Below are 115,343 nucleotides of genomic sequence, written 5' to 3' on the forward strand. Positions count from 1 at the left end.
AGTCAAGCTAAAAACGATTAAAGTTGTATAAAAAACCCTTTAATAGCAAAGCTTATAGAGGTTGTATATTCAACTTTAAGTTATCCTCATGTATCAATAATCTTTTAAAATAAGCTCTTCAAGATAGCTAGAAAAGCAATAAAAAAAGTTGTCCACTTTTTTCAAAATAAAAATAATTTTTCATTTTTAATGAATTTTTACCCTCTTCTGATTATTGATGCTTTTAATCTTTTGTCGACTATAATGCGTACATGAATACATAACTTTTACGTAAGGAACTTGGCTATGAGTCAGTCAACTCAAAAAGCTACGCTTTACAGAATGTCAACGCCTGATCACCAGTGCCCTTTTGGGCTAAAAACCAGGCACTTACTTAAAGCCAACGGTTACGATGTGGACGACAACCTGTTGGAAAGCCGAGAAGAAACCGACAAATTCAAGAAAAAGCACGACGTCGATACCACTCCACAAGTGTTTATTGGTGATAAACGTATCGGTGGGTACGAGGAGGTTCGAGCCTTTCTTGGAAAGCCTCTTCCTGACCCTGACGCAACCAGTTACCGACCCGTTATTGCATTATTTACTATGACGGCACTCCTCTCTGTAGCCACGTCGTGGTTGTCTTTTGGTCGCGTATTTACCGTACAAACCATCGAGTGGTTCATCAGTTTCTCTATGGTGGTTCTGGCCTTGCTCAAACTCCAGGACGTAGAGAAGTTCTCTACCATGTTTCTCAATTACGATCTTCTCGCCAAAAAATGGGTGCCTTATGGCCGTATTTATCCCTATGCCGAAGGCTTGGCGGGTCTGTTAATGGCAGCCGAATTCGCCCATGTCATATCCATACCCGTCGCATTATTCATCGGCATCGTAGGCTCTATATCGGTGTTTAAAGCCGTTTATGTCGACAAACGCGAGCTAAAATGTGCCTGTGTCGGTGGCTCCAGTAATGTGCCGTTAGGCTTCATTTCGCTCACTGAAAACCTCATGATGGTCGCTATGGCTGTCTGGATGTTTTTTACAATGAACTAGAAAAAGAGCGCTATGCGCTCTTTTTCTTAACGCTTTTTACGTAAAAACAAAATCTCACCAGCGGCAATCAATGCCATACCGATAAGAGACGCCCAAATCACCAGCGGATCGCTCGTCCATTTCACCCATATAAAAGCGACTAAAACGATGACGTCTAGCGTGATTGCGCTGACAAGTATGTAAATATTGGCATTCACCTTTTGCCTTAGATGCCGTAATACGCCCCAGTGGATCGCAATGTCCATCACGATATAAAAAATAGCGCCCAGTGACGCAATTCGACTCAAATCGAAGAATGCCGCTAAGATCATAGCCATAACAATGGTGTAAACCAGCGTATGCTTCTGAATGGAACCTGGCATGCCAAAATGACTGTGTGGAACAAGCTTCATATTGGTCAACATGGCTAACATTCTTGAAACGGCAAACGCGCTGGCAATCACTCCTGATACCGTTGCTACAATTGCAAAAGCGACCGTCACCCATAGTCCGGTCTCGCCATAGACGGGTCTGGCTGCTTCAGAAAGCGCGTAGTCTTTCGCTTTCACAATCTCATCTATGGACAGGCTCGAGCCAACCGCCAGAGTGACCAGAACGTATATTAACGCGCAGATAATCAGCGAAATAATAATGGCACGCCCGACATTTCTCTTAGGCTCAACAATTTCACCGCCACTATTGGTTATTGTTGTAAACCCTTTGTACGCAAGTATGCTTAAAGCAATACCCGCTAAAATACCGCCACCCGTAGCTTCTTCTGGAATAGCCGATATCGATTCAAACTGAATGCCTGAGGCCCACAAACCACCAGCCGCTAAAATGACCAACCCTAAAGTCTTAACAAAGGCCATAAAAAACGAGAACGTTTGAATAAACTGATTACTCAAAATATTGATAAAAAACGCAAAGACCAGCAAACCCACCGCCAACAAAGGGATAAGCCACTGCGCTTCAAAAGAAATTAACTGGCTGGTATAAGACGCAAATGTCCGAGCGACTAAACTTTCATTAATCACCATAGAAAAGTACATCAAGAGTGCGAATATCGCCGTCACACTTCCTTTTCCATAAGCTTTACTGAGGAACATCGCAATACCGCCCGCTGACGGATAGGCTTTCGCCAACTTAACGTAAGAGTAAGCGCTAAAGCCGGCAATGATACCGCCGCACACAAACGCCAGGACAAACCACTCTCTTGCCAGCTGAGCAACTTGTCCGGTCAGTGCAAAAATACCAGCGCCAATCATCACACCAGTCCCCAGCGACACCGCCCCCCAAAGACTCAGGCTGCTTTTCTGATAATCCTGATGTCCGTGTTCATGATTGTGTTCTGCCATAATCAGCTCCTGTGATTGAACTCAGTTGGACCAATGGATCCGGATAATTTTCCAGCCAGACTCAGTCGTATTTGATACGGTTACGGTTTCATTCATCGTTAAATCAACCTCACGCCCGTTATACTCCCCGGAAACGCTATACCGAGAAGTGATCACAGCAAGGCCATCGGCTTCTTGTACTGTCCTTTCAAGCAACTGTGAAGGAACCGCCTGGCTAAACTTAATATCTGACTTAAGGTGATGAGCACTGTACTCGGCCAAGGATCGTTCAACACCACCACCTTCAAAGATAAACACATCATTGGAAAGCACATCTCTAACGACTTCCGTGTCACCTTCAGTTAAAGCAGTTCGAAATGCATCAAGCACAGCGGTCGGCTCAGATAGTTTTTCGGCGCTACTGGGCGCTGAAATAAACATTACCGAAACCATAAAAACACTCACAAGTAATTTCATTCTTCTTATTCCTTACATTAACCGGGGGAAAACGCGCTGCTTAGCGCAGAGGCCAGGATAAAAATAGTGACAGCCAATACCATTTCCGCCGTTATGGAGTTTTTGAGTCGCTTGGCGGCCGCGTTATCATTTAATTGCGGTACGAACTTTAATTTATGCAATGCGGCAACAAGGAGAATCAGCGCCACAAACACAAGTTTCGCTAGTAGTACCGTGTCATACGACGTAAGCGGCAGCTCTGGCATCCATCGCCCTGTTGCACTACGATACATAACCAAGCCCGCAATAAGGAGTATTGGAACCGCTGCAGACATATGCACACCAAAACGCTCCATAATGGCTTTCGCTTTAGCAAGCGGTACCGACGTTGCCAGCTTTCGCAATGAGTTAAGACTGCCGAACCAAACCCAAGCGACTAACAAGTGTGTTAAAAGCGCTAGCTTTCCCCACCAGACGGCGTCACTGCCGTGACCAATACTTAAAAAGCTCCATCCCATGAGTCCAATGGCGACAACATATAGCACCCACTTTATACGTTTTAGCTTAACAACAGAGTAAACAATCCAAGCAATAGCAACCGCTATCTGAAGTTGGATGAACAACCCAACAGGGCCGGTCCATATAAACTGCATGTAGGTCGTGTCAATCATGCCGGCAAAGCCTTCAGCAGCAAAACTACCGACTTTCAGAAAAAAATACAGAAGGCTTGCCAGTAATAGAAGCAACGCAACAAGCCTATTCTTTCGTTCAGACTGCTTTTTTAAACCGGACAAATAAACGATATAAGGCGAGGCGGTCATCACCGCGTTAAGCCAGAATATAAAGGCCAACGTTAAAACGCTGGCCACACTCCAAAGGGTCATCATTTCACCTCAAAGCTAAAATCACCCGATATTTTATGACTGTCCCCACCCATTGCCGTCCAATAAACCGTGTAACCACCTGACGCCAAATTGTTTTTAACAGCAATTTCGTACGCTGCTTTGGGAGTCATGCTCATCGAAAAGTCCAGCGGATGCATTTTACCGTCATCTGAGTGCAGCATAATTTTAGCCAGACGAACATCACCGGAAAAATTCATCGTAATTTCCGTTGGTGACTCGGACAAAGTCGCACCGTCCTCCGGGCTACTGGATGTTAGGCCGACGTGAGCGCTAGCCCATGCACTAAAAAATAACGTGGTACCGAAGGCTAACTTAAGTATGTTTTTCATGTTGTTTCCTCTTTGTTTATTATCAATTAAAACCAAACTCTGGCCCCAAGGACCACGCCTGTTTCTGTGGTGTCCTTACCCATTCGTTTCATTTCATCTGCCGTGTTGCCTAACGCGCCGTTCCAATAAACACCAATGTAGGGTGCAAACTCACGACTGATTTCGTGACGATAACGCAACCCCACACGCAAGTTGCTCAAGCCACTTTGCCGTTCATATTTGTCTGAATCTGTCAGGTTGGCTGTTAACTCAATGCGAGGTTGTAAGTACGAGGTTTGTGTTAACTGCCACTCGTACTCAGTTTCGCTAACAAATTGGACGTCGCCTTCTTCATTCACCATCAGCGAGTTATCCATTTCGAACCAATAGGGCGCCAACCCCATAAAACTCACGACAGCATAATTTTCCATAGACGCGTCCGACGATAAGGTACCTCGCGTACCAATACCGGCCTGAAACGACCAAAACGGAGACACCAAGTATCCATACAGCAGTTCGGCTCTTTCTAAGTCAGTGGGCTCACCGTCGTCTTGAACATTCTCCCCTTCACTCTTGAAAACAGCTCGGTGATAGTCACCGCCATACCAAGCAATCATGTCCCAGACGGCTAGGTTCTCTTCCTCGTTGGTTCGCGTTAACTCCAACCGATCGAACAGTACTTGCCCGGTGTTATATTCTTTGACGGGTTCAGGCCAGTCCTCTTTCGCATGTCCGGCGACTGCTAAACCTGGCAACAACGCCGCACCCACTAATAATGATTTACCGTACATAATTGTCCTCCTTATGCGACATTGACCACACGGAACATACCCGCTTTCATGTGATACAACAGGTGACAGTGGAACGCCCAACTACCCGGCGCGTCTGCCGTTATCAATAACGACACTTTTTCGCTCGGCTTCAGGCTAATCGTATGTTTGCGTGGGCGTGGATACTGTCCGTTTTCAAGTTCCATCCACATACCGTGTAGGTGTATGGGGTGGTCCATCATCGTATCGTTTACCATCACCAACCTCAGTCGTTCTCCATGATGAAACTGAACCGGGCCATCCACTTCGGTAAACTTCTTCCCGTCGAAAGACCACATGTAACGCTCCATATGACCCGTTAAGTGCAGCTCTATCTGTCGTTCGGGCTCCCGCGTATCCGGCCATTCATGCGCGCCGACCAAGTCGGTATACACTAAGACTTTATGATCAACGTCTTCCAATCCAATCCCGGGTTCATGCAAACGGCTTACCGGGTTTGTAGCAATCATAGCCGCCCCGGCGCCATGTCCGGACTCACGGTGTTTGATTTTAATGTTTTCGACCGGGAGCTCTTTTTTGTGTGTCATTTTATGCGTCATATGGCTGTTATTGCCGCCCATATGCTTCATATTCATGCTATTGCCTTTCATATCACCGGACATCGCCATCGCTCCCATGCCCATAGCGGCCATGCCTCGCTCCACGGCAGGTCGCAGCTCAGGAACCTCTGCCTCTAAACCCATCTCCGGTGTTAAGGTGCCTCTGACATAACCACTTCGATCAAAGCTTTCCGCAAAAATAGTGTAGGCTTGATTTTTTCTGGGTTGTACGATGACGTCATACACTTCAGCAACGCCAATCCGAAACTCATCAATTGAGACCGGTTTAATAGGCTGTCCGTCAGCGGCCACTACCGTCATCTCCAACCCAGGGATCCTCACATCGAAATAACTCATTGCTGAACCGTTAATGATACGAAGGCGTACTTTTTCACCAGGCTTAAACAATGCTGACCAGTTCATCTGTGAATCGCGGCCATTCATCAGGTAGGTATAAGTACTGCCCGTCACATCCGCAATATCACGGGGGCTCATTCGCATTTGCCCCCACATTTCTCGTTGCTTCCAGGTTTTCTCTAACCCTTGCTGTCGCACGTCCTCGAAGGTCTCAAATATCGTACGTTTTTGATAGTTATAGTACCCCTCCGCAACTTTCAAGTTACGAAACACGGTATCCGGATCTTCGAATGTCCAGTCGCTGAGAATAATGGTATGTTCTCGATCAGCACCAATGTCTCCGTCTTTCGGTTCAATCACTAACGGCCCCAGGTGTCCCAATTGCTCCTGCAAACCGGAATGGCTGTGATACCAATAAGTTCCGTTTTGCTCGACATCGTAGCGGTATTTGAACGTTCGTCCTGGCTTTATCCCTTCGAAAGATACGCCAGGCACGCCATCCATATTCTCCGGCAATATAATTCCGTGCCAGTGAATTGACGTGTCTTCCGACAACCGGTTAGTCACATTTAGCTTTGCTCGCTGCCCTTCTTTTAAACGAATCAAAGGGCCCGGCATTTGGCCATTGATGGTTATTGGTGCTCCTACTTTATTTCCCACGAGCAGTGGGGACTTTGCAATGGTCAGATCAATCTCATCGTTTGTCAGGATCTGATCTTTAAAACTGCGTCCCTGAGGAGCAGCCCAAGTTGGTGCTACTTTGGCGATTGCTAAAGCAGACGCCGCAGTAAATGCAGATTTAATGAATTTTCGACGCCCTTTATTAAACTCATTGTTCATGATGACGCTCCTCTTCTGAGGTTAAATTTTGATGACGTTGAATGTCCTTTTCCCTATCAGACGGTTCATCAGTAATCGATGATTTAAACCCTTTTATCGCACTACCAAGATCGGATCCCAGGGTTCGTAGCTTTTTGCTACCAAAAAGAAGAATGACAATAACCAGTAAAACTCCTAACTGAACCATACTCATGCCGCCAAATCCCATAGCTAAAGCCCTTCATTTGAGAGTGCTTGCTGCTGCTCTAAACTTGCTATCTGCTGATAAGGTGTAATTGAACCGTCCTTTTTGATTTCATAGACCGTATACGGTTGAAACCGAGTACCCATTTCCATACCAACAGACCCTACCGGCATGCCAGGAACAGTTAATCCAATGCCATTTTCTGACTTTTTCCCAGCTAAATAATGAGAAACCAATGTAGGAGGAACGTGCCCCTCAAAGACATAGCCATTACTAGAAATAGCGGTATGACAGGATTGGACCTCGGCACTAATACCGGAGTCACGTTTTCGTTGGGTCAGGTTGTTCGGATGTTGTACGGACACACTAAAGCTATCCGGTAAAGCTTGTAACCACTTTTCACAGCAACCGCAGTTGGGATCTTTTAGAACGGTTAGTTGCTGCTCTTCTACATCGGTTGCAGATACAGACACGGAAAACAGCATCGCCAAAACAGCGATATTGCGTTTGATAGACATAATTATTCACCGATTAATAAGTTTTAAGGGAGCACGCCGAGCGTGTGTTAAATTTCAATTACCGCTAGTAACTTATTAAGCGGTAATTATTGGGGGACGGAATAAATTAGACGCGTGTTTAGCACGAATGGAGGTGTCAACGGGCGCATCGACTTTGGCAGAGAGGTTAACTGCAGCGGCATTAACCGAAGAAGACTGTCCGACAAATAAAACCGAGCCGCCGGAGCAATGCCGAATGGTCATGTCAGCACAGCACGAGTTGTGCTTTTGCGTCTCATGCTCGCAATCGTTTGTGTCGGCTTCGTACATCATGCTGTGCTGCATTTGGCTGTTATCATGACATGCGTGAGCTTCTGCCGTTTGCGAAAACGACATCGACACCAATAGCACTGTCATTAATAACAGAATTCGAATTAGCACGAGCACCCTGCTTTTTGCAATTTAATAAACTACAGTCTAACGTCATTTTAACGCATGTCAAATAAGGAGCAGATAATGATGAATCACGAAATGTTCGCAGGTATGGGCTTTCTATGGATGCTGATTGTGGGAGCTATTTTTATTGTTCCCGCATGGCGTATCTGCCAACGAGTTGGCTACCCTGGTCCATTGGGTCTTCTGATTGTTATCCCTATCGCAAATATCATTCTTCTTTACTTTATAGCGTTCGGCCCATGGAAAAATGTTGATAAATAGCTAATTCACTTTAACCAAAGCAACAAGTATAGCTTTTCATCTCTGATCAGAAGCACGAATTTATGGGTATACGGATTTAATGGTTGATGGGGCACCTTCACCCCATCAATCTGATACCACCCTCAGATGGTTGATAGATCGACTCCGTAGTTGAGTTCCTCTGCGAAGTCCGGCAGTCCGTAACCGATGGTTTTCTTGTAGAAAGGAGAGACCTTCGCAGTCGGTGCCTTCTTCTTGTGCTTCGTGGTGTAGAGCATTCGTGCCCGCATCACCTCGAAGGAGTAACCGCGCCCTTCACGGTTCTTGTCCTTGGCCAGTCGGTTGATGGACTCCGTGTAAGCGTTGGTGACGGGCATGTCCGTCTCGAAGTAGGTCATGGTCTCTTCGCGCCAGTTTCCCACTGCCCTGACCAGATCGCTCCAGACTTCCTTTTGGCCCTTCGGGATGGTGGCTATCCACTCGTCCAGGGCGGCTTCTGCCTGGAGCCGTGTGGTGGCGTCCCAGATGCCGTAGAAGCGCTCCTTGTGCTCGTAGGCGGCCAGCAGTTGCGGGAACGCGCCTGTCCAGGTCTCCATGATGAGGCGCTCCCGGTCTGAGACTTCGTGAGCGCGTTTCAGCAGGATTTTCCGGTCTCCCTTGAGAGTCCGGCTCTGGGACGGTTTCAGCTCCTTTCTGAGGCCCTTGCGCACTCTCTCTAGGGCATCGTTGGCCATGCGCACCACATGGAACTTATCGACCACGATACGGGCCTGGGGCAGCACAGCCTTGACCGCTGCCCGGTAGGGGTTCCACATGTCCATGCTGACGATCTCGACCTTCTGCCGGTCTTTCAGCTTCATCAGGTAGTTGGTCACCACGTCCTGGCGGCGGGTGGCCAGCAGGTCGAGCAGGGTTCGCTCCTCAATGTTGGTCAGAATGCAGCGGTAGCGCTTGTTCAGGTATAGCTCGTCAATGCCCAGGATGCGGGGCGTCTCGAAGCGGTGCCAGCGCCCCAGGAACTCGGCGCGGGCGTTGAAGATGTCGCGCACCGTCTTCTCGTCCAGGCCGGTCTGTGCCGCCACAAAGGTGTAGGGGTGGTTGAAGGATTCCTTGTCCACGTACTCATGCAGCCGCAGTGTCATACGGAATCCGTCCACCATCTCCGGTAGCTGGGGCCTGAATGTTGTCTTGCAGGCCCGGCAGGTGTATCGGCGGCGGACCACCCAGAGAGTGACCCGCTTGCCGTGGATGGGCAGATCACGATAGGGAACATCACGCTTGCCGAACCGCACGAACTCACCCTGCACGCCGCATTCCTCGCAAGCGACGGGATCGGGCGCGTCCACCTGGAAGTGCATTTCGTCGTCGGTTGATTTGCAGCCCAGTACTTGGTATTGCGGCATGTGAAGAATGTTGTCGGGAAGTTCGGTCATGGTGTTGTATAGGCGAAGGTGTCAGTCAGATCCATCCGACTCGGCATTGGTGTTTGTTTTTTTACCCAAAAAGCTGCCGGAAACGAAAAGTAAGGCACCGAGGACAATTGCAATATCAGCCAGGTTGAAGGCCGGCCAATGCCAGTCTCGCCAATAGAAATCAAAGGAATCCACAACATAGCCACGAAAGACCCGGTCAATCAGGTTGCCCATGGCGCCACCGAGGATAAGACTGTAAGCGATGGCTTCTCCTTTATGACGATTTTCAAGGATCAGCTTGATCAGAAAAATCGAGACCGCCACCGCGATCCCGATAAAAAAGTAGCGCTGCCAGCCTCCACCATTCGCAAAAAGACTGAATGCGGCACCGGTGTTCCATAGGTGCACCCAGTTAAAGAACGGGGTCACCGAAACATACTCGCCATAGGCCATTGATTGCTGCACCAGCCACTTTACAGCCTGATCAGACGCTGCCAGCAGGCCCGATATGGACAATAGGGCATACGGCGAGAGCTTTTTGCCAATAATGAGCATTATTTAACCCTTCAACGCCAAAATGCGTCTGGCACCGTTAAGTACAATGCCCCCCGCGATGGTGCCGATAATCAGATCCGGATAATTGGAACCGGTCCACGCGACCAGGGCGCCGGCGGTGATGACCCCCAGGTTGATCACCACGTCGTTGGCCGAGAATATCCAGCTTGCCTTCATGTGCGCCCCGCCTTCCCGATGTTTGGATATGAGCAGCAGACAACTGGTATTGGCAATCAATGCGACGAATGCGATAGCCATCATCACCAGCGATTCAGGCTCACTACCGAATACAAAGCGTCTCACCACCTCTACGAGCACGCCCACAGCCAAGATCAGTTGCAGTACACCAGCAAGATGCGCGGCACGTACCTGCATTTTCACGCTATGTCCAACCGCATAAAGGGCAAGCCCGTACACCGCCGCATCGGCAAAATTGTCCAGGGATTCTCCAATCAGGCCGGTGGACTGGGCGATCAGACCGGCAGTCATTTCCACCACGAACAGAAGTGCATTGATGCCGAGCAACCAGCGCAGGGTCCCGGATTCTTGCTTAGCAGAAGCTGCCGAAAACTCGGCGGCCTTGGTGGTCTCCGGATTTGCAGCGACGGTTTCCTGAAGCGAGGCGCCTAGCCCCAAGGTCTTCAGTTTCGAGGTGACGGGCTCGACCTCGCCGTCATGCACGACCTTCAGCCGGCGGTTCGACAAGTCGAAGGACAGCGCCCGAATCTCCTCAAAGCCGTTCAGGGCTAGGCGAATCATTCGTTCTTCTGATGGACAGTCCATCTTCGGCACGGCATAAACACTGACCCATCTCCCTGGCGCCTCGGAGGAGGCCTGTATATCGGTATCCGCTGCGGACGTTGCATCACCGCCACAGGCGCCACCACAGGATTTGCTCATGATACGACTCCACTTGAACAATGTTGTGGTACCATTTTAAACTATAAAGCTACTATAAGGTCAATAGAGTAAAGAATCCGTTGGGGAGGAGGCTGATGCGCATTGGTCAGTTGGCGCAGTTGGTAGGGGTCGAAACACAGACGATCCGCTTCTATGAACAGCAGGGCTTGTTGCCGCCGCCTGATCGGCAGGACAACGGTTACCGTGTCTATACCGAGAAGCATGGTGAGGGGCTGGCCTTCATCCGTCGCTGCAGAATCCTGGGCCTGTCACTGGCTGAGATTCACGAACTACAGAGCTATCAGGACGACCCTCATCAGCCTTGTACCGCCGTCAACGCCTTGCTCGATGATCACATCTCTCATGTGCGGTCGCAGATAACCGCTCTGCAAGCGCTTGAGAAACAACTCGTTTCACTGAGAGCGAGTTGCAACGATGACCGGGAAGTTGAGGCGTGTGGGGTTCTTGCTGGAATTAGCGAAGGAAACATGCACCAGCAGTAGGTGAAGCATCAACCAGATAATCCGATGAGATGCCGGTCTGTCTCACTCTCATGCAAAGGTAAGATCAACCATTTAATCCGCTTACCCCTAAAAGTTAGTTCTGAGATTCATAAAGCAGGTTAAGCAAATCGTAGGTGTTTTCGGAAATGAATCCAAAAGAGAGTAACGCTTCTCTAATCTGCATGGGGTGGATTGAGAGACTCGACAGAGGAATAAATTCCTGGGTATTATAATCTTTCGTTAGTAACTTTAACGCTGCATATTTTATTGTGTCATCGAAGTTATAACCCATGTCCTCCAGCGGTTTTACCAAGTATGTATTAACTACCTCTTTTTGTTCCGTTATAAAAATCGCATCTTCAAGCTGAGCACGAGAAAAACTTGATGACTTGTTTTGGCTAATTTGAAGATAATCCAGAATAACGTCTTGGTTTATAGGCATAGGGCTGCCTGAACCAGATTCTAGAAACTTGGTAGCTTGTTGAACTGCTGGGCTCTGACTGATTGATTCTGCCAGTTGTTGTTCTTGTTCACTCCGTATTTCTTTTTCTTGCTGAGTCTCTTTAACCGTCTTTTCTGATTCTTCCTCTTCTAAAGCCGCTGAACGCTCCTTAAATGCGCTAAGCAATTTACTGTAGGACTCTTGGATATCGTCATGACACTTTTTCTGATGCTGATCAAGTTGCTCATATTCACTGCTGTCTAAATTAGGCCGATAGCGATCGAGCTGCATGAACGCATCCAATAACTCTCCGGAGGACGAGGCGTTGTCGAAGTCGGCTTTTGCTTTATGGAAATGAGAAACATTGTCACAAGTGATTTGAGCAACGGCTGATGTTGAAAACGCAAAAGAAAAAGGTGCCAAAGCCAAAAACACTAAGGAGGTTTTCATTAATTAGTTCCTTCTAAAAGATATGACTGAAAATAGCTTCTTGCTCATGCACCGCAATCCTTTGCAGAAGCCAGTTAAGGCTTCTGCTTCCATTCTCCGTCAATTTTTACATAGTGACCTGACTTGGTGCGTTCAATGGCGCGTTTGCCGGCTAACAGCTCGACATCGGCAACAGCAATGTCATTGTTGTTGGCTATGCGCGTGTATTCCTGACGGCGAGCTTCGTTAATGTGTTTAACGATTTGTTCGGCTGTTTCGGTGGACTTTACGACTCCCAGGTAACCGTCGGGTTTTTCACCCACCAGACCCTGCTCTTTGGCGTCACTTAACTGTGCCATTGACTGCTCTAAGTTTAGCTGCTGAGCTTGTGCCAGCGGGCTTGATAAGCCAATAAAAGCAATTAAAACTGCGGTTAGTAAATATTTCATCATTGCATTCCTTTGTCGTTAAAATAAGCCACTGGATTCAGAAATTACGTCGTCGAGCGCTTTATCAACTTTAACGTAAATTTCATGCTTTATTTTAACGTTCAAGTTAATAGTAATAGGCTCTTTAGGTGCTGCGACCTGTACCGTTGGGGTACACCCCAGAACGAATAAAGGCACGCTTATTAGTAGCAATAATCGTTTCATACCATCCCCTGATTAATTGATTTTTTGCTGTACTCGTTTACGGATAACATCGTTCAGACTGTTGCTTATTTGCAGTCCTTTTATCAATGCGGGTAAGTCTTCTTCTAAGCTTACGTTAAGCTCAACCGGACGTCCATTTTCAAGCTCAGGGTTCGAGCCTTTTAGTTGTACTGCTAAGGTCAATTTACCATTGTCATTATAATCAACGGTCGTAGACAGTTGATTATAATAGAAGTTACCCAATACGCCTGCCAAAGTTTGTAAGCTGGGGTTACTGCCGGCAAGTTGAACCAGGGCGGACGAATCTACCTGCAGGTGACCACCGGGCGCCAGCGCATCCAGATAACCTCTTTCTACGGTTAAATCGTTAGAGTCCCAGTAAACAGGGATGGTTCCTGAAACCTCACCATCTATGGAAATTTTGTTGCTTGGATATTGACGCATGAGTTCACCCAGCGAAATTTTTTCGAACACAATGGGCAGTGCAAAGCTGTCGGTTAAAGAGTAACGCTGGTTGGGAATGCTTATGCTGCCACCAAGAGCTTTAATGGTGTGACTGGTTAAGTCGAGAGTGGATTGCATAGGTTGTTGAAAGGGCAGTTGGGCTCTAAATTCAGCGGTGATTGGCCCCAGCGCAAAGCCTTGTTGCACGCTGCCAATGTGGAGCTTTGCATTATTCATATTAAGTTGTTCGTTATTAGCACTGAAACCAAAATCAATATTGCTATTAACCACGGATAAGGTATCAAAAACCCAATCGCTTTGTTGAATCTCTAATTGACCGTTGTCGAGGCGCCAGCGGTTATTATTTATGGAGTAAGTTACATCTGTCTGGCCGCTAATAGCGGCTTTACTCACCACAAATTGAGGCATCATAGTTGCTAGCAGGGCATCCAGTTGCGGAATTTGCTGCCAGTTAAAATCGGCAACTTCAATTTTGCTTTTTAACTGATCAGAAGTAACCTGGCTATGGTGTGCCACTTTTATATGATCACCGAGTACGAGCTCTCCGTCACCGGTCAGTTGCTGCTGTTGATATTGAAACTTACTGTCAAAAACGGCTTTGAGGTTCCGTATGGGGTCGAAATTAACTGCGTTGCTGTGAATGTTAAGGTCAAACTCTGCAAGCGCATTATGAGGTTCGGAGTACGGATAATAAATTTGATTGAAGTTGAGTACGGCTAAGGCGTCGTTGTCTAAAGCTTTAAGCTCAATGCGGGTTGGCTCAGTACTATGGAGTTCGGCAACTGTGGTCGAGACTGTTCCGGAAAACTTCGATATGAGTTTGCTTATCGTCATTGATTGCCCGGCAACAGGAAGCTTAATGCTGTCCGCATTCAGCTGCACATAATCGAGTTCAAGCGAGTTAAATTGCCATTGTTTTTGTTGTATCGATAACTCAGACGCGAGGCGAATCGTCTCGTTTTTTTCACCTTTAGCTACAGCATTTAGCTTTAGAGGCCAACGGGCTTTATTAACAGCCTGTTGAGCACTGAGCAATGAAACACCCAAACTGTCGCGGCTGTTCAGCTCCCAGGACAACGACGACAATTGTAGTGGTAGATCGGACTCGATTAATGACGCTAAGTTTTCAGTATCACCTTTCAGCTCGAGCTGATAAGAGTCCATAATACCCTTATTCAAATTTAGCTGAAGCTCACCTGTTGCTGTTGTGGTACTGCTGGTAATTTCGATTAAAGTGGGTTGCGTAATTGACACAACAAGCTCGCCGGACAATTCAGCTATAAGACTCTCCACTGTCGCTGACTCAATATAAGGTGAAAGATTACCGTTCCACTTTGCATCAACCGACACTGGCTCGGTCGTTACCTTGTCTGCAAATTGCTGTGCCGCTAAAAGATAACTACCACCGGCTATAAGCTTCCCTGAGTTATAGTCATAATTAGCTTGTAACAGGGCGTTGTCGTAGCGAGCTTTTAGTTTTACCTGGTTATCGTGTCGAATAACTCTCACATCGGCGACAAGTGGCTCCTGGCTATTGAGCTCTAACCGCAATTGCTGCTTGTTTATCAGTGAAAGACTTGCAGAGACGCTTTCAGGCAGTAACTTGCCTTTCAGTTGTAGCGACTTAATATCGATACGTTCTGGTAATAAAGCCGGCATTTCCATGGAGAATATCTGCGTGAGGTTTACCGCTGCGGTGGAACTTGCTCCTGACGATTCGGGTAAGGAATCAATTGTTATTTCCAGCTGCTTAATAACAATGTGGCTGGTAGTCAGTTTCTCAAATTCCACTTCCCAGTCAGTAACACCAGCCAATTTCAGTTGCTGGTTTAAATAGAAGTAGCCGAACAATGCTATAGCAAATGCAATGAGCAGAAGTGTGAGAAGCATGGAGCTGCCGAGTGATATTAACCGCCATAGCTTCATTTAGATATTAGTCCTTTTAATAAACGATGCTCTTTAACTTGCTGTTTTATAACTATAGTTAGCACGGATGAACCCTTCAAGGCAAAACCAACTTCGCGGCCTCTCTTTAAAAGCTTTTCACTTGATCTGGTTAAAAAACAAACAAAAGCTTTACCTTCATTTAATTTCGATTATGATAACTATCATAATTATAAAAAGCGCTGACTGCAGGCATTTCGTCATTATTGGTTCTAGCTTCTAGTCAGAAATTGCACTTTGAAAGTTAAAGTTCTGTAAAGCCTCTTTTATACGCTGAGTTACGCAGATAGTCTAAACGCTGTCTATTAATTCACCATTAATGGCTTTTGAATAACTTGCGACAGGAGCTATCCGTGAGCACTATAACCAATACAGCAGTCAATGTGACGCCGGATACCCCGGTGTTTATGGGGTGCAGTAAACCTCTGGAAAGTGATGTTCAGTTTAGCTATTTTTTTAATGGTTGTTTTATCTATTCGTATAATCATACAACTGGGCATTGCACTTGTTTTACAGAGCTCGATGTCGCAACCGCTACGGTGAAGCCTTTTGGTTTAGTTGACAAACATTATGTCGTTATTGGCGATAAGCTTTTTCGCTCACCAGCACAAGCTAAGAAAGCCCACAGTGTATTACCCAATGTGAATGCCGCAAATGACAATAAAGTTGATGAACGTGTACCGCTTCCGAAAGCCGAAAATTTATCACCTATAAAGTCGTTAGCTTTAATTGAGCGTTGGTTTAATGAAGACTTCGATGTGAAGTGGGAAACCTATCAGGAAAGCCCTGAGTTCTATAATCTTATTCAATACTATCTGGCTCTTTGCTGTGATGCATACAAAGAAAAGCCCGATCAGGCATTTCTGGATGCAGGAGTTCAGGTTTACTTAAGCATGGCGCAATTCAGTTGGTTAAACCCGTCTATTTTGCACAACGCCGCGTGTGTGTACTGGTTAGCCGGAGAGCAGGACAGTGCCCTTGACTGTATTGAGCTTGCTTTAGATTTTCGTTACACCGGCATGGAAAGCCTGTTAAATGACGAAGACCTTGACGGTCTTAGAGAGCACCCACGGTTTCGTTGTCTGTCGAATAAGTACCAGACATTAAAGCCGAAATTTAACTATGTTACGCCGGAGCTTTTCGAAGCCTTTGAGAATTTCGCGGTGCAGCAGTCTGACTCATTCGTGCGGTTTATGCGTGGCCATTTATTAAAAAACTTTAGGTTCTATGATATCTCTGAACTGAGTGCTCGAATTGATAGTTGCGAAAACGATGATGAGCGTGAATACTGGCAACGTCTGGCATCATTCAATAATAACTATTTATACAATTATATGCTGATGGACGAGCCTATGGATCTGTTAACAGAGCAGGGTAAAGCCAATTATCAGTTGTTTCAGCAATACCGCCATTACCGGGTACTTAATCCTTTAGTTTTTGCCAAGGTAGCAGAGCAGTTGTTTCATCATGCTCATTATTGGGGCAGTCAACATCACGGCTTTTTTAACCAGCGCGATAGCGCTTTGCTGCAACAAAGCTTTCAGCTATTTCAGGAGTTTCACGTTGCGACAGAGAGCCTCTGTAGTGAAAAGCGCAATGAACTTATGGCAAAAGCAAAAGAGTACGATATTTTCAATTACATGGAAAAGTTGGGGAGCTGCTGATTGAGTTAACCAGCCTGACGTATAGTCAAATTTACTCTACAGCGTCCGGTTAACGGGTGCATAGCCTCCTTAAGCTGTTGAACTCCGTGATATCTCAAGCGATCTTTTCCTCCCCAGACAAGCGCATCGGCATGCTGAAGACTGAACTTCTGATACTTATCAGAACGCTTAAAACCGCCCCACATAAAGGTTATAGGTAACCCGAAAGAAAATGAGACGATGGGCTTTGAGAAATCGGCTTCGTTTTTATCCTGATGGAGCCCCATTTTTGCGCCTGGCGTGTAAACGTTGATGAGACAAGAGTCTGGCTGAAAATTCTGAAAACCGGCTAAGCGTGAGACCTGCGTTGCTTTTACTAAAATACTCTGGGGAATGTCGGGCCATGGCTGACCTGTTACAGGGTCGATATTCTGATAGCGATAACCGTGTTTATCGCTGAGCCACCCGTAACTTCCGCAACTGCTACTTTTTACCGACATTTTATGGCCTGCAGGGGTTGCTAAGTGACGCAGCGGTGATTGCTTTAAAACGCCACGGATATCATTGAGCAAAGCTTCATCATCCGCCAGCAAAAACTGGTGAAAAAGGGTAGCTTGCTCACTTATTTCGGTGCTTAATGGTTCAGAACCATCGTTGGCAAAGAGGTCAAGAGACGACATCAGTTTTCCCAGAGTGAAAGCGTCATTAGCAAGCGGTCCTGGCCTGGCCCTAAATAGTCACGCACCGTTTTGGTGGTGTTAAAACCAAAGCTCCGGTAAAGCGAAACTGCTGAGGCGTTGTCTGGCGCGACACTAAGCTCCATTTGTTTATAACCAAGGCTGCGCGCAAGTGCTATGGAATCGCTTAATAGCAACTTGCCCAGTCCCTTGCCCTGGAACATTTTCCCTACCAATAACGACATAAGAGATACATCAGAGTCTGAAACCGGAACCATTAAACTATAACCTGCCGTTTTTTCTCCCGCCTTTAGAGTTAAAAAAGTGTGTGGCCATTGTCTTAATGCCTGATAGAAAAAGGCCGCAGAATAAGCGTCATTTGAATAAAGCTGTTTTTCTAAAAATGCAATTTTGGAAATGTCGTTATAGCTGGTATTGGCTACTGTAAAATCGCAAGGCTGCGCATCTGTCGTTGCAAGGGAACCTACGCATAAACGGCAGTCATCTTCATGAGGCGCAGATGCCTCAACGTAACGCAGCTTATGAGAGGACTTCTCCCTGTTACTGGAGACCTGATAAACACGTTCTCGCTTTTTATTTTGCTCGGTCATGGTGTTTGGTTCGGCGTTTGCCGCTGATCATAGGACGAATAAGCTCTATTTTACCAATATATGCGGTAACAACTACCGCTATGATATGAATAATAACCAGAGCAAAAATGATGTTGGCAGAAACAAAATGAACGGAGGTTAGAAAACTGTCTCCATAGAGTGCATTGATTTCTTCGCGGAGGAAGCCAGTAATAGCTTGCAGTAAGAATAAAGCCAACAAAAAAAACACCATAAGCCCACCGAGTGGGTTATGACCCTGACCCTGATTTACTTTTCTGTGGCGAAGTTCTGCGACGTGTTCTTTAATTCCGACAACAGAAGGGAGGAAATTATGGAAGCGTGCATTTGGCGGCCCCGTAAAACCCCAGATGATCCTTATAATAACTAAGGTTGCGGCAGTATAACCCACGGCCTGATGAAAACTGCCTCCGGGTTCAAGCCAAAAGTAATTGAGACAAAAACACAGCACCAACAACCAATGAAAAGTTCTGATAAATCTATCCCAAATGATCATTGGTACTGCCTTCCTTACTGAGTTACTCGGTTTCTTGCTTGACGATACTGCCATCTACAGGATTAAAGTAAATTTCCACTTTCTGTTTACTTTTATCCTGACCGTAGATTTCGTAGCAATTTCCGTCAGTTACCTTAAACTCATTAATCTCGTAACCTTGTTCTTTCAACGACTGTTGGAACTGCTCTTGATCCAGCCAGTTTTCCTTCGGTTCCATAGTGCACTGTGTGGTGCCTGATTCAGGGCCTCCGCAAGCGGTGACAAATAAAGCACTGGCTGCAATTGTAGATAATTTAATAAGTTGGCTTTTCATAAGACCTCCATTTTAACTAAAACTTAGAATCAAATGTAGCAACTCCAACTGAATAACGCTAACGCTCATCAAATATTAAAATGGCAAAACCCAGCTCATCCATAAAAAGTCCAGCCCGTCATTTGGACGTTTAATATCAGCATTCGAATAGTGGGTATAGCCTAACGCAACGCGGGCCTCTGAGCTTGGACTGTACTGCCACGAAAGTGATACTCGGTCTTCGAACTGAAACTGGGTGGATAAGTGTCGGTCAGCTATCCGTGTTTTATCGAAATAGCTGCCGCCAATGCCGGCTTCAATATAAAGCGGGCGTTCAGCTCCTGCTACATGCCAGGAAAGAATCGGGCTAATTGTGAACGCAGTAATATTGTCCGCTGTATTATTTGAGTCTTGCCAGTGGTTTAAGGCCGCTTCCAGATGAACGTCAGGTGAACCTATCCAACTTGGCAACTCAATGGGTAAGTCGGTTACCCGGTAACCAGCCCTTACGCCTCGTAGCTGATCTGTAGAATAGGCGCCGGCAACATGAATCTCGTCAGCGAAAGATGAAAAACTCGATATTATTAGTACAACCAGTGATGCTCTTAACCACATATCACTCTCCAATAACCAAAAAGGGGTGATATTTTACATACAAACATGAATGTATGTAAATTGGAAAATGAACTTTGGCTAACTGACTGCGCGTTTTTTAGTCTTTATTCAAGAAATAATCATTTGCAGCCATTTTATGAACGCTACCAGGGCTACTGGCTGCCTCTGTCGTTTTCGATAATAGATGCTTAGCGGATACTGACAGGGCTGTGCGGAGTCGTTATAGACTTTTAAATTAGACAGTCCGGGCGTAATAAGACTACTGTCAATTAATGCTACGGCTTGTTCAGCGGATGATAAGTCCAGTGACATTTGCACATCATTGCAGTGAATAATGCGTGTGGATTTCAATTGTTGACTGTAGGTCTTTAACATTGCCTGATGATCGGGATTCTCAGGGTTTATTAACCAGGGCAACTGGAAAGGTGAGTTATTGGTCTTAATGGCAGAAACCGGGAGCATCTGATTTTTCTGTAACACAATGGACTGAATGTGCTTATCCGTGACTTTTCCATAACCAATGGCAAGATCCCAGCTTTGGTGTTGTATTGCTGACGCCATTTCTGCGGCGCTTTCATTAATAAAGTACTCATTGCAACGGCTGAAGCTAAGTTGAATGTGCGGGTACAGAGAATGAAAATCGGCAAGCTTTGCTGCTAACCAAAAGCGCAGTCGCTCAGAACTGATTGCGACGGTCAACTGGGTTGTTGTATTGTCACTCAGGTTTCGGGTGCGCTCAATGGTACGCTCCAGTTGTTCAAATATTTGCTCAATTTGAGGGGCTAATTCCAGACCGACAGGAGTGAGCGAATGAACCCGGTTGTCTCGCTGGAACAAACGAACTTCGAGCTGTTCTTCCAGAGTTTGTATTTGTCGGGTGACGGCAGACTGAGTTACCCCAAGCTCTTGCGAGGCTTGTTTAAAAGAGCCACTTCGGGCGGCGACATCAAACACTCTCAATGCATTTAGTGAGGGGAGTTTAGTGTTTTTCATGTTGATTAATAGTAATCTGTAATTAATAAAAAGTAACTTTGATTCTGGCATCTAAAGTTGAATTGCGCAATAAGGAGTTTGTGTTGTCTTACTGGAGTGAATTTTTAACTATCGCTTTTATCCACCTGTTTGCGGTCGCGAGCCCGGGGCCTGATTTTGCAGTGGTTTCACGTTATAGCCTGAGTTTTGGTCGTAAGGCAGGTTATTGGGTGAGTTTAGGTGTGGCATCAGGAATCATTATTCATGTTACCTATTCACTTATTGGTGTGGCGCTGATTATTCACCAGACCGACTGGCTCTATCAGACTTTACTTTGTGCGGGTGCACTTTATTTAGGCTTCATTGGAACTCAGGCCATTAAAGCTAAACCCAGAAAGGATATGTCCGATAGTGAATTGGTTGCTACCCAGCCGCGTAAACGGAAAGCGTTTATTGTCGGTTTTATTACTAATGGCTTAAATGTAAAAGCGACTATTTTCTTTTTAACTTTATTTACTACTATTATTGCCCCGGAAACGCCTTTTGCTATCCAGTTTGGTTATGGTATTTACCTAATTGTTGCGACCGGTCTGTGGTTTTTATTCCTCACCTGGTTGCTAACTCAACCGCGCATTTTTAAAACACTCTGGCATTACAGCCATTGGGTGGACCGTACCATGGGAGCTGCTCTTATTCTATTGTCGTTAAAATTATTGTGGGAATGGGCAAACCTGATAGAGCTTATCTGATAAAGCGTTTCAGGTTATACTAGTTACAGTTACCGAAGAAGAGATGAGAACAGCTCGCTATGCAGTTATTTGTGAATGATTTGACCGTTATTGATTGCTCTTACTTATGCCCGGAAAGGGGGATAGTTGGTGAGAGTTGGATTGTTGATATCGTGCTGGATGGCGCGTTAAATGAGCAATCTATGGTGCTCGACTTTGGTCGGGTTAAAAAGCAGGTTAAAGCCATTATCGATAACTCGGTTGATCATAAACTGGTTGTACCGGCAGAGCATTCGTATACAAAAGTTACGCACAACTCTGATGACAGCGCTAACTGGGTCGATTTTCTGCGCCCGGAACAAGGTTCTATTCATTTGTTTTGCCCGGCCGATGCCTTTGCCTTTATCGATGCAGATGTCGTTTCCATGGAGACAGTAACGGACTACCTGAAAGCCGTTATAAAGCGCGAGTTACCGGTTAATGTCGAAGGTCTGCAGTTGTTTTTGAGACCTGAAAATATCGATGGTTTTTATTATCACTACACACATGGTTTGAAAAAGCACGACGGTAATTGCCAACGTATTGCTCATGGTCATCGTTCAAAAATTCAAATTCGACTGGATAACATTCGCCAACCGGTGTTGGAAAAAGAATGGTCAGATAAGTGGGAAGACATCTATCTAGGCACTACCGAAGATGTTCGTTCGAAAAAGGAACTGACACTGTCCGAGGCTGCAACGTCGGCAACCAGCGACTCGACTCATACCTATTACAGCTACGTTGCTGACCAGGGGCTGTTTGAGCTTATTGTTCCGAATGCAGAGAACTTTGTTATAGAGACAGACTCAACAGTTGAGTGTATTGCCGATTTTCTCGCAGCAGAAATTAAATCTAAGCATGCGGGTCAGGCTGTAGAAGTTCGCGCCTTCGAAGGGGTAGGAAAAGGAGCAATTGCCTATGCGTAAAATGATTGTTGCCGCTGCTTTAGCGCTGTGTTCGGCGAATGTGGCCTCAGCCGATGAGTCTTTGCCGCTGGAAATAAAAGGTTCTTTGACTCAGGGGGCTTTAATTCTGGCTAAATCTGAGCCCGGTGTTACTGCAACATTGAACGGCGAAGCTCTGCAGGTAACCGAGCAGGGGTATATTGTTTTTGGTTTTCCGCGTAAGGCTGAGTTAGAAAATACCTTAGTTGTCAGTAAAGGCGATGAAACTATCACTAAGAAACTCAAACTGGCGCCTCGTGAATACAAGATTGATCGTGTCGATGGTGTACCGCAAAAGACCGTGACACCAGACCCTGAACAAGTAAAACGAGCCAGAAAAGAAGCGGAAAAAGTTTGGCTGGCCAGACAAAAAGAAACCACACGAACGGATTTTTTGACTGCAATTACTAAACCCGCCGAAGGCCGCATTAGTGGTGTTTACGGCAGTCAGCGAATTTTTAACGGCGAGCCCCGAAACCCGCACTATGGGCAAGATATCGCCGGGCCAACAGGAACTCAGGTTAAAGCGCCGTGGCCGGGCGAAGTCGTTCTGGCTGAACCTGATTTATTTTACTCAGGCGGTACCATCATTATTGAACATGGCTATAAAGTGAACACAACATATTTGCACCTGAGTGAACTGCATGTTGAGGTTGGTGACAAAGTAGAGCAGGGCGATTCAATTGGTGCTATAGGTGCCACAGGCCGTGCTACGGGGCCTCACCTAGACTGGCGGGTTAACTGGGGAAATGAGCGGTTAGACCCTGCGTTACTTCCCCAGCTTTATCAGGATTAACCGGAAGGGGTTAACCAGCCTTTCAGCTTATCTGGTTGTTCTACGCTTAAAACATAGCTGCTTTTAGCGGGTTCCTGCCAGGTAAGCTCCAGTGTCATTAACTCGTCGCGGCGAAACGCATGAATTGTCACCGTGTCTCCGGGAATATACCGCTCCAGAATTCGTTTAACCGACTGCTCAGTGGCCTGCAAATGATCAATTGCGATGATTTTGTCGCCTGCAGAAAGACCTGCGTGATAAGCGCTTTCATCATGATACACATTAAGAACGTCCAAACCCTGCGGTGATGCTTTGTACTTAGCCCCAAAGTTGACACGCGCAGGCTGTTCTGACGCTTTTCCACCGACGCTGTTATCATCAACGGGCACCTGTTTTTGAACCATAACGCCAAAGTTTTGCAGTAACTCCACAAGCGACAGCGATTCTTTGTTGTATAAAGCGTCTTTTAGGAAGTCCGAAATATCAATGCCCGGATACTGGTTTAGCCAATTAATGACTGTGTCGTCGGCTGTACCAATAGATGTTTTACCAAACTCATGCCAAAGCTCTTTCATGACTCTTGCAAGCGTCAGTTTATGGTCGGATTGCAGACGCAACATGAGATCGAGGCTAAGTGCTATTAATGCACCTTTCGCGTAATAGCTGACAATACTGTTCGGCGCATTCTCGTTCTGCTGATAAAACTTAGTCCAGGCCAGAAAGCTCGACTCTGTCACGCTTTGTTGGTATTGCCCGGCACCACGCTCAACCCGCGATAGAGTGTCACCCAAAAGCTTTAAATAACGCTTTTCGTCAATAATGCCGCTGGTGTGCAAAAGGTAATCGTCAAAGTAGGATGTCATACCTTCGTAGAACCAGAGTTGCTCAGTGTACGACTCTTTCTCCAACTGATAAGGAAGAAAAGCCTTTGGTTTCAGAGTTTTAATATTCCAGCTGTGGAAGTATTCGTGGCAACACAAGCTCAAAAAGGTTTGATAGTTGTCATTCATTTCGTATTGATGAGCACTGATTAAATCTTTACGGCTGCAAAGTAGTGCGGTTGAATTTCTGTGTTCGAGTCCGCCGAAACCATTTCCTACCACCATGGTCAGGAAGGTATAAGACTGAAAAGGTGCTTCTTCAAACAGGCTAATCTGAGTTTCGCAAATTTTGGCTAAATCTGCCGTTATGCGCGAGGTATCAGCATAATGGCGGCCGCTTAAGACCAGAGAGTGCTTAATGCCGTGAGCAATAAACTCCTCAATGGTTAAGTCTCCAATTAAAAAAGGATAGTCAATTAGCGCATCATAATTATCGGCTCGGAAGCATCCCCAGGAATGTGGTTGCCCACTTTTTCGGGGCATCCCGGTCGCGACCTTCCACAGAGGGGCTTCTGGCGGCGCATGCAAGTGCAGTTCACAGGGAAGGTCGGTTTGTCCCTCAACTGCAAGACACAGGCTGGTATTATTAAAGAAACCCTGAAACTGGTCCAGATAAGCCGAACGAACCGATAGGTCCCAGGCGTATACCTGATAGTGCACAGTAACAGGATGCTTCGAACGAGCCAGTTGCCAGCGGTTCTTACTTATTTGCTTAACCGGCAGGGAAAGGCCGTTACTCTCGGCGTGTAAACCAATAATGTGCTTACTAAAATCCCGTATTAAATAACTGCCCGGAATCCAGTTAGGTAACCAGAGTTCCTGCTCATCGTTCGTTTGTTCAATAGTGAGAGAGACATTAAATAAATGCCCATGTAAATCGATGGGTGTTATATCGTAAGCGATCAAGATACTCTCCTTTGCTTGACACAGCCTGACAACTAGCGATCATAGTAACATATTGATTCATCGCAAAGAGACCCCTATGCCAAGCAAAATTTCGCAGCTCGTTACAGGTCAGAAAATAGAAGTTCAACTGTCCAGTTCGAACGTTCCGGCTCGGTTTTATTCGGAGTTTATTGGTGCGGTTAACGAGCGCTGGGTTATCGTTAATATGCCCGACGCGCGTAAATACAATGACATGCGTGATCTTTTGCAGGAGAAAACACCGGTTATTGTCCGCTTTGTTCTGGAAAACGAAAGTGGTGAAATTTGTGCGTTTCGCAGTGAAATAAGCTATGTCATCTCACACCCGACGAAAATGCTTTTTATTATGTGGCCAAATCAGATTGAGCATCGGATTATTAGAAAAGGGCGTCGATTTGACGCCTTTTTACCTGCTTCAGTCTCAGGGCAGTCGGTAAAAGGCGAGGAGAATACTTTCAGAGGACACGTGCTGGATGTATCTGAAAGTGGGTGTCGCCTAAAGCATGAAAAGCCTGAAGGTAAAATAGACGAGCTTTGGGAGAATGGCAGCAAAATTGTTCTTAAAATAGAACAGAAAAATAACGGCGACTTAACCCTTAAAGCTATAGTCCGGCAGGTAAAGCAAGTGGATGACCAGCTTGAGTTAGGTGTGCAGTTTATGGGGAACCAGAAAGATGAGGTTAACTCTCTTTTCTCCGGAAGCCTTGTGGATATTGACGAGTTGTCGCGTTTAGAGTCCTCAACATAATGGAGAAACCGATAAAAACGCAGTGGCAACTATTGATGGATAACCGTAACAGGTTCTTTTGGTTGCTGCAGGCGGGAGGCTGGATAGGTTATGCGTTAGTGAACTACATAGGGTCACTAATGCATGAAATGCGGGATATCTACACCCTCATTATTATTTTGGGGGCGTATGCCGGCTTTTTGAGTACGATTCCGCTTCGCTATTTGTACCGGCGTATATGGGAGTTCCCCCCGGCACTTATGGTTTTAATTGCCATTGTGGTGTCTTATGTTACCGCTGTAGCCTGGGCCATTGTTGATAACGCAACTTACTGGGAAATTTATAAATTCGGTTTTCGTCCGGACAGTCCCTTTTTCTATTTGAAAAACAGTTTGGCCAAGTTTTATATCATTCTTAGCTGGAGCGGACTTTATTTTGGTATTAAGTATTATCAGATGCTGCAGGAAGAGAAGCAAAAAGCGTTACTGGCTTCATCTATGGCGCATCAGGCGCAGTTGAAAATGCTACGATACCAGCTCAATCCGCATTTTTTGTTTAATACCTTAAACGCAATTTCTACGCTTATTTTGCTCAAAGAGAATGAAAAAGCCAATTTGATGGTGAATAAGCTAAGCCACTTCCTGCGTTTTTCTTTAGATAATGAACCGATTAAAAAAGTGACTCTGGAAAAAGAAGTGGATGCCTTGCTTTTGTATCTGGATATTGAAAAAGTACGTTTTGACGAGCAGCTTGAAATTGATATTCATTTGTCAGATGAAACCAAGAATGCTCTGGTTCCTAGTTTAATTTGTCAGCCTTTAATCGAGAACTCAATTAAGTACGCCATTTCAAATGTAGAAGGGGTGGGGAAAATCAGAGTTCGTTCCTGGTCAGAAAAAGAGAACCTGATTTTGGAGGTGTGTGATAATGGGCCGAAAATTGAAACGGATCCGGAAAAGCTATTCCGCAAAGACGGTGTCGGGCTTAATAACACTCGTCAAAGGCTTAAATCCTTATATGGTAAGCAGTATAGGTTTGAAATGCTAAAAGGTGCTGAGAGCGGTCTTTGTGTTCGTATTACCATTCCGATGGAAATGTTGGAGAGTCAAAGATGAATCGATTGAAAACCCTGGTTATTGACGATGAGCCCCTCGCCAGAAAGGGGTTGGCTATTCGTTTACAGGCGTTTGAGCAACTGCAGTTAATGCCCGAGTGCAAAAGCAGCAGGGAAGCCGTCGATATCATTATCGAAAATAAACCTGATCTGATTTTTCTCGATATACAAATGCCCGGGCTTAATGGCTTTGAAGTATTAAAAGCTGTGCAGGAGAAGGGACATGAGTTGCCAGTCGTTGTTTTTGTAACAGCTTATGACACCTACGCTATCAAAGCCTTTGAAGTCAGGGCGTTAGATTATTTGTTGAAGCCCGTTGATGACGACCGCTTGGCTGAATGCGTTAACCGCGTTATAAGCGAGCATCAGACGGTTAACGACGAGCACCAGGAAAAACTGATCAGTTTAGTTGCGGAGGTAACCGGGCAAGATACGCATACTCTATTACAGAAGCTGGCTTCAGGCGAAAGTATTACCGCAGACCAATATCCGGAATATATCGCTATAAAGGACAGCGGTGAGATAACCCGGGTTGCCGTCAAAGACATTAAGTGGATTGATGCCGCTGGAGATTACATGTGTATACATGCCGGTGACGATACCCACATTCTGCGACGCACAATGAAAGAACTGGAGCAGGACTTAAACCCTAAGCTGTTTCAGCGGGTTCATCGTTCCGCCATTGTTAACATTAAACAGGTTGAAAAGCTCTGTAACCAACAAAATGGCGAATATCATTTACAATTAAAAAATGGTCAAAAACTGAAAGTAAGTCGTAGTTATAAAGACCGTATTAAACAACTTATTCTGAGCTAATCATGTATCGACTGCTGGCAGTAATAACCTTTTTAATCCTGATAGCAGGGTGTACGGCGAACCTTGGCTACAAGTTTGCTGACACTCTGGTTGAGTGGAAAGTAAAGGATTACGTTGACTTAACCGGTGAGCAGGAAGAGCTGCTAGCAGAGAAAGTTGATGAAATGCATCTTTGGCATGCACAAACTCAGCTCCCGTTGTACAGAGATGAACTGAAAAACCTGAGAGATAAGGTCGATAAGCAGACGCTGAGCAAAAACGATATCAGCAAATTTGAAGATAAGCTCTGGACGTTCTGGGATAATGTTTTAGTACGAACAGAAGCCGAAGCGGGCTTATTAGCGACTCTTTCACTCAAACAACGGCAACAACTTATCCGTCGATTAGAAGAAGCGCAGGAAGAGCGTTATCAGCGCTTTCAGGACGACCAGGAAGAGAACCCGATACTAAGAAGGCTGGACCGCATTTCGGAAGTGGAAGAGGACTTAGAAGATATTATCGGTTCTCTGACTAAAGAGCAGGATAAGTTATTACGCAGCTGGGTGGCTGATTCTCCTGAATTACGTGAGCAATGGTTAAGCTATCGCTCAAATTGGTTAGGTGAATTTGAGAAAGCGTTGCTGAAGCAACCTGTAGATGAAAATCAATTATCAGCATTGATTCTTGACCCACAACAATTAAGAAGCGAAGAGCTTCAGCAAAAAGCGGATAAAAATAGCCAGCTTCGTAAAGAGTTCTTGTGGGATATATATCAGAGCCTGACTGGGGAACAACGTAAAAAAGTGATAGAAAAGGCCGATGAATACATCGACCTTCTTGATTCTTTAATTAATGATTTTAACGATTAACGAACTTCTATCATCTTACAGGTATTACTTGAGCCCACGGTTTCCATTACATCGCCGTGGGTTAGTATGATTAAATCACCGGCTTTTATGTGTCCACTTTTTTTCACTACCTCAATAGCTTCAGTTATCGGATTACTGACACTAGTAGAATCGAAATCTATAGGGTAAACACCACGGTATAAAGCTGATTTGTCGCGACTTTGCGGATGGCGGGATAATGCAAATATCGGTAAATGGGAAGTAATTCTCGACATAAGCTTGGCAGTAAAACCGGATTCAGTTAACGCTATAATGGCCTTGACCCCATTCAAGTGGGTGGCTGCGTACATGGCAGACATGGCTGTCGCCTCGGTAATGCTGGAAAACATTTCTTCCAGATCCTGGTGGCGTAACTGAGCGGTTGGATGTGTTTCTGCACCCAGGCAAATTTCAGCCATGGCTTTTACGGTTGCTACTGGATGTTTACCGGCAGCCGTCTCAGCCGACAGCATTACGGCATCTGTACCATCCAATACGGCGTTGGCAACATCCATCACTTCGGCGCGGGTTGGCATTGGGTTTTCAATCATCGACTCCATCATTTGAGTCGCGGTAATAACCACACGGTTTAGTTGGCGTGCACGCGAAATAATTTGTTTTTGCTTACCCACCAATTGCGCATCACCAATTTCAACGCCTAAATCGCCACGGGCAACCATAACGGCATCGGATGCTCTGATAATGTCATCTAATGCATGTTCGCTGGCAACGGCTTCTGCGCGTTCAATTTTAGCGCATAATACGCCTTGTCCACCAGCTTCGCGGAGCAAGTGCCGAGCCTGGTTAATATCATCGCCAGAGCGAGGGAATGAAACCGCAAGGTAATCTACATTGATTTCTGCTGCGAGCTTAATATCGGCTAAATCTTTTTCCGTTAATGCGGCAGCTGACAAACCACCACCCTGACGGTTAATACCTTTATTATTAGAAAGCACGCCGCCAACGGTGACTTCTGTTTTAACCTGGCTACCATCAATTTCTTCAACTTTTAACTGGATACGACCATCATCCAGTAAGAGAAGATCGCCGGGACTGACATCTGTTGGCAGGTCTTTATAGTCGAGGCCAACACGTTCCTGATTGCCGCTGTCTTTTCCAAGCGCAGCGTCTAAAATGAACTTATCACCGACAGCCAACGTAATTTGTTTTTGTTGAAAGCGCGCAACTCGAATTTTTGGTCCCTGCAAGTCGCCTAAAATGGCAATATGGGCGTTTAATTCCCGGGCAATTTTTCTGACCATGGAAGCGCGCTGCTTGTGATCGTCACCATTGCCGTGAGAAAAGTTTAAACGAACAACATTGGCACCCGCTTTTATTAACTCTCTGAGTGTTTCCTCAGAGTCAGTGGCAGGCCCGAGAGTAGTTACAATTTTGGTACGACGAAGCATGCAAAACCTCAGCAAATTTACCCATGAATTTAAGCTTAAGTTTAGCACATGGACTGTTACAGTAGTACGAAATTTAATTGAAAGATAAAGGAGTTAAGCAAATATGAGTGAACACGACTGGAGTAACAGAAATGAACAGGAGTGGCGCGAAATATTAGGCGATGAAGCTTATTATGTACTGAGAGAAAAGGGCACTGAACGGCCGTTTTCCGGAAAGTATTTAAGCTGTGATAAAGACGGCGTTTACCATTGTGCCGGTTGCGGTCAGAAACTTTTTGAAGCAGGACATCAATTTGATGCACATTGCGGCTGGCCAAGTTTTGATGAAGCCATAAAAGGCTCAATTGACTATGTAAAAGATTCAAGCCATGGCATGACTCGTACTGAAATACTCTGCAGTCAATGTGGTGGGCATTTGGGCCACGTATTTGACGATGGCCCAACAGAAACTGGACAACGCTATTGCGTTAACTCACTAGCGATGCGTCACGAAGACGATGAGTAGTAACCGCGGAATTTACCCTCTTCAATTTTATCGACAATCGCTTCAGCGCGATCATCCCAGTCGTCGTATTGGTCTTCGCTGGCATTAACAATTGATTTCATACTGTTTTTATCCAGGTTTTTCTGGCCGAACTGCCAGGCAACCTGGGACCAGACATAAGCTTCAGGGCCATTGCCTTCTTTTAAATACATAGAAACTAGAGTTGAAGGTATTTCAGGATTTACTTTGTCATCGGGACGATACAGCCGGAGCGCGCTGTAAAGAAGCTCAAAGGTTTTTTCCGAGTCTTTCTTGGTATAATAGGTGGCTAACGCTAGTTTAAGTTCAGGCGTTTCCATTTGTTTGCTGCCCTCTAGTGCGAGAAGCTTATCCAGTGCTTCATGGTCGCTTCGGTTGGCCCAATGCCAGTATAGCCATAGAGGGTGTTCGGAATCGGCGGTCTCGTCAGCCAGCTTCTCTATATTTTTTCGTGAGTTAATAAAGGCCTCTAAACGATCCGACTGCTTCTGTTTTGATTTTGTCATTTCAAGTGTTGCAGCCAGCTCGATACATTTTGAGTACTTTTCCAGATCCCGCATGACGAAATACTGGTTTTCGCTCGTATCGTTTAGACTACGTTCATAACGACTGTAAATAAATTCGCTACGTTCTACGTTGCACCAGTTATCGGTATTTAAATCGCTACAAATACCAGGAGTAGACTCGCAGATTTTACTGACTGACGGCTTTCCTTCCATACATCCGGTTAAAGCGAGAGCAGCACTTGTAATAACAATTTTTTTTAGCATAGATATCAACATTTTTTTTGTGAAACACAATTGTTCCGTAAAATTGGCTTCATGCCAAGCTTTTCAGTACAATATCGCGGTTTTTAAGCGTAGCACTTTATAAGCTCACAGACATTACCATAGAGGACAGGGCTCACTATGAACTCTAACCAGCAAGATCCAACCTTATCAAGTTGGCAGGAACGTCAGGAATTCGCCGAGCAAATGCAACCTTTGCTTGGGAAGTTGTACCGGAACTTCGGTGTTGAAATTTTGGTTTATGGCCGTTCATTACTGAACGTATCGACCATTAATATTATTAAGGCACACCGTCTTATTCTTCGCCACGAAGGGCAGAAAGTTCGTTTACGCGAAAGCTTTCCGTTCTTGCAGGCTATGGCAGAGCTGAAACTGTCCCCGGCACGCGTTGATTTGGGCAAACTGGCCTATGGCTACTTGTTTGGAGATAAAGCTGATGGTTTGTCGGTTACAGATTACGTCAAACGTGAGTTAGCGGACATCATTGATTCAGAAGATAATATCGAACCTCGCGACGTGGTTTTATATGGTTTTGGACGGATAGGGCGCTTATTGGCTCGTCAGTTAATTGAACGTAATGGTGGCAACAATAAAATGCGCTTACGTGCCATTGTTGTTCGTGGCGGTCGCGATGGTGATTTAGAAAAGCGGGCAAGTTTACTGCGTCGTGACTCAATCCATGGTTTATTCAATGGTTCAATAACCGTTGATCACGATAGCCAGAGCATAAAAGCTAACGGTACCAGTATTAAAGTGATTTACTCTAATGGACCGGACCAAGTGGATTATACCCAGTACGGTATTAATAACGCGATTGTTATCGATAATACCGGTATCTGGAAAGATGAAGATGGCCTGGGTCTGCACCTGAAATCAAAAGGTGTTGATAAAGTGCTTCTGACGGCCCCGTCAAAAGGTGATATCAAGAATATCGTGTTTGGCGTGAACGATAAAATGATCGAAGACAGTGATAAAATTGTTTCTGCAGCAAGCTGCACAACCAATGCAATTACTCCTGTGCTCAAAGCAATAAATGACGAGTTTGGTATTCGTAATGGTCACGTAGAAACGGTTCACTCGTACACTAACGATCAGAACCTGATTGATAACTATCATACTGCAGAACGTCGCGGTCGCTCAGCGCCTCTGAACATGGTTATTACCTCTACCGGAGCGGCTAAAGCCGTTGCTAAAGCGCTTCCTGAAATGGCGGGTAAACTGACAGGTAATGCCATTCGCGTACCGACCCCGAATGTGTCAATGGCAATAATGAATCTGAACTTTGAAAAGTCGACAAGTCGCGATGAATTAAACGATTATCTGCGTCAGGTTTCTTTGCATTCAGAATTGGCTAACCAAATTGATTACACTGCTTCGACTGAAATCGTTTCTTCAGACTTAGTGGGTTCACGTCATGCTGGTGTAGTTGACTCTCAGGCAACAATAGTTGAAGACGACAGAGCCGTGCTGTACGTTTGGTATGATAACGAATTTGGTTATAGTTGCCAGGTTATTCGTGTGGCTGAAGCTATGGCCGGACTTAAGGTTCCTAATTTACCAAAATAATTGAAAAGCGCCTGCGGGCGCTTTTTTTCTACTCACTTTCTCAGAAACAACACATAAAGGTGAAGTATGCATATCACTGCAAACTTTGACAGTGGCAATATTCAAGTTATCAGCTCAGACAATGCCGATAACATTCGTTTAGCTATCAAAAAAGATCATCAATCTGATTTTTACCAATGGTTCCATTTTAAGCTGTTTGCTGAAGCCGGCGAAGAGCACGTGATGACCATTGAAAACGCTTCTGACTCTGCGTATCCGGATGGTTGGAAAGAATACCAGGCACTCGCCTCATATGATCGTGAAACCTGGTTCCGGGTTCCGACCGAGTACAATGGCAAAGAGCTGACTATTCGTCATACACCAGAGCAAGAAAGCGTCTATTATGCGTATTTCATTCCTTATTCTTACGAGCGTCATCAAGACCTGATTCAATCAGCTCAACAGTCAATTGATTGTTATCACGAGCTATTAGGAGAAACGATAGACGGCCGCGAATTAAACTTATTGGTTATAGGTGAACCCGCTGAGCACAAAAATACCATTTGGGTAACTGCACGCCAGCATCCTGGTGAGTCAATGGCTGAGTGGTTTATGGAAGGCTTAATTACACGTTTACTAGACGACGAAGATGGCGTGGCCCGTAAGTTGTTAGACGAGAACGTTTTCTACGTCGTACCAAACATGAACCCAGATGGTAGCGTTCGTGGGCATCTTAGGACTAACGCTGTTGGTACTAACCTGAACCGCGAATGGGCGGAGCCAAGCCTGGAAAAAAGCCCGGAAGTTTTTTATGTGCTAAAACGCATGCAGGAAACCGGTGTTGACATGTTTCTTGATGTGCACGGTGATGAAGCTTTGCCTTATAACTTTGTCGCAGGCTGTGAAGGTATTCCTTCATATGACGAGCGCCATAAAGACTTAGAAGACACTTTCAAGTCAGCCTTTTTAGCCGCAACTCCAGAGTTCCAGACGAAGTATGGTTATGAGCTGGATGAGCCGGGTAAAGCGAATATGACAGTCGCAAACTCTGCGGTGGGTGAGCGCTTCAAGTGTTTATCTTATACCTTGGAAATGCCGTTTAAAGACAATGCAGACTTACCTGACGAAGATTTCGGCTGGTCAGTAGCCCGTTGTCAGCGTTTAGGAGAAGATGTTTTAACCGCAATATTGGCAGTCTCACCAAAATTGCGTTAAAACTAGAGTTGGATCACAAAATAATAACAACAAAAGGGGGTCTTCCTTGGAAGCGCTCAACAATTTTTTGCTTTGGATTGACGGGTTTTTAGGCTCTGCAGCCTATTTCCCGTTTCTTTTGCTCGGTGTGGGATTATTTTTCTCACTGTATCTTGGTTTTCCTCAGGTACGCTATTTCAGACATGCCTGGAGAGTACTGGCCGGCAAATTCGATAAAAAAGACTCACAAGGTGATACCAGTCACTTCCAGGCCTTATCGACCGCGTTATCAGGTACTGTAGGTACCGGTAATATTGGTGGTGTTGCACTTGCGATATTCCTGGGTGGCCCGGCGGCTATTTTCTGGATGTGGATGACGGCATTCCTTGGTATGACCACGAAGTTTGTCGAAGTGACCTTGTCACATAAATACCGTGTAAAAACCGAAGATGGCACTATGGCTGGCGGACCAATGTACTACATGGATCGCCGCCTTAATATGAAATGGTTAGCGGTTATCTTTGCCATTGCGACTATTGTTAGTTCCTTTGGCACCGGAAATATGCCGCAAATTAATAACATTGCGCAGTCAATGGAACAGACTTTCTCAATTGATCCGGTCTGGACAGGGGCTATCCTCTCTATTTTACTGGCAATGGTCATTATTGGTGGCATCAAGCGAATAGCAGCGGTTACCTCGAAAATTGTTCCTATTATGGGAATTGTTTATGTCATTGGTTCTTTGAGCGTTATTTTCTTCAATATCGATAATATAGGCTCATCTTTCGTTTCTATTTTCACTGACGCTTTCACCGGTTCAGCGGCGGCAGGCGGCTTCCTTGGCGCCAGCTTCGCCTATGCGTTTAACCGTGGTGTAAACCGTGGCTTATTCTCGAACGAAGCGGGCCAGGGTTCTGCTCCAATTGCACACGCATCAGCTAAAGCCAAAGATCCTGTTGCTGAAGGTTTGGTTTCAATTCTTGAGCCTTTCCTGGATACCATCCTAATCTGTACCTTAACCGGTCTGGTTATTCTGTCTTCCGGAGTTTGGACTGAGAAGTTTGAAAATAACTTTGCCAGAAGCGATCTGGACTTCGTTGTTGGTGAGTACAATGACGTTGACAAAGAAGATCGCCAGGAGCTTTACAGATACCTGAACGACTACGACGACACTGAAATCAAACGCTATTCGGGTACGCTGAATGTTGTTGATGGTAAGGCGCAGACTGATGGTGAAATCACTATTTTGCATGCGCGCTCGGTTGCTGAAGACGTGCGTTTCATTATTGCCGGAGAAGATGCTTACAATGGTCAGGTGAAAATTGAAAATGGCAACTTGATTAAAGAAGACATCGAAGTTGTCGGAAAATCACTAGTGCATTCCGCAGCTCTAACCTCACTGGCTTTTGCTAATGGGTATTTCGGAGACTATGGGCAGTACATTATTCCTATTACCTTATTGATGTTTGCCTTTTCAACGGCTATTGCCTGGTCTTATTACGGTGACAGGGCGGTTGTTTATCTGGTCGGCCAAAAGGGTGTTATGCCTTACCGTATACTTTATGTCGCAGGCTTTTTCTGGGCGTCATTTGCAGATACCACCTTAGTTTGGACAGCTTCTGCTGTCGCTATTGTCTTAATGACATTACCTAACTTACTAGGTATGATTTTGCTGCACCGGGAAATGAAATCAACGGTTAAGTCTTATTGGAAAGACTTTGGTGATGCCGACAAGAAAAAGTAATAGAATAAGCATCAATTAAAGCAAAACGGTCAACTTAAAGTTGGCCGTTTTATTTTTTATTCCCTCGCAATGCTTGAAATTGAGAGCAAAAGCCTTATATTGCAAGGACTACATAAGAGATAGGTAGTTTATGGCGTTAACACAATGTCCTTCGTGTAATAAGCGAATTTCAAGCAAAGTAAAAGAGTGCCCGCATTGCCAGTTTGTTCTGGCTGGTCAGTCTAAAGATGATATAGAGCGTGAAGCCATACGGATAAAGCAGGAAAAATCCGATAAGCTGGTTTCCCGTTCAATGCTCGCCTTACTGATATCGATAGCCGCTTTTACTTATTTATTCCTTCAGCAACCCATGCCAAAAACTTGGCAATACAGCGTTGCCGTTGGCTTAATGGTCGGGGGATTAGTTTGGTTTATAATCAACCGCGTGCAGCTTGTCTTTTTAAAAAAGAAAAAGCGGTAAACTATGCAATTCGACGATTTAATTAAAAGTATGAATCAGGACATTTACGAGCGTCTGGTTCAGGCGGTTGAAACCGGTAAATGGCCAGATGGTAATCGTTTAACTGATGAGCAACGTGAAAACTCCATTCAATTGGTTATGGCTTATCAGGCTAGATATGCCAGCACAGAGGAAGCTTTTACTATTGGTGCTAACGGCGAAATAATTACGAAAACCAAACGGCAATTAAAAGAGGAGTTCAAAACTGACTCTGGCGAACAAATTGCTCGTTTCAAACTCGACCAACAAGAAGGCGAATTATGAGCTCTCAGCTGTATTCTGACTTATTAGCCCAAAGCCGGGCCTTAACAGAAGGTGAGCCCGATTTAATTGCAAATCTTGCGAATATCTCTGCGCTACTCTATGAGCACATTGAAGACATTAACTGGCTAGGTTTCTACCTTACCCGTTCCGATAACGAGTTGGTGTTAGGTCCTTTTCAGGGCCGCGTCGCTTGTGTTCGTATTCCTTTTGGCAAGGGCGTTTGCGGCGTTGCTGCAGAAACCCAAACCTGCCAGAGAGTTGAAGATGTTCACCAATTTGCCGGGCATATAGCTTGTGACTCAGCATCAAACAGTGAAGTTGTTGCACCTATAGTCGTTAATGGTAAAACCGTTGCGGTACTGGATGTCGATAGCCCGTCGGTGGGGCGCTTTAGTGAAGAAGACGCAAAAGCCATTCAGGCTATTGCTGACTACTGCCAAACTCTGAATTGGCAAGGGTTGCAGTCATAATATGTTTGTTGAATTCGATATTCACAGTTATTTAGTAACCAAACAAGATGTTATTTTCTTTGAAGAGCATGAAGAAGAAGCCGCTGATAAAATAAATGAAATGCTGCATCTTATTAATGCATTACGAGAGGATGACGATACAACAGAGCAGCTTGAAGAAATGGTTCGCCGTACTTTGTACGACTGGATTGAAGAGCCTGCATTGCTAGATTTGTCATTTGATGAAATGGACGACTATGTTCGAAACTTAATGAAAGTTGTCCGCGAACAGGAAGAAGAATGGAATGAGTGAACCTGAAAAGCTGACGAAAAGTAAAGATGTCATTGCCTATTTAGCCGAACAGTTTCCAGACTGTTTTACTATTAAAGGCGATGCCAAACCTTTAAAAATTGGTATTTTTGAGGATTTGGCGAAACGCCTTGAGGACGATGACAAAGTAAGTAAAACACGTTTAAGAACGGCTCTGCGCCATTACACCAATAGCTGGCGGTATCTATACAGCGTTAAAACGGGTGCTCAGCGAGTGAATTTAGACGGCGAGCAGGTAGAAGCTGTTACAGAAGAACATCAGCAGCATGCACAAGAGACTTTAAAAGAATCTAAAGCTAAAGTTGCAGAGAAAAACAAAGCAACCAACAAGGCTGCCGCTAAAAAAGCTCCGGCTAAAGATAAACCTGAAAATACAGCAAAAGCTAAACCGAAAACCGCAAAAAAACCGGCCAAACCAAAAGTTAAATTGGCTGATGTGGAACTCAACAAGCTTTCTGTTGGTCAACAGGTTCAGGTAAAAGCGGGGAACACCCCCATGTCAGCAACAGTTTTAGAGCTGGACAAGGACGACGTTCAAGTTCAGTTGCAAAACGGTTTAATTATGAAAGTAAAAGCAGATAAGATTTTTCTGCGCGCTTAGGAGTAGTCAATGAAACACTGGGCTGTAAAGAAATGTGCATTGGCACTGATGTGTGTTGTTCCTGTTGCGGTTGCCATACCGCCAGAGCACAAGATCAGTGAATTACCAGAGTTAGAGCAGGAAGCTCAGCATGATACAGCCAGTGAGCGTATTGCGTCCTATTTTACCCGTTATCATTTCAGTAGTTTGACGCTGGATAACGAGTTATCTGAGCAAATTCATGAGCGCTACTTTGACTTGCTGGATTACAGCAAAATGTTTCTTCTGAAAGAGGATATAGAAGCCGCCCAGGAGTATCGTCATTTGTTTGATGACATGCTGAAACGGGGGGAGCTTGATGTTGCTTACGACATTTATCAGAAAAGTCTTGAGCGACGTTTTCAGCGTTACGAGTATGCGCTTTCTATATTGGATGAAGACAAGCCCATGGATTTTTCGGTTGAGGGTGACAAGTACTACTACGATCGTGAAGATGCTGATTGGGCGGAGTCCAAAGAAGAGTTGGACGAGCTTTGGCAAAACCGTGTTAAATACGATGCGCTTAATTTGAAACTGGCCGGTAAAGAGTGGCCAGAGATAGTTGAGACACTCGGCAAGCGTTATAACAGTGCATTAAATCGACTGACAAAATCGAAAAGCGAAGATGTTTTTCAAACCGTTATGAACGCGTTTGCCCGTTCAGTTGAGCCGCATACAAGTTACCTATCGCCTTCCAACTCAGAGCGATTTCAGCAAAATATGAATCTCGAACTGGAAGGAATTGGCGCAGTACTTCAGTCAGAATACGATTACACAATAATTCGCAGTTTAGTCCCAGGCGGTCCTGCGGATAAAACCGATGAGCTTTCTCCAGAAGATAAGATCATAGCTGTAGGCCAAGGCTCCGGCGAGGATGAAGAGGAGTTTGTTGACATCATTGGCATGCGTCTGGACGATGTCGTTGAGTTAATTAAAGGACCCAAAGGAACAACCGTCCGTTTGCAGGTTTTAAAAGCCAGCCAAGGTGCCGGCGGCACTCCAAGTGAAGTTGAAATTGTCCGCGACAAGGTCAAACTGGAGGATCGTGCAGCAAAAGCCGAAGTCAAAGAGTTCGAAGAGGGGCCTTATAAAGGGCGTCGTCTTGGTGTTATCGAAATTCCTGGGTTCTACAATAACCTAACAGCTGATGTCAAAAAGCTGATTGAGGATTTAGAAAGCCAGAAAGTAGAAGGCTTAGTGATTGATTTGCGCGGTAATGGTGGCGGTGCTTTAACCGAAGCTATTGGTTTGAGCGGACTATTTATTGATAAAGGCCCAGTAGTTCAGGTGAGTGACGGGCGCGGGCGTGTCGATGTCAGTGAAGACAAAGACGGTAAAACCTACTATGACGGGCCATTGTTCGTTATGGTTGACCGTTACAGTGCTTCAGCGTCTGAAATTTTTGCCGCGGCCATGCAGGATTATGAACGTGCCTTAATAATAGGTGAAAATACCTTTGGGAAAGGTACTGTGCAACAACATCGAGGACTTGCCCGGCGCTTCGATTTCTACGATAAGCCACTAGGCAGCGTTCAATATACCATTGCGAAATTCTACCGCATAGATGGTGGCAGTACACAGTTAAGAGGTGTTCAGCCAGACGTTGTTTTCCCTTCGTTTGTTGAAGCTTCAGACTGGGGTGAAAGCAAAGAAGACAACGCGTTACCCTGGGATAAAATAGATAAGGCGAGTTATAGTCCCGTTGGTGAAATTAACAGTGCTGAAGTAAAAGATTTGCAACAGCAGTTAAATCAGAGAATTGAAGATGACCCAGAATTTTCTTACATATTTGAAGAAATAGAACGTTATAGAGAAGAGAAAGATAAAACATGGGTCAGCTTGGTGTTAACTGAGCGTGAAAAGAAACAAGAGCAGCAAAAAGCTAAGCAACTTGAGCGAGTTAACGAACGCCTGAAACGTGCGGGAAAAGAGCCAATCGAGAACGTTGAAGACGCTCCCGATGAATTTACCGAGGTAGATCCCTTCCTCGATCAAGCCGCTTTGGTTGCATTTGATTTCATTGATAAAAATCAACTTGCCTCGAATTAAATTGACCTTTTAAAAATACCGCCTTTACGGCGGTATTTTTTTGTGCGCTTGTCATAGACCCCAGTTTTGTGGTCATATAGCGCGTTACTGAACACAAACGATTAATAATAATGACAACAAATAATCAGGCGATATCAAGCCGATGGTCAAGTCGGTTAAGTTTTATACTGGCCTCTTCAGCAGCAGCTGTTGGTTTAGGCAATATTTGGAAGTTTCCCTACGTGATGGGCGAGAACGGAGGCGGTGCCTTTGTTCTGGTGTACCTGCTTTGTATTTTAGCCATTGGCATTCCAATTATGATGGCCGAGGTGATTATTGGTCGCCGTGGCCGACACTCACCAGGCTATGCAGCCAAATCGGTCGCATTAGAGTCGGGTAAGCATCCCGCATGGCAAGTTGCAGGTTGGCTGGGAATGTTGACCGGTTATCTGGTGTTAAGTTTCTATGCGGTTATAGCCGGCTGGGCGCTGGCTTATGTCTTTAAAGCCGCGCAAGGAGTGTTTACCAAAGCTTCTGCCGAGGACATAGGTAAAACTTTTGACGCACTGCAGGCGTCGCCCGGAGAATTGATGATCTGGCACAGCTTGGTTGTTATCGCTACCATTCTAGTGGTTGGCAACGGGGTTAAAAATGGTCTGGAAAGGTCAGTACGCTTCTTACTTCCCTGCATGATTGTGTTGCTGGTTTGCATTGCTGTTTATTCTGGCAGCATCGGTGATTTTTCCTCGGCTGTTAGCTTTATGTTTGAACCTGATTTCAGCAAGTTGACAGTTAACGGCGTAATGGTCGCGCTAGGCCACTCTTTTTTCACTTTGGGGCTAGCTTCTGGCGTTGTGATTATGTACGGCGCTTACTTACCGCGAGAAACCTCTATAGTACAAACCAGTGTATGGATTGCTGTTATTGATACCTTTGTCGCGCTGTTAGCGGGGCTGGCAATATTTCCTCTGGTGTTCGGTTATGGTTTAACGCCAAGTGAAGGCCCGGGTCTTATCTTTACTACCTTGCCTTTAGCTTTCAGTGAAATGCCTGCCGGAGGCTTTGTTGGAACCGTATTCTTCATTATGCTGGTTATTGCGGCGTTTACTTCCGCTATCGCCATGATTGAATCATCGGTTGCCTTTGTTTCAGAAAAATTTTCCTTAAGCCGTTGGCCGGCAACCTTAGTTTCTGGCGGAGTGCTATGGCTTCTGGGACAGTTGACTATCCATTCGTTTGCCGGCTCCGGCTGGGCTCAGTTAGACTCCGAGTGGTTAGGTAAGCCAATTGAATCACTCTTTGATATTATTGACGTTTTAACGTCGAGCTTACTGCTCCCGCTAGGCGGCCTTCTGCTCGCGCTATTAGCGGGCTGGGTAATGCGTTCGGAGTTCACGAAAGACGAACTGGATACAAAAAAGGGCATTTTCGATGTCTGGCTACTGTGCGTTAAATATATTTCTCCAGTCGCTATCATTATTATTTTTTTACAGCTGATCGGCTTTATAAAACTTTAGGTTGAATAATTAATGAGTCATAAAACAAAAGCACCCAGTTTATTACAGGCGCTGATTCCTTTACTTGCGCTAATCGGAATGTTGTCCTCGTCGGTTTATTTATTTGGCGAAGACTCTTCTTATGGACCCAATCAGATAGCCTTGTTAGTGGCGGCCGGTATTGCTGTCATCATAGGTTTTAAAAACGGCTTTAGCTGGCAACAAATAGAAGAGGGCATAACCGAGGGGATTTCTGTAGCCCTGGGCGCAATGTTAATCATTCTTGCTGTCGGTTCGTTAATTGGTACCTGGTTGTTGTCAGGTACCGTTCCAACATTAATTTACTTTGGTCTGGAACTGCTAAACCCAAGCTTATTCTATGCGGCAAGTTGTATTATTTGTGGTGTAGTAGCGCTATCTATCGGAAGTTCCTGGACAACCGCAGCGACCATTGGTGTAGCATTAATGGGAGTAGCTTCCGGTATGGGCTTAGAGCCAGGTATCGCTGCTGGTGCAATAGTTTCGGGAGCGTACTTTGGTGATAAAATGTCACCTTTGTCTGATACCACCAACTTGGCACCAGCCGTCGCAGGAACAGAACTGTTCGCTCACATCCGTTATATGGGGTATACCGCAGGACCTGCTTTTGCTATCTCGATAGCCTTGTTCTTAATTCTTGGTCTTAACACCGATACCAACGTTAGTTTACAGCGTCTGGAACTGATGCAGGAGCAATTAAGCGCAACCTTTAACGTTGGCTGGGAAATGCTGGTTCCTCTGGCGGTGTTGCTATACTTGGCAGCAACCCGCAAACCAGCGCTACCCACGGTATTTTTCGGAGCTTTGCTCGGTGGTGTGTGGGCGCTAATTTTCCAACCTGAAATGGTTAGTCAAATAGCCGGAGAACAGGGCTGGGTTGCGGCCTTAAAAGTCGTTTGGTTAGCCTTATCAGATGGCGTATCGGTGAGTACAGGCAGTGCCAATCTTGATTCATTGTTAAGCGGCGGTGGCATGTCGTCAATGTTAAATACCGTATGGCTCATTTTAAGTGCCATGACCTTTGGCGCCATTATGGAAAAAGTTGGCCTGCTGGAACGCTTTATCCGCGGCATGCTGAAGTCAGCTAAGAGTGTCGGTTCGCTGGTTACCGGGACCATTTTTACCTGTTTTGGTGCGAACGTACTAACCGCAGACCAATATATGGCAATTGTATTGCCAGGGCGCATGTTCAAAGAAGAATATGAGCGTCGCAATCTGGATCCCAGAGTGCTTTCCCGTACTCTGGAAGATAGTGGTACCATCACATCGGCTCTTATTCCCTGGAATACATGCGGAGCTTATATGTTTTCAGTACTTGCCGTAAGTCCGTTCGAATATGGTATTTATGCGTTCTTTAATTACCTGACACCGCTAATTGCCATAATTCTCGCTTATACCGGCTGGACTATCTTGTATTTGAACCCAAAAGACAAAACGGCTGAAGCCTAATTAGAGCGAATAGCCGTACGCAAGAGAGCGACTTAAGAGAACTAAATACAGAAGGAAGCTATGACACAATTACCAAAGGCTAAATATCGTAAAGATTATCAGGAACCTGAATTCACAATAACGGATGTCGATTTAACTTTTAATCTTCATCCAACAGAAACTCGGGTAACGAGCGTCTTAAAAGTTGTACGGCAAGGCGATCATACAAAGCCTTTGGTACTCGACGGGGAACAACTCACCTTACTGAGCTTAAAAGTCGATGGTGAAGACGTTGCTGAGGATTCATATGAATGCAATGAGCACAGCCTTTCACTTAATACTTCGCTCAAGGCGTTTACCCTTGAAATTGAAAATAGCGTTAACCCGACGGCTAATGAGGCGCTTGAAGGCCTGTACCTGGCTGAAAACACCTTCTGTACGCAGTGCGAAGCAGAAGGCTTCCGACGCATCACTTATTACCCCGATCGGCCTGATGTTCTGGCAAAATTTACAACCACAATTATTGCCGATAAAGCAGAGTTTCCATACTTATTATCAAATGGTAACCGCATAAAGCAGCTGGATCTTGATAACGGAAAGCATATGGCAACCTGGCAGGACCCGTTTCCTAAGCCTTGCTATCTGTTTGCTCTTGTCGCGGGTAATTTCGATGTATTACGTGACGAATTTACTACCCGGGAAGGGCGTACCGTTGATTTAGAGCTTTTTGTCGATAAAGGCAACCTGGACAGAGCTGATCATGCCATGTTATCGCTTAAGAATGCGATGAAGTGGGACGAGGAGCGTTTCGACCTGGTCTACGATCTGGATATTTATATGATTGTAGCCGTCGACTTCTTCAATATGGGCGCCATGGAAAACAAAGGCCTGAACGTTTTCAATGCGAAGTACGTTTTGGCTAATCCCGCGACGGCAACCGATCAGGACTTTCTTAACGTTGAATCCGTTATTGGTCACGAATATTTCCACAACTGGACTGGCAACCGCGTGACGTGCCGCGACTGGTTTCAACTGAGCTTAAAGGAAGGGCTGACTGTTTTCCGCGATCAGGAGTTCAGTTCAGATCTCGGCTCCAGAGCCGTCAACCGCATTCAGGACGTCCGCGTTATTCGCAGCCACCAGTTCGCTGAAGATGCCGGACCCATGGCGCATCCGATTCGACCGGATAAAGTTGTTCAAATGAATAACTTTTATACGGTTACGGTCTATAACAAAGGCGCCGAAGTTATTCGGATGATCCACACCTTATTGGGAGAATCCGGTTTTCAGAAAGGTATGAAGCTTTATTTTGAGCGTCACGATGGTAAGGCTGTAACCTGTGAAGATTTCGTTCAGGCTATGGAAGATGCAAACGGCGAAGACTTCAGTCGATTCCGTCATTGGTACTCGCAGGCAGGAACGCCGGTTGTTACAGCGGAGCAGTCTTACGATAAAGACGCGAAACAACTGACCTTGGTGCTCAAACAGGAAACAGCGTCTACTCCCGGACAAGAGCAAAAGGCACCTTTCCATATTCCGGTTAAATGGTCAGCCTATAGCGAGCAGGGCGCAGAACTGTCATTAAGTGATAATAATTTATTGCACTTAAAAGAGAATGAATCGACTTTTACCTTTGATAATGTTGTGGAGAAACCCATTTTATCTTTATTCGATAATTTCTCTGCGCCAGTTAAAGTAAAACGCACCATAAGCGATGACGAATTGCGGGTACTGCTGGCTCATAGCAAAGATGACTTTAGTCGTTGGGATGCGGCACAGTCGTTGTTTACCCGAATGATAGAAAAGGGAATTAATGATGATTCCGCTATCGAATTATCAGCACAAACGATTGATGCATGCAGGAACTTGCTTCAGGCCAATACAGATCCGGCACTAAAAGCTCTGGCCTTAACACTGCCTTCAGCCTCAACGATTGCTGATAATTATGAAACCATTCCGGTAGAAGCAATTAATACCCAGTTGAAGTCACTAAAAACACAACTGGCAGTTGCGCTCGAGAATGATTTCAGCCAGCTTCTGAGTGCCTGTAAGTCAGAAAAAGCCTACCAGTTAGTGGGTGATGAAATAGCCAAACGGCAACTGAAACAGGTTTGTTTAAGCTACTTAGCCGAATTAGGCGACGCAGCGACCGATAAGTTGACAGAACAGTTTGACCAGGCCGATAACCTGACTGATCAACTGGGTGCAATGCAGGCCGGAGTGTGGGCTAATCATTCTGCAGCCGAGTCTTTACTTAATAAGTTTGAGCAGCAATGGCGTGGCGAAAAACTGGTAATGGACAAGTGGTTCAGCACTCAGGCTCTTGCTAATAACGAAGCTACGGTGGAGCGCGTTAAAGATTTAATGACGCACCCCGATTTCTCGTTAAAAAATCCAAACCGGGTGTATTCACTGCTTGCCGCGTTCACTCAGAATCAAGCTCAGTTTCATAAAGCTGACGGGGCAGGGTATGAACTGATAGGCTCAGTCATTCAACAACTGAATACCAGCAACCCTCAGGTTGCCTCAAGACTGCTCTCTGCTTTTGTCAGTTGGCGCCGGTATGATGAGAATCGCCAGAAATTAATGCGGAATCAGCTTGAGTCTTTACGTCAATTGCCAAACCTGGCCAGTGACTTATTTGAAAAAATAGAAAGTTGTCTAACTGAATAATTATTTAAAGGTATTAACCAACGGTGATCATTGAGTATGTTTTTAACCTGAGTATGAGCTATCAGGAGTTTTGCGATGTTTATTACAGCAAGGGTTATCAACAAATTGTAGTAACGACCGTTAACGGCACGCGGGTAGCACTACCCGCGGGGCGTTTAATTCCTTTTATCGATAACCAGGGCGTGCGTGGACGCTTCCTTTTACAAGTTGATGAGCAGCAAAAGTTCGTGGGATTAAAACGGCTGACTTAGAGTCCATTCATTTAAACTAAATAGTTATATTATTTTACTTGCCATATCTGGTCTAAACACCTGTTTTTAGCGCGAATAAGCGTTGAAACGCCAGCGTAAATGTTCGACAATAACATCAATCATATATTCTCTGGCCGTGGGCCGCATTTGGGCTTGCCTACGACGTTTCACCAACAACCTCAAGGACTCTGCAATTATGTCGTTGGTCGATAGTCAATCTCCGGTTTTACTGGAAAAAGTCGTTGAATTGATAAAAAAGAAAGTTCCCGCCTCTCAAGCGCACTTAGTAGCAGATTTTGCCAAGCGCTTATATCGCAATATTGCCAGTGATGATTTAACGAACCGCCACGATAGTGATATGTATGGTGCGGTTTTGGGTTTATGGCACAGCTTTAATGAGTATAAACCCGGTGATAAAGCACTGATAAAAGTATATAACCCTGAAGTCCCGACGGACGGCTGGGAGTCTCCTCATACCATTATTGAAATTATTCAAAATGATATGCCATTTATGGTCGACTCAGTGCGCATGGCGCTGGCTCGTCTGGGCATTACATCGCATTTATTACTGCATATGCCGTTGAGCCATAAACGGGACAAAAATAGCCAGGTTACTGAATTACAGAAACCGGGTACCCGTAGCGATGATAACTATGTCGACACGGTTTTTCTTATTGAAATAGACCGCCAAACCAGCAAGGAAGAGATAAAAACGTTAAAAAGTGAGCTGGTGTCGGTAATGGAAGAAATCAGTCTTGCTGTTGAAGACTGGCAGGCTATGCGTAAGCGTCTACAGACGGTTTCGGAGCAACTGGATCATGAATACTATCCGGGCTCAAAAAAAGAAAAGAAAGAAATTAAAGAGTTCTTACAATGGCTGGCCAATGATAACTTCACGTTAACCGGTTACCGTTCCTATGAGCTAACTCCGGTGAAAGGCGACTACGAACTCAAACAGGTTAAAGACTCCAGTCTGGGGTTAATGAAAAACTCCGTTAGTGAAAAAGGACGTTTGGTTTCCAGCTTACCGGAAGATGCGCGCGAAATAACGCACAACGAACGCCTGTTACTGTTGACCAAAACCAACTCGAAATCACGGGTTCATCGTCCAGCATACTCAGACTACATTGGTGTTAAACGCTTTAATGAAGACGGCGAAGTCATAGGTGAAGACCGCTTTATTGGTTTGTATTCGGCCAACTTCTATAACAACAGTGCACGTGATATCCCGTTGGTGAGTGAGAAAATATCCCGCGTATTAGACATGTCAGGCTTTGCTCCGCAGTCTCACGCGGCTAAAGCACTGTTGAATATTTTAGAGACTTATCCTCGTGACGAAATTGTGCAGGCAGAAGAAGATGACTTACTAACTGTCGGTCTGGGCGTGTTGCAAATGCAGGAGCGCGACATGACCCGCGCTTTTCTGCGCCGCGATATTTTCGGCCGCTTTATGTCGTGCATGGTTTATGTGCCAAAAGAGCGCTATAACACCTTGTTACGTCAACGAACTCAAAGTGTGTTGGCGCGTACATTGAAAACCGAATACGACGTCGACTTTACCACTTATTTTTCAGAGTCTTCGTTAGCAAGAACACATTATACCGTGCGTTTGAGCGAAGACCATCAGGATGTGAACGTGAAAGAATTAGAACAGAACTTAATTGAAGCGGCCCGCACGTGGGAAGACAACTTCGAACGTATTTTGCAGTCCACTTTCGGGGAAGCAAATGCTACCCGTTTAAACAAACGATACGCTACGGCATTTCCCCGTGCGTATAAAGAAGACGTTTTACCGTCGGTAGCAATTTCAGACATAAAACAACTGGAATCGTTAAATGACGAACATAAACTGGGTATGGTGTTATACCGTGCTCAGGAAGAAAAAGACGACAGTAAACATCTGCACTTGAAGCTGTTCCATAAAGACGAACCGATTCATCTGTCGGACGTACTGCCGATGCTCGAGAACTTCGGGTTACGGGTTATTGGCGAAAGCCCTTACCAGATTAAAACGGGCGACGGTGATGTGTACTGGGTTCTTGATTTCCACATGCTTCACACTGCAGGCTCGTTGAATCTGGAAGAGAGTCGTGAAACCTTCCAGGAAGCCTTTGCGTTAGTCTGGAACGGTAAATTAGAAGACGACGGCTTTAACCGCTTGGTACTAGGTGCCGGCATGAATGGCCGTCAGGCCACTATTTTGCGTATGTTTGCGAAATACATGCGTCAAATTGGCACCACATTCAGCCAAAGCTACATAGAGAGTACGTTCAGTAAGTATCCTCTGCTGGCCAAGCTGGTTGTGAAGATGTTTTACAGCAAGTTTGAACCGGGTACAAAAGGTGTTGAGAAAAAGCTTGAAGCACTTCATACCCGTATTAATACCGAGTTGGACAACGTTGCCAACCTTGACGATGACCGTATTATTCGTCGCTATGTCGAACTGATTGATGCAGCTTTGCGTACCAACTTCTTCCAGAAAGACGAGCAGGGCAACGACAAACCTTATATTTCAGTTAAGTTCTTGCCTGAGCTGGTACCGGAAATGCCGTTACCGTTACCTAAGTTTGAAATTTTTGTTTACTCGCCGAAAGTCGAAGGTGTGCATCTTCGTGGCGGTAAAGTAGCTCGTGGTGGCTTGCGCTGGTCAGACCGTCGTGAAGACTTCCGCACCGAAGTACTTGGTCTGGTAAAAGCTCAGCAAGTGAAGAACACCGTTATTGTACCTGTGGGTGCAAAAGGCGGCTTTATTTGTAAAGCTTTACCGGAAGACAGAGAAGGCATGATGGCCGAGGGTAAAGAGTGCTATAAAACCTTTATCCGTGCGTTACTGGACATTACCGATAACATCGTTGAAGGAGAAATTGTTCCTCCGAAAAGTGTTGTTCGCCGTGACGAAGACGACCCATACCTGGTTGTTGCCGCAGATAAAGGTACTGCAACTTTCTCTGATATCGCTAACGGTATTTCAGCTGAATATAACTTCTGGTTGGGTGATGCCTTTGCATCAGGCGGCTCAGTTGGCTATGACCACAAGAAAATGGGTATTACCGCTCGTGGTGCCTGGGAATCAGTTAAACGCCATTTCCGCGAAATGGGTATCGATTGCCAAACCACAGACTTTACCTGTGTTGCCATTGGTGACATGGGTGGCGATGTATTTGGTAACGGCATGTTGCTGTCCAAGCATACGCGCTTACAAGCGGCATTTAACCACTTGCACATCTTTATTGATCCGGAGCCAGACGCTGCGAAATCCTGGGAAGAGCGTGACCGTTTATTCAAAATGCCGCGTTCAAGCTGGGATGATTACAACCGCGAATTGATTTCAAAAGGTGGTGGCATCTTCAACAGAAGTGCTAAAGCGATTGAGCTAACGCCTGAAATTAAGAAAATGCTGGGTACCCAGAAAAAATCAATGACACCGAATGATTTGATCAAAGCCTGCTTAACGATGGAAGTTGATCTTATCTGGAATGGTGGTATCGGTACTTACGTTAAAGGCAAAGCCGAAACCGACAGCGATGTTGGTGACCGCGCTAACGATGCGTTGCGCGTTAACGGTCGCGAGCTGAACGCGAAAATTATCGGTGAGGGCGGCAACTTAGGCTTTACCCAGTTAGGCCGTATTGAATTTGCACAAAACGGTGGACGAGTTAATACCGACTTTGTCGATAACGTGGGTGGCGTGGACTGCTCAGATAACGAAGTTAATATTAAAATCTTACTTAACGGTTTAGTTAACAGTGGCGATCTGACGAAGAAGCAACGCGATAAACTGCTTTACGATATGACCGACGATGTCGCGAAAATTGTTCTTGATGACTGTAACAGACAAACACAGTCAATTTCGGTAACAGCATTGCGTGGCACCGATCAAGTTAAAGAATACACGCGGTTTATTCATCACCTTGAGCGCGAGCATTCGTTGAATCGTCAGCTTGAGTTTTTACCTGATGATGATGAGTTAGTTGAGCGTCAAGCAACGAACCAGGGCTTAACACGTCCGGAGCTGTCTATTATTACGGCTTACGGAAAAATGGTTCTTAAAGAGCAGTTGATAACGGATGAAATCACAGAAGATCCGTACCACATGCGTGAACTTTTTGACTCCTTCCCGGAGGCTTTACGTGAGCGTTTTGCTGACAGCATGGTATCTCATCCGCTGAAAGGTCAGATTATTGCCACTAAGCTCGCCAATAATATCGTTAACGATATGGGACCAAACTTTGTTTTCCGCAAGCAGGAGGCAACCGGCTCGACAGTTGCTGAAATAGCTTCTGCTTATGTCGTTGCCCGCGAGTGTTTTAAAGTTGAAGAGCTGTGGGAACAAATTGAGGCACTGAATAATAAAGTGCCTGCCGAAGTTCAGAATGAAGTTTTATTCCAGCTTCGTCGTATGGTTCGCCGCGCAACTCGTTGGTTCTTGCGTCATCGTAATCCAGCTCTGAGTGGCATTCAGGAGCACTTAGATTTCTACATGGGTGCATTTGACGACTTACGCGAGAACAGCCTCAAGTATATGGTTGAAGACGAAGCTAAACTCATTCAAGAAACGATTGAGAAGTATAAAGAGCATGGCTTCCCTGCCAAGTTGGCAAAACAAATTGCGAGCCTGAGCACAGTATTTTCTGCCATGGATCTTGCTGAAGTTGCCAATGAAACAGGACAGTCGTTCAAGACGGTTGGTACGCTTTACTTCCGCCTGGGTGCGGAAATAAACTTACATTGGTTCTTAATACAAATTAATAACCAACCTGTGGCGAACCACTGGCAAGCCCTGGCAAGAGCGGCATTCCGTGAAGAGCTCGATTGGCAGCAACGTTCGTTAACTCAAGTTGTACTACGTTCAACACCAGACGTAAGCGACCCGGAAAAGATGATCAGCGAGTGGATAGAGCAAAACGAAGTGTTGTTATCTCGTTGGCAGCAAATGCTGTCAGACTTCCGTACAACGAAGAGCCACGAGTTTGCTAAATTCTCGGTCGCTTTGCGCGAGCTTATGCTGTTGAGCCACAACTGTGCACCTAAAGTGATCAGTTAATGTACAACCTTATAAAGCCATTGTTGTTCCGCCAGGATCCCGAGAAAACGCACGAGTTAATGCTCGGGATCCTGAGTAAATGGCATCGCACACCGTTGTCGCTGTTCTGGAAGCAAAACGTAGCCAGCAAACCGGTTCGGGTTATGGGAATTGATTTCCCTAACCCAGTCGGTCTAGCGGCTGGTCTTGATAAAAACGCCGAGTGTATAGACGCATTTTCTCAAATGGGTTTTGGTTTTATCGAAGTTGGTACAGTGACACCTGTAGCTCAGCCGGGTAATGATAAACCTCGTTTATTCCGCTTGACCGAAGACGAAGCAATTATTAACCGCATGGGTTTCAACAACGATGGGGTTGATGAGCTTGTTAAGAATGTCAAAGCGTCTTCTTATAAAGGCGTGTTAGGCATTAATATCGGTAAAAACAAAAACACGCCGGAAGAGCAGGCCATTGATGACTACCTTGCGTGTCTGAATAAGGTTTATCCTTACGCAGACTATGTCACGATTAACATTTCATCTCCTAATACTCCGGGTTTAAGAAACCTTCAGCACGGCTCCAGTCTTGATGGCTTATTGTCCAGCCTTAAAACGGCTCAGCTGACTTTGGCAAAAGAGTATGAGCGCTACGTGCCGCTGGTGGTTAAAATAGCTCCGGATCTTGAAGATCATGAAGTGGAAGTTATGGCGCAGTCACTATTAAAGAATGAAATGGATGGCGTAATAGCAACCAACACAACTTTGTCGCGTGACGGACTGCAAAGCAGTCAGGCCGGCGAAGCAGGGGGCTTAAGCGGTAAACCACTTCAGGATAAAAGTACTCGAGTGATAGAGCTGTTATGTAAAACTTTGCAAAGAAAAATACCGGTTATAGGCGTTGGTGGCATTGATTCAGTTGAGTCAGCAGAGGCCAAACTCAAGGCTGGAGCGAGCCTGGTGCAAGTTTACACAGGGTTTATCTATCAAGGGCCTGGGCTAATTCGCTCAATTGTTAGTCACTTGTAATGGTTAAGTGACTTTAGTATCTTATCGCAAAGCTTAAATTCTTCTAATAATAAAGGCTAACATCGTGGAATCGGAATCCCATTGGTTATGGTTATTCAATACAGAAAGCGGCAAGCTTAGCGTTAAGCTAAGTGATACCGACGTATTTGATACGCCTTACAAACCGAGTCAGCTAGTCAATATTCACTTTAATGAACAAATGATGGATATTGAAGACGCGACAACTTTCCAAATCGTTAGTGAAACATTAGAGGCTTACCCTGCAGATAAAATGCCTTGTGCACCGCAAAACGCAGCTCTTAATGCAACTGCCTGGTGTCGCTTTGGTCGTCCTCAAATGCCACAGAGTTGGCATTTTCAAAAATCTGATATTAGCGAATGGCCGTTAGAGCGGCGTTTATGCGAATTGAACTCAGGTTTTGATCAGGGGCTGTTCTTAATTCTTGATACCGATGATGAATTTGCGACTTGCTTACTATTAAGTGAGGGCATGCAGCTTTCTGCGATTAAATCGCTGCGTCAGTACCATGTCATTAAAGTCACCTTAAACCGCTTGTTACCGGCAACCGTCGATTTAGCTTTGTCAGCTCAGTCTAACTGGGGACAACAGTTGGCGTAGTGGCTTTAAATATAAAGCTTGCGTCTTAAGTCTATTTTCAGGCTTACTTGGGAATTTATTCAAAGAAAGAGTATTTAGCAGGAAGGCATTACTGAATTCTAATTCCGGACGTTGGTTGCGGGGGCAGGATTTGAACCTACGACCTTCGGGTTATGAGCCCGACGAGCTACCAGACTGCTCCACCCCGCGTCCGATTGAGAGCGCATAGTATAGTCATAATTCGTGCCGCGCAAGCTTTATTTAAACCAACTGCATAGTATTTATACAAATACGGTTTAACTGCTGTTTTATTAGTCATTCTCTATGTAATTCCCTTATTTCAGCTGGAATTACAGACAGCCACTGAGCTCTCCGTTATAATTGTCCCCTTAATTTTTTAGGCGAAGTTTCTATGTATCGTTTTTTTATTGCGTGCTCCAAAGGCCTTGAAGGGCTTTTGTTTGATGAGTTGCAAGAGTTCAATTTAAGTCACGTTAAGCAAACCCTTGCGGGCTGCTATATCGAGGCTGATTTGCAGCAAGCGTATACCGTGGCTATGTGGTCCAGGTTAGCAAGCCGTATGCTATTACAACTGGGTGAAAAGGAAGTTTCCAGCCTGGATGAGATTAAACTGGCATTGACTCAATTCTCGTGGAGCAAGGTTTTCGATGCGAACAGAACCTTTGTAGTTGATTTCTCTGGCGGTAACGACGACATTCGCCACACTCAGTTTGGCGCACAGTTAGTAAAAGACTGTATTGTCGATAACTTTCGTAATAGCGGATTTGAACGCCCCAGTATCGATAAGCAGGACCCGGACATTCGTATTGCCGTGCGAGTACATAAAGACAAGCTCACCTGGTCTTTAGACTTTACCGGTGACGGCATGCACAAAAGGGGATATCGCCTGCAGCAGGGTGAAGCACCGCTGCGGGAAACCTTAGCTGCCGCTATATTAGTCCGCGCCGGCATCAAAAACGAATTGGAAAAAGACGAGCCCGTTATTTTTGACCCCTTTTGTGGCTCGGGTACCTTAGTCATTGAAGCCGCCATGATGGCAATGGACCACGCACCAGGTTTGAGCCGCGCGCATTGGGGCTTCTTGTTTTGGCATGAACATTCGCCGCAACTGTGGCACGACGTGCTAGAGCAGGCTGAGCAGCGCTTTAAAGAAGGTAAGAAGAACTTTAAAGGCCATTTAAAAGGCTCTGACAACAACCCTCATTTGGTCGCTAAAGCTAAAGATAACGCCAAGCGTGTGCTATTGCATGAAGTGATAGAGTTTGAAGTTGCGGATGCAACAAACTGTGAAGCACCGGCAGAAAGTGGCCTGTTAGTCTGTAATCCTCCCTACGGTGAACGTCTGGGTGAGGCCGTTGAAACCTTACTGTTGTACCGCCGTTTTGGCCGTCAACTAAAAGACACTTTCCAGAATTGGCATATAGCGGTACTGGCAGGAGACGAACAGTTACTTAAACGTCTGAAACTGCGCAGCCATAAGAAATACCCGCTATTAAACGGTGCAATTCCGGTTAATTTGGCTCTTTACGACTTAACTAAAGAGCAACCTGACTTCGCAGAGAGTCAAGCTGACGACCTGGTTAATCGGGTTAAGAAGAACCATGCAAAATTAAGCAAGTGGGCTAACAAGGAAGGACTGGATTGCTGGCGTGTTTATGATGCCGACATTCCTGAGTACAACGCCGCTATCGATATTTATCAGGATTACGTGGTTGTACAGGAATACGCAGCTCCAAAAGACATTCCGGAAGGCGTTGCCAATGACCGTTTGTGGTTCATGCTCGAGTCTTTGAGTTCAGCCTTGCCGGTGTCAGAAGATAAAATCATTTTGAAACGCCGCCAACGGCAAAGCGGTAAGCAGCAGTACGAAAGACAATCGCAGGACAGCACGGTGTTAACGGTTAATGAATACGGCGCCAAGTTTGAGGTGAATTTAACTGATTACCTTGATACCGGCTTATTTATGGACCACAGACTGGTGCGTAAAGAGCTACTGGATAAATGCGAAGAATTGGATGTGCTGAATTTATTTGCCTATACCTGCACAGCCTCTGTTCAGGCTGCCAGAGCCGGAGCCGCACGAGTTGTTTCTGTTGATATGTCGAAAACTTACCTGAAGTGGGGCGAGCGTAACTTTGCCTTAAACCGCTTACGAGGCGACTACCAGTTTATTCAGGCTGACTGCTTTATCTGGATGCGGGAACAACGTGGCAAGCAACTGTTTGACGTTATTTTCCTTGATCCGCCCACCTTTAGTAACTCAAAACGGATGAGCGGAACCTTAGACATACAGCGTGACCACGTTGGTTTGATAAAAACCGCCACGGGAATGTTGAAAGAGGATGGCGTGATTCTATTCTCTAACAATAGAAAGAAATTCCGCATCGACACCGAAGGCCTGGATAAAGCCGGTCTTGAGGTAAATGATCAGACCCAGGCCTCAATACCCGAGGACTTCAAACGCCATAAAGGTATTCATCATTATTATATTATTTCACGGGCTTAATTAATGTCTGCGTTTTATTTGCTTACGAAACCAAACTGTCCGCTTTGTACTCAGGCTATTCAGTTACTGCATTCGCTCGACCTGGAAGAGCCGGTTGAACTTGGAGTAGTCGACATTGCCGAACAGCAGGAGCTGCAAGAAGAGTATGGCTGGTTAGTACCAGTATTTATTCGGGGAAAAGACGACGCAGAGTTGCGTTGGCCTTTCGATGCTAATCAATTGCTGGAGTTTGTAGAGCAATGAGTTTATTACGTGTACAGGATGCACACCTGGCCTTTGGCGCTGATGCCATTTTAGACGGTGTTGATTTTACCATTGAAGCCGGTGAACGAGTTTGTTTGGTTGGCCGTAACGGCGCCGGTAAATCCACTTTCTTAAAAGCGATAGATAACGAAGTGGTCTTAGATTCAGGCCAAATACAGTGGGTGGGCGATACCAAAGTGACCCGTTTGCCGCAGGATCCGCCTAAACAGTCGGAACAGCGAGTGTTTGACTACGTAGCTGAAGCGCTGGCTGAATCGGGCAAAGCACTGGCTCGTTACCATGAATTGTCTGCCAGTCTTACTGACTCCCCCAGCAGCGCAACGCTTGACGAAATGGACAAACTGCAGAATCAACTGGATGCTATTAACGGCTGGCAAGTCAATACACGCATTGAACAGGTTTTGACTCAGCTGCAATTACCCGCAGATGAAACCATGGCCGCACTTTCCGGCGGTTGGTTGCGTCGCGTGGCGCTAGCTCGGGCGTTGGTTGTTGATCCGGACATCTTACTGCTGGATGAGCCGACCAACCACTTGGATATTGAAATGGTGCGTTGGCTGGAAGAGCAAATCGTTAACTTCTCCGGGGCTGTGTTATTTATCAGTCACGACCGGGCGTTTATCCGCCGTTTGGCTACACGAATTATCGATTTAGACCGCGGACATTTAACCAGTTACCCGGGCAGCTACGATACCTACCTGCAGAAAAAACAGGAAGCACTGGAAGTTGAAGCAAACCACAACGCTGAGTTTGATAAAAAGCTGGCAGCTGAAGAGACCTGGATACGCCAGGGCGTTAAGGCTCGCCGTACTCGTAACGAAGGGCGGGTACGTGCACTTCAGGATCTGCGGAAGCAACGTCAGCAAAGACGCGAACTTCAGGGTAAGGCAAATCTGGCAGTGAACGAATCCTCACGTTCCGGTAAAAAGGTCTTTGAAGGCGAAAATATGGCTTTGCGTTTTGGCGACAAGCCTATTATTAATGACCTGGATCTTTTGTTGATGCGCGGCGACAAAGTGGCGTTTGTCGGGCCTAATGGTTGTGGTAAAAGTACGCTGATTAAAGTTATTTTAGGCATGCAGGAAGTGGACAGCGGTAAAGTTCAGCTAGGCACTAATCTGGAAGTCGCTTACTTTGATCAACACCGGGCGCAGCTTGACCCTGAACAAACCGTTATGGACAACGTTGGTGACGGCAAGCAGGACATAGAGTTTCAGGGCCGCAGCCGACATATTTTAAGTTACCTGCAGGATTTTCTCTTTTCACCGAAACAGTCACGAACCCCTGTTCGGGCGCTTTCCGGTGGAGAAAGGAACCGGGCGTTGTTAGCGAAAATACTGCTGAAACCCAGTAATATTCTAGTACTCGATGAGCCGACTAACGACCTGGATATTGAAACCTTAGAACTGCTCGAGCAAATTGTTGCGAATTATCAGGGTACGGTTCTGCTGGTCAGTCACGACAGGGAATTTGTAGACAACACAGCAACCAGCGTGCTGTATTTTGAAGGTGAGGGCGTTATTACTGAAATTATTGGTGGTTTTACCGAACTAAACCACTATTTAGCGGCAAAAGCTGAAAATTCATTTCATAGCAACGGAACCAAAGCGGCAGCTAAAGAGTCTGACAGCAACAAAAGTTCGCAAAGTAAGGGAAAAACCGCAGACAAAGGTTCAGACAAGCCGCGGAAGAAGTTATCCTATAAATTGCAACGCGAATTAGAGCAGTTACCCAAAGTTATTGCAGAAAAAGAAGCAAAACTTGAAGAATTACAACAGTTAATGAATGAACCGGGGTTCTTCGAACAGCCATTAGAAAAAACCGAACCAGTCATGACTCAAATTGCCGAAATTGAAGGGCAGTTGATGCAGGATCTGGAGCGCTGGGAAGAACTGGAAAACTTATCAGAACAGAGTAGTTAGTTAATGAAATCATTTACGTTGAAGTCACTTACCGTAGCAATTGTTTCAACAGTCTCTTTTGCATCTGCAGCAGACACTTATAATATTGAAACAATTGAAACTTTGAATAATTATCGAAGCAGTATCCCGCAAAGTATTAACGCAAGTGGGCAAATTGTTGGTGTTGCACGTTTTCCCGAAAATGTCGAAATTGATTTTTCTAAAGTTCCTTCGCGACTACTCGCGCAGATAGGTTTTGATCCCGAAGAAGATGAAGAACTGACTATTGCTCAGTATCAGGCAATTGTAGAAAACCTGGGAAACTATGCAAATAGCAGCCTTCAGACTCAGCGTATTGGATTGAACCAGGCTTTTATTTATAACGGGACTAGCAGTGAAGTTAACGCGGTATCAGCAACTGCGGATCAACTCGCTAATAGCGTCGACAGCTTCTTATACTCTATCAATAATGCCAATACAGCGGTTGGTGTTACTAGTGCACCGTTTGAGCTTATTGAACATCAATATACCAATGCCGACGACGAAACTGAGACTGCAGAGTACTTCGTATCAGACTTTCTAAGTCGCGGAATGTGGTACAACAACGGCGAATCCAGTGTCGTTGAACCTCAAGCTCAGGATTACCTGGGGGGCGAAAGTGCCATTTTTGATATCAACGATAGTGGACTTGCTGCCGGTTATGAAAGCATTGGTTTAAGTCCTGCTGCGACGACTCGAATTGAAGAGAGCTGCGAAGACCCTGAAGTTGCCAGTGCATCACAGCCCCTGGAGGTTTGTGTATGGGGCATTTGGAGGGGCTTGCAAAATGCCGATGCGTCGAATATCGCGGCCTTTAATAATAGCCGTTATCGCTATAGTCGTCCGCGTTCAGGTTATAATGCGGGTCGTTCTATCTATGACATTCGCGGAAAGTTATGGCAGTTTGACGCCAGTGGTGAAGTCATTAGCCAAGTTGAATTACCAACTTTGGTAGAAAGAAGAAGTGACGATGAAAATGACTTTTCAAGCTACGCTTACGCCGTTAATAATAATGACATAGCGGTAGGGCAAAGCTGGACTTATCATCCTGATCGCGGTGCTATTCGCATGCCGGCAATTTTCCAGAATCAAGAGGCGCTGCCTGTAACTGAAGACCCGGTTTATTTGTGGGGCTCAGCAACAGACATCAACGACTCGAATATTGCTGTCGGACATTTAACCAAACGTCCCGCAGGAACGTTGCGAAGCTACGGCTTCTATTACGATGTTGATGCGAGTGAATTGACGATTCTTGACAGTTTCTTTAATGGCGCATCGACTGTCATCCGCAGTATCAATGATAACGGCGAAATGGTCGGTACAGCAGAGGTTGACCCTACATTGTCTCAGGTTCGTGCTCGTGCTGGTTTCTACTATGATATGAGTGCAGAAGCCCCACAAATTATCAACCTGAACAATACCATTAGCTGTGACAGTGAATACAATATTGTTGATGCCAATGATATTACCGAAAACGGTGAGATTATTGCTACAGCGCTCAAAACTGAAGAGTATACAGACGAAGAAGGGGAAACCCGGACCCGTGAAATTCTTGTCAATATAAAGCTCGATCCTATTGAAGGCGAACTTAATAACTGTACTGACAATGAAGAACCTGTAGAGCGTCAGGGCGCAGCTGTCGGGCTTGGCTCGCTACTTGGATTTGGCGCCTTAGGTTTGCTTATTACCGGAATAAGAAGAAGAACCTTCCTTAAGACCAAAAAATCATAATAGGTCTTAAAATAAAAAGTAGCACAGTTTCAATCCGTTAAAAAAAATCAATGGATACTGTGCTGCTTTTACAATTGAACTCTCACCAAATAAGTCTATCAATAGTAATGAGGCAGCAAAAATGTCTCAACTCTCTAAATAATAATCTGTGAATAACAGGCGAGGGATAGATTTATGAAAAGACAAAAGCGCGATCGCTTTGAAAGAGCACATACTCAAGGCTTTAAAGCTGGTTTGCATGGTCGCTCAAAAGACAACTGTCCTTATCAAACCCAGGATGATTTTCGTTCCCACTGGCTGGGAGGTTGGCGAGATGCAATGGAAGCCCGAAATACCGGCCTATTCCGCTGATTGTCAGAGACATTAAAGGTTAGACGAAACGCCGATAGCGAAAGCATCGGCGTTTTTTTAATTCAAAGAGGGGCTAAAAAGTAGAGGTGTCGGTAAACAAGCCAACTTTTAAGTCTTTGGCTGTGTAAATTTCGCGACCATCAACTTCGACACGACCATTTCCTACGCCCATAAATAATTTGCGCTTAATAACTCGTGTCATATCAATAAAGTAACTGACTTTTTTGTGTTCCGGCAGAATTTGCCCGGTGAATTTAACTTCACCAACACCTAGTGCACGCCCGCGCCCCGGGCCACCAGACCACGCCAGGTGAAAACCAAGCAACTGCCACATAGCATCAAGACCCAAACAGCCAGGCATTACCGGGTCACCTTTAAAGTGACAGTCAAAGAACCAAAGGTCAGGGTTAATATCGAGCTCGGCATGGATAAAACCTTTTCCGGCCGATCCACCGTCTTCGTTAATTTCAATGATGCGATCCATCATTAACATATTAGGTGCGGGCAACTTACTGTTACCAGGACCAAACATTTCCCCGCGACTGCAGGCAAGAAGTTCTTCACGAGTAAAGCTCGATTGATTCATAAATACCCTAATTAATTGTATAAAAAACTAAGCCGCAGTTTAGCGTACAACTGTACGCCAGACAAATCCGACAAGTGCTCTATTAACCAAAAAGGCGCTGCCAAAAACCACGTGGTTGATCATTATCAGAACTATCAAGCGTTCGCTCCCGAACCTTTTCGAAAAGCGTTTTAACTGACGTTTCTGTTAATAGCTCCAAAGCTTCTTCAACGTGCTCAACCGTATAAACGTGAAATTGTCCATTTTTAACGGCTTCTACAATCTCATCATTCAGATTTAATTGATGCTTATTTGACTGTGGAATGATCACGCCTTGCTCGCCATTAAGGCCCCGATGAGCACAAAGGGCGTAATAGCCTTCAATTTTTTCATTCACCGCACCAATTGACTGAACGTTACCAAATTGGTCAACGGCTCCGGTTATTGCAAGCGATTGTTTGACGGGCTGCTCCGCTAACGCCGAAATGAGGCAGCAAAGTTCGCCTAAAGAGGCGCTGTCACCATCTACCTCATAATACGATTGTTCAAATACCACTGTAGCTGATACCGATAGCGGCTCATGGCGGGCAAATTGATTCGCCAGATAAGCACTTAAAATCATAACTCCTTTGGTGTGAATATTGCCCGAAAGATCAGACTTACGTTCAATATCAATAATGTCGCCGTCACCATAGTGGATAGTTGCCGTAATACGGGAAGGCTCACCGAACTCACTGCCGCCCATAGTCACTACCGTCAGGCCATTTAGCTGGCCAACTGCAGAACCATGAGTGTCAATTCGAACCTGCTGCTCGAGTATGCTGCGGCGGCTCAGTTCAGCAAGATTACCTTCACGATCCCGTTGTTGCTGCAGCGCTAAATCGATTGCGGCCTTGTCTATCTTTGCGTGCTGATTCTGCAGCGCACAGTCGTTGGCTTCGCGAAGCAGCTGCAGTAATTGTATTGTGTTTAACGTGAGCTCTTGCTGATAATCCGTGTATCGGGCACAAACTCGTAGTAAGGCTGAGTAACCATCTGTACTTAACGGCAGCACATCGGCGAGTTGCCACACATACTGCAAGTAATTGAAGTAGGGCGCTACCGGCTCATTTTGAGTTGCATAATGGCCGTGAAAATCAGCCAAAAACGGGAAGAAGTTATCAAAGTCTTCGTCATACTCGCGCAGCTGTGCGTATTCGTTACGTGAACCCAATAAAATAATCTTAATATTAATGGGCACAGACTCGGGTCGATAAAAGAATGCCGCGCCGGAAGTCGGTGACTGACGCGGCCACTCAAATTCTCCACCTTCGATAACATCTTTCAGGCGTTTCCAGAGCGTGATGTTTTCAAGCAACTGAGCAACTTCAATAGCCAAAACGCCACCGTTCGCTTTATGCAAAAGGCCGGCCTCAATCAAATGCAGCTCTGAACTTACCGTTCCTTCAACCGATTGCACACCAATGTGACCAAAGAGCCGTTCCTCAGTAACACGGTCGCAATAGTAGTAAGGGGCAGGGTGCTGATGTCCCACTAAAACAGAGGCCAGGCTCTCGCCCTGAATGTCCTCGGCCTTTTTATCCCGTATTTGTTGCATGTAGTCACGCAGCTTGTGGGTATCAAACTGTTCAATAATGGTGTTGTAAGCTTCTTCGCGCTGATCTAGCGGACGCTGCAGAAAACCCCATATCGCTTTAATTGCAGCGTCGGCGGTTCCTGAAGGCAAGTTAACGCATAGAGGACGCAGAGGATCGGACGGATTCGCCAGATACAGCCAGTCATACCAATTAGTGAACTCCCAACGACTATCTGTAAAGTAGGCATCCAGGATGTCCCGTTTTAAAAGGCCACCAGGAAATAAAGCATAAATATTAGAGTATGTACCATGCTGACGTAACGCGTTTTTTAAGGCTGTAACAGCACGTTTTTGCCCAACTAAGGCATCTTCTTTAAGTTCCGCAGGCAGCTCTTTGAGCCACTCGCCGGTTTGTGGCTGTAGCGCCAGACAGTCTAATTTCATTAAATTGTTCTTCTCTTAACTAGCAATAACGACATGATAACAGAAATGCTGAATTGAGAGAGTTTTGCTGTGGGAAATAACGACGGCCTGAGGTAGCTTTGCCATTTTGTCACTGGAGAGAAATTTCCGTTTTGCTTCAGTTTCGGTATTTAGTTTCCATCGTTTGAAGCTGAATCTCGGTAATCAGAGGCCTAAAGGGGATGCTGGTGGTAAGGATTTAAATTTAAGCCTGTTTTGAGGGAATGCCGAAATACCGTTCTTTTTCTAACTAAATCAACTGGTAAGTTCAACTAGACTGCACACATTAATCGTTTTGATGATTACATACTGGATATGAACCGGCAAGCTCTGCGCCCGGATTATCGTATTGAGGTACTGAGTAAGCCAAACGATCACGAATAGCCAACTTCCTTTTGGTGTCGCACCGCAAGGATGATCGTTTCAAAGCCATCGTAACGGTAGAGAGCAACATAACCGCTCTGGCCAAAATCAATGAGCCACTCTCTAAATTCAATGGGCATATCATCCAGCGGGCGGCCAATCTCGGGTTGGCCAGCCAAAATAAGGACGTTTTGGCGAATGCTTTTGACGGCCTTACGGGCCACTATCGGGTCTTTATCTCGTAAAAAATCATGCAGACGTTTCACGTCCGCTAAAGCGGCCGGGGACCAAATTACTTGTGACACGTCGGCAGCTCAGCATCGTCACCCGATTCAAGTTTGGCTAACCATTCATCAGCTTCCTCTGCCGTCAAATGCAAACCATTATGCTGATAATCCTCCCAGGCGCGAAGTGCGTCCTGTTTAAACGCTTCCCGTTTTTCTTCACGTTCAACATAATCCTGGATCGCCTGACGCATGATCCAGTGTGAGGAACGGTGCCGGACGTTCGCCAGATTTTGCACGCGTTTTTTCATGTCGTCATTCAGTTTTACGGATGTTGCCATTTCTGACCTCCCGAAGTAATAAGGGGTAATACCTTTTAATACTATATTAAAAATATCGGACTAGCCAGTGATTTTGAGCAGTAACAAATCCATTTGCTTGTGTCACTAAAGTACCGTAGAAATAATGTCAGGAGAATAAAGCGGGCCAGTATCTGGGGCTTTTAAGTTTTTCCGAGAAAGGACGCATCTTGAGCCGTTTTTAGATGGTTGTTTGTATTGTAATACGCCGGAGTATTACCGAAGAACGGCTGAAAGAAGCCCATAAACCAACTGAAGATGAGTTTTGCTCGTCTTCGGGTTTTACGCCTAAATCCTTTGTTTAAAGTCGGAATGTGGCGACCAAGCCCTGAGAATTTGCCAGAATTTTCGGGGCTTTTTTTATGGTCATTTCACAGGTCTGAAAAGCACCTGAAATTCGATACTACTTGATTGCGTATAATGTATATTATGTTAAATCATAACTATATCAGTATAACGCTAGTACGAAGCACTTACTTTTTAAAACTGCTGCTGTGCAAGATGCGGAAGCTTTTCAGCGAGGAAATCGATAAGGACACGCACTGCCGGCAATATTCCGCGTCGGTGCGAGTACGTTATATGCATAATTCCGATGGGTAGATGCCAGTCGGTTAAAACGGGGACGAGTTCCCCGCTATTCACTGCATCGTTACAGAGGTAATTTGGCAAAGCGACAATACCAAGTTTTTTTATTGCAGCTTCTCGTAAGACAATCATGTCGTCGGTGATAAGCCGGGGTTTTATTCTGATGTTTTTTTGCAGCCCTGAACTATGGATCAATTCATAACCATATCGTCCGTTGGTGTAATGCATACTCAAATGTTCGAACGTTAATAAGTCCTCAGGCTCAGTTATTGAGTTCTGATTTATTAAATCGGGAGCGATATAAAGGGTTTGAGGAGCCTGACTTATGGGTCTGGCTATTAAACTTGAGTCTTCTATATTTTTTCGTACGCGCAAAGCAATGTCGATGCCCTCTTCTATTAAGTTAACTGGCCGGTTTGTCACAACAAGCTGAATTTCAACTTCCGGATACAAGCTCATAAATTCAGGTAACACCTGGACTAACAAGCTTTGACTTAAAGCATAGGGCGCGCTTATTTCAACTTTCCCCCGGGGTTTATCCAGTAAACGTTGTGTCACTTGCTGAGCCGATTCAGCCGCGCTGACAAGTCGCTCGCAGTGCACCAGAAACTCACGTCCAACGTCGGTTAGTTTAAGTCCTGATCGGCTTCTGTGAAACAGCCGGGTGCCCTGCTCTTGTTCAAGTAAAGCCATTTTTCGGCTTATGGTGGATTTGGGCAAACCGAGCTCCCGTGAGGCTGCGCTGATACTGCCGCAGGCCATAACCTGAGCGAATAGGTAGTAGTTTGTGACATCAGGAAAGGACATTGAGAAAACCTCTTTGGTTCCGAATTTGGAACGATAGTTTCCATTTTAACCACTTATTAGATTAATTGGAACGAATTATACTCCTTGCATCAATTAAAAAACCAAGAGGTTTCTATGAAAGTTTTACATTTGGATTCAGGTATCTTTTTAGAACAATCTGTTAGCCGTCAGGTTAGTCAGAACATTGTTAATAAACTTAAAGAAAAACAAGACATTACCCTTTTTCACCGAGACTTGGTTGCAAACCCTGTTCCTCACCTGGCAGCTGATGAGTTATTAGCTGAAGAGAAGCCTTTGATTGATGAGCTGGTTCAAGAACTGCTCGATGCAGATACGCTTGTCATTGGTGCACCAATGTATAACTTCACTATTCCGACTCAGCTAAAAGCTTGGTTTGACCGTGTATTGCAAGCTGGTGTCACTTTTAAATATACAGAACAAGGCCCTCAAGGCTTGGTAAATGGCAAAAAAGTTTATATCGCGTCTGGTCGGGGTGGCATCTATTCTCAAGGTGAAGCCCAGGCTATGGATCATCAGGAAAGCTACTTAAAACAGGTACTTGCTTTTATCGGTATTACCGACGTGACCATCATCCGCGCCGAGGGCATGAACATGGGTGATGAACCACGCCAACAAGGCTTCAAAGAAGCTGAACAGGAAATTGAAACAATATAACTTTTTAAAAGCGCACCTTATTCATCATCACGGTGCGCTTTAATTTGCACATCATCCCCTAGTTGCAGAATTTCGATCTCTATTGGCTGACAACAGATCTGACAATCGACAATCTGATGTTGGCCAATATCATTTATCCAATCAATTTCAATGTCATTTATTGCCATACAATAAGGACATTCGAATGTTTTCGGATCCGTTAAGCTCATACAAGCCCCTTAATTGTCTCTGTAATCTACAATAGTAATCGAATCTGACGAAGTTTGCGTAACATTCAGACAACTTCCTTTTAACAAAATAGCTGAGTACGAATGATGGCATCATGGTTCAGGCAGTCTGTTTTCTTAATTCCGTTAGTCTTTATCTCTGCAGTAATTAGCGATCAAGCCCGTGCTCAGACGCCGGTCGAGTACGTTGAAGCTAAAAAGCAGCCGATAATTAATAGCGTTGACTTACCGACCACCCTATCCGCTTTGAATAACTCTCAACTCAGTTTTGCTGTCGAAGGAAAGTTATTGAGCCTGAACAAGGATATAGGTGACAGAGTGAGCAAAGGAGATTTGCTTGCACGGTTAGACGCGCGTCAAATTAATTCGACTATAGAATCTTTACAGGCTCAGGTCGACAGCGCTAAAGCCAGTCTTGCCGACGAAAAACAGCAGCTAAGTGAACTGGAAGAGTTAGCTGAAACCGATTTTGTTCCCACTAGCGATTTAAGGCGCTCACGTACCCGGGTTCAGGTTGCACAGGCACAGCTTGCAGAAACAAAAGCATTGCTAAACGAAACCGAAGTTAATCAAAATTATCATCAACTTACAGCACCTTTCGACGGCGTTATTGCTAGTCGCACTGCGGATTTAGGCGAATGGCTAAGTGCCGATCAGATCGTTTTTCAGTTGGTCGGCAGTGACAATCAGCATGCTGATGTGTTTCTTTCGCAGTCTTACTATTCCTCTATAAACTCTGATACTCAAGCATCGCTTAGCTACAAAGATACAACTATTGATGCTCGTTTAAGTCGCATAGTGCCTTTTGTGGATGGAAATGATCGTTCTTTTCAGGTTCGCCTGACTGGGGATTACCCTGATAACTGGATTGTTGGCATTCCATTAGAAGCCTCATTTGAGATAGACACCGGACGGGTTCAGGCCTCTGTGCCTCAGGATGCGGTTGTTCGTTACAGTGATGGCAGAACCTCTGTCTGGATAGCGGTGAACGAAAATGGTGAATGGCAAGCTAAGGAACTGTCAGTTGAGCTCGGCTTACGCTTTAATGGCTATGTCGAGGTGGAAAGCGGTGTAAGTGAAGGCGAGAGAGTCATAGTACGCGGTAATGAAGCTCTAACTGATGGTCAGGCGCTAAAGCTTACGGAGTCTGCTGACTATGATTGAAGCCGTAATAAAGCATAAACATGTCACCATCGTCGCCATTTTAATACTTTGTTTATTGGGAATAACGGCAGCATTGCGTATTCCGGTACAAATGATCCCTGACTTAGAAGTCAGAACGATTTCTGTACAGACTCAATGGCCGGGTGCCACACCGCAGGATATCGAAAAAGAGATACTAATTGAACAGGAAGAGTTTCTTCGCACTGTTCCCAACTTGCAACGTATGGAAAGCAGTGCCAGTAATGGCGAAGCAAGCATAGAACTGGACTTTCCTTTCGGGGTTGATGTTACCGAAACATTAATTCTGGTTAACAATGCGTTAAGTCAGGTTCCGGATTACCCCGAGAACGTCGATGAGCCTCGTATTTTCTCGGCTTCCTTCTCAAGTAATGCGTTTATGTACTTTCGGGTAGCTCCAATTGAGGATAATCCTAAAAACATCAACATGATCATGATGCGCGATTACATAGAAGACAACGTTCGTCCAAGAATGTCTTCGGTCGCGGGCGTATCACAAGTGAATGTCAGTGGCGGTGCTCAAAGACAAGTTCGTATTCTGATGGATAAAGATGCACTGATTCAGTACAACGTATCGGTTGCTGACGTAAGAACATCAATAAGCGGCCGTAACAGAGATACCTCAGCCGGAGAGCTTGAACAAGGAAAACGCCGTTTCCTGCTGCGCACGGTGGGTCGTTTTGATTCGCTTGAAGAAATAGAAAACACCATTATCCGCAGAACCGGTGACAGTCTGGTTAGATTAAAAGATGTTGCTGATATCGACTTTAATCACTTTGAGCTGAACAGTGAGTCCTGGTTTAAAGGCCAGCAGGTACTGAGCCTTCAGGTTCAGCGTGAGCTGGGCTCTAATGTCATTGATATAAAATACGCGATGCTGGACGAAGTTGAGCGCATTAACGAAGAATTGCTGCGCCCGGCCGGTATGGAAATTACGCTAAATTCCGATGATGTTCGCTATGTCGAAAGTTCAGTTCAGAATGTACTGGTGAACTTACTGTTAGGCGCCCTGTTCGCAACTCTGGTTATGTATGGTTTGATGCGTTCAGGCCGCGCGACGTTAATTGCGGTTATCGGTATTCCAATTTGTACTCTGGCTGGTTTTCTGGGGCTGTTGCTACTGGACAGAACCATCAACGTCATTTCATTAGCTGGCATAGCATTTGCCATTGGTATGACTTTGGACAACACCATTGTGGTGTTAGAAAGTATTGAGCTTGAACGACGTAAAGGACTGAACCCTAAAGATGCGGCAATTGAAGGTGTGAAACGAGTCTGGACCGCGGTGCTCACCTCTACCCTGACCACCGTCATGGTCTTCCTGCCAATTCTCTTTATTGTTCAGGAAGCCGGACAATTGTACTCCGATATTGCGATTGCCATTTCGGCGTCCATTATTGCTTCGATGTTTGTTTCTGTGACCTTAGTGCCTTTACTTGCAGCTTATATTCCTGCGCAGGCAAAAACCAAAGTAACAGACAAACTGACCAACCGAATTGAAGTAATCAGTAGTCGGCTTTTACGTTCCAAAAAGTCAAAACTCAGTACTGTAGGAGTGACTTTTGTTGCTGTGGTGGCAATTTGGTGGCTTTTGATGCCCCCCGCGGAATATTTGCCTGAAGGGGAAGAAGCTAAAACTTTTGCCACTATGAGCGCCCCACCCGGCTATAGCTTGCAAACCATGTCTTCTATTGGGGATGAAATACGTGATATTTTCGATCCGGCATTAACCACGGAAAATACTGAGGTTACCCGTGCAGGGGTCACTATTCCCGCACTTAAAACGATGAGTTTGAGTGTTGCCCCTTCGAATATCCGCATTATTGCTGAAACCCGCGATACAAGCCGGATTGATGAGCTAATGGAAGTTATTACTCAAGTTTACGAGCGCTACCCCGGCATGCGGGCCTTTGCAGCTAAAGGCTCTATTATAAGCAGTAACGATGGTGGTACCCGCAGTATCAATGTCGATGTTGGTGGACAAGAGCTCAACGAAGTTTATGCGGCCGCACGAGCCATTTATGATCGCTCGCAAGAGGTTTTCGATGACCCCAGAATTCAATCTACACCGAACTCTCTTACTCTGGCCCAGCCTTTATTAGAGGTGCGTCCTGACTGGGAACGGATGAGTGAATTAGGTCTGGATGCGGACAGTTTTGGTTATGCTGTTTCTGCATTAACTGACGGCGCCTTTGTCGGTGAGTATTTTCAGGGTGACGATAAAATTGATATGTACCTGTATAGCAATAAAGGCACAGAAGTGACACCGGAGATGCTGGATGACTTGCCACTACTTAATGTCAACGGTCGGCCTGTGGTACTGAATGCTATAAGCGATGTACGCGAGATTGTTGATACCAGTACCGTGCGCCGGGTCGATAGTCGCCGTACAGTAACCTTAAACATTATACCTCCGGAGTCAGTTGCACTTGAATCTGGAGTTGAAATAGTTCGTTCAGACGTCTTGCAGCACTTACGGAAGCAAGGTGTCATAGCTGCCGATATTTCAACCCAGTTATCTGGGGCCGCTGACCAGCTTGCAGAAACCCAGGCGGCCTTAAGTGAAAACTATGTTATTTCCATAGCCATTATTTACCTACTGATGGTCGCCATTTTTGCGCACTGGGGGTATCCGCTACTGATAATGGCAACCATACCCATGGGGATAAGTGCCGGGATAGCCGGGCTGGCTCTTATGAATGGTGTTGGCCAGCTTTTACCCGTTGTTGGGTTACAGCCACTGAGTCAGCCTTTTGACATGATTACCATGCTCGGCTTTCTCATTCTTATGGGAACCGTCATTAACAACCCTATTCTGGTCATTGAGCGGGCAATTTATCTTCGCGATAAAGAGAACTACTCACTTAAAGAGGCGGTTCAGGAAGGTTTGCTGTCGCGCGTCCGCCCGATAACCATTACCACCTTAACCACGCTATGCGGTATTGCGCCTCTGGTTTTTATACCCGGAGCCGGCACGGAATTGTACCGGGGCGTTGGTGCTATTGTGATGTTTGGTTTAATCGGCGCAGCATTAGTTACTGTGTTTACCTTGCCAGCTTTATCGGCGTTGGTACTTAAAGGGAGAAAGATCAATTCCTAGAAAAATAAACATTATTAAGCTACTTTTCTGCTGTAAAGATTTTGTAAACTGCCGATAGCCTATTACGAAAGCTTTCCGACGATTGAGTAAGGAATATTAATGAAAATCGTACAGCAGTTAAGTATCACACAGAGACTTATATCATTATTGGGTATCGCCGCTCTGGGGACTGCCCTGATGGTAGCCTTTATGATGTTCTTACTGAATAACCTGTTGGTCAAGGAAGAGAAACGTAAGCTCGATTCCGTTCTTGATACTGCTCACAGTGTGGTCAGTCATTACCACCAGCAATACCTAAACGGTAATTTGACTGAGGAAGAAGCAAAAACTAAAGCTTATACCAGTCTCGACGAGATTAGATACGAAGGCAGCGAATACATTTTCACACTGAATCGTGATGGAATTCTGGTTCAGCATCCTTTTACTAAACAATTAGTTGGTAAGGATGTAATGAGCTATGAGGATCCTGAAGGAACACGTCTTTTCCAGGAAATGGTTCGCAAAGCACGTTCGGCCAACGAAGCTACAGTAGAATACGTTTGGCAAAAAGGCAGTGATGCCAATAACCTCGTCGCGAAAGTCAGCCGGATACGAGTTTTTGAACCATGGAATATTATCCTTGGTACAGGACAGTACAGCGACAACATTACCGCTATTCTATGGCAGGAGTTTTTTAAATTAGCTGGTTTAGCCGTTGTTTTATCCGTGCCCCTGCTTTTGTTATTTGTTGTCATCATACGCAGTATCACCAGCCCTTTAAAAACCATTAATAGTGCTATGTTCGACATCGCCGAAGGCGAAGGCGATTTGACTAGACGACTGAATGAATCGGGTTCTGATGAGCTTGCCCGACTAGCAAAATCATTCAACACCTTTGTTCATAAAATTCAGCAACTTGTTCAAAGTGTGCAGGAAAGTGCCAAAAATGAGAGCGAAGCTGCAAGTCAACTGACTGAGTTATCGGGTACCAGCAGCCGTCAAAGTGATGAACTTAGCTCGCAAACAAGTTCTGTTGCGACAGCCATCACCGAACTGTCGTCCTCCGCTGCAGAAGTTGCTGATCACGCTCGTCAGGCTGCCGACTCGGCTAATACGGCAGACGAAGAAGCTGGGCGCTCAGCTATTATCGTACGAGAATCCGTTAATAATATTGAAGCACTAACCTCTGAGCTGGGTAAAGCAGGCGAAAAAGCCCGCTTACTGCAAGACGGCTCTGACAAAATAGGAAACATACTCGGCGTCATTGTTGCTATAGCAGAACAAACCAACTTACTGGCGTTAAATGCGGCTATTGAGGCTGCTCGCGCTGGCGATGCCGGACGAGGGTTTGCGGTCGTTGCCGATGAAGTTCGAACGCTGGCAACCAAAACTCAACATTCAACGGATGAAATTTCTTCAATTGTGGAAAGTATCCAGGGTGCGATTAAAGATGTGAGCCAGATCATCAGCGATGTTGAACGTCGCTCGTCCTCTACAAACGAGGAGGCTCTGAAAGCCGAGCAAGCGATAAGTCAGATTCAGGAAGCCGTTGCGAATATATCGAGCATGAATATACAAATTGCTTCTGCGACCGACGAGCAGAGTCGGGTAACTAAAGATCTGAACGAGAATATCACTGGCATTTCCGACCTTTCTCAAGCCAATCAGGACGCTAATACACGCGTTGCTGAAGTCAGTCGGGATTTGAGTAAAAACAGTATTGATTTGAGTCAACTTGTCAGTCGGTTTAAGACAAAATAACCTTAAAAATACAGGGGATACTGGTAATCTCCCCTGTACCTTTCAACTCACAAGACGTAAAATAAATGCACTTTTACATGGATTGTGTCTGTCTGGTAAAAGTCACCTTTTTCCTGATCTTACATCACTGCGGATTTAAAAGATGAGTCAAACAATTCCACAACAACCGATCGAATATAATATGAAAGTCGTCCGGCAGTTTACTGTCATGACGATTATTTGGGGTATCGTCGGTATGTCTGTAGGCGTATTGATAGCTGCCCAGCTTGTCTGGCCAGAGCTTAACTTCAATACTCCCTGGCTAACCTACTCCCGTCTTCGCCCGCTACATACAAACGCTGTTATTTTCGCGTTTGGTACCAGCGCTCTTTTTGCCACTTCTTACTATGTTGTTCAGAAAACGTGTAGAGTGAGCTTGTTCTCAGACAAGTTGGCAGCTTTCACTTTCTGGGGGTGGCAGGCCGTTATAGTGGCAGCAGTTATTACTCTGCCTATGGGTCTTACCAGCACGAAAGAATACGCTGAGCTTGAGTGGCCTATCGACATTTTAATTACTGTCGTCTGGGTGGCTTACTTAATCGTCTTCTTCGGCACACTGGCTATTCGTAAAACATCGCACATTTATGTTGCTAATTGGTTCTACGGTGGTTTCATTATCGTTATCGCCATGCTGCATATTGTGAATAGCTTCGCTTTACCAGTGTCGTTTATGAAGTCTTATTCAATCTATTCAGGTGCTGTCGATGCCATGGTTCAATGGTGGTACGGGCATAACGCGGTAGGTTTCCTGCTGACCGCTGGCTTCCTGGGTATGATGTATTACTTTGTACCGAAGCAAGCTGAGCGCCCTGTTTACTCTTACCGCTTGTCGGTTGTTCACTTCTGGGCACTTATTTCCTTATACATCTGGGCCGGACCTCACCATTTACACTATACCGCGTTACCAGACTGGACTCAGTCGGTCGGTATGGTCATGTCTGTTATCCTGTTCGTGCCTTCATGGGGCGGCATGATTAACGGTATCATGACATTATCTGGTGCATGGCATAAGCTACGAACCGACCCTATTTTGCGTTTCTTAATTGTTTCTCTGTCATTCTACGGCATGTCGACTTTCGAAGGCCCGATGATGGCAATCAAATCAGTGAACGCACTTTCTCACTATACTGACTGGACTGTGGGTCACGTACACTCAGGTGCTTTAGGCTGGGTTGCTATGATCACTATCGGTTCCATGTACTACCTGGTACCTCGCCTGTTTAACCAGAAAGAAATTCACAGCATTAAGCTGGTGAACGTTCATTTCTGGCTGCACACTATTGGCGTTGTTTTCTACATCGTCTCAATGTGGATTTCAGGTGTGATGCAAGGTCTTATGTGGCGTGCGACAAACTCTGACGGAACCTTAACTTACAGTTTCGTAGAGAGTGTTCAGGCATCATACCCATTCTGGACAGGCCGTTTTATCGGTGGTGTTTTCATTGTAATTGGTATGTTGCTGATGGCTTATAACTGTTATCAGACAATTCGTGCCGGCCGTCGTGAGACAGCTGCAGGCAACGTCGTACAAACTGCCTGAGGGAGAGAATAATGAGTCGTTTTAAACACGAATTTGTTGAAAAGAACTTAGGTTGGTTGTCAATTTTAATGATCATTGCGGTTTCAATCGGTGGGTTAGTAGAAATTACTCCCCTACTGTTTCAAAACCAGACCAATGAACCCATAAAAGGTTTGCAGCCATACACCGCGTTAGAGCTTGAAGGTCGCGATATTTATATGCGCGAAGGTTGTAACAACTGCCACAGCCAGATGATTCGTCCTTTCCGTGCAGAAACGGAGCGTTACGGACACTATTCATTAGCTGGTGAGCACGTTTGGGAATTCCCTCACCTTTGGGGTTCTAAACGTACAGGTCCTGATCTGGCTCGTGTGGGTGACCGTTACAGCGATGAATGGCATCACGTTCATTTAATGAACCCTCGTAATGTGGTTCCTGAATCTAATATGCCAGCGTTCCCTTGGCTTGCAGAAAACAAGCTAACGGGTGAATACACAGCTAAGAAGATGGAAGTTATGCGGACATTGGGCGTTCCTTACGAAGACAAGGACATCGCCGGTGCAAAAGAAGCCGTTCAGGGTAAGACTGAAATGGAGGCGCTTATCGCTTACTTACAATCTCTTGGCACAACGCTACAGCAGGCTGATAAGTAATGGATTACGGAACTTGGCGCGGCGTGTTCAGCCTGATCATACTGGCAATTTTCATTGCCATCGTGGCCTGGGCGTTCAGTCGCCGTACAAAAAAACAATTTGATGATGCGGCTAATTCTATATTTGAGGACGAATCATCAATAGATAACAGCGACAAACCGGAGTCGAAGAAAGATGAGTAGCTTCTGGAGTGCATGGATAATTGTTTTAACGCTGGCCACCTTAGTGGTATTAATTTGGCTACTGCGCTGGAACATGAAAAATTACACTCACATCGAAGAAGGTCAGGAAATGGACCACGAATTCGATGGGATTGTAGAGTTAAACAACCCTCTTCCTAAATGGTGGACCTATTTGTTCTGGGCCTGCTTTGTATGGGGCTTTATATATCTGGCTCTATACCCCGGGCTTGGGAACTTCAACGGCTTGCTAGACTGGAAAAGCTCAAACCAGGATGTTCAATCCTTAGAAGAGTCTCGCCAGGCAATGGAAGAAGCCCATGAAAAAGGGATGATTGTTGAGTATGACCGTGCCGTTCGTGCGGCGGAAGAAAAGTATGGCCCTATTTTTGCGGCATTTGCAGAGCAGCCAATTGAAGAGCTGGCTAAAAATGAAGATGCGCTAGATGTTGGTCAACGTTTGTTCCTGCAAAACTGTGCGCAGTGTCATGGCTCGAACGCGATGGGTGGTCAAGGTTTCCCTAACCTGACTGACGACGACTGGCTATATGGTGGTGAACCAAGCAATATAAAAACCACCTTGCGTGAAGGACGCCAGGGCAATATGCCGGCATTTGGTGAGCAGTTCAGCGATAAAGAAATTAATGAACTAGCAAACTATGTCGCCAGCTTAAGTGGTCGTGAACGTGATGCCGATTTAGTCGAAGCCGGCAAAGCAAACTTCGCAGTTTGTAGTGCGTGTCACGGAGCGGATGGTAAAGGTAACCAGCAGCTTGGCGCGCCAAACTTAACTGACGATGTCTGGCTTTACGGTGGTTCAATTAATAAAATTGAAGAAACTCTGAAGCATGGTCGTAACGGTGTTATGCCCAAGTGGAAAAACATTCTGGGTGAAGATAAAATTCACGTTATTTCAGCTTATGTCTACAGCTTATCTAACGACGAATAAAACCTAGTAAACACAGCCCCGCTACGGCGGGGCTTTTTGTATGAGGTCTCATTATGATTCAACCCTGGTATAAGCAGTTCTGGCCATGGTTTCTTATTTCCCTCCCCGTTACTGTCATGATCGTCTGTGGCGTTATTATTTATCTGTCCGTATCTCAGGGCGGCGTTTCCATGGTGGTTGATGACTACTACAAACGCGGCAAAACCATCAACGCAATTATCGAGCATGTTGAAGAAGCACAACGCCGTAATATCTCTTTTGAGTTTACTGCTGATAAAGGCCTGTTTACTCTTAAATATGCTTCTGGCCAGCCGGAAGAACTGTCTGCTCTACGAGTGTTTTTTATTCACGCTACACAAGATGAAAAAGACTTTACCCGCATGTTGACGGTTGCTTCAGATGGTACCTATCGAGCAGATATTCCTGAAGAGATAGAGGGCAAGTGGACCATAACCGTTGAGCCTTTTAATGAAGTCTGGAAAGTAAGCGAAAAATATCAACTACCAAAATCCGAGTTGACTAAACTTCGTCCGTTATTATACGGAGTTTGATTGAATGGAATGTTTTCACTGCCTGCAGCCGGTTCCCAAAGGGGTTAATCTTGCTGTTGAGTACAAAGGTTCTGAGAAACCGGTCTGTTGTGCTGGATGTCAAGCTGTGGCACAAACCATCATTCAGCACAACCTGCACGCTTATTACGAACACAGAGACACATCTCAATTACAGGACTCTCCCGTTCTTCCTGAAGAATTAAATGATTTAGATCTCTACGACAACCCTGACTTACAAAAAGAGTTTGTAAGGCATGAGGGAGCCGACACCGAGCTGGCAACTCTCACCGTAGAGAACATTACCTGTGGCGCCTGTGGCTGGCTAATTGAACGTGAGCTATTGCGCCTTAAAGGTATACAAAAAGCGGTGGTTAATGTTACCAGCCGCCGGGTTCAGGTTAGCTGGTCTCCTGCTCAATTAAAACTAAGCGATATTTTAAGAGTTTTAGCCAATATTGGATACAAGGCTCTGCCATTCCAGCCCAATGAAGCCGAGCAACAATATGCAAGGCAGCGAAAGAGTTATATCCGTCGATTAGGCGTAGCGGGCATTGCTACTATGCAGGTTATGATGATTGCCTTTGGCCTGTATTTCGGCGTTGTCAGCGACTTATCACCTGACTTACAACGCTTTCTCTGGAGCGTCAGTCTGGTTTTCGCGACCCCTGTTATTCTTTATAGCGCACAACCTTTTTATGCAGGTGCCCTAAGAGCTTTACAGGCATCGCGTTTGAACATGGACATTCCCGTCAGTATCGCCTTATTAGGCGCCTACAGTGCCAGTGTGTACGCGACAATAACCAATACGGGTGAGGTTTATTTCGAATCTATATCCATGTTTACTTTCTTCTTGTTGACGGGCCGTTTTTTGGAGTTACTGGCAAAAGAACGAGCATTGAAATTTGCCACTAACCGTCTGACCTTACTGCCTAAGCTGGCTAACCGTGAAACTCCCGAGGGCTATGAATCCGTTGCTATTAAATTGCTGGAAACCGGTGACATTATTCGTGTGAAAGCTGGTGAGACTATTCCTGCAGACGGTGAATTACTGAATAAACAAGCTCAGGTTGATGAAAGCTTGTTGACCGGAGAAAGCCTGCCCAGATCAAAAAAACTTGGAGACGCGGTTATTGCCGGCAGTATTAATCAACACTCTCCAATACGGATAAAAGTAACAGCAACTGCTCAGCAAACAGTTTTGGCCGGCATTATTGCAATGCAGGATTCTGCTTTAGCGGTTAAACCCAAGGCACAGCAAGTTATCGATAAACTGGCGGGTTATTTCATTGCTGCAATTTTAACCGTTGCAGTTATTACCTATTTCAGCTGGTGGTGGATACAGCCAGATCACGCCCTGTGGGTTACTTTGGCTGTTTTAGTTGCCACCTGCCCTTGCGCTTTGTCTCTTGCGGCACCGACAGCATTAACTGGCATCATTCATCGACTAAACAGAGATGGTATTTTATTAAAAGGCTCGGATGTCCTTGAGTCCGTTAAACAACTGAATAAAGTGTGTCTGGATAAAACCGGTACCCTAACGGAAGGAAAGTTTCGGCTGGTTGAGCGAAATGACTACATAGACTCTAACACCGTTGATGAACTGATTAGCGGACTGGAGCTTTTTTCCGAACACCCTCTTTCGGTTCCTTTAAGCCAGCTGTCGGACACCCCGGCGTCATTTCAGGATGTCACTAACGAGATGGGTTTTGGCCTGCAAGGAGAATTCAACCGTCAGTCATATCGCGCAGGTAGTGAAATTTACATTCAGCAGTGGCATCCGGAGTTTAAAGCGACTAACAAGCACCAGGTCGTCATTGCCAGTAAAGAACGCATCCTGGCCGAGTTCAGAGTGGAAGATCAAATAAGAGAAGATGCCGCTGAAACCATTAATTGGTTAAAAAGTAACGGTTATCAACCCATTATTCTAAGCGGAGATAGTGAATCAAGAGTTCAGTCTCTGGCTCATGAACTGGGTATACCTGAATATCACAGTGCCTTGAAACCAGCAGAAAAGCTTGCTTTTGTCACAGCTCAACAAGAAGCCGGGCATACGGTCTGGATGGTTGGCGATGGCATTAATGACAGCCCGGTTCTGGCAAAAGCCGACCTTTCAATGACGTTTTCTCAAGCATCTGATTTAGCGCAAACGGCAGCCGATGTTGTGTTGATGTCTGAATCCCTGAATCAAATTAAAGTGGTAATAGAAAGCGCTCTCAAAACACGCCAGATTATGAAACAGAATTTCATTTGGGCATTGGTGTATAATGTTTCTGTATTACCTGTAGCTGCTATCGGTATGATTGCTCCCTGGGCAGCAGCACTTGGTATGTCGCTTAGTTCTCTTCTGGTAATAGGAAACTCTCTAAGGTTGTATCGAAAATGAGTGTAATTTACGCATTAATTCCCATCGCTATAATTTTCGTTATTATCGCTGTTGCGGTCTTTTTCTGGGCGGTACGTTCCGACCAGTTTGAGGACATTGAACGTCAGGGACTCAATATTCTGATGGACGACGAAGATAACACCAATAACGCTGATGATGAATCCGATAAATCCAAGCGCTGATTTAGTTACAGCCTTGCTGATGGGGCTGGCCGGTGCCGGGCATTGCTTAATGATGTGCGGGGGCATTGCCAGTGCCATGGGCATTAATACCCGCCCCTACCATGTCTGGCTGTATAACTTAGGCCGGGTTTGTTCTTACATGCTTATTGGAGCTTTGGTCGGGGGAGCTATTGGCTTGTTTGCTCCGGAAGGTGGTTATACAACAATCATTCTTCGCTGGTTAGCTGTTGCTTTTCTCCTCTTGCTCGGACTGTATTTTACCGGATGGTTTTCAGGATTGGTGTATCTGGAAAAGTCAGCACGTCCAATTTGGCAGAAAATACAGCCTCTGGCCGCAAAACTCAGAAACAAGCCTGGTATTTTTGCCACCTTCTTTGCCGGGGCTTTATGGGGCTGGTTACCCTGCGGCATGGTCTATAGTGCCCTCAGCTGGGCAGCTTTAAGTGGCTCAGCTAGCGGTGGAGCGCTAACCATGGCTGCTTTTGGTCTGGGAACCTTGCCAGCAATGATAGCCGCCGGACATTTCAGTCAATTTTTGCACCGCTTTTTACGCGCCCAGGGCGTGCGTACAGCTATGGGTGTTTTGCTCATAATCTATGCTTTATGGAGCATGTTGACCTTAATCAAACCTTTTTTCTAATAAAGCCTGCAAAGCGTTCTGCTTTCGTCTAATCTTAATAATGAACATAGATTAACTACGAGGTCAGTATGGACGCATTCCGTCATATTTTAGTTGTTATAGACGCTGCAGATGAGCAGCACAAAGCATTAAAACGCGCTTTACATATGGCTAGATTGAGCGATGCCAGATTAACGCTGTTTTTGTCTATTTATGACTTTTCTTACGAAATGACAACCATGCTATCCAGTGAGGAACGCGACGTTATGCGTTCAAATCTTATAGCGGACAGAAGAGCCTGGTTAACCGACGTATTGAGCGAATTTGATACCGATTCGGTTCGCATTGATATTGATGTGGTCTGGCATAACCGACCTTTTGAAGCCATTATTAAAGAAGCGATAAAACACAAGCACGACCTTATAATAAAAGGTACTCAGGTCAGTGCCAGCTTCCAGAATTTAATTTTCACACCAACTGACTGGCACTTGTTACGAAAAGCTCCCTGCCCGGTTTTGCTGGTTAAAGAACATGAGTGGCCAAGCCACGGGCAGATCATTGCTGCCGTTCATACCGGTTCTGAAGAAGAACATCACCAACAGTTAAATAAACGTATTATTGAACACGCGCAGTCCATGAGCAAAGTACTGAATGCAAGTGTGCACCTGGTCAATGCTTACCCCAGCGCTCCGGTTAACGTAGCGGTGGAGATTCCTGAATTTGATGTCAGCGAATACAGCGATGCACTCGAGCAGCACCACGTGAACCGTATGGCCGCGCTGGGACGTGATTACGGCATTTCCAGCCACTACCAGCATTTGTCGCAAGGTTTGCCGGAACAGGTTATTCCCGAAGCAGCAAAACAACTCGATGCGGAATTGGTGGTATTAGGCACCATTGGCCGCACGGGGTTAAGCGCCGCCTTATTAGGTAACACAGCTGAACACGTACTGGACCAGTTAAATTGTGACGTGCTGGCAATTAAACCAGAAGACTTTGTCAGTCCCCTCGCTTGAGTTTAATGCCTCAGGTATAATCCGGCTCCTCAGAACTTCCAGATGACACAGGTTGCAGGAGCCACTATGGCCAGTGAAAATAAATACAGTTTCAACAAGCTACAGAAACGTATTCGTCGCGATGCGGGAAAAGCCATACAAGATTTCGGCATGATTGAAGACGGCGATCATATTATGGTGTGTCTGTCAGGCGGCAAAGACAGTTACACTTTGCTGGACACCCTTCTCTATCTGCAAAAAGTTGCTCCTGTTCGCTTTTCTCTGGTTGCGGTCAACCTGGATCAAAAGCAACCCGGGTTTCCGGAGCATGTGCTTCCGGCCTATCTGAATAAGCTTGGTGTTGACTACAAAATTGTTGAAGAAGACACCTACAGCATCGTAAAAGAAAAAATTCCCGAAGGAAAAACAACCTGTTCGTTATGTTCCCGTCTTAGACGAGGCATTTTGTATCGCACAGCGAAAGAGTTAAAAGCGACTAAAATAGCTCTGGGCCATCATCGCGATGACATGATTGAAACCCTTTTTCTGAATATGTTTCACGGTGGCAAGTTAAAGTCTATGCCGCCAAAATTGGCCAGTGACAATGGTGAGCATGTAGTTATTCGCCCTTTGGCTTATGCCCGTGAAAAGGATATAGAACAATACTCAGCTGCAATGGAGTTTCCTATTATCCCTTGTAACTTATGCGGCTCTCAGGAAAACCTGCAAAGAAAACAAATAAAGCAAATGCTTAACGGGTGGGACAAACAATTTCCGGGCAGAATTGAAAGCTTATTTACGGCAATGCAAAACGTTGTACCCTCACATTTGGCCGACAGTGCCCTGTTTGATTTTAAAGCCGTTACCGCAGACGGCGTTGCTGATGAAAATGGCGATAAAGCTTTTGATACTGACAGCTTTACTACAAACTTTGAAACTGAAGATAGTCCTGTTTTTGCCAGCAATATTCCCATCAAACATTTGGCCTAAACCAGATACAAAAAGAGGCTCTGAATTGAGCCTCTCTTATGTTTATGCCAATATAATTTCGCTTAAACCTTACTCTGGCTGCGGAACTTCCGGCGTATTCAATTCCTCGCTGACTCGTTTCACAATGGGTCGATTGATACGAATCATCGCGCGTAATTCATCAATATACTCTTCTCCTCGTTCAGAGTAGCTTGATAAGCCGGTAATTAAATCTCTTGCCAGTATGTCCTCGTTATCCAGGCGTTTTTGCTCTCGCAGCAAACGTAAATCGAGATAAGCGCCATGAGTATTAATATTGCGCATATAGCTTTTTACGGAAGCGTTAACAGAATCAAACTGCGCAACTTCATGGCGCCCATCGTCATCTCTTTGGTTAGGAACTAAGCCGCAACCTTTGGAGTAACACCACTGGCCAAATAAGTTCAGACCTTGACGTGAGAATCTGGAAGTTCCCCAGCCTGACTCATTTGCAGCCTGAACCAGCACCATCATTTCTGGAATAATATCAATACGGCGCTTCAACAAACCAAATAAATTTTCATCAATCGCAATATCGTCTTCCAGTCGATAATACTCTATCCAATCTGCTATTCGTTTTTTATCCGCTTCGGTCAGTTCATTGCTTTTAAATCGTTCGTGAATTGCCTTGAGGTATGCTCTGTCATGCAATATTCGTATATTTTCGGCCTCCACCAAAGGCAGTAAAAAGCGAAAGAATTCTTCTTTCTTTTCTGTAACATCGGTCATCGACATAAAATCTGGTAAGTCTCTTTGAACCGGCACTTCAGGAATTGCCGGTAAATGAGCCGTGACTGACTGTTCAGGTGTTTCTACCTCGGTATCTTTAATAAGCCAGGGTAAAAGTAATGCCGCTACGCTCAATACAATAAATAGTAATATGGTTAATAATCGCATGTAGTCCTCAAGCCGAAATATTCTCAGACGAACTGTCTTTTTTGGGTTTCTCAATAACTGTTACGCCAATGACTTCTCTATAGACCACTCCAATAAGGTTACAAATCATCGGTAACACCCAAATAAGACCTAATCCAAGAGGAATAAAAGCCAACAGCAGTAAACCGAACATAACCAAAAATAACAAAATAAATTTAGGCAGCTTGAAATGAATAATTTTTATTGAATAGTATAAGGCGTTTAACGGGCCAACTCCTCGCTCGATCACCAGCGGCATTGCTAAGACTAAAATAGCGGTAACATAAAGCTGAGCAATTATCATAAAATTCGGGTGAATCAAACCAAGTAATTGACCCGCTACTAGTTTTAAAGTTGTACTTACAAGCGCTACAGCAATTAAGGGCATCATTACATTAAAACCATTAAAGACATCTCCCACTTTGGTTTTAATGCCGACACTATGCTTTATACCCATTAATATCAGTCCGCCCAACAATGGAGCTATTAAAACGGAGCCAAGGATATTGGAGATATATTGAATTTTTATTGACCCCATAATCTCTTCAACTGAGAAGACATTCATCAGAGCCTGTACCATCAGAAATGCAGTAGCCAATAAAACCAAAAAACCACCAATTAGCGGGGTCAAATTTGATTTGGTAATGTTAAATGCCTGCTCAAAAATTTGCCGCAACGACAGCTGATAGTTTCCTTTAAGCGATTCAACTAATGAACCACCAATTATTACTTTGTTATCATCCACAGAAATTCCCACACTTTTTTGATCAGTAAGATAAACTAGCGCCCGATATACTAGAGTATCCTCTGGTACGATCCAATTTAAATCGACAGAACAATCTGAGGCAGTCATGAAATCGCAGACAAAACGACCGGCAAACCCCAAGTTGGTTTTACTGAACAAGCCTTACGGCGTTTTATCTCAGTTTACCGGAGAAGAAGGCGACCAGACTTTAAAGCCGTTCATTCCCCATAACGACGTTTACCCCGCCGGACGTCTTGATAAAGACAGCGAAGGGTTGTTGTTGCTAACCAATGACGGCGTTTATCAGGCTCGCCTTGCTAACCCTAAGTACAAAGTCTGGAAAACCTATTGGGTGCAGGTAGAAGGTGACCCAAGCGAAGAGCAGTTAGAGCAATTAAGGAACGGTGTCGAGTTAAACGACGGAATGACCCGCCCAGCTGAAGCCTTCGTTATGCCTGAACCAATGAATTTATGGCCACGAAACCCTCCCGTTCGTGAGCGCAAAAGCGTTCCTGACAGCTGGCTTTGCCTTAAAATTCGCGAAGGCAAAAACCGCCAGGTTCGCCGTATGACAGCACATGTTGGGTTACCTACCCTTCGCCTGATACGGGCCGCTGTGGGTCCTTTTCAGTTAAAAACAATGCAGCCCGGCGAATGGCGTTCAGAACCACCAGTTTGGTAACTTCCTGAGCTACCCTCGTGCGCGCTAAAATGATAGAATGCGCAGCCAATTCAGGAGCTATAGTCAGTTAGGGTCAACCTATGTCAAATGCCAGTAAAAAAGTCATTGTCGGAATGTCCGGGGGCGTCGACTCCTCGGTTTCAGCTTACCTTCTTATGCAACAGGGCTATCAGGTAGAAGGCCTGTTTATGAAGAACTGGGAAGAAGACGATACTGACGAATACTGCGCTGCTTCCGACGATTTAGCTGACGCTGAAAAAGTGTGTGAAACGCTGGGTATTGAGCTGCACACAATCAATTTCGCTGCAGAATATTGGGACAATGTATTCGAGTATTTTCTGGAAGAATACAAGGCGGGTCGCACGCCTAATCCCGATATTATGTGCAACAAAGAAATTAAATTTAAGGCCTTTCTTGAGTTTGCCGCTGAAGCATTAGATGCCGATTATATTGCGACCGGACATTATGTGCGTCGTCAACAGCGTGATGGCAAATGGGAAATGCTGCGCGGCTTAGATAGTAATAAAGATCAAAGCTACTTTTTGTATACCTTGAGTCATGAGCACATTGCACAAACTCTGTTCCCGGTCGGAGAACTGGAGAAACCAGAAGTTCGTCGAATTGCTGAAGAACAAGGTCTGGTAACGGCCGACAAAAAAGACTCAACCGGTATTTGCTTTATTGGCGAGCGCAAATTTAAGGACTTTTTGCAGCAGTACCTGCCTGCTAAACCCGGCCCCATTGAGTCCGTTGAAGGTGAAGCCTTAGGCGAACACGAAGGCCTGATGTACCACACTCTGGGTCAGCGTAAAGGTCTGCATATAGGTGGAATGGCCGATAATTCTGGCGAACCCTGGTATGTTGTCGACAAAGATGTCGAACGTAACGTTTTAATTGTAGCGCAGGGGAAGAAACATCCGCGTCTATACTCTCAAGGCCTTATTGCCGGACAACTGCACTGGGTTAGTCGAAACGCCCCACCGGAGGCCTTCGATTGCACGGTGAAAACGCGCTACCGCCAGCAGGACATTCCCTGCCGGGTTACGCCGCTTAGTAACGGTGACTTTCAGGTTCAATTTAAAGAACCGGTCGCAGCAGTTACTCCGGGACAGTCTGCGGTATTCTACAGCGATGATGTTTGTTTAGGTGGCGGCATTATTGAACAACGCATTACCGACTTTGAGGTCAAGCTATGAACGAATGGCAGCAACGGGTAATTGCCTTAGCTGGCATGTCGTTAAGTGCTATGGCTGTGCAGAAGCTGGCTCGCAGCGGAGAGCTTTACCCGGAATCTATTAGCAATACCTTAGTGCACAGCCTTTTACAGCAAAACCCGGACAATATCGAAGATATTTACGGCGGACTGGACAACATTAAACCCGGTATCCAGGCGTTTATTCGCCAGGCCGGCAGCAATAAAAATAAGGACATTGAGGTTACCCGCTATCTGATAGGCCTCATTCATTTATCCAGAAGGCTCTTAAAGCAACCAGATATACTCAATTTACTGGGCGAGCGTATTACCCAGGTAAAACGTCAAAAAGAAGAGTTTGAGTTTGAAAACTACCGCATTCAGCAAAGTTTGGCTGGAATTTATCGCGAACTGATAAGCCCCCTGGGACAACCTATTCGCATTAATGGTAACCCGGAGTTTTTAAAACGGGACTCAAATCAACACCATATTAGAACCCTGCTGCTAGCTGGCATTCGCAGTGCCGTGCTTTGGCAGCAAGTAGGCGGCAAGCGTCGTCATTTCGTGTTTTCTAGAAAGAAAATGTTAGATACAGCGCAGCAACTGCTGCATGTCGCATAACCAGTAACAAGTAACAATTAACGATTTAATTAACCCTCGGAGAGCCAGTTTATGTTGCCCTTTTCCTCCTTGACGGCGGTGTCACCTGTTGACGGACGATACGCCTCAAAAGCAGAAATGTTACGTCCTATTTTCAGTGAGTACGGACTGATTAAATTTCGAGTGACTGTTGAGGTTCGTTGGTTGCAATTATTAGCCGACGTTGACGGTATTAAAGAAGTACCTGCGCTAAGTAAAGAAGCAACACAGATACTGAACTCTATTGTTGAGAATTTCTCGGTCGACGACGCTGAACGCATAAAAACTATTGAACGTACCACCAACCACGACGTGAAAGCGGTTGAGTACTTTCTGAAAGAGAAAGTGGCAGATAACGAAGAGCTGAATAAAGTTTCCGAGTTCATCCACTTTGCCTGTACGTCCGAAGACATCAACAACCTTTCTCACGGTTTAATGTTGAACACGGCTCGCGATGAAGTACTACTGCCTATGATGCAGGAGTTGGTCGACCGGGTTAAAGAACTGGCGAAAGAACACAAAACCGTTCCTATGATGGCCCGTACACACGGGCAACCGGCAACGCCAACCACAATGGGCAAAGAATTTGCAAACGTTGCCGTGCGTTTACAACGTCAGCTGGAACAGCTTAAAGCTGTAGACGTTATGGGTAAAATAAATGGTGCTGTCGGTAACTACAACGCGCACCTGGCAGCCTACCCTAACGTGGACTGGCACCACATTTCAGAGCAATTTGTTACTTCATTAGGCTTGAGCTGGAACGCTTACACAACGCAAATTGAGCCGCATGACTATGTTGCTGAATACTTTGATGCATTAGCTCGTTTTAATACCGTACTCATTGATTTTGATCGTGACGTATGGGGCTATATTGCATTGAACCACTTCAAACAGCGTACTGTTGAAGGCGAAGTTGGCTCATCAACCATGCCTCATAAAGTAAACCCTATCGACTTTGAAAACTCAGAAGGTAACCTGGGTATTGCAAACGCTGTTATGCAGCATTTAGCTCAGAAACTGCCTATTTCACGCTGGCAGCGCGACCTGACTGACTCAACCGTTTTACGTAATTTAGGCGTGGGTGTTGCCCATACTGTTATCGCATTCCAGGCTACCTTAAAAGGTTTGAGTAAACTGGAAGTTAACGAAGCCCGTTTAGCGGCTGAGCTGGATGAAAACTGGGAGCTGATGGCTGAACCAGTACAAACCGTTATGCGCCGCTACGGTGTTGAAAAGCCATACGAGAAGCTAAAGACTCTAACTCGTGGTAAGCGCATTACCAGCGATGATCTGGCGAAATTTATTGACTCTTTAGACGTGCCCGATGCTGCTAAAGACGAAATGAAAGCACTGACTCCGGCAAATTATATTGGCCGCGCCACTCAGTTTGTTGATGATCTCCTATGAAATTAGTGTTTGATAAAGACGATTTTTTAACGAACTACTGGCAGAAAAAGCCTTGTCTTATTCGACAGGGCTTTGCCGATTTTAGCGACCCTGTCAGCCCTGAAATTCTGGCTGGGCTGGCGATGGAAGAAGGCGCTGATTCGCGAGTTATTGAGTCAAAAGCAGACACTGAATCGGGTTGGTTAGTGACTCATGGCCCATTTGAGGACTACGAGAAGTTCGGAGAAACTGACTGGACTTTGCTGGTGCAGTCAGTAAACGAATGGCTACCAGACGTAGGTGAATTGATAACCCCTTTCCGCTTTTTGCCCGACTGGCGCATTGATGACGTCATGGTCAGTTTTTCCTGCGAAAACGGCGGTGTTGGCCCTCACCTGGATCAGTACGATGTTTTTATTATTCAGGGCGCAGGCTCCCGACATTGGCGGGTGGGTGAAAAACAAGCAATGCAGGAGTATCAGCCCGCGGAAGACCTCTGCCAGATAAAGGGCGAATTTAACGCTGTTATTAATGAGCACCTGACTGCTGGTGACGTTTTGTATATTCCAGCTGGCTGTCCTCATGACGGTATCTCGCTGGAACCGTCTTTAAACTACTCTGTTGGTTTTCGTGCTCCATCGAAAGCCGAGCTACTGCTGCAGTTAGGTGATATTGCGATGCAACAGAAGTCATTGCAGGAGCGCTATCAAGACCCGGCTCTAAGCAGCGAAGACGTTTCATGGGTTATTGAAAAAACGCAGCTAAGTGCATTAAAGCAGTTTTTAAAAGACGCTTTAGAAAGCGATGAAACCGACGCATTACTAGCAAAAATCATCTCCCAGTCTAAACGCCCTCTTCCCGAGCCAGAGCTGCCAACCATCGCTGAGCAAATTCCGACTCTGCTCGCGCAGCAAAATGCATTTATAGAAAAGACCTCGGGCGCACGTTTCTTAAAACTCAGCGACACGCAGTTTTACGGTAATGGCGAAGCCTTTCACGTTATACAAGAGGCTTTACCTACCGCGGAATGGCTGGCGCAACTGCAAGGTTCTGAGGCTACTGAAGAATTAGCTAAATTGGCAAAATCTGTTGCCGGGTGCGAGCTAATTGCCGAAACAATTAATCAGGGAATCATCTACTTATACATTGACGAATCCTGAGTGATTCTGTGTAAACAAGAGTTGATAAACGCCCGTTTAAATACCTAAATTTATTCACATCTTAAAGTAGCGCGAGCCTTATCTAAATGGTAATGTTCGCGCAATTTTTGAAGCAATGAGGAAGTGAAACTCATGTCTCTATACGAGCATCCCGAATTTGATCACCACGAGCAAGTGGTGTTTTGTCATGATCAGGAATCAGGCTTAAAAGCCATTATTGCCATCCACGATACAACCCTAGGTCCAAGCCTTGGTGGTACTCGTTTATGGAATTACGCTTCTTCTGCCGAAGCGGTCACCGATGTACTGCGTTTGTCTCGTGGTATGACTTATAAAAGTGCAATGGCAGGTCTGCCTTTAGGTGGCGGTAAAGCGGTTATCATCGGCGACGCGAAAAAAATCAAAAGCGAAGAACTCTTCCGCGCTTATGGTCGCTTCATCGAGTCTTTAAGTGGTCGTTACATTACCGCTGAAGACGTCAACATTCGTACTGAAGACATCGGTATGGTCGCAAAAGAGACCAGCTACGTTGCAGGCACGGCCGATAAAGCCGGCGACCCTTCACCTCATACAGCACTGGGTACTTACCTTGGTCTTAAAGCGGCAGCAAAACACAAATTAGGTAGCGAAGATCTTAAAGGTGTTAAAATTGCCATTCAGGGTCTGGGTGCTGTTGGCTACGATTTCGCCAAGTACTGCGCAGAAGACGGTGCTGAACTTATTGTTACCGATATTAACGAAGAAGCCATCGAGCGTGCCGTTAAAGAACTGGGCGCGAAAGCTGTTGGTCTGGATGAAATTTATGGCGTAGACGCTGACGTGTACGCACCATGCGCTTTAGGTGCCACCATCAATGATGAGACTTTGAAGCAACTTAAAGTCAAAATTATCGCCGGCAGCGCGAATAACCAGTTAGCTAACCCTAAACATGATAAAGCCGTTAAAGATATGGGTATTTTATACGCTCCGGACTACGTGATTAATGCCGGTGGCGTTATTCATATCTGTTCAGAAGCCGCCAACTTTACTGTGGAAGAAACAGAAAAACGTGTGCGCGGTATATACGATACCTTAGATCAGCTTTTTGCCCGGGCACAGGACGAAGACCGCCCTACCGGAACAGTCGCTGATGAAATGGCTCGCGAAATTATCGCCAAAGGTAAGCAGTAAACGTCACTGCAAATAAAAAGCCTGAGTTAACTCAGGCTTTGTAAGATTATCTCAAGCGGGTGTCTCACCCGCTTTTTTTCTATCCGTTTTATTTGTGAGCGACACGAGAATCCAGTAACCAGTACTCCACTGCTTCCATACTCCTGAACCGCTTGTTGCCAGCCCATTTGATAAAGTCCCCGGCTGTCTTCCTGGTTCTGTTTCTCATGACCAAATGTACCGGCCATGCCGCAACAGCCCACATTAACAATATTCAGCTTCAGCCCCAGATTTTGAAATAAGGCTTGCCACTGTTTAGCTGACTCAGGTACGAAACTCTGTTCGGTACAGTGCAGCATTAGACCGTAGCGGCTGGTACTGAATGAACTGATATCATCAAAGTTCAAGGTATTAAGCCATTCTACAATCGTCATTACGTTAACTTCTGGTAGTTGACCATCGCTCGCCTTGCGATACTCGTCCCGGAATATCAATGCTGTAGAGCTGTCGGGCCCAATTAATGGAATACCAGCATCAGAAATAGGTTTTAACTGCTCGGTCACCTTTTCGGCTGTTTTCTCAAAGTCGCTGATAAAGCCTTTTACGTGCTGCGCTTTACCATGTCCTAAGAACGGCAGTAAAATCGGTGTGTAACCTAACTTTTTGATAAGCAGACCCAGTTTTAGAACCAAATCGGCCTCGTAGAAGGTTGTGAACGGGTCCTGCGCAATAACCACCGAGTTTGACTTCTCATCCTCGGTCAAACTCATTATCTGCTCTGTGGTTAACTCAATAAACCCGTTTCGACGCCAGGCGGTTCTTAAGTTGGGCGTTGAGAATAACGGCGTATCGACATAGCCAATACCATATTTGAGCACAAACCGGCTTAACGGATTATTAATCAGTAAATTGCTCAACCGGGGAAACTTACTCGCTATCGGCGCGGTCTTTTCAATACCTTTGACCAGATAGTCCTTTAACGGACGAGCGTATTTACTGTAGTAATGATCATAAAAACGAGCACGGAACGTCGGCACATCGACACTGACTGGGCATTGGTTGGTACACGCCTTACAAGCCAGGCATTTGTCCATGGACTCTTTCACTTCGTGGCTGAAGTCATTTTTTCCGGTAAACCGGTTAAGCTGGCGTTTGGCAAAGCCCAATGATTCTGGCTTTTCAGCCGCGTTATAGCCGGCGTTGTGAGTTAACCGCAACCATTCACGCAAAAGCCCTGCCCGCCCTTTAGGAGAATAACGACGGTCCCGCGTTATCTTATAAGAGGGGCACATAGCGGACTTAGGATCGTAATTAAAGCACAAGCCATTACCGTTACAGTCCATCGCATTTTTATAGCTGTCGCGTGTAGCCACCGGTATTTGACGATCAAAGAAGCCGCGCTTAACGGCATCGACAGAAATAAGCTCGGCATTGGTGTTAAACGGCGTACAGATTTTCCCCGGGTTTAGCTGGTTAAAGGGGTCAAAGCTGGCCTTAATTTTTTGCAATTCGGTATAGAGATGCTCACCAAAAAATGCCGGTACGTACTCTGAGCGATACCCTTTACCGTGTTCGCCCCACATGAGTCCACCGTACTTTTGTGTCAGCTCGGCAACTTTATCACTGATTTGTCTGAGCATGACTTCATCTTCAGGCTCACACAAATCCAGTGCCGGGCGCACATGCAAAACTCCGGCATCTGCGTGCCCAAACATGCCGTAATGCAGGCCGTTAGCGTCTAAAAGAGCACGAAACTCGTTAATAAAATCAGCCAGTTTCTCCGGCGGTACAGCGGTGTCTTCAGCAAAAGCTACGGGTTTACGGCGTCCTTTAGTTGCGCCCAGCAAGCCTACCGATTTTTTCCGCATCGCATAAATAAGCTGGATACTGGGTAAATCATCACAGACTTGATAGCCAATCACACCTTTGCTGTCTTTGCTTTTAATCAGCTTGTCCAGGCGTTGGGTTAAAGAGTTAACTTTGCTGTCTATTTCTTCCTGATTTAACCCCGTGAACTCAACCATGTTGATGCCATCCATTCGCTGACCTTCAACATCAGACAATAGTGGTTCAACTGACTTCCAGATTATATCCTGACGTGCAAGATTCAGTACGGTACTGTCAACTGTCTCTACTGAGGTTGCTTTGGCATCAACTAAAAAAGGCGAGTTCTCTAAAGCAGCCTGGAAATTTGAATACTTTACGTTCACTAACACCCGGTGTTTGGGAATAGGAGTAATATTCAGCCGGGCTTCACTGACAAACCCTAAGGTTCCTTCTGAGCCCGCAATTATTCGCGAAACATCTATCTTTTGCTGCTCGGCGTTATAGGCATGTTTCAAGTCATAACCGGTTAAAAACCGATTCAGCGGCGGAAATTTATCACGAATACTCTCAGCTTCACCGACACAGGTATCAATAATCTGTCTGTAAATTCGGGCAATGCGATTATCCTGCTGTGCAACAGTTTCGGCCTGTTCAAGCGAAACCGGTCCGCTATCAAGTACAGAACCGTCAAGCAGCACAGTCTTTAAACCAAGAATATGATCGCTGGTTTTACCATAAACTAAGGAGCCCTGACCGGATGCGTCGGTATTGATCATCCCGCCAAGAGTCGCACGGTTGCTGGTCGATAAGTCAGGTGAAAAGAAATAGCCATGAGGGCGCAAAATATCGTTGAGCTGATCTTTTACCACCCCGGCCTGCACTCGCACCCAGCCCTCTTTAGGGTTAACTTCCAGCACTTTATTCATGTGGCGACTTAAGTCCACCACAATACCAGAAGTTAAAGACTGGCCATTGGTACCGGTGCCACCTCCACGGGGAGAGAACTGCACACTGCTATTGTTTTCCTGACCTGCCAGCTTCATCAGCAATACAAGGTCGGTTTGATTAAGAGGATACAAAACGGCCTGAGGCAGGTTTTGGTAAACGCTGTTATCCGTGGCCGCGATTAAACGGCCCGAATAACTCACGTCAATTTCACCTGCAAACTCTGAGCTTCTTACCTGCTCAATAAAGTGCCGGTAGTCATCTGGTAACGCATTCTCAGCAGCAATCTCAGGTAATACAGTCATACTTATAGGTTTTCCGCCAGGTACATCCAGGTTTCAATAACGGTGTCCGGGTTCAGCGATACCGAATCAATGCCCTGATCAACCAACCAGGCTGCAAAATCAGGATGATCCGACGGGCCCTGACCACAAATACCAACGTACTTACCGCGTTTCTTCGCCGTTTGAATGGCCATTGCCAGCAATTTCTTCACAGCTTCGTCACGCTCATCAAATAAGTGCGCGATAACACCGGAATCACGATCCAAACCTAAAGTTAACTGGGTTAAATCATTAGAGCCAATAGAAAAACCGTCGAAGATATCGAGGAATTCATCGGCCAGCAGAGCATTAGAAGGAAGTTCACACATCATAATAACGCGCAGGCCATTTTCGCCCTGAACCAGCCCCTGCTCGGCCAGAAGTTCAATTACTTTACGCCCTTCTTCAAGAGTTCTGACAAACGGGATCATGATTTCGATATTGGTCAGACCCATATCGTTACGAACGCGTTTAATTGCTTCACACTCTAATGCAAAGCAGTCCCGGAACTCTTCTGAGATATAACGCGACGCGCCCCGGAAGCCCAGCATTGGGTTCTCTTCACCCGGCTCATACTGTTTTCCGCCAATAAGATTCGCGTATTCGTTCGACTTAAAGTCAGACATGCGCACAATGACGCGTTCTGGAGAGAATGCGGCTCCCAAGGTAGAAATTCCTTCGACTAAACGCGCTACGTAATATTCGCGAGGGCTGCTGTAGCCGGCCATCATGCTATCAATCGTCTGCTTCAATTCGTCGCTTTGCTGGTCATAATTAAGCAAGGCTTTAGGGTGAACCCCTATCATCCGGTTGATAATAAACTCCAGACGAGCCAGACCAATACCGGCATGAGGTAAGCTGGCGAAATCGAAGGCTCGGTCCGGGTTACCCACGTTCATCATAATTTTTAACGGTAGATCCGGCATGGCATCAATTTGTGATTCGGTGATATCAAAGTCCAGTTCACCCTGGTAGATATAACCGGTGTCGCCTTCGGCACAAGAAACCGTAACGGCCTGACCATTACTGATATGGTCAGTTGCGTCACCGCAACCAACAACCGCCGGAATGCCCAGTTCGCGTGCAATAATCGCTGCGTGGCAAGTACGACCACCGCGGTTAGTAACAATGGCCGCCGCACGTTTCATAATTGGTTCCCAGTCAGGGTCGGTCATGTCGGTAACTAATACATCGCCCGGCTGCACTTTATCCATTTCGCTAATGTCATTCAGAACACGAGCAACACCACGACCAATACGCTGGCCAATAGCGCGCCCTGTGCAGACAACGTCGCTTTTAGTTTTTAACGCAAAACGCTCAATGGCTTGCCCTTTTTGGTTTGACTGAACCGTTTCAGGACGTGCCTGAACAATATACAGCTTGCCGTCGACGCCATCTTTTGCCCACTCAATGTCCATTGGACGACCATAATGCTCTTCAATGATAAGAGCTTGCTTAGCCAGTGTTTCGACTTCTTCGTCTGTTACCGAGAAGGTCTGGCTCTTCGATTTTTCTATGTCTTCTATTAATGTCTGTTTTCCATGTTCTCTGTCGTCAGAGAAAATCATTTGAATTTTCTTGCTGCCCAGAGTTCTGCGCAATACTGAAGGGCGCCCTGCTTTTAAGGTTGGTTTATGTACGTAGAATTCATCTGGGTTAACCGCCCCCTGCACGACCATCTCACCAAGACCGTAAGATGAGGTAATGAAAACCACATCATCAAAACCTGACTCTGTGTCAATGCTGAACATAACCCCGGAAGAGGCAATGTCACTGCGTACCATACGTTGTATACCAGCCGACAACGCAACACCGCGGTGGTCGTAGCCCTGGTGAACGCGATAGGAAATAGCGCGGTCGTTAAATAATGAAGCAAACACGTGTTTAATGGCTTCCATTACACTACTTAAGCCACGTACATTCAGGAAGGTTTCCTGCTGGCCGGCAAATGAAGCATCCGGCATATCTTCTGCCGTCGCTGAACTGCGTACCGCAAAGCTAAATTCGTCGTTGTTTTCACTTAACTCAGCAAAAGCGTCTTTAATAGCTGCTTCAAATTCTGGTTGAAAAGGCGTATCAATAATCCATTGGCGGATTTTTTTGCCAGCCTGAGCCAAGGCCTGTACGTCGTCAACATCAAGCGTGTCGAGCAAATCGTGAATACGATCGTTTAAACCACTTTGCTCCAGAAACTGGTTATAGGCATCAGCCGTTGTTGCAAAACCACCGGGCACTTCAACTCCTGCTCCGGCTAAGTTACTGATCATCTCACCCAGCGAGGCATTTTTGCCACCCACTCGGTTTACGTCCTGCATTCCCAGATGTTGGTACCAAACTACGTATTCTTGCACGTCACAATCCTTAATTGATTTTTCGGCATGGAAGTGGCATCTATTTTACACGCTGTGGCCCAACAAGTTAATATCGAACCTACAATCGGTTAAAAAGAGATTTGCCAGTGCGCTATGCATTTTACATTTCAGATGGTACAGCATTGACCGCCGAGGCCTTTGGCCACGCGCTTTTGTCCATGTTCCCGGTCAATTTTGAGCACAAAACATTACCTTTTATCGATAATCAGGAAAAAGCAAATGAGGTGTGTAAAACAATAAAAAAAGCCGTTTCCGACAGTGGTGAGCCACCTTTAATCTTCCATACTTTCGTTAACGAGAAGCTAAAAGCAAAAATTACCGACTGTGGAGGCATTTGTTACGACTTTTTAGACCACTTTATTGCTCCGGTGGAAAAAGAGCTGGGTGTTAAGGCGGAACCGAAAACACACCGTACTCATGGTGTACATAAAAACTACAACTTCAGAATAGATGCCATCAATTACGCGCTGGATAACGACGATGGCAAACGCTTAAATCAACTGGATAAAGCTGACCTGATTTTAATTGGAGTGTCGCGTACAGGGAAAACGCCGACCAGCTTATACCTGGCCATGCAATACGGAATTAAAGTTGCCAACTACCCTCTGACCGACGATGACGACTTTGAACGACTGCAATTGCCTAAAGAACTTAAGCAATATCGTCATAAGCTATTTGGATTGACCTTGTCGTCACAGCGTTTACATGAAATTAGAAGTCAAAGACGGGAAGGCAGCCAATACGCTTCTATGGCGCAGTGTCGGTTTGAGCTAGCTGAAGTTGAAAGGCTCTATAGCCGGGAGGCAGTACCTTTTATCAACTCAACTCATTATTCAGTAGAAGAGATAGCCGCAAAAATTCTGGCTAAAACAAACTTAGAGCGGCACCGTTACTAATGCCGCTCTAATATTCTGAGAAGCTACACTTTACTTCGCGTTGGTGCTTTCAAAAATTTTGTCCGCCGACGCTGCAACAAAGCCGGTATACAGTTTGCCGTCTTCAATTTCGTAGCGCTTAGCAAACTCATAGAAGCAACTGGGGATCTCAACAGTCTTATCAGAAAACTCAACTGGATGACGGTCAGCCATAGTTGATGATTGTTCCAGATAAACTTCCGGAGACCCTTTGATTTCGCCGCCAGACGTATTCAGTTTGAAACCATTGTCTTTTAACTTCTGGTTTACCTGCTCAAGCGTTTTATAGCCCGGTAACTGGTTAACGCTGACCGTAAAGTGGTTAGCGCAATAGCCAAATGCAGCCATCCACGCAGCGTACTCACTTTCTTCGAGCAATGACTGGTAATCGGCATAACTGACTTTCCAGTGCGTACCCGAATAAAGAAAGTCCGGCTTTTTAGTGTCTTCAGCCGAAACCTGAGCCACCATATCTTTGACTTTGCTCTGCAGTTCATCAGAAAATTCAGCCGTCATTAATTCGCTGATAAATACTTTTGGCAATTCAGGGTCTTCATGCTCAAAATGTTTTGCACGCAGTTTTTTCGCTTCAAAGTGGTAGTCACCACCCTCTTTGTAACCTAAGTCCAGAAAATGTTGTGCCAGTACTTCCAGACCAACAGGACTGATATCAAAAGTCCGAAAAGCAACATGATCATTAACGATCGGATGCCCTTCGCCTAAAATTTGATGCACCTTTTTTGCTGAAGGTGTACGCGATAAATAATCTTGCCACAAGTTTTCAAATAACACTTCTACCTGTTGCGACATATAAAAAATTACCTCTTAAATATTCGGTTAAAGGGGATGATCAACCCGCGCCGTTGCGAGCTGCTTTTAATGATTCTGCGACTAAAAACGCTAATTCTAGCACTTGATCGGCATTCAGTCGTGGATCGCATTGAGTCCGGTAACGACTGGACAAATCTGCTTCACTTATACGGTAGGCACCGCCGGTACATTCTGTAACATCTTCACCGGTCATTTCCAGATGGATGCCCCCTGGGTAAGTGCCTTCAGCTTGATGAATCGCAAAGAAATGTCTTAATTCTTTATGTATGGCGTCAAAATTCCGGGTTTTCAAGCCATTATCAGCCTTAATCGTATTGCCATGCATGGGGTCACTTGACCAGACCACGTTACGACCTTCCTGTTTTACACGGCGCACTAACTCGGGCAATTTATTAGCCAGATTATCGGCGCCCATACGAGTAATTAATGTTAAACGTCCGGGTTCGTTGTCAGGGTTCAATGCGTCAATTAACTGAATGAGCTCATCACCTGGCATGGTTGGGCCCACTTTTACTCCAACTGGGTTATGAATGCCGCGCATAAACTCGACATGAGCTTGATCTAACTTACGAGTACGTTCACCAATCCAGACCATATGCGCTGAGCAGTCATACGGCAAACCGGTTAATGTGTCAGTGCGGGTTAAAGCTTGTTCATAAGGCAATAACAATGCCTCATGCGAGGTGAATAGCGAAGTCTCGTGAATGGCCGCGTTATTCTCTGAGTTAATGCCCAATACTTCCATAAAGCGCAGCGCCGACTGAATTTCTTCAGCTATTTTCTGGTAACGCTCTTTTAACGGATTAGAGGCAATAAAACTTAAGTTCCATTTATGCACCTTGTGCAAGTTGGCCAGACCGCCCTGCGCAAATGCTCGCAACAAGTTCATGGTCGCTGCGGAGTGATGATAAGCTTTAATCATGCGTTCAGGGTCAGGTTGACGAGCCATTTCCTCAAACTCTGAGCCATTAATGATGTCACCACGGTAACTGGGCAGACTGAGATCGCCAATGGTTTCAAAGTCACTAGAGCGCGGCTTCGCATACTGCCCGGCCATGCGTGCAACTTTTGTCACCGGACAGGAGCCTGCAAACGTCATGACAATGGCCATCTGCAGAATGACCTTAAAAGTGTCACGAATTTTCGGTGCGTTGAAGTCACTAAACGACTCTGCACAATCGCCGCCCTGCAGCAGGAAACCTTCTCCTACGCAGACATTCTTTAACTGGTTTCTTAACGCTCGTATCTCTTCTGCGAACACCAGTGGCGGGAACTGACTCAGTTGCTGTTCTACTGCCTGCAACTGCGACGGATCTGAATACGTCGGTTGTTGTTCTATTGGCTTATCGCGCCAACTGCGCGCACTCCATTGGGCCATAACAAAAATTTATCCGCTTTATCGGTGAGTAAGAGTTAAGAATGTACCTCTGTATCCCTTGAAAAGCAACGACTAACGCCGTTGCTCAAGAGCATGAATTCGTTCTTCTAAAGGCGGGTGACTCATAAACAATTTCGACATAGTTGAGCGTTTTCCTTTAATACCAAACGCCAGCATAGTGCCATCGAGTTCCGACTCTTTGCCTTGCTGTAAGCGACGTAAAGCAGCAATCATTTTTTGTTTACCAACTAAATCTGCGGACCCGGCATCTGCTCTGAACTCACGCTGACGAGAGAACCACATAACAATAGTGCTGGCTAAGACGCCAAATACGATTTCCAGCAACATCACGACACCATAATAGGCGAACCCACCACCCCGCTGGTTATCACCGCCCCGCATTATCGCGCTGGCAATGATCCGCGCAAAAAACATGACAAACGTATTTATCACGCCCTGGATTAAGGTCAGCGTCACCATATCGCCATTAGCAATATGACTCATTTCATGTGCAAGAACCGCCTCAACTTCGTCAGCATTCATGCTTTGTAATAGTCCGGTACTGACCGCAACCAATGAAGCATTTTTACTGCGCCCGGTAGCAAAAGCGTTAGGCTCCGGTGATTGATAAACCGCGACCTGAGGCATAGGAACCCCTGCTTTTTGCGCCTGTTGCTGAACGGTACGGAACAACCATTCTTCAGACTGGTTCTGTGGTTTTTCTATGACTCTGGCTCCGGTTGAACGAATTGCCATCCAGCGTGATATCCAGAGCGATACAAACGCACCACCAAAACCAAACAGTGCACAGAACACCAGTAAACCCACTGACCCTTGTGCATCAATGCCGGTTACCGCCATCACAATATTAAAGACCACGCTAACAACCAGCAGAATGGCCATGTTAGTCGCTAAAAACAGCAAAACTCTCTTCATTGCTCGTACTCCGGGGAACTTAGTCTGCTAAGTTATGTGGGGGTATTTAGTCGTATTTCAATCTTACTTATGGAAATAAATGCTCAAATCTTCCTCTGTCCAGCCTGGCAAATAAGGAATACTAGCGAGCTCTTTTTCGTCCAGCAACTCACGTAAAGACGCCAGGTTCTCGGCCTGTCGCGGCATCGGCTCCGGCCCGGTTTGCACGGCAATCCAACCTGCAACATCGCAACCTTCCTGCTTTATTGATTGCAGGCTAAGCAACGCATGGTTCAGGCAACCCAGTTTTAACCCGACCACCAGCACAACTTTCGCATTAACCTCCTTTACCACTTGCGGCATACGCAGTCCGGAAGCCAGAGGTAACTGCCAGCCACCGGCACCTTCAATCACTAAACTGTCTATTGGCCGCTCATGAAACCAGTCTACCGCTTTCAACAGGCGTTCTTTGTCTATGACCACGCCACTGTCTGCTGCCGCAATATGAGGCGCAATTGCGGCTTCAAAGGTATAAGGATTAACTCTATCGTAATCAAAGGAAGTATTAGACTGACGCATTAAATTCAGTGCATCTTCATTCACCAACTGCCCGTTTTGCCAATGACAACCGGATGCAACTGGCTTCATTACCGCAACTTGTTGCGACTGCTTTACTAAGTATTGAACAAAAGCACATGCTGCAACGGTTTTTCCTGCGTCAGTGTCTGTTCCGGCAATAAAATAAGTGTTCATATCAACTTAAACTCAATGCTACTTAACTAATTTAATATTAAGAATTGACCATTCAAGTGGCAATCCCTGCAAAGTTCTATGATTTTCGAAGGCATTTTCCAACTGCTGTAAGCGGTTGCGCGTCATCAGTCCGGCGTTATCAGTTCGCCTCACATAGTTGGCACCAACTCCCTTAATACTGCCTATAAGTTCACGGACACTGGCAAAATACTGGGTGTGTTCTTCTGTCACGAATTCTGAGTGACGCCAGTTAACTGAGTCGACTTCATTCTGCACCCTCTCTGCAGATTTAAAGCGGTGCGTATGTTGCAAATCGTCCACTTCATTCCAGCTTTTTGTGAAAGAGTTGAAAGTGCCCTCAATAACGGTATTAACGGTTACAACCCCACCCGGCTTTAAAACTCGATAAGCTTCACTCATCGCATTTTGCAAATTATCGACCCATTGCATAGACAAATTAGCGAAAAGCCAGTCGACTGAATTGTCAGCTACTGGCAAAGCTTCCCACTCGCCATTAAGCCAACTCAGTTCCGGATAATCAGCGGCAGCTTTAGACAACATAGCCGGAGCAATATCAACACCAAGGTAATGATTCGCACGGAGTAATAGGTCTGCTGTCGTTGACGCGGGGCCACAGCCAACGTCAAGCGCCTGATTCACATTAGCCGGCCCGAGGCTTAATAGCCGGTTGGCTGTTAAGCGCTGAATACTTGCGTGCTGGTGATAGTCTTTTGCCGCCTTATTGAACTGCCGCGCTACCGCCTGTTGAAAATTCAATGGTTTCATAGCGGAAACTTCATAACGGAGGTTTCATAACTGGCTAAGAATCCTATCTACCCGACTCCAAAATTGAGCAAGTTCGGGCTTCGACATTTCTGACGTTAAGCTAAAGCGGATACGGGAGCTTCCCGCAGGAACCGTTGGCGGGCGAATGACGCTACATAAATACCCTTGAGCCTGTAATTCTGTTGCCATGTTTAGCGCGTCTTCATCGGAGTTAAATAACCAGGTTTGTATGGCGGAGTTTGATTCTATCGTTTTTAAACCGCGCTGTTTCAGCTGTTCCCGAAAATACTGAATGCGCTCAGCAAGTCTTCCGCGGCGGTCATCGCCTTCTGCGCTGCGTACAATTTCTACAGAGGCTTTTATTGCAGCGGCCTGAGCCGGCGGCATAGCAGTGGAATAAATATAATCACGGCAAAACTGAATTAAACTTTCAATTTCATCATCATCGGCACAAACAAAGGCTCCACCGACGCCCAACGCTTTACCAAAGGTGCCGGTTATCACATCGGCAACAGCGGAGTCCGCAACTAATGAGCCTTTCCCCTCAGCGCCATACGCGGCTATTCCATGCGCATCGTCAAGCATAATTTTGAGGCCATACCTCTGCTTTAAATAAGCCAGGTGGTTTAAATCACAGACGTCGCCGTCCATGCTAAAAACGCCCTCAGTCACTAACCAGTCGCCGGGCGATGCTTTACCAATCAAAGGTTCCGGCTGATTATGCGGGAACCGCTTAAAACGCCCTTCACCGTGCTGCATACCGTCAATAATTGAGGCATGAACCAATTTGTCGGCGAACAGCTTTTGTTGTTTATCGACCAGGGTTGTCAGCACACCATGATTTGCCGCGAAACCTGAATTAAACAGCAAAGCTCTGGGTTTATTCATCCACTCGGCCAGCAACTCTTCCAGTTCCTGATGAACTTTACTATAACCGCTGAGTAACGGTGAGCCAGTACTGCCAACACCCCAGGTATCAATAGCTTGCTTAAATGCACGCTTTATATCCGGATGCTGGCTTAAGCCGAGGTAATCATTGGTACTGAAATCCAATTGCCAATGAGCGTCGGAGCTACGTACCTTTCGCGAGCGAAACAGCGAAGAGTCTTTACGCTCATTAAGCCGCTGCTCATACCCCAACACGATTTTCTCCACTCTTTATTCTCTGCCTATTCTCTATTAAGACGCGTCGTAGTATCGAACAGGGTTTTGCTGTTCTTTAATCGCATCTTCAATAACCGCGGTGTGAACTTCATCATCATAGCCGTCGCGCTGTTCAGGCTTAATGCCCAGACGCTCGAATAAACGTAAATCGGCATCTGCTTCAGGGTTCGCTGTGGTCAGCAGTTTTTCACCATAGAAGATTGAGTTAGCACCGGCGAGAAAGCACAACGCCTGCATTTCATCGTTCATGTCTTCACGGCCGGCGGACAAACGTACATGCGAAGCTGGCATTAAAATACGGGCTACGGCAACGGTACGCACAAATTCAAAGTTATCCAAGTCTTCCAGTTTGGCAAAAGGCGTGCCTTCTACTTTAACCAGCATATTAATCGGTACGCTTTCCGGGTGCTTAGGCAGATTCGCCAACTGCACTAATAAAGAGGCACGGTCGGTGACGCTCTCGCCCATACCAACAATGCCTCCGGCACAGACTTTCATACCTGCGTCTCGCACATTATTCAGCGTATTAAGGCGATCCTGATAAGTTCGGGTGGTAATGATGTCACCGTAGAATTCCGGAGAGGTATCGAGGTTGTGGTTGTAATAATCAAGGCCGGCCTGCTGCAGCATTTTTGCCTGTTCATTACTTAACATGCCAAGTGTCATACAGCTTTCCAAACCCAATGCTTTCACGCCTTTGATCATTTCAATGACGTAAGGCATATCGCGGTCTTTCGGATTACGCCAGGCGGCGCCCATGCAAAAACGGCTCGCGCCCTTCTCTTTCGCTGCCTGTGCTTCAGCCAGCACACTTTCAACTGCCATCAGGCGCTCGCGATCCAACCCGGTGTGATAATGGGCGCTCTGAGGGCAATACTTACAGTCTTCGGGGCAGGCACCGGTTTTAATCGACAACAAGGTACTGACCTGAACTTCGTTCGGGTTAAAGTGCTGACGATGCACTGTTTGTGCTTCGAAAACTAAATCGTTCAACGGCATCTGCAAAAGATTCTGAACTTCTTCAATGGTCCAGTCGTTACGAATTTGTGGCATGGTAAATCTCGTGTGCTTGGCAAATTATGGTCGACTAGAATAATCCAGCTCGATACACTGTCAATATACTTTCAGTTTAATACTTTACAATAGTTTAATTTATGAGCAAAAGCGATATTGAGTTTGATCGACAGCACATTTGGCACCCATATACCTCTATGCTGAACCCCTTACCTGCTTATAAAGTTGAGTCAGCAAAAGGTTGCAGATTAACTCTGGATACCGGCCATGAGGTGGTTGATGGCATGTCTTCCTGGTGGGCTGTTATTCACGGATACCGCAATCCACGCTTAGATGCCGTTGCTCACCGTCAGATAGATAAAATGAGCCACGTTATGTTTGGCGGTATCACGCATCAACCCGCGATTGATCTTGCTCGACGTCTTATTGAACTGACTCCTGAGCCTCTACAACGAGTATTTATTGCCGATTCAGGCTCTGTCAGCGTTGAAGTTGCCATAAAAATGGCCTTGCAGTTCTGGCTGGCGCAAGAACGTCCGGAGAAGCACCGACTACTAACCATAAAAGGCGGCTACCACGGCGACACGTTTAAAGCGATGTCGGTTTGCGACCCGGTCAACGGCATGCACCATCTTTTTAACAGAGCTATTAACTCCCAGCTTTTTGCTGAAGCCCCCAGGCTAACCCCTGACGATGACTGGGCAGAGACTGCTGGTGACGAACTCAGACACTGGTTCGAGCAACACCACCATGAGTTGGCGGCGGTTATTCTTGAACCTGTTGTTCAGGGAGCCGGTGGTATGCGTTTTTATCACCCTGAATACCTAAGGCTAATACGCCAGCTTTGCGACGATTTTGACGTATTACTGATAGCGGATGAAATTGCAACAGGGTTTGGTCGTACCGGCAAGTTATTCGCCTGTGAACACGCTGGAATTACGCCTGATGTTCTCTGCGTTGGTAAAGCTCTGACCGGTGGTTACATGACGCTGGCAGCCACGCTAACCACGAAACAGGTAGCAGAAACCATTGGTCACGGCCCCGGCGGAGGCGCATTAATGCACGGCCCTACTTTTATGGGGAATCCTTTAGCCTGCGCGGTTGCAGCTGAGTCACTGGCGATTATTGCTGAGGGTAAGTGGCAGCAACAGGTTGCTGAAATCGAAGCTCAGTTAAAGCAGCAACTTCTTCCCCTGGCTGAATGTGATGCAGTAAAAGACGCACGAGTTTTTGGGGCTATTGGCGTATTAGAAATGCACCACCCCATTGATGTTGCCATTGCGCAGAAGCGTTTTGTTGAATTAGGGGTATGGATACGCCCGTTCGGACGCTTACTTTATATTATGCCGCCTTATGTTATTTCTACGAACGAGCTCAGCCGTTTAACCGTTGCCATGAAAGACTACGTTGAAACTCAGAGCTCTATTAAGGCTTAATAACCAAAGAAATAAACCGACAAGCCACCCAAACAACTCATGATCAGTATCAGGATATTGATCCACAAATGCTGTTTGTCCTTGCGGAAAAGAACATAATTAAGAACAAAGCTGAGCAGACTCACACAAAGGCCAATAACTAAAAGAATAACGAATAAGTCACCTAATGTGATGAGCCAGTCTTCGCGAACAGGAATACCAAAAATTTCAGTCAAAATGGTATCGCGCTCAGGTTTTGCATAATTGAAAACGATAGCGGCAACGACAAAGATAAACCAGCCGAAAATAGACAGCCATCCCAGAACACGGGACCAAAATGGTACCTGCTTTAAATCCGCTAAGGATCCCCTTTTCATAATTTTTCTCTCGGTTATCAGGGGTTATACTTGAGTCTGCGCCAAAGCGCGGTAACATAGCAACCTTTCTATAGCAAAATAGTGTAAATTTCGGAGAAAACCAACTCATGTCGTATGCTTCTGTAGTGGATGTTCTGACGGGAAAAGTCGCTGTCGATGAGACCGTCACAGTCCGGGGCTGGGTACGCACCCGCCGTGACTCGAAAGCCGGTATTTCATTTATTAACTTGCACGATGGCTCATGCTTTGATGCCATTCAGGCCGTGGTTCCGGCAGAACTTCCCAATTACAGTAATGAAGTGCAGAAACTGACGACCGGTTGTTCTGTAGCTATTACCGGTGTTGTTGTCCCTTCTCAGGGCAAAGGTCAGTCATTTGAACTGCAGGCAACCAAAGTTCATGTATATGGCTGGGTGGAAGATCCCGATACCTACCCTATGGCTCCTAAACGTCATAGCATGGAATACTTACGTGAATACGCGCATTTGCGTCCGCGTACCAACATTACCGGTGCGGTCATGCGTGTTCGTAATGCGTTATCTCAGGCTATTCATCGCTTCTTCCATGAGGAAGGTTATTTGTGGGTGAGTACACCAATCATCACGACTTCCGATTGTGAAGGTGCCGGTGAGATGTTCCGTGTTTCAACACTGGACATGCTGAATATCCCGAAAACAGATAAAGGCGAAGTCGACTACTCTGAAGACTTTTTCGGTAAAGAAGCGTTTTTAACGGTGTCGGGTCAGCTGAACGTAGAGTCTTACGCTTGCTCTTTATCTAAAGTTTATACATTCGGCCCAACCTTCCGTGCTGAAAACTCGAACACCAGCCGTCACTTGTCTGAATTCTGGATGGTAGAACCCGAGCTGGCGTTTGCAACTTTAGATGATGTTGCCGGCTTAGCCGAAGCCATGCTTAAGTATGTGTTTAAAGCCGTTCTGGAAGAGCGCCCGGACGACATGGCGTTCTTTGCCGAACGCATTAACTCTGACGCTATCAGCCGTTTAGAAGCCATTGTAAATAATGACTTTGTGCACATGGATTACACCGACGCCATTGAGATACTGAAGAACTGCGATAGAAAATTCGAATACGCGGTTGAATGGGGTGTGGATTTACAATCAGAGCACGAGCGTTATTTAGCTGAAGAACATGTCGGCGCACCAATTATTCTGAAAAACTATCCGCGCGATATTAAAGCCTTTTACATGCGCCAGAACGAAGATGGCAAAACCGTTGCCGCTATGGACGTTTTAGCGCCGGGTATTGGGGAAATTATCGGTGGTTCCGCCCGTGAAGAACGTTTAGACATTCTTGACCAGCGAATTGACGAAATGAACCTGCCAAAAGAAGAATACGGCTTCTACCGCGATTTGCGTCGTTACGGTACCGTTCCTCACGCCGGTTTTGGCCTGGGTTTTGAGCGCTTAGTGGCTTATGTCACCGGCGTACAAAATATTCGTGACGTTATACCTTTCCCACGGGCTCCGAAAAGTGCCGAATTTTAATCCAGCACTAAGTCATTACCGTTCATAAAAAACGGTGATGAATCTTTCTGAGGCTTTATTGGCGTAGGGACTGCAGGTGTCCCTACGTACAGAAAGCCGACAATGGCGTCGTCCACAGACAATCCCAACTGCTCCTTGATAAAGTCGTCCTCGGCCATCCATCCGGTACGCCAAATAGCACCTATACCTTGTGCAAAGGCCGCTTGCTGCATGCCGTGAGTGGCACAGGCAACCGTACACAGTTGCTCATCACGGGGGACTTTCGGGTGCTCCTGAAAACGCAGACAAGAAACAATTATCGTTGGGGCCCGAAATGGCAGCTGCCCAGCCTGCTCTATGACCGTTTCTGAAAAGTCGCTAAGACGCGCAGCCTGCTGGTAGATATCCGCCAGAACCTGCCTCTCTTTTCCCTGAAACTGAATAAACTGATATGGCGTTAGTCCCATATGATCAGGCGCACGAACAGCTGCGGCCTTAATTAACTCCAGTTGCTCTATAGTAGGACCGGGTTCACTCAAACGCGGCATGGAGGAACGGCTGGTTAATAACTCTTCGGCATTCATACTTCACCTTATTCAATGTGTAATGGTTAGTTACATTCTCTGACTGGTCTGTTACTCGCACATTCGATATGCTAAGGCCTGTTTTTATTAGCTAATGAGAATTTAAATATGCGCTCAATCTTCAGTTATTTGTGGAAAATAATCAACGGTACGCGCAAGGTCATTTTGAACCTTGTATTCTTTTTAATCCTCGCGGTTTTTCTCGTTAGTCTATTTAGCGGAGAGGATCCTATCGAAGTACCGGAGAATGGCATTCTGGTTCTTAACCCTAATGGCATGCTGGTTGAAGAGAAGACTTGGGTTGATCCTTTTAGTCAATTCCTGAATGAAGCTATGGGAAGCAGTGATGATATCCCCGAAGTTCTGTTATCTGATGTGGTCGACTCAATTGAGAAAGCCAAAACAGACGAACGTATAGGCGCACTGTATTTAAACTTACAAAACTTGTACCCAAGCGGACTCAATAAGTTACAGGCAGTTGCCGAGGCTCTTGACGATTTCCGTACCTCTGGTAAACCCATTATCAGTAATGCTGATTACTATGATCAGCATCAGTATTATCTTGCAGCGCATGCAGATCAGCTTTACCTAAACCCAATGGGCGGAGTTGTATTTGAAGGGCTTGATTACACTCAACTTTACTTTAAGGACTTACTCGACAAGCTTAAAGTTCAGCCTCAAGTCTTTAAGGTCGGTAAATTTAAAGCGGCTGTTGAACCTTTTATTCGTAACGACATGTCTGATGAAGCACGTGAAGCCAATGAGTTTCTTTATTCAGCTTTGTGGGATAGCTTCCGCACCGATGTGACAGCGGCCCGTAACATTAATCCGTTGGTTACCAGTGGTAAAGTTGATGATTACATGTCGGCCTTTAACAGTGCCAATGGCGATATGGCCAAAATGGCGCTAGAAACAAACATGGTTGATGCGCTGCGTACACGTACCGAAGTTCGTAACGAGCTCATCAATTTAGCCGGATACGACAAAGAAGAAGATACCTTCCGTCATATTACCTACGACAACTATCTGGCGACTGAAATGGAAGTCCCGGAAAGCCTGCAACCGACAGATCGTAGCCAGATCGCGGTTGTTGTTGCTCGTGGGCAAATCGTTAACGGTTCGCAAAAAGCCGGTATGATTGGTGGTGACAGCACCGCAAAACTGATTCGTGAAGCACGCAATAACAAGCAGACGAAAGCGATTGTGCTGCGCATAGACAGCCCCGGCGGAAGTGCCTTTGCCTCTGAAATTATCCGTCAGGAAATCCTCCAGGCAAAAGAAGCCGGTATTCCGGTTGTGGCATCAATGAGCACCGTGGCAGCATCTGGTGGTTATTGGATAGCAGCAGATGCCGATAAAATTGTGGCCGCACCAACTACCATTACCGGTTCAATTGGTGTCTTTGGCCTGTTAATGACTTTAGAAGACAGTCTGGCTGCTATTGGCGTTCATAGCGATACTGTCAGTACGACTGAGATACAAGGTTTAAATCCACTGGAAGAAATGACTGAGTACCAAAAGAAATTGGTGCAAAGCTCGGTTGAAGCCACCTATGAAGACTTTTTGACTATTGTCAGCAAAGCTCGCAACATGTCCCGCGACGATGTGCATGAAGTTGCTCAGGGCCGCATCTGGACGGGTAAACAAGCAATGGAGCGTGGATTAGTTGACCAACTTGGAGACTTTGACGACTCAGTAGCGGCGGCCGCTGAGCTGGCAGCCATTGATGATTACGATGTAAAAATTGTTCAACAAGAGTTGTCATCGAAAGAGCAATTTTTTGCCAACATGTTTAACAGCTCTTCAGAGTATCTCCCTGTTCCATCTGTTGGTGGTGAGGCTCAACACTGGTTAATGGGTACACTTAATAAAGTGAAATCTGAAACTGCGGTTTTACAAAACTTTAATGATCCTAAAAATGTTTACTCTTACTGTGCACTCTGCCTTCAACCGCGATAGAATTATCGCGGTTATTTCGCAGAGCACAGGAGTGAACTTTGCCTCGTAAAAAGATTTATGTCGCATACACTGGCGGCACCATAGGTATGAAAAAATCAGCTCAGGGTTATGTTCCGGTTGCGGGACACCTGAGCCGGTGCGTTGAAAACATGCCGGAGTTTTTCCGGGAAGAAATGCCCGAATTTACCATTAATGAATATTCACCATTAATGGACTCATCAAATATGGCGCCGTCTGACTGGGTGACCATTGCTCGTGATATAGAAAGGAACTACGACGATTACGATGGTTTCGTCATTTTGCACGGTACCGATACCATGGCTTATACGGCGTCGGCTTTGTCCTTTATGCTACAAAATTTGAGTAAACCCGTTATTGTAACTGGTTCACAGATACCTTTAGCCGCCCTGCGATCTGATGGACAGACCAACTTGCTCAATTCGCTTTATGTGGCTGCGAACTACCCTATTCCTGAAGTTGGTTTGTTCTTTAATAATACGCTTTACCGGGGGAATCGCTCGACCAAAGCAGACGCTAACGGATTTAATGCTTTTGCCTCCCCTAACTACCCTTCCTTACTTGAAGCAGGAATCCAGATTCAGTTAAACGCAGGAGAGCTCTCAGAGCCCTCAAACCAGCCATTAAAAGTCATTGAAATGACCCCTCAGCCAATCGGTGTGGTCATGCTTTATCCGGGAATATCCGCTGAAATTATAAAAAACCAGCTGCAACAACCGGTAAAAGCCATGATTCTACAAAGCTACGGTGTCGGCAATGCGCCACAAGACGATGCACTGCTGACTAGCCTGAAAGAAGGAATTAACCAGGGGATTACCATTCTAAACTGTACTCAATGCTTTCGCGGCCGGGTCAATATGGACGGCTATGCGACCGGCAATGCTCTGGCTGAAATAGGTATCGTGTCCGGGGCAAATATGACCATTGAGGCGGCACTGACTAAATTGCATTATCTGCTGTCACAAGATTTGAGCCTGAGTAAAATGCAGAAATTGTTACAGAAGAATTTACGTGGCGAATTAACTCCGCCATAATTTGACGCAGCTTAAATAATAATAAGAAAAATTATGGCAAATTCATCACCTGCGTTCGCAACACGATTAGGGTTTATATTAGCTGCCGCTGGCTCAGCGGTTGGTGTTGGTAATATTTGGGGCTTCCCTACCCAGGCCGCCAGTAATGGCGGCGGTGCTTTTCTATTGGTCTATCTGATTATGATTGTTTTACTGGCATACCCTATGCTGGTAGCCGAAATAACCATTGGCCGTATACGACGTCAGAACCCAATAGAAGCATTACGTAACTTATCCAGTAAACCCTTTTTAAGAGGCTCAGGTGCTATCGCCGGGGTCATCGGCCTTATTGTCTTAAGCTTAATATTGAGTTTTTACGCCATTGTATCGGGGTGGCTTGTTTCTTATATGCTGGCACCACTGATGGTTTTAATCGGTCAGCCTGAAACTGCTCTATGGTTTACAGAGTTTTCGGTTTCCCGAAATATAACTACCATGATATTTTTTATGCTGTTAACCGTTTACGTTGTACGTTCTGGTGTAAACAACGGCATAGAACGCTGGTCCAGACGATTAATGCCATTATTGTTCATATTGTTGATTGGCATGTCCGCTTACATTTTAACGCAGGACGGTGCGATACAGGGCCTGAAAATGTATCTGCTTCCCGACTTCTCAACAATTACCGATCCGAACCTGATTATTCGGGCTATGGGGCAGGCATTCTTCTCTTTGTCGCTCGGTGTTTGTGTCATGATGACGTACGGTGCGTACCTTTCAAACTCCGAGAACATACCCAAAACAGCAGCCTGGGTAGCAGGCATTGATACCAGCGTTGCGTTTTTAGCTGGCCTGCTCATTCTACCAGCGATGTTCGTAGCACAATCTAATGGCATCACCATTTATGCAGACGATGGTACTCTGCTTTCGGCGGATACTTTAGTTTTCACCGTATTACCTGCGATGTTTGATGCACTAGGTTACGCTGGACTATTTATGTCTTTTGGCTTTTTCCTGCTAATGGTTATTGCCGCTATTACCTCATCTATTTCTATGCTGGAAGCACCGGTCAATGCATTACGCGAAGAAGCAAACTGCGACCGTAGTAGTGGCGTCTGGATCATTGCGCTTATCGTAACCGCTATTTCCACGACGATAATCTATAATTTTGAGTTACTTTTTGGCGCCGTTATTACCTTTAGCACGGTTTATATGCAACCAATAATGGCTTTAGTGTTCGGTGTTATGCTGACCTGGGTATTACGTCAAAATTATTTATTAAAAGCGTTAAAACAAGGCTCACCAGACATTGATAAAAGCTTATTCTGGAAGGTATGGCCGTGGTACGTAAAGTTCATTTGTCCGATACTGATTCTGCTAGTTATCTGGCGCGGTTAATAACCGTTGCAAAGGCTCTTCAATAAGTTGAAGAGCCTTTTTTCTATAAGCCAATTAGATAACAAACATATCCATAAATTCGTTAACCGCAATATTTTCAAAAGATTGCTGCTGACTGCATTGGTCAAAAATCGATTTAACCCGGGGCTCAGGGAAACGAGTAGCTAAATTCGCTTTAAACTTGCTTTCTAGCACAGGAAAGCCCTCTTCCCGACGCCGTCTGTGGCCTATCGGATATTCCACCACAACTTTTTCAGTATGAGTTCCATCTTTGAAGAATACCTGTAACGCATTGGCTATAGAACGCTTTTCCGGGTCGTGATAATCCTGGCTAAATTGCTTATCTTCAAGCACTTCAATTTTTTCACGTATGCTATCAATAACCGGGTTATTTTCATGAAAACTATTCTCGTAGTGATCAGCTGTTAACTCGCCGAAAATTAGCGGTACCGCAGTCATGTATTGCAAACAATGATCTCTGTCCGCCGGATTAGCCAGCTTCCCCTGTTTTGAAATGATTCTAATAGCCGACTCATGAGTCGTTATCTCAACTTTCTCAATATCATCAATTCTGCCTTTAACTTCTGAGTGCAATGTCACCGCAGCTTCACAGGCAGTCTGAGCATGAAACTCCGCCGGGAAAGACAATTTAAATAAAATATTTTCCATTACGTAACTGCCGTAGTCACGCTGAAACTTAAATTTCCAATCCTCTTTCGGTTTCAACTGCTGGTCTTTATTGGTCTTATTAAACAGCACATCGTAAAAGCCCCACTGCGGAGCCGTTAATGCCCCGGGAATTCCCATTTCACCGCGCATGGTTATGTCGGCCAAACGTACAGCTCTTGATGTGGCATCGCCGGCAGCCCAGGATTTACGCGAACCGGCATTAGGTGCGTGCCGATAGGTTCTCAACGACTGACCATCAACCCAGGCTTGCGAGACAGCGGCCATAATCTGCTCTCTGGAGCCGTCCATTAACCAGGTAACCACAGCTGTCGAGGCCACCTTCACCAACACAACATGGTCCAGACCAACCCGGTTAAAACTGTTTTCTATGGCTAAATTACCCTGAATTTCATGAGCTTTAATCATCGCTTCTAAAACGGTTTTCATGGTTAAAGGCTTCTCGCCTTTTGATACGCGCTTTTGCGAAATATAGTCAGCGGTTGCCAGTATGCCGCCCAAATTATCGGAGGGGTGTCCCCACTCGGCTGCCAGCCAGGTGTCATTAAAGTCTAGCCAACGAATAATACAACCTATATCCCAGGCTGCTTTAGCAGGGTCCATACGAAATTGAGTTCCCGGTACCCGGGCGCCGCTTGGAACCGTGGTTCCTTCAACCAGGGGGCCTAAATGTTTACTGCATTCAGGAAAACGCAGCGCTAGTAAGCCACACCCCAGGGTATCCATCAGGCAGTTACGAGCCGTATTCCACGCTTCCTCACTGTCTACTTTGTAATCGATAACATAGTCTGCAATGGTTTGAATGACTTCGTCGTAGTCGGGACGTTCATTACTTTCAACGGTTGTACTCATCACTGACTCCTTAGTTAACTTTATTATCAGAACGTGCTACTCGTTTGTCTATATGTACCCTGAAAAGTGCCTTTTTGATCGCCATGAACTGTTAAGAAACAGGAGGAAAAGGATAAAAAAAACCCGGAACCAATCCAGATTGTTCCGGGTATAGGGGAATGGCTCAAAGGTTGAGCCGTGCGCTAACTCATGACAAAAACACTGCATTAGGTCGCATAAAATTCATTCGGTAAACTTCAGTTTAGACAATATCAAAGGGATGTCTAATTTTTTTAAGAAATTTTTTATCTTACTGTTTTTGAATAATTTTAACCAAAAAGAACACAGGTTATACACAGCTAATTAAGAGTTAGCGAACAGTTTATAATAGTTAGCTGTCGTGGTCTTAGCCACCTCTTCTAACGTAATGCCTTTTACGTCAGCCACGCATTTTGCAACGTCGACAACATAGGCTGGCTGGTTCTCTTTACCACGATGAGGAACCGGCGCTAACCAGGGACTGTCGGTCTCAATTAAAAGTTTTTCCAGTGGCAATGCTTTGATTGTGTCACGCAGTTCCTGAGCGTTCCGGAACGAAGCAATACCGGAAATAGAAATAAAGAAATCGAGATCATCAATGGCTTTTTTTGCCATCTCAAGAGACTCGGTAAAACAATGCAAGACACCACCAGGCTTTTCAGCATGGCCATTTCTTAATAATGACAAGGTGTCCTGCTGAGCATCGCGCGTATGAATAATCAGTGGTTTGTTAACGTCGTTGGCTATTTCAATATGTTGCTCGAAATTCTCCTGCTGTAGTACTTTTGATTCAGGATGGTAAAAGTAATCGAGCCCGGTCTCTCCTACCGCAACAACGCTATTCAGTGCTGTTAGCTCACGCAATTTAGCACCTAACTCAGCTATTGGAGTCTTACTGTCTTTCACATACAGAGGATGCACACCACAAGAAATTGAAACATCATCGAATTCGGCCACAGCAAACTGCATGGCTGGAAAGTCTTCGAGGGTAACGCATACACACAGCATGTGTTCAACCTTATTCGCACGTGCCGCTGCAACAATTTCTTTTAAATCGGCACCCGCTTTTTCAGGGTTGATTTTATCCAAATGACAGTGTGAGTCGACGAACATAGATAGCTCCACTTAGCGTTGATTTGAGTGACAAAAGTCGTTAACCAGTTGGTGGAAGAGTTTACCATATTCGTTTGTATGATGGCGGCAAAGGTAACGAAGATGATGAATCAAGGCTTGCTGTGAAGGCAGAACAGCGACAGCCAACCAGTTCTTTAGTTCTCCAGCCTCAAAACGAAAAACCACGCTCACCTCTAAAAATAGAGGTTTACCTCCTACGTCCGGGCATTGGAACTCTAATCTGGCTCTGTCATCTACCGCAATATCGGTTGTTTCGCTGTTGATCAGCAAAGTAAGGGACTGAAATTCAGGAACAACATGAGCAGCAAGCTCTGTTGCGGATTGTGGGCTTAATTTTAGCGTCAGCATTACAACTCCGTTTTACGGAGTCGCTACGCTGAAAGAGTATTTGACCAGCGACTCCAGGCAAAACTTAATAATAACGGCAAATTGATCCCCGTTGAGCCCTGATATCGCTGACGTAGCTGTCGGCATTCGGATACCCATTCACTCAGCTGCGCGACATTGACCCACTCATAGTTGCTGATGTGTTGTAATTCGTCCGCCAATTGCTGATAACGCAAACGCGTAGCCGCAGCTCGTTGGCTAATCAACAACCAATCCATTAATAAGTTCTCGGAAACATCCAGCCAGCTTAATGCGCCATCTTTATCTTTTAACAGGGGTAATTCCTGCTGTCCCCGTAGTCCGGCCAGCAGCTGCTTTGCAAAAGTCACCTGCTCGTCGCTTTGTGCGGTTGTCGGATAGGCAATGCTCAACCACTGCATACGGCTTCTTAAGGTGGGCAGTAAGCGCTCGGCATCTTTAGTTGAAACCAGCCAATGTGTATCGGCCGGAGGTTCTTCCAGAACTTTCAGCAGTGCGTTGCCAGCCTGTTCTGTCATTTTTTCCGCTTCGAGTATGACAGCGACTTTTAATCCGTTCTGGTTCGCTGTCTGCGTTACGTTTTGTTGCAATTCGCGTACCGTATCAACACCTATTCGATTAACTTGTGCACCATCAATAGTCCAAGTATCCGGATGATTACCCGATAGGTAAAGTAAACAGGATTTACATTTCCCGCAGGCACTTTTGCCTGGTTGCTTACACAACAGAAATTGATTCAGGCGCTGAATAAACTCAGTCGAACCGCCCTCAACATTATGCTGTAAGTAGTACGCATGAGCCAGACGTCCGGCTTCAGCACTCGCTACTAATCTTAACCAGGGTTCTCGCAGCCAGGGAAAAGCCATTAAAACAGATACTCCTCAATTGCTCTCAATATTGACTGATGCACGTCCAGCATAGACTGATTCGCATCAATGACAATAATGCTCGGATCTTTAGCTGCAATATTTAAATAGCGTTGCCGGGTTCGTTGAAAAAAGGCTAAATCTTCTTCTTCAATACGATCCAGCTCCCCTCGCTCACGCGCTCGCTCAAGACCTTTCTTTTCTTCAACATCAAGTAGTAGTGTTAAATCTGGGGTGAAATTCCCTAAAGTGATTTTCCGGATCTTTTGCAACAATTCATCACCGAGTTCGCGCCCTCCCCCCTGGTAGGCTCTGGAAGATAAATCATGGCGATCACCAATAACCCAACGGTTTTTGGATAACGCGGGTTTTATAATATTATCCACCAGCTGAACCCGGCTGGCATACATAAGTAAAAGCTCTGTCGTGGGGCTGACTTTTTCTTCCCACTTCTTTTTTACCAGATCCCGCAGCGATTCCGCTAACGGTGTACCGCCTGGTTCACGAACTGTTTCAACCTGGATTCCTTTCGCCTGAAGATGCGTGACAACACTTGCGATAGCCGAACTTTTACCGGCTCCTTCTAGTCCTTCAATAACAATAAACTTTCCTGACATAATCACTCTTGATTCAGTTGATATCGGCGTACAGCCTGTTGATGTTCTTCCAGTGTTTCCGAGAAAACATGGCCACCTGATTTATCCGCAACAAAATAATAGTACGGAGAACGTGCCGGATTTGCTGCTGCTTTAATTGAGGCTTTGCCGGGCATCGCAATTGGTGTTGGCGGTAATCCGTTAATTCGATAAGTATTGTATTCTGTTTTCTCGCGCAAATGAGTACGAGTCAGATTGCCGTCAAAATTTTCAATACCATAGATTGTCGTCGGATCAGACTGCAACCGCATGCCGACAGCTAAACGATTGGCAAATACGCTTGCAACCAGCGGACGTTCATCGGCCAAACCGGTTTCTTTCTCAATAATAGAAGCCAGTATCAGCAATTCGTAAGGTGAGTTTACAGGGCATCTGTCTGAACGCTCTTGCCAGGCATTTTCCAGCACCTGCTGCATAGATTGGTACGCTTGCTTCAGAATAGCAATATCCGTTGTGTAAGCTCTGTAACTGTAGGTTTCAGGTAATAAAACACCTTCAATAGAGGTTTCTGTAACGCCCAGCTTTTGCCTGAGTTCCGCCGGATCCAATTCAGAAGACTCATCTTTTAGGTAAGGTAGCTGTTTTAGTTGAGCTCTCCACTGCTCGAGAGTCAATCCTTCAACCAGAGTCACAGTAAAGGTTTTTTCCCGCCCTTGACTCAACATACTCCAGACATCAAACCAGCTTTGTCGTCCGTTAATTTCATAAAGGCCAGCTTGCAAATGGTCGACATCGTCAAAAACCTGACTCAGGCGATAAATTAATGCAGAGTTCCCCTTCTCAAAGTGCTCTGTTACTTGAATGGTTACGCTACGGGCAGTTGCTCCTCCTCTAAAATCTAACAATAGAGGCGTACTAGCGTCACTTTGTATTGGCTGCGATAAATACCAGCGCCCGGATACAAAGACAGCCACGGCCGAAACCACAAAAGCTGCAACAAGCAGCGCTAAAATAAGACGTTTTTTCATAATATAAGCTGCTCTAATACCGCCGGCAATTTGCTCTTATCCAATACTTTACCATTAAACTGAGTGACCGTAACAGCGCCTCTGACACTGTTGCTGAGGATAATCTGCTCAACGTCAGCTAACTCATTCAATGAAAAATGACCGATACGCAAAGGCGCAAGCATGTCTTCATCAATAATCAACTGGCGAATAATTCCTTGTACACCGGAAAAACTCAGATCGGGGGTGTACCATTGCCCTTGTTTGTACCAAAAAACATTTCCCTGTATGGCTTCGACAACATTACCTTCCGAGTCGCAGACCAGTAAATCGTCATATTCAGAAACGCTGCGCTCCTGAGTCAACAGAACCTGCTCCAGCCTATTTAATGTTT

110 protein-coding genes and 1 tRNA gene (1 of these 111 cut by a window edge) are annotated in these 115,343 nt (G+C 45.6%); 59 read left to right on the forward strand and 52 right to left on the reverse strand.

Going from position 1 to position 115,343, the window contains the following annotated elements; translation table 11 throughout:
- Positions 1-285 precede the first annotated feature (285 nt).
- Positions 286-1,032 (forward strand): MauE/DoxX family redox-associated membrane protein, encoded by a 747-nt coding sequence (locus IL_RS06320; protein WP_011234479.1) that lies wholly within the window; start codon positions 286-288, stop codon positions 1,030-1,032.
- Between the two features lie 26 nt (positions 1,033-1,058).
- Here the strand turns inward: IL_RS06320 and IL_RS06325 are convergent, their stop codons facing one another.
- From IL_RS06325 to IL_RS06365, 9 genes are all read right to left on the reverse strand, one after another.
- The gene (locus IL_RS06325; RefSeq protein ID WP_011234480.1) at positions 1,059-2,369 is read right to left on the reverse strand and encodes an APC family permease; all 1,311 of its coding nucleotides are present in this window, start codon (positions 2,367-2,369) and stop codon (positions 1,059-1,061) included.
- A gap of 21 nt (positions 2,370-2,390) precedes the next feature.
- Positions 2,391-2,825: a YybH family protein gene (locus tag IL_RS06330; protein ID WP_011234481.1), complete on the reverse strand. Its 435-nt coding sequence runs from the start codon at positions 2,823-2,825 to the stop codon at positions 2,391-2,393.
- Positions 2,826-2,842: 17 nt separating this feature from the next.
- Entirely contained in the window at positions 2,843-3,691 is an 849-nt protein-coding gene (locus IL_RS06335) for a copper resistance D family protein (protein WP_231378631.1), read from the reverse strand.
- Positions 3,688-4,038, reverse strand: coding sequence for a copper resistance CopC family protein (locus tag IL_RS06340; RefSeq protein ID WP_011234483.1), 351 nt, complete (start codon positions 4,036-4,038; stop codon positions 3,688-3,690). The genes IL_RS06335 and IL_RS06340 overlap by 4 nt, the downstream gene beginning before the upstream one ends.
- Positions 4,039-4,064: 26 nt before the next feature.
- Positions 4,065-4,808 (reverse strand): copper resistance protein B, encoded by a 744-nt coding sequence (locus IL_RS06345; protein ID WP_011234484.1) that lies wholly within the window; start codon positions 4,806-4,808, stop codon positions 4,065-4,067.
- 11 nt (positions 4,809-4,819) lie between these two features.
- Entirely contained in the window at positions 4,820-6,583 is a 1,764-nt protein-coding gene (locus tag IL_RS06350) for a copper resistance system multicopper oxidase (protein WP_011234485.1), read from the reverse strand.
- On the reverse strand, positions 6,573-6,791 hold the full coding sequence (tatA, locus tag IL_RS06355; RefSeq protein WP_011234486.1) for a twin-arginine translocase TatA/TatE family subunit: 219 nt from the start codon (positions 6,789-6,791) through the stop codon (positions 6,573-6,575). The genes IL_RS06350 and tatA overlap by 11 nt, the downstream gene beginning before the upstream one ends.
- Positions 6,792-6,793: 2 nt before the next feature.
- A complete protein-coding gene (locus tag IL_RS06360) occupies positions 6,794-7,285 on the reverse strand; it encodes a DUF411 domain-containing protein (protein WP_011234487.1) in 492 nt (163 codons plus the stop codon).
- A gap of 75 nt (positions 7,286-7,360) precedes the next feature.
- A complete protein-coding gene (locus tag IL_RS06365; RefSeq protein WP_011234488.1) occupies positions 7,361-7,705 on the reverse strand; it encodes a hypothetical protein in 345 nt (114 codons plus the stop codon).
- Positions 7,706-7,780: 75 nt separating this feature from the next.
- Here IL_RS06365 and IL_RS06370 point away from each other — a divergent pair, with 75 nt between their 5' ends.
- On the forward strand, positions 7,781-7,981 hold the full coding sequence (locus tag IL_RS06370) for a hypothetical protein (RefSeq protein WP_006956255.1): 201 nt from the start codon (positions 7,781-7,783) through the stop codon (positions 7,979-7,981).
- Between the two features lie 122 nt (positions 7,982-8,103).
- Here the strand turns inward: IL_RS06370 and IL_RS06375 are convergent, their stop codons facing one another.
- From IL_RS06375 to IL_RS06385, 3 genes are read right to left on the reverse strand one after another with little or no spacing between them, the layout of a single operon-like run.
- On the reverse strand, positions 8,104-9,393 hold the full coding sequence (locus IL_RS06375) for an ISL3-like element ISPpu12 family transposase (RefSeq protein WP_011234489.1): 1,290 nt from the start codon (positions 9,391-9,393) through the stop codon (positions 8,104-8,106).
- A gap of 21 nt (positions 9,394-9,414) precedes the next feature.
- Complete coding sequence (gene lspA / locus IL_RS06380) at positions 9,415-9,927, reverse strand: signal peptidase II (RefSeq protein ID WP_006956258.1); 513 nt, start codon at positions 9,925-9,927, stop codon at positions 9,415-9,417.
- Between the two features lie 3 nt (positions 9,928-9,930).
- Positions 9,931-10,827 carry a cation transporter gene (locus IL_RS06385; RefSeq protein WP_011233886.1) on the reverse strand — a complete coding sequence of 299 codons (897 nt, stop codon included), beginning with the start codon at positions 10,825-10,827 and terminating at the stop codon, positions 9,931-9,933.
- 95 nt (positions 10,828-10,922) lie between these two features.
- Between IL_RS06385 and cadR the strand changes: the two genes are divergently transcribed.
- The gene (gene cadR, locus IL_RS06390) at positions 10,923-11,330 is read left to right on the forward strand and encodes a Cd(II)/Pb(II)-responsive transcriptional regulator (RefSeq protein ID WP_004364961.1); all 408 of its coding nucleotides are present in this window, start codon (positions 10,923-10,925) and stop codon (positions 11,328-11,330) included.
- 94 nt (positions 11,331-11,424) lie between these two features.
- Here the strand turns inward: cadR and IL_RS06395 are convergent, their stop codons facing one another.
- The 4 genes from IL_RS06395 to IL_RS06410 form a co-directional block, all read right to left on the reverse strand.
- Positions 11,425-12,222 carry a hypothetical protein gene (locus IL_RS06395; RefSeq protein WP_011234490.1) on the reverse strand — a complete coding sequence of 266 codons (798 nt, stop codon included), beginning with the start codon at positions 12,220-12,222 and terminating at the stop codon, positions 11,425-11,427.
- Positions 12,223-12,296: 74 nt separating this feature from the next.
- Positions 12,297-12,653 (reverse strand): YdbL family protein, encoded by a 357-nt coding sequence (locus tag IL_RS06400; protein ID WP_231378632.1) that lies wholly within the window; start codon positions 12,651-12,653, stop codon positions 12,297-12,299.
- A gap of 15 nt (positions 12,654-12,668) precedes the next feature.
- The gene (locus IL_RS06405; RefSeq protein WP_011234492.1) at positions 12,669-12,854 is read right to left on the reverse strand and encodes a YnbE family lipoprotein; all 186 of its coding nucleotides are present in this window, start codon (positions 12,852-12,854) and stop codon (positions 12,669-12,671) included.
- 12 nt (positions 12,855-12,866) lie between these two features.
- Complete coding sequence (locus tag IL_RS06410; RefSeq protein ID WP_231378633.1) at positions 12,867-15,209, reverse strand: YdbH domain-containing protein; 2,343 nt, start codon at positions 15,207-15,209, stop codon at positions 12,867-12,869.
- 407 nt (positions 15,210-15,616) lie between these two features.
- Between IL_RS06410 and IL_RS06415 the strand changes: the two genes are divergently transcribed.
- Positions 15,617-16,927 carry a TPR end-of-group domain-containing protein gene (locus IL_RS06415; protein ID WP_011234494.1) on the forward strand — a complete coding sequence of 437 codons (1,311 nt, stop codon included), beginning with the start codon at positions 15,617-15,619 and terminating at the stop codon, positions 16,925-16,927.
- A 5-nt stretch (positions 16,928-16,932) separates the two neighbouring features.
- On the opposite strand, the gene alkB is transcribed toward IL_RS06415, so the two are convergent.
- From alkB to IL_RS06445, 6 genes are all read right to left on the reverse strand, one after another.
- Positions 16,933-17,586: a DNA oxidative demethylase AlkB gene (alkB, locus tag IL_RS06420; RefSeq protein WP_011234495.1), complete on the reverse strand. Its 654-nt coding sequence runs from the start codon at positions 17,584-17,586 to the stop codon at positions 16,933-16,935.
- On the reverse strand, positions 17,586-18,194 hold the full coding sequence (locus IL_RS06425; RefSeq protein ID WP_011234496.1) for a GNAT family N-acetyltransferase: 609 nt from the start codon (positions 18,192-18,194) through the stop codon (positions 17,586-17,588). The genes alkB and IL_RS06425 overlap by 1 nt, the downstream gene beginning before the upstream one ends.
- Positions 18,178-18,708 (reverse strand): cytochrome b/b6 domain-containing protein, encoded by a 531-nt coding sequence (locus IL_RS06430; protein ID WP_011234497.1) that lies wholly within the window; start codon positions 18,706-18,708, stop codon positions 18,178-18,180. Before IL_RS06430 ends, IL_RS06425 begins: the two co-directional genes overlap by 17 nt.
- A gap of 22 nt (positions 18,709-18,730) precedes the next feature.
- A complete protein-coding gene (locus IL_RS06435) occupies positions 18,731-19,021 on the reverse strand; it encodes a PepSY domain-containing protein (protein WP_011234498.1) in 291 nt (96 codons plus the stop codon).
- Positions 19,022-19,096: 75 nt separating this feature from the next.
- A complete protein-coding gene (locus IL_RS06440) occupies positions 19,097-19,615 on the reverse strand; it encodes an acyloxyacyl hydrolase (RefSeq protein ID WP_011234499.1) in 519 nt (172 codons plus the stop codon).
- Between the two features lie 108 nt (positions 19,616-19,723).
- Positions 19,724-20,608 carry a LysR family transcriptional regulator gene (locus tag IL_RS06445; protein WP_153849087.1) on the reverse strand — a complete coding sequence of 295 codons (885 nt, stop codon included), beginning with the start codon at positions 20,606-20,608 and terminating at the stop codon, positions 19,724-19,726.
- 80 nt (positions 20,609-20,688) lie between these two features.
- On the opposite strand from IL_RS06445, the gene IL_RS06450 reads away from it, so the two are divergent.
- The 3 genes from IL_RS06450 to IL_RS06460 are packed head-to-tail and all read left to right on the forward strand — an operon-like array spanning position 20,689 to position 23,094.
- A complete protein-coding gene (locus IL_RS06450; RefSeq protein WP_231378637.1) occupies positions 20,689-21,336 on the forward strand; it encodes a LysE family translocator in 648 nt (215 codons plus the stop codon).
- 59 nt (positions 21,337-21,395) lie between these two features.
- The gene (locus IL_RS06455; protein ID WP_011234502.1) at positions 21,396-22,280 is read left to right on the forward strand and encodes a 6-carboxytetrahydropterin synthase; all 885 of its coding nucleotides are present in this window, start codon (positions 21,396-21,398) and stop codon (positions 22,278-22,280) included.
- On the forward strand, positions 22,273-23,094 hold the full coding sequence (locus tag IL_RS06460) for a M23 family metallopeptidase (protein ID WP_011234503.1): 822 nt from the start codon (positions 22,273-22,275) through the stop codon (positions 23,092-23,094). The genes IL_RS06455 and IL_RS06460 overlap by 8 nt, the downstream gene beginning before the upstream one ends.
- Here the strand turns inward: IL_RS06460 and IL_RS06465 are convergent.
- Positions 23,091-24,860: a M61 family metallopeptidase gene (locus IL_RS06465; RefSeq protein WP_011234504.1), complete on the reverse strand. Its 1,770-nt coding sequence runs from the start codon at positions 24,858-24,860 to the stop codon at positions 23,091-23,093. The genes IL_RS06460 and IL_RS06465 overlap by 4 nt on opposite strands.
- Before the next feature lie 76 nt (positions 24,861-24,936).
- Between IL_RS06465 and IL_RS06470 the strand changes: the two genes are divergently transcribed.
- Genes IL_RS06470 through IL_RS06485 form a run of 4 tightly spaced genes read left to right on the forward strand, consistent with a single transcriptional unit; the run spans position 24,937 to position 28,383 of the window.
- Positions 24,937-25,626: a flagellar brake domain-containing protein gene (locus IL_RS06470; protein ID WP_011234505.1), complete on the forward strand. Its 690-nt coding sequence runs from the start codon at positions 24,937-24,939 to the stop codon at positions 25,624-25,626.
- Positions 25,626-26,720 carry a sensor histidine kinase gene (locus tag IL_RS06475; RefSeq protein ID WP_011234506.1) on the forward strand — a complete coding sequence of 365 codons (1,095 nt, stop codon included), beginning with the start codon at positions 25,626-25,628 and terminating at the stop codon, positions 26,718-26,720. Before IL_RS06470 ends, IL_RS06475 begins: the two co-directional genes overlap by 1 nt.
- Positions 26,717-27,535, forward strand: a complete 819-nt coding sequence (locus IL_RS06480) for a LytR/AlgR family response regulator transcription factor (protein WP_011234507.1) — start codon at positions 26,717-26,719, stop codon at positions 27,533-27,535. Before IL_RS06475 ends, IL_RS06480 begins: the two co-directional genes overlap by 4 nt.
- Before the next feature lie 2 nt (positions 27,536-27,537).
- Positions 27,538-28,383, forward strand: a complete 846-nt coding sequence (locus tag IL_RS06485) for a DUF6279 family lipoprotein (protein ID WP_011234508.1) — start codon at positions 27,538-27,540, stop codon at positions 28,381-28,383.
- Here IL_RS06485 and pyk read toward each other — a convergent pair.
- Positions 28,380-29,810, reverse strand: coding sequence for a pyruvate kinase (gene pyk / locus IL_RS06490; RefSeq protein ID WP_011234509.1), 1,431 nt, complete (start codon positions 29,808-29,810; stop codon positions 28,380-28,382). The two genes, IL_RS06485 and pyk, sit on opposite strands and share 4 nt — an antisense overlap.
- 103 nt (positions 29,811-29,913) lie before the next feature.
- Here pyk and msrB point away from each other — a divergent pair, with 103 nt between their 5' ends.
- Positions 29,914-30,315 (forward strand): peptide-methionine (R)-S-oxide reductase MsrB, encoded by a 402-nt coding sequence (msrB, locus tag IL_RS06495; protein WP_011234510.1) that lies wholly within the window; start codon positions 29,914-29,916, stop codon positions 30,313-30,315.
- Here the strand turns inward: msrB and IL_RS06500 are convergent.
- Entirely contained in the window at positions 30,297-31,103 is an 807-nt protein-coding gene (locus tag IL_RS06500) for a DUF2989 domain-containing protein (protein WP_167518465.1), read from the reverse strand. The two genes, msrB and IL_RS06500, sit on opposite strands and share 19 nt — an antisense overlap.
- A gap of 138 nt (positions 31,104-31,241) precedes the next feature.
- On the opposite strand from IL_RS06500, the gene IL_RS06505 reads away from it, so the two are divergent.
- The 16 genes from IL_RS06505 (at position 31,242) to IL_RS06580 (ending at position 52,348) form a co-directional block, all read left to right on the forward strand.
- Positions 31,242-32,687, forward strand: a complete 1,446-nt coding sequence (locus tag IL_RS06505; RefSeq protein WP_011234512.1) for a glyceraldehyde-3-phosphate dehydrogenase — start codon at positions 31,242-31,244, stop codon at positions 32,685-32,687.
- Positions 32,688-32,753: 66 nt separating this feature from the next.
- Complete coding sequence (locus IL_RS06510; protein ID WP_011234513.1) at positions 32,754-33,881, forward strand: M14 family metallopeptidase; 1,128 nt, start codon at positions 32,754-32,756, stop codon at positions 33,879-33,881.
- A gap of 46 nt (positions 33,882-33,927) precedes the next feature.
- Entirely contained in the window at positions 33,928-35,604 is a 1,677-nt protein-coding gene (locus IL_RS06515; RefSeq protein ID WP_011234514.1) for an alanine/glycine:cation symporter family protein, read from the forward strand.
- A 130-nt stretch (positions 35,605-35,734) separates the two neighbouring features.
- Positions 35,735-36,064 carry a Zn-ribbon protein gene (locus IL_RS06520; RefSeq protein WP_011234515.1) on the forward strand — a complete coding sequence of 110 codons (330 nt, stop codon included), beginning with the start codon at positions 35,735-35,737 and terminating at the stop codon, positions 36,062-36,064.
- A gap of 3 nt (positions 36,065-36,067) precedes the next feature.
- Complete coding sequence (locus IL_RS06525; RefSeq protein ID WP_011234516.1) at positions 36,068-36,367, forward strand: YeaC family protein; 300 nt, start codon at positions 36,068-36,070, stop codon at positions 36,365-36,367.
- Positions 36,364-36,837 carry a GAF domain-containing protein gene (locus IL_RS06530; RefSeq protein ID WP_011234517.1) on the forward strand — a complete coding sequence of 158 codons (474 nt, stop codon included), beginning with the start codon at positions 36,364-36,366 and terminating at the stop codon, positions 36,835-36,837. The genes IL_RS06525 and IL_RS06530 overlap by 4 nt, the downstream gene beginning before the upstream one ends.
- Position 36,838: 1 nt before the next feature.
- On the forward strand, positions 36,839-37,129 hold the full coding sequence (locus IL_RS06535; RefSeq protein ID WP_011234518.1) for a hypothetical protein: 291 nt from the start codon (positions 36,839-36,841) through the stop codon (positions 37,127-37,129).
- On the forward strand, positions 37,122-37,748 hold the full coding sequence (gene proQ / locus IL_RS06540) for an RNA chaperone ProQ (protein ID WP_011234519.1): 627 nt from the start codon (positions 37,122-37,124) through the stop codon (positions 37,746-37,748). Before IL_RS06535 ends, proQ begins: the two co-directional genes overlap by 8 nt.
- Before the next feature lie 9 nt (positions 37,749-37,757).
- Positions 37,758-39,815: a carboxy terminal-processing peptidase gene (prc, locus tag IL_RS06545; RefSeq protein ID WP_011234520.1), complete on the forward strand. Its 2,058-nt coding sequence runs from the start codon at positions 37,758-37,760 to the stop codon at positions 39,813-39,815.
- Between the two features lie 110 nt (positions 39,816-39,925).
- Positions 39,926-41,311: a sodium-dependent transporter gene (locus IL_RS06550; RefSeq protein ID WP_011234521.1), complete on the forward strand. Its 1,386-nt coding sequence runs from the start codon at positions 39,926-39,928 to the stop codon at positions 41,309-41,311.
- A 12-nt stretch (positions 41,312-41,323) separates the two neighbouring features.
- On the forward strand, positions 41,324-42,778 hold the full coding sequence (gene nhaC / locus IL_RS06555) for a Na+/H+ antiporter NhaC (RefSeq protein ID WP_011234522.1): 1,455 nt from the start codon (positions 41,324-41,326) through the stop codon (positions 42,776-42,778).
- Between the two features lie 60 nt (positions 42,779-42,838).
- A complete protein-coding gene (gene pepN, locus IL_RS06560) occupies positions 42,839-45,430 on the forward strand; it encodes an aminopeptidase N (protein ID WP_011234523.1) in 2,592 nt (863 codons plus the stop codon).
- A 23-nt stretch (positions 45,431-45,453) separates the two neighbouring features.
- Positions 45,454-45,681: a DUF2835 domain-containing protein gene (locus tag IL_RS06565; RefSeq protein WP_011234524.1), complete on the forward strand. Its 228-nt coding sequence runs from the start codon at positions 45,454-45,456 to the stop codon at positions 45,679-45,681.
- A gap of 196 nt (positions 45,682-45,877) precedes the next feature.
- Complete coding sequence (locus IL_RS06570; RefSeq protein WP_011234525.1) at positions 45,878-50,725, forward strand: NAD-glutamate dehydrogenase; 4,848 nt, start codon at positions 45,878-45,880, stop codon at positions 50,723-50,725.
- Positions 50,725-51,729 carry a quinone-dependent dihydroorotate dehydrogenase gene (gene pyrD, locus IL_RS06575; RefSeq protein ID WP_011234526.1) on the forward strand — a complete coding sequence of 335 codons (1,005 nt, stop codon included), beginning with the start codon at positions 50,725-50,727 and terminating at the stop codon, positions 51,727-51,729. Before IL_RS06570 ends, pyrD begins: the two co-directional genes overlap by 1 nt.
- 64 nt (positions 51,730-51,793) lie before the next feature.
- Positions 51,794-52,348, forward strand: a complete 555-nt coding sequence (locus IL_RS06580) for a cell division protein ZapC domain-containing protein (protein WP_011234527.1) — start codon at positions 51,794-51,796, stop codon at positions 52,346-52,348.
- 112 nt (positions 52,349-52,460) lie between these two features.
- Here the strand turns inward: IL_RS06580 and IL_RS06585 are convergent.
- Positions 52,461-52,537, reverse strand: a tRNA-Met gene (locus IL_RS06585).
- Between the two features lie 202 nt (positions 52,538-52,739).
- Between IL_RS06585 and rlmKL the strand changes: the two genes are divergently transcribed.
- From rlmKL to rmf, 5 genes are all read left to right on the forward strand, one after another.
- Positions 52,740-54,854, forward strand: a complete 2,115-nt coding sequence (gene rlmKL / locus IL_RS06590; RefSeq protein WP_011234528.1) for a bifunctional 23S rRNA (guanine(2069)-N(7))-methyltransferase RlmK/23S rRNA (guanine(2445)-N(2))-methyltransferase RlmL — start codon at positions 52,740-52,742, stop codon at positions 54,852-54,854.
- A gap of 3 nt (positions 54,855-54,857) precedes the next feature.
- Entirely contained in the window at positions 54,858-55,097 is a 240-nt protein-coding gene (locus tag IL_RS06595; protein WP_011234529.1) for a glutaredoxin family protein, read from the forward strand.
- Positions 55,094-57,040: an ATP-binding cassette ATPase Uup gene (locus tag IL_RS06600; protein ID WP_011234530.1), complete on the forward strand. Its 1,947-nt coding sequence runs from the start codon at positions 55,094-55,096 to the stop codon at positions 57,038-57,040. The genes IL_RS06595 and IL_RS06600 overlap by 4 nt, the downstream gene beginning before the upstream one ends.
- Before the next feature lie 3 nt (positions 57,041-57,043).
- Positions 57,044-58,789, forward strand: a complete 1,746-nt coding sequence (locus IL_RS06605) for a DUF3466 family protein (protein ID WP_011234531.1) — start codon at positions 57,044-57,046, stop codon at positions 58,787-58,789.
- A 174-nt stretch (positions 58,790-58,963) separates the two neighbouring features.
- Positions 58,964-59,140: a ribosome modulation factor gene (gene rmf / locus IL_RS06610; protein ID WP_011234532.1), complete on the forward strand. Its 177-nt coding sequence runs from the start codon at positions 58,964-58,966 to the stop codon at positions 59,138-59,140.
- Positions 59,141-59,213: 73 nt separating this feature from the next.
- Here rmf and fabA read toward each other — a convergent pair whose 3' ends face one another.
- The 5 genes from fabA to IL_RS06635 all read right to left on the reverse strand — a co-directional run bounded on the left by fabA (position 59,214) and on the right by IL_RS06635 (position 64,081).
- Entirely contained in the window at positions 59,214-59,726 is a 513-nt protein-coding gene (gene fabA / locus IL_RS06615) for a 3-hydroxyacyl-[acyl-carrier-protein] dehydratase FabA (RefSeq protein WP_011234533.1), read from the reverse strand.
- A gap of 82 nt (positions 59,727-59,808) precedes the next feature.
- On the reverse strand, positions 59,809-61,725 hold the full coding sequence (locus tag IL_RS06620) for a Lon protease family protein (RefSeq protein ID WP_011234534.1): 1,917 nt from the start codon (positions 61,723-61,725) through the stop codon (positions 59,809-59,811).
- Between the two features lie 392 nt (positions 61,726-62,117).
- Complete coding sequence (locus tag IL_RS06625) at positions 62,118-62,411, reverse strand: type II toxin-antitoxin system RelE/ParE family toxin (RefSeq protein ID WP_011234535.1); 294 nt, start codon at positions 62,409-62,411, stop codon at positions 62,118-62,120.
- Positions 62,399-62,671, reverse strand: coding sequence for a CopG family ribbon-helix-helix protein (locus IL_RS06630; protein WP_011234536.1), 273 nt, complete (start codon positions 62,669-62,671; stop codon positions 62,399-62,401). Before IL_RS06630 ends, IL_RS06625 begins: the two co-directional genes overlap by 13 nt.
- Positions 62,672-63,169: 498 nt before the next feature.
- Positions 63,170-64,081 (reverse strand): LysR family transcriptional regulator, encoded by a 912-nt coding sequence (locus IL_RS06635; protein ID WP_011234537.1) that lies wholly within the window; start codon positions 64,079-64,081, stop codon positions 63,170-63,172.
- Between the two features lie 114 nt (positions 64,082-64,195).
- On the opposite strand from IL_RS06635, the gene IL_RS06640 reads away from it, so the two are divergent.
- Positions 64,196-64,756, forward strand: a complete 561-nt coding sequence (locus IL_RS06640) for an FMN-dependent NADH-azoreductase (RefSeq protein ID WP_011234538.1) — start codon at positions 64,196-64,198, stop codon at positions 64,754-64,756.
- A gap of 17 nt (positions 64,757-64,773) precedes the next feature.
- On the opposite strand, the gene IL_RS06645 is transcribed toward IL_RS06640, so the two are convergent.
- The gene (locus IL_RS06645) at positions 64,774-64,965 is read right to left on the reverse strand and encodes a CPXCG motif-containing cysteine-rich protein (RefSeq protein ID WP_011234539.1); all 192 of its coding nucleotides are present in this window, start codon (positions 64,963-64,965) and stop codon (positions 64,774-64,776) included.
- Positions 64,966-65,067: 102 nt separating this feature from the next.
- Between IL_RS06645 and IL_RS06650 the strand changes: the two genes are divergently transcribed.
- The 13 genes from IL_RS06650 (at position 65,068) to ttcA (ending at position 80,064) form a co-directional block, all read left to right on the forward strand.
- Positions 65,068-66,147, forward strand: coding sequence for an efflux RND transporter periplasmic adaptor subunit (locus IL_RS06650; RefSeq protein WP_011234540.1), 1,080 nt, complete (start codon positions 65,068-65,070; stop codon positions 66,145-66,147).
- Positions 66,140-69,265, forward strand: a complete 3,126-nt coding sequence (locus IL_RS06655) for an efflux RND transporter permease subunit (protein ID WP_011234541.1) — start codon at positions 66,140-66,142, stop codon at positions 69,263-69,265. Before IL_RS06650 ends, IL_RS06655 begins: the two co-directional genes overlap by 8 nt.
- A 99-nt stretch (positions 69,266-69,364) precedes the next feature.
- Positions 69,365-71,005, forward strand: coding sequence for a methyl-accepting chemotaxis protein (locus IL_RS06660; RefSeq protein ID WP_011234542.1), 1,641 nt, complete (start codon positions 69,365-69,367; stop codon positions 71,003-71,005).
- Between the two features lie 142 nt (positions 71,006-71,147).
- A complete protein-coding gene (ccoN, locus tag IL_RS06665; protein ID WP_011234543.1) occupies positions 71,148-72,584 on the forward strand; it encodes a cytochrome-c oxidase, cbb3-type subunit I in 1,437 nt (478 codons plus the stop codon).
- Positions 72,585-72,595: 11 nt separating this feature from the next.
- Positions 72,596-73,216 (forward strand): cytochrome-c oxidase, cbb3-type subunit II, encoded by a 621-nt coding sequence (gene ccoO / locus IL_RS06670; RefSeq protein WP_011234544.1) that lies wholly within the window; start codon positions 72,596-72,598, stop codon positions 73,214-73,216.
- On the forward strand, positions 73,216-73,398 hold the full coding sequence (locus tag IL_RS06675; RefSeq protein WP_011234545.1) for a cbb3-type cytochrome oxidase subunit 3: 183 nt from the start codon (positions 73,216-73,218) through the stop codon (positions 73,396-73,398). The genes ccoO and IL_RS06675 overlap by 1 nt, the downstream gene beginning before the upstream one ends.
- Positions 73,391-74,344 carry a cytochrome-c oxidase, cbb3-type subunit III gene (ccoP, locus tag IL_RS06680; protein ID WP_011234546.1) on the forward strand — a complete coding sequence of 318 codons (954 nt, stop codon included), beginning with the start codon at positions 73,391-73,393 and terminating at the stop codon, positions 74,342-74,344. The genes IL_RS06675 and ccoP overlap by 8 nt, the downstream gene beginning before the upstream one ends.
- 53 nt (positions 74,345-74,397) lie before the next feature.
- Positions 74,398-74,895, forward strand: coding sequence for a FixH family protein (locus tag IL_RS06685; RefSeq protein ID WP_011234547.1), 498 nt, complete (start codon positions 74,398-74,400; stop codon positions 74,893-74,895).
- Between the two features lie 4 nt (positions 74,896-74,899).
- On the forward strand, positions 74,900-77,278 hold the full coding sequence (locus tag IL_RS06690) for a heavy metal translocating P-type ATPase (RefSeq protein ID WP_011234548.1): 2,379 nt from the start codon (positions 74,900-74,902) through the stop codon (positions 77,276-77,278).
- Positions 77,275-77,460, forward strand: a complete 186-nt coding sequence (gene ccoS / locus IL_RS06695) for a cbb3-type cytochrome oxidase assembly protein CcoS (RefSeq protein WP_011234549.1) — start codon at positions 77,275-77,277, stop codon at positions 77,458-77,460. The genes IL_RS06690 and ccoS overlap by 4 nt, the downstream gene beginning before the upstream one ends.
- The gene (locus IL_RS06700) at positions 77,432-78,100 is read left to right on the forward strand and encodes a sulfite exporter TauE/SafE family protein (protein ID WP_228757929.1); all 669 of its coding nucleotides are present in this window, start codon (positions 77,432-77,434) and stop codon (positions 78,098-78,100) included. Before ccoS ends, IL_RS06700 begins: the two co-directional genes overlap by 29 nt.
- A gap of 68 nt (positions 78,101-78,168) precedes the next feature.
- The gene (gene uspE / locus IL_RS06705) at positions 78,169-79,095 is read left to right on the forward strand and encodes a universal stress protein UspE (protein WP_011234551.1); all 927 of its coding nucleotides are present in this window, start codon (positions 78,169-78,171) and stop codon (positions 79,093-79,095) included.
- A 66-nt stretch (positions 79,096-79,161) separates the two neighbouring features.
- Complete coding sequence (gene ttcA, locus IL_RS06710; RefSeq protein ID WP_011234552.1) at positions 79,162-80,064, forward strand: tRNA 2-thiocytidine(32) synthetase TtcA; 903 nt, start codon at positions 79,162-79,164, stop codon at positions 80,062-80,064.
- A gap of 69 nt (positions 80,065-80,133) precedes the next feature.
- Here the strand turns inward: ttcA and IL_RS06715 are convergent, their stop codons facing one another.
- Together IL_RS06715 and IL_RS06720 are read right to left on the reverse strand one after the other, a co-directional pair.
- The gene (locus IL_RS06715) at positions 80,134-80,979 is read right to left on the reverse strand and encodes a glucosaminidase domain-containing protein (RefSeq protein WP_011234553.1); all 846 of its coding nucleotides are present in this window, start codon (positions 80,977-80,979) and stop codon (positions 80,134-80,136) included.
- 7 nt (positions 80,980-80,986) lie between these two features.
- Positions 80,987-81,742 (reverse strand): hypothetical protein, encoded by a 756-nt coding sequence (locus IL_RS06720; protein WP_011234554.1) that lies wholly within the window; start codon positions 81,740-81,742, stop codon positions 80,987-80,989.
- A 106-nt stretch (positions 81,743-81,848) separates the two neighbouring features.
- On the opposite strand from IL_RS06720, the gene IL_RS06725 reads away from it, so the two are divergent.
- The 6 genes from IL_RS06725 to IL_RS06750 all read left to right on the forward strand — a co-directional run bounded on the left by IL_RS06725 (position 81,849) and on the right by IL_RS06750 (position 87,971).
- Positions 81,849-82,424: a pseudouridine synthase gene (locus IL_RS06725; RefSeq protein ID WP_011234555.1), complete on the forward strand. Its 576-nt coding sequence runs from the start codon at positions 81,849-81,851 to the stop codon at positions 82,422-82,424.
- 80 nt (positions 82,425-82,504) lie between these two features.
- Positions 82,505-83,620, forward strand: coding sequence for a tRNA 2-thiouridine(34) synthase MnmA (gene mnmA, locus IL_RS06730; protein ID WP_011234556.1), 1,116 nt, complete (start codon positions 82,505-82,507; stop codon positions 83,618-83,620).
- Positions 83,617-84,237, forward strand: coding sequence for a high frequency lysogenization protein HflD (hflD, locus tag IL_RS06735; RefSeq protein WP_011234557.1), 621 nt, complete (start codon positions 83,617-83,619; stop codon positions 84,235-84,237). Before mnmA ends, hflD begins: the two co-directional genes overlap by 4 nt.
- Before the next feature lie 54 nt (positions 84,238-84,291).
- Positions 84,292-85,662 carry an adenylosuccinate lyase gene (gene purB, locus IL_RS06740; protein ID WP_016341327.1) on the forward strand — a complete coding sequence of 457 codons (1,371 nt, stop codon included), beginning with the start codon at positions 84,292-84,294 and terminating at the stop codon, positions 85,660-85,662.
- Positions 85,659-86,801: a cupin domain-containing protein gene (locus tag IL_RS06745; RefSeq protein ID WP_011234559.1), complete on the forward strand. Its 1,143-nt coding sequence runs from the start codon at positions 85,659-85,661 to the stop codon at positions 86,799-86,801. The genes purB and IL_RS06745 overlap by 4 nt, the downstream gene beginning before the upstream one ends.
- 132 nt (positions 86,802-86,933) lie before the next feature.
- The gene (locus tag IL_RS06750) at positions 86,934-87,971 is read left to right on the forward strand and encodes a Glu/Leu/Phe/Val dehydrogenase dimerization domain-containing protein (RefSeq protein WP_011234560.1); all 1,038 of its coding nucleotides are present in this window, start codon (positions 86,934-86,936) and stop codon (positions 87,969-87,971) included.
- A gap of 26 nt (positions 87,972-87,997) precedes the next feature.
- Here IL_RS06750 and IL_RS06755 read toward each other — a convergent pair whose 3' ends face one another.
- Both IL_RS06755 and ppsA read right to left on the reverse strand, forming a co-directional pair.
- The gene (locus IL_RS06755) at positions 87,998-91,027 is read right to left on the reverse strand and encodes a D-2-hydroxyglutarate dehydrogenase YdiJ (protein ID WP_011234561.1); all 3,030 of its coding nucleotides are present in this window, start codon (positions 91,025-91,027) and stop codon (positions 87,998-88,000) included.
- Between the two features lie 2 nt (positions 91,028-91,029).
- Positions 91,030-93,396 carry a phosphoenolpyruvate synthase gene (gene ppsA / locus IL_RS06760; protein ID WP_011234562.1) on the reverse strand — a complete coding sequence of 789 codons (2,367 nt, stop codon included), beginning with the start codon at positions 93,394-93,396 and terminating at the stop codon, positions 91,030-91,032.
- A gap of 107 nt (positions 93,397-93,503) precedes the next feature.
- Here ppsA and IL_RS06765 point away from each other — a divergent pair, with 107 nt between their 5' ends.
- Positions 93,504-94,313 (forward strand): posphoenolpyruvate synthetase regulatory kinase/phosphorylase PpsR, encoded by an 810-nt coding sequence (locus tag IL_RS06765; protein ID WP_011234563.1) that lies wholly within the window; start codon positions 93,504-93,506, stop codon positions 94,311-94,313.
- A 30-nt stretch (positions 94,314-94,343) separates the two neighbouring features.
- Here the strand turns inward: IL_RS06765 and IL_RS06770 are convergent, their stop codons facing one another.
- The 7 genes from IL_RS06770 to bioB form a co-directional block, all read right to left on the reverse strand.
- Positions 94,344-95,141, reverse strand: a complete 798-nt coding sequence (locus IL_RS06770) for a DUF1338 domain-containing protein (RefSeq protein ID WP_011234564.1) — start codon at positions 95,139-95,141, stop codon at positions 94,344-94,346.
- Between the two features lie 40 nt (positions 95,142-95,181).
- The gene (locus IL_RS06775) at positions 95,182-96,540 is read right to left on the reverse strand and encodes a class II 3-deoxy-7-phosphoheptulonate synthase (protein ID WP_011234565.1); all 1,359 of its coding nucleotides are present in this window, start codon (positions 96,538-96,540) and stop codon (positions 95,182-95,184) included.
- A 72-nt stretch (positions 96,541-96,612) separates the two neighbouring features.
- A complete protein-coding gene (htpX, locus tag IL_RS06780; RefSeq protein ID WP_011234566.1) occupies positions 96,613-97,476 on the reverse strand; it encodes a protease HtpX in 864 nt (287 codons plus the stop codon).
- A gap of 63 nt (positions 97,477-97,539) precedes the next feature.
- A complete protein-coding gene (bioD, locus tag IL_RS06785) occupies positions 97,540-98,208 on the reverse strand; it encodes a dethiobiotin synthase (RefSeq protein ID WP_011234567.1) in 669 nt (222 codons plus the stop codon).
- An 18-nt stretch (positions 98,209-98,226) separates the two neighbouring features.
- The gene (locus tag IL_RS06790) at positions 98,227-98,994 is read right to left on the reverse strand and encodes a methyltransferase domain-containing protein (protein WP_011234568.1); all 768 of its coding nucleotides are present in this window, start codon (positions 98,992-98,994) and stop codon (positions 98,227-98,229) included.
- A 24-nt stretch (positions 98,995-99,018) separates the two neighbouring features.
- Positions 99,019-100,149, reverse strand: a complete 1,131-nt coding sequence (locus IL_RS06795; protein WP_231378578.1) for an aminotransferase class I/II-fold pyridoxal phosphate-dependent enzyme — start codon at positions 100,147-100,149, stop codon at positions 99,019-99,021.
- Positions 100,150-100,173: 24 nt separating this feature from the next.
- Positions 100,174-101,211, reverse strand: a complete 1,038-nt coding sequence (gene bioB, locus IL_RS06800) for a biotin synthase BioB (RefSeq protein ID WP_011234570.1) — start codon at positions 101,209-101,211, stop codon at positions 100,174-100,176.
- Between the two features lie 101 nt (positions 101,212-101,312).
- Between bioB and bioA the strand changes: the two genes are divergently transcribed.
- Positions 101,313-102,608, forward strand: coding sequence for an adenosylmethionine--8-amino-7-oxononanoate transaminase (gene bioA, locus IL_RS06805; RefSeq protein WP_011234571.1), 1,296 nt, complete (start codon positions 101,313-101,315; stop codon positions 102,606-102,608).
- Here bioA and IL_RS06810 read toward each other — a convergent pair.
- Positions 102,605-102,964 (reverse strand): hypothetical protein, encoded by a 360-nt coding sequence (locus tag IL_RS06810; RefSeq protein WP_011234572.1) that lies wholly within the window; start codon positions 102,962-102,964, stop codon positions 102,605-102,607. The two genes, bioA and IL_RS06810, sit on opposite strands and share 4 nt — an antisense overlap.
- A gap of 107 nt (positions 102,965-103,071) precedes the next feature.
- On the opposite strand from IL_RS06810, the gene asnS reads away from it, so the two are divergent.
- Positions 103,072-104,472: an asparagine--tRNA ligase gene (asnS, locus tag IL_RS06815; protein WP_011234573.1), complete on the forward strand. Its 1,401-nt coding sequence runs from the start codon at positions 103,072-103,074 to the stop codon at positions 104,470-104,472.
- On the opposite strand, the gene IL_RS06820 is transcribed toward asnS, so the two are convergent.
- Positions 104,469-105,035 carry a nitroreductase family protein gene (locus IL_RS06820; RefSeq protein ID WP_011234574.1) on the reverse strand — a complete coding sequence of 189 codons (567 nt, stop codon included), beginning with the start codon at positions 105,033-105,035 and terminating at the stop codon, positions 104,469-104,471. The two genes, asnS and IL_RS06820, sit on opposite strands and share 4 nt — an antisense overlap.
- A gap of 108 nt (positions 105,036-105,143) precedes the next feature.
- Between IL_RS06820 and sppA the strand changes: the two genes are divergently transcribed.
- The 3 genes from sppA to IL_RS06835 are packed head-to-tail and all read left to right on the forward strand — an operon-like array spanning position 105,144 to position 109,423.
- On the forward strand, positions 105,144-106,994 hold the full coding sequence (sppA, locus tag IL_RS06825) for a signal peptide peptidase SppA (protein ID WP_011234575.1): 1,851 nt from the start codon (positions 105,144-105,146) through the stop codon (positions 106,992-106,994).
- Between the two features lie 38 nt (positions 106,995-107,032).
- A complete protein-coding gene (gene ansA / locus IL_RS06830) occupies positions 107,033-108,046 on the forward strand; it encodes an asparaginase (RefSeq protein ID WP_011234576.1) in 1,014 nt (337 codons plus the stop codon).
- Positions 108,047-108,079: 33 nt separating this feature from the next.
- Positions 108,080-109,423: a sodium-dependent transporter gene (locus IL_RS06835; RefSeq protein WP_011234577.1), complete on the forward strand. Its 1,344-nt coding sequence runs from the start codon at positions 108,080-108,082 to the stop codon at positions 109,421-109,423.
- A gap of 54 nt (positions 109,424-109,477) precedes the next feature.
- Here IL_RS06835 and IL_RS06840 read toward each other — a convergent pair whose 3' ends face one another.
- From IL_RS06840 to pabC, 7 genes are all read right to left on the reverse strand, one after another.
- A complete protein-coding gene (locus tag IL_RS06840) occupies positions 109,478-110,962 on the reverse strand; it encodes a bifunctional 2-methylcitrate dehydratase/aconitate hydratase (RefSeq protein WP_011234578.1) in 1,485 nt (494 codons plus the stop codon).
- Positions 110,963-111,304: 342 nt separating this feature from the next.
- The gene (locus IL_RS06845; RefSeq protein ID WP_011234579.1) at positions 111,305-112,093 is read right to left on the reverse strand and encodes a TatD family hydrolase; all 789 of its coding nucleotides are present in this window, start codon (positions 112,091-112,093) and stop codon (positions 111,305-111,307) included.
- Between the two features lie 12 nt (positions 112,094-112,105).
- Positions 112,106-112,462 carry a hypothetical protein gene (locus IL_RS06850; protein ID WP_011234580.1) on the reverse strand — a complete coding sequence of 119 codons (357 nt, stop codon included), beginning with the start codon at positions 112,460-112,462 and terminating at the stop codon, positions 112,106-112,108.
- Positions 112,463-112,485: 23 nt separating this feature from the next.
- Positions 112,486-113,346, reverse strand: a complete 861-nt coding sequence (locus tag IL_RS06855) for a DNA polymerase III subunit delta' (protein WP_011234581.1) — start codon at positions 113,344-113,346, stop codon at positions 112,486-112,488.
- Positions 113,346-113,963, reverse strand: coding sequence for a dTMP kinase (gene tmk, locus IL_RS06860; protein WP_011234582.1), 618 nt, complete (start codon positions 113,961-113,963; stop codon positions 113,346-113,348). Before tmk ends, IL_RS06855 begins: the two co-directional genes overlap by 1 nt.
- A gap of 2 nt (positions 113,964-113,965) precedes the next feature.
- Positions 113,966-114,970: an endolytic transglycosylase MltG gene (gene mltG / locus IL_RS06865; RefSeq protein WP_011234583.1), complete on the reverse strand. Its 1,005-nt coding sequence runs from the start codon at positions 114,968-114,970 to the stop codon at positions 113,966-113,968.
- Positions 114,967-115,343 carry the 3' portion of an aminodeoxychorismate lyase gene (gene pabC, locus IL_RS06870; RefSeq protein ID WP_081423218.1) on the reverse strand. It continues 412 nt past the right edge of the window, so only the last 377 of its 789 coding nucleotides appear in the window; its start codon lies beyond the right edge, outside the window; it ends in the stop codon at positions 114,967-114,969. Before pabC ends, mltG begins: the two co-directional genes overlap by 4 nt.

The organism is Idiomarina loihiensis L2TR (genome assembly GCF_000008465.1).
Taxonomy (GTDB): Bacteria; Pseudomonadota; Gammaproteobacteria; order Enterobacterales; family Alteromonadaceae; genus Idiomarina; species Idiomarina loihiensis.

What these genes read in the sequence shown, in the direction of transcription:
- IL_RS06320 (WP_011234479.1), top strand. Translation starts at nt 286, where the DNA reads ATGAGTCAGTCAACTCAAAAAGCTACGCTTTACAGAATGTCAACGCCT.
- IL_RS06325 (WP_011234480.1), bottom strand. Translation starts at nt 2,369, where the DNA reads ATGGCAGAACACAATCATGAACACGGACATCAGGATTATCAGAAAAGC.
- IL_RS06330 (WP_011234481.1), bottom strand. Translation starts at nt 2,825, where the DNA reads ATGAAATTACTTGTGAGTGTTTTTATGGTTTCGGTAATGTTTATTTCA.
- IL_RS06335 (WP_231378631.1), bottom strand. Translation starts at nt 3,691, where the DNA reads ATGATGACCCTTTGGAGTGTGGCCAGCGTTTTAACGTTGGCCTTTATA.
- IL_RS06340 (WP_011234483.1), bottom strand. Translation starts at nt 4,038, where the DNA reads ATGAAAAACATACTTAAGTTAGCCTTCGGTACCACGTTATTTTTTAGT.
- IL_RS06345 (WP_011234484.1), bottom strand. Translation starts at nt 4,808, where the DNA reads ATGTACGGTAAATCATTATTAGTGGGTGCGGCGTTGTTGCCAGGTTTA.
- IL_RS06350 (WP_011234485.1), bottom strand. Translation starts at nt 6,583, where the DNA reads ATGAACAATGAGTTTAATAAAGGGCGTCGAAAATTCATTAAATCTGCA.
- tatA (WP_011234486.1), bottom strand. Translation starts at nt 6,791, where the DNA reads ATGGGATTTGGCGGCATGAGTATGGTTCAGTTAGGAGTTTTACTGGTT.
- IL_RS06360 (WP_011234487.1), bottom strand. Translation starts at nt 7,285, where the DNA reads ATGTCTATCAAACGCAATATCGCTGTTTTGGCGATGCTGTTTTCCGTG.
- IL_RS06370 (WP_006956255.1), top strand. Translation starts at nt 7,781, where the DNA reads ATGATGAATCACGAAATGTTCGCAGGTATGGGCTTTCTATGGATGCTG.
- IL_RS06375 (WP_011234489.1), bottom strand. Translation starts at nt 9,393, where the DNA reads ATGACCGAACTTCCCGACAACATTCTTCACATGCCGCAATACCAAGTA.
- lspA (WP_006956258.1), bottom strand. Translation starts at nt 9,927, where the DNA reads ATGCTCATTATTGGCAAAAAGCTCTCGCCGTATGCCCTATTGTCCATA.
- IL_RS06385 (WP_011233886.1), bottom strand. Translation starts at nt 10,827, where the DNA reads ATGAGCAAATCCTGTGGTGGCGCCTGTGGCGGTGATGCAACGTCCGCA.
- cadR (WP_004364961.1), top strand. Translation starts at nt 10,923, where the DNA reads ATGCGCATTGGTCAGTTGGCGCAGTTGGTAGGGGTCGAAACACAGACG.
- IL_RS06395 (WP_011234490.1), bottom strand. Translation starts at nt 12,222, where the DNA reads ATGAAAACCTCCTTAGTGTTTTTGGCTTTGGCACCTTTTTCTTTTGCG.
- IL_RS06400 (WP_231378632.1), bottom strand. Translation starts at nt 12,653, where the DNA reads ATGATGAAATATTTACTAACCGCAGTTTTAATTGCTTTTATTGGCTTA.
- IL_RS06405 (WP_011234492.1), bottom strand. Translation starts at nt 12,854, where the DNA reads ATGAAACGATTATTGCTACTAATAAGCGTGCCTTTATTCGTTCTGGGG.
- IL_RS06410 (WP_231378633.1), bottom strand. Translation starts at nt 15,209, where the DNA reads ATGCTTCTCACACTTCTGCTCATTGCATTTGCTATAGCATTGTTCGGC.
- alkB (WP_011234495.1), bottom strand. Translation starts at nt 17,586, where the DNA reads ATGTCGTCTCTTGACCTCTTTGCCAACGATGGTTCTGAACCATTAAGC.
- IL_RS06425 (WP_011234496.1), bottom strand. Translation starts at nt 18,194, where the DNA reads ATGACCGAGCAAAATAAAAAGCGAGAACGTGTTTATCAGGTCTCCAGT.
- IL_RS06430 (WP_011234497.1), bottom strand. Translation starts at nt 18,708, where the DNA reads ATGATCATTTGGGATAGATTTATCAGAACTTTTCATTGGTTGTTGGTG.
- IL_RS06435 (WP_011234498.1), bottom strand. Translation starts at nt 19,021, where the DNA reads ATGAAAAGCCAACTTATTAAATTATCTACAATTGCAGCCAGTGCTTTA.
- IL_RS06440 (WP_011234499.1), bottom strand. Translation starts at nt 19,615, where the DNA reads ATGTGGTTAAGAGCATCACTGGTTGTACTAATAATATCGAGTTTTTCA.
- IL_RS06445 (WP_153849087.1), bottom strand. Translation starts at nt 20,608, where the DNA reads ATGAAAAACACTAAACTCCCCTCACTAAATGCATTGAGAGTGTTTGAT.
- IL_RS06455 (WP_011234502.1), top strand. Translation starts at nt 21,396, where the DNA reads ATGCAGTTATTTGTGAATGATTTGACCGTTATTGATTGCTCTTACTTA.
- IL_RS06460 (WP_011234503.1), top strand. Translation starts at nt 22,273, where the DNA reads ATGCGTAAAATGATTGTTGCCGCTGCTTTAGCGCTGTGTTCGGCGAAT.
- IL_RS06470 (WP_011234505.1), top strand. Translation starts at nt 24,937, where the DNA reads ATGCCAAGCAAAATTTCGCAGCTCGTTACAGGTCAGAAAATAGAAGTT.
- IL_RS06475 (WP_011234506.1), top strand. Translation starts at nt 25,626, where the DNA reads ATGGAGAAACCGATAAAAACGCAGTGGCAACTATTGATGGATAACCGT.
- IL_RS06480 (WP_011234507.1), top strand. Translation starts at nt 26,717, where the DNA reads ATGAATCGATTGAAAACCCTGGTTATTGACGATGAGCCCCTCGCCAGA.
- IL_RS06485 (WP_011234508.1), top strand. Translation starts at nt 27,538, where the DNA reads ATGTATCGACTGCTGGCAGTAATAACCTTTTTAATCCTGATAGCAGGG.
- pyk (WP_011234509.1), bottom strand. Translation starts at nt 29,810, where the DNA reads ATGCTTCGTCGTACCAAAATTGTAACTACTCTCGGGCCTGCCACTGAC.
- msrB (WP_011234510.1), top strand. Translation starts at nt 29,914, where the DNA reads ATGAGTGAACACGACTGGAGTAACAGAAATGAACAGGAGTGGCGCGAA.
- IL_RS06500 (WP_167518465.1), bottom strand. Translation starts at nt 31,103, where the DNA reads ATGCTAAAAAAAATTGTTATTACAAGTGCTGCTCTCGCTTTAACCGGA.
- IL_RS06505 (WP_011234512.1), top strand. Translation starts at nt 31,242, where the DNA reads ATGAACTCTAACCAGCAAGATCCAACCTTATCAAGTTGGCAGGAACGT.
- IL_RS06510 (WP_011234513.1), top strand. Translation starts at nt 32,754, where the DNA reads ATGCATATCACTGCAAACTTTGACAGTGGCAATATTCAAGTTATCAGC.
- IL_RS06520 (WP_011234515.1), top strand. Translation starts at nt 35,735, where the DNA reads ATGGCGTTAACACAATGTCCTTCGTGTAATAAGCGAATTTCAAGCAAA.
- IL_RS06525 (WP_011234516.1), top strand. Translation starts at nt 36,068, where the DNA reads ATGCAATTCGACGATTTAATTAAAAGTATGAATCAGGACATTTACGAG.
- IL_RS06530 (WP_011234517.1), top strand. Translation starts at nt 36,364, where the DNA reads ATGAGCTCTCAGCTGTATTCTGACTTATTAGCCCAAAGCCGGGCCTTA.
- IL_RS06535 (WP_011234518.1), top strand. Translation starts at nt 36,839, where the DNA reads ATGTTTGTTGAATTCGATATTCACAGTTATTTAGTAACCAAACAAGAT.
- proQ (WP_011234519.1), top strand. Translation starts at nt 37,122, where the DNA reads ATGAGTGAACCTGAAAAGCTGACGAAAAGTAAAGATGTCATTGCCTAT.
- prc (WP_011234520.1), top strand. Translation starts at nt 37,758, where the DNA reads ATGAAACACTGGGCTGTAAAGAAATGTGCATTGGCACTGATGTGTGTT.
- IL_RS06550 (WP_011234521.1), top strand. Translation starts at nt 39,926, where the DNA reads ATGACAACAAATAATCAGGCGATATCAAGCCGATGGTCAAGTCGGTTA.
- nhaC (WP_011234522.1), top strand. Translation starts at nt 41,324, where the DNA reads ATGAGTCATAAAACAAAAGCACCCAGTTTATTACAGGCGCTGATTCCT.
- pepN (WP_011234523.1), top strand. Translation starts at nt 42,839, where the DNA reads ATGACACAATTACCAAAGGCTAAATATCGTAAAGATTATCAGGAACCT.
- IL_RS06570 (WP_011234525.1), top strand. Translation starts at nt 45,878, where the DNA reads ATGTCGTTGGTCGATAGTCAATCTCCGGTTTTACTGGAAAAAGTCGTT.
- pyrD (WP_011234526.1), top strand. Translation starts at nt 50,725, where the DNA reads ATGTACAACCTTATAAAGCCATTGTTGTTCCGCCAGGATCCCGAGAAA.
- rlmKL (WP_011234528.1), top strand. Translation starts at nt 52,740, where the DNA reads ATGTATCGTTTTTTTATTGCGTGCTCCAAAGGCCTTGAAGGGCTTTTG.
- IL_RS06595 (WP_011234529.1), top strand. Translation starts at nt 54,858, where the DNA reads ATGTCTGCGTTTTATTTGCTTACGAAACCAAACTGTCCGCTTTGTACT.
- IL_RS06600 (WP_011234530.1), top strand. Translation starts at nt 55,094, where the DNA reads ATGAGTTTATTACGTGTACAGGATGCACACCTGGCCTTTGGCGCTGAT.
- IL_RS06605 (WP_011234531.1), top strand. Translation starts at nt 57,044, where the DNA reads ATGAAATCATTTACGTTGAAGTCACTTACCGTAGCAATTGTTTCAACA.
- rmf (WP_011234532.1), top strand. Translation starts at nt 58,964, where the DNA reads ATGAAAAGACAAAAGCGCGATCGCTTTGAAAGAGCACATACTCAAGGC.
- fabA (WP_011234533.1), bottom strand. Translation starts at nt 59,726, where the DNA reads ATGAATCAATCGAGCTTTACTCGTGAAGAACTTCTTGCCTGCAGTCGC.
- IL_RS06620 (WP_011234534.1), bottom strand. Translation starts at nt 61,725, where the DNA reads ATGAAATTAGACTGTCTGGCGCTACAGCCACAAACCGGCGAGTGGCTC.
- IL_RS06630 (WP_011234536.1), bottom strand. Translation starts at nt 62,671, where the DNA reads ATGGCAACATCCGTAAAACTGAATGACGACATGAAAAAACGCGTGCAA.
- IL_RS06635 (WP_011234537.1), bottom strand. Translation starts at nt 64,081, where the DNA reads ATGTCCTTTCCTGATGTCACAAACTACTACCTATTCGCTCAGGTTATG.
- IL_RS06640 (WP_011234538.1), top strand. Translation starts at nt 64,196, where the DNA reads ATGAAAGTTTTACATTTGGATTCAGGTATCTTTTTAGAACAATCTGTT.
- IL_RS06645 (WP_011234539.1), bottom strand. Translation starts at nt 64,965, where the DNA reads ATGAGCTTAACGGATCCGAAAACATTCGAATGTCCTTATTGTATGGCA.
- IL_RS06650 (WP_011234540.1), top strand. Translation starts at nt 65,068, where the DNA reads ATGATGGCATCATGGTTCAGGCAGTCTGTTTTCTTAATTCCGTTAGTC.
- IL_RS06655 (WP_011234541.1), top strand. Translation starts at nt 66,140, where the DNA reads ATGATTGAAGCCGTAATAAAGCATAAACATGTCACCATCGTCGCCATT.
- IL_RS06660 (WP_011234542.1), top strand. Translation starts at nt 69,365, where the DNA reads ATGAAAATCGTACAGCAGTTAAGTATCACACAGAGACTTATATCATTA.
- ccoN (WP_011234543.1), top strand. Translation starts at nt 71,148, where the DNA reads ATGAGTCAAACAATTCCACAACAACCGATCGAATATAATATGAAAGTC.
- ccoO (WP_011234544.1), top strand. Translation starts at nt 72,596, where the DNA reads ATGAGTCGTTTTAAACACGAATTTGTTGAAAAGAACTTAGGTTGGTTG.
- IL_RS06675 (WP_011234545.1), top strand. Translation starts at nt 73,216, where the DNA reads ATGGATTACGGAACTTGGCGCGGCGTGTTCAGCCTGATCATACTGGCA.
- ccoP (WP_011234546.1), top strand. Translation starts at nt 73,391, where the DNA reads ATGAGTAGCTTCTGGAGTGCATGGATAATTGTTTTAACGCTGGCCACC.
- IL_RS06685 (WP_011234547.1), top strand. Translation starts at nt 74,398, where the DNA reads ATGATTCAACCCTGGTATAAGCAGTTCTGGCCATGGTTTCTTATTTCC.
- IL_RS06690 (WP_011234548.1), top strand. Translation starts at nt 74,900, where the DNA reads ATGGAATGTTTTCACTGCCTGCAGCCGGTTCCCAAAGGGGTTAATCTT.
- ccoS (WP_011234549.1), top strand. Translation starts at nt 77,275, where the DNA reads ATGAGTGTAATTTACGCATTAATTCCCATCGCTATAATTTTCGTTATT.
- IL_RS06700 (WP_228757929.1), top strand. Translation starts at nt 77,432, where the DNA reads ATGATGAATCCGATAAATCCAAGCGCTGATTTAGTTACAGCCTTGCTG.
- uspE (WP_011234551.1), top strand. Translation starts at nt 78,169, where the DNA reads ATGGACGCATTCCGTCATATTTTAGTTGTTATAGACGCTGCAGATGAG.
- ttcA (WP_011234552.1), top strand. Translation starts at nt 79,162, where the DNA reads ATGGCCAGTGAAAATAAATACAGTTTCAACAAGCTACAGAAACGTATT.
- IL_RS06715 (WP_011234553.1), bottom strand. Translation starts at nt 80,979, where the DNA reads ATGCGATTATTAACCATATTACTATTTATTGTATTGAGCGTAGCGGCA.
- IL_RS06725 (WP_011234555.1), top strand. Translation starts at nt 81,849, where the DNA reads ATGAAATCGCAGACAAAACGACCGGCAAACCCCAAGTTGGTTTTACTG.
- mnmA (WP_011234556.1), top strand. Translation starts at nt 82,505, where the DNA reads ATGTCAAATGCCAGTAAAAAAGTCATTGTCGGAATGTCCGGGGGCGTC.
- hflD (WP_011234557.1), top strand. Translation starts at nt 83,617, where the DNA reads ATGAACGAATGGCAGCAACGGGTAATTGCCTTAGCTGGCATGTCGTTA.
- IL_RS06745 (WP_011234559.1), top strand. Translation starts at nt 85,659, where the DNA reads ATGAAATTAGTGTTTGATAAAGACGATTTTTTAACGAACTACTGGCAG.
- IL_RS06750 (WP_011234560.1), top strand. Translation starts at nt 86,934, where the DNA reads ATGTCTCTATACGAGCATCCCGAATTTGATCACCACGAGCAAGTGGTG.
- IL_RS06755 (WP_011234561.1), bottom strand. Translation starts at nt 91,027, where the DNA reads ATGACTGTATTACCTGAGATTGCTGCTGAGAATGCGTTACCAGATGAC.
- IL_RS06770 (WP_011234564.1), bottom strand. Translation starts at nt 95,141, where the DNA reads ATGTCGCAACAGGTAGAAGTGTTATTTGAAAACTTGTGGCAAGATTAT.
- IL_RS06775 (WP_011234565.1), bottom strand. Translation starts at nt 96,540, where the DNA reads ATGGCCCAATGGAGTGCGCGCAGTTGGCGCGATAAGCCAATAGAACAA.
- htpX (WP_011234566.1), bottom strand. Translation starts at nt 97,476, where the DNA reads ATGAAGAGAGTTTTGCTGTTTTTAGCGACTAACATGGCCATTCTGCTG.
- bioD (WP_011234567.1), bottom strand. Translation starts at nt 98,208, where the DNA reads ATGAACACTTATTTTATTGCCGGAACAGACACTGACGCAGGAAAAACC.
- IL_RS06790 (WP_011234568.1), bottom strand. Translation starts at nt 98,994, where the DNA reads ATGAAACCATTGAATTTTCAACAGGCGGTAGCGCGGCAGTTCAATAAG.
- bioB (WP_011234570.1), bottom strand. Translation starts at nt 101,211, where the DNA reads ATGCCACAAATTCGTAACGACTGGACCATTGAAGAAGTTCAGAATCTT.
- bioA (WP_011234571.1), top strand. Translation starts at nt 101,313, where the DNA reads ATGAGCAAAAGCGATATTGAGTTTGATCGACAGCACATTTGGCACCCA.
- IL_RS06810 (WP_011234572.1), bottom strand. Translation starts at nt 102,964, where the DNA reads ATGAAAAGGGGATCCTTAGCGGATTTAAAGCAGGTACCATTTTGGTCC.
- asnS (WP_011234573.1), top strand. Translation starts at nt 103,072, where the DNA reads ATGTCGTATGCTTCTGTAGTGGATGTTCTGACGGGAAAAGTCGCTGTC.
- IL_RS06820 (WP_011234574.1), bottom strand. Translation starts at nt 105,035, where the DNA reads ATGAATGCCGAAGAGTTATTAACCAGCCGTTCCTCCATGCCGCGTTTG.
- sppA (WP_011234575.1), top strand. Translation starts at nt 105,144, where the DNA reads ATGCGCTCAATCTTCAGTTATTTGTGGAAAATAATCAACGGTACGCGC.
- IL_RS06835 (WP_011234577.1), top strand. Translation starts at nt 108,080, where the DNA reads ATGGCAAATTCATCACCTGCGTTCGCAACACGATTAGGGTTTATATTA.
- IL_RS06840 (WP_011234578.1), bottom strand. Translation starts at nt 110,962, where the DNA reads ATGAGTACAACCGTTGAAAGTAATGAACGTCCCGACTACGACGAAGTC.
- IL_RS06845 (WP_011234579.1), bottom strand. Translation starts at nt 112,093, where the DNA reads ATGTTCGTCGACTCACACTGTCATTTGGATAAAATCAACCCTGAAAAA.
- IL_RS06850 (WP_011234580.1), bottom strand. Translation starts at nt 112,462, where the DNA reads ATGCTGACGCTAAAATTAAGCCCACAATCCGCAACAGAGCTTGCTGCT.
- IL_RS06855 (WP_011234581.1), bottom strand. Translation starts at nt 113,346, where the DNA reads ATGGCTTTTCCCTGGCTGCGAGAACCCTGGTTAAGATTAGTAGCGAGT.
- tmk (WP_011234582.1), bottom strand. Translation starts at nt 113,963, where the DNA reads ATGTCAGGAAAGTTTATTGTTATTGAAGGACTAGAAGGAGCCGGTAAA.
- mltG (WP_011234583.1), bottom strand. Translation starts at nt 114,970, where the DNA reads ATGAAAAAACGTCTTATTTTAGCGCTGCTTGTTGCAGCTTTTGTGGTT.